Here is an 88,690-nt window from a genome sequence, read left to right as displayed (position 1 = left end):
CGCCAAATGCCCCACAAGACCGCCGAAAACCGTTCCGCTGCCCTTTTAAAAAGCTCTATTAACACACCGAACCCGACTTCGCTTCCCGTGCAAAGCCCTCCTTGTGGGAGAAGGTGGATCGGCGCGCTAGCGCCGAGACGGATGAGGGGTGCTCCAGCTTGGCGTAGCCGTCGCTCAAGCCTTCCCAGGCACAGTCCTGATCACCGTGCCCCAGGGATCCTCACGGCTCGTCTCGGCCTTCGCACTGTCTGAGCGCATCTCGACCCAGGCGAGGCCCGAGCGGGAGGGATCGCGGCGGCCGGCGCCGGCGCTTTGCCAGGCATTGGCGCCGATATGGTGATGGTAATGGCCGGACGACAGGAACACCGCCTGGGCGCCATATTTGGCGACGGTGTCGAAGCCGAACGCCTCATGCCACCAGGCTTCGGCATCTTCCGGCCGGCCGACGCGCAGATGCACATGGCCTACAATGGTGTTTTCCGGCGCGCCTTGCCAGCCGGCATCGCCCGCCGGCACGCTGCCCACCACCGCCGGCAGGTTCAGCCGCTCCGTCGCCATGGCTATTCTGTCACCATTCCATTTCCAGTCCTGCGGACGGCGGTCTGCATAGATTTCGATGCCGTTGCCCTCTGGGTCGGTCATATAGAGCGCCTCGCTGACCAGATGGTCGGAAGCGCCCTCGATGCCGATGCGGTTGGCGGCGGCATGGTTGATCCAGCGGCCGAGATCCGCCCGCGACGGCAGGAGAAAGGCGGTGTGGAAGAGCCCGGCGCTGCGCGGATCGTCCGGCTTGGCCGAAGMATCCTGTTCAAGCACCAGCAATGGTCGGTTGGCAGCGCCAAGCGTGATCGTGCCATCGGCGCGGCTTAGTTCCTGCAAGCCGACGACGGCGCGGTAATAGGCTGCCAGGCTTTCGGCGTCGCGCGCCTTCAACCCGACACGCGACACGCTGACCGGTGTGGTCGCGGCAAAAGGCAGTTCGCTCATCAAGCTCTCCGTTCGGGCGGCACCTATTCCCGAAATGGGATCTTGAGGCCGCCAGCTCTTGTTCCTTCTTCCCTCCAAATCGTTGATTGCGATCGTTCACACAAGGCAGCAAGAATCGAACAAGTTGTTCACACTTGCGATCACGCCGATATTGGCGACAGGGTTGCAGGCGAGAAGGCCGCTCGCTACATCGGCGCCATGAAAGTCAAAGACGCAGATATCCTGATCGTGCCGGGCTACACCAATTCCGGCCCCGAGCACTGGCAGACCCGCTGGCAGTCGAAACTGTCGACGGCGCGCCGGGTCGAACAGGCGGAATGGACGAAGCCCGTGCGCGAGGACTGGACGGCGAGCGTAGCGAACGCCGTCAACGAGGCCGAGCGTCCAGTGGTTCTGGTTGCGCACTCGCTTGGCGTGGCGGCGGCGGTGCAGGCCATCCCGCAATTCAAGAAGCCTGTCGCCGGCGCCTTTTTTGTCGCGCCGCCCGACGTCTCCAACCCGGAAATCAGGCCGAGGCATCTGATGACCTTCGGCCCATATTCGCGCGATCCCCTGCCCTTTCCGTCGATCGTGATTGCCAGCCGCAACGATCCGTTCTGCGCCTTCGAGGTCGCCGAAGACATCGCCGCCGCTTGGGGATCGCTGTTCATCGATGCCGGCGAGGCCGGGCATCTCAACCACGATGCTGGCTTCGGCCCATGGCCCGAGGGTTCGATGACCTTCGCCAAATTCCTGACGGAGTTGAAGGAGCCGTAAGGCCGGATTCAAGAACCGATTGAATCCCGCATGCTCTTCAGCAACGTCTTGGCGCCAAGCGAGATCAGCGTGTGGTCCGAGCCCATGGCGAGCAGCCGGAAGCCCATCGACACGACGCGACCGGCAATCGCCGGTTCGATGACATAGATCGCGGCATGCTTGCCGGCCTTGCGCGTCCGCTCGGCGATCGACGCGACCGTCTCCATCATGCTTTCCAGCGTCGAGCTGACGGTGGCGCCATTCGACCAGGCGATCGAGAAATCCGACGGGCCGACGAAGATGCCGTCGATGCCGTGCGTGTCGAGAATGCCATCGAGCGCCTCGAGGGCCGCCCGCGTCTCGACCATGGCGAAAGCCATGGTGCGCTGGTTCGTATCGCGCAGCCATTCGGCATGGTCGCCCTTGCCGTGACGCGGGAAGGCATAGGTCGGGCCCCAGGAACGCTCGCCCAGCGGCGGATATTTCATCGCGGCGGCGAACTGCCTCGCATCGGCCACGGAGTTCACCATCGGCGCGATCACCGCCTCGGCGCCGAAATCGAGCGCGCGGCTCGCCATGTCGAAGCGCCCGACCGGAATGCGCACCAGCGCCGGCTTGTTGGCGGCCAGAACCGGCACCAGCCCGCGCAGCACGCTGTCCTCGTGATGGCCGCCATGCTGCATGTCGAGGGTGACGGCATCGAAACCCTGTTTGGCGATGATCTCGACCGTCAGCGCATCCGGCACGCCCGACCATGCAGTGAAAAGCGTTTCGTCGGCGGCCAAGCGGGATTTGAGCGACATCGGAACTTTCCTTGTTAACAATCCGCAGTTTCGGCCGGAAACGGTGTGAAGGCAAAGAAAAACCGCCCGGTTTGGCCGGGCGGCCGATTGGTCCAGTCAGAGCAATTCCGGGAAAAGCGTGTAAAGTTTAGGTTCGACGACTTCGCCGTAACCTTCCGTCCGGAATTGCGTAAAAACAAAGAGATCGAGCATGAGACCGAAACGCGTGAAGCGGTTTTCGGACGACATCACGTCATCCAGCCTTAGCTGTTCTTGATCTGCTCGATCGCCTGCGCCATCAGCTCGTCCATGGTCCGGCGGATCTGATGGTCGGACTGGTTGACGCCGGCGGCATCGAAATCCTTGCGGATCTTGCGGAAAACATCGTGGTCGCCCGCCTCCTCGATATCGGAGACCACAACTTCCTTGGCATAGGCCTCGGCATCGGCGCCGGATTTGCCGAGTTTCTCGGCGGCCCACAGGCCAAGCGCCTTGTTGCGGCGCGCCGCGGCCTTGAAGCGAAGTTCCTCGTCGAAGGCGAATTTGCGCTCGAAGCCCTCTTCGCGGTCTTTCATGCTGCTCATGACGTCCCTCCGATCAATCCGATTCGCTTGGCAGTGAATATGTGTGATGGGCAAGCACAAACCAAAAGGCCGCGGGCCGGTCAATATGGTTCGTGGCATGCTGCGCTGCGGCATTTCGGTTCCGAAAGCGGTTGATTCGCGGGATTTGCCGATTGAGCAAACAAGGCGATTGCGATAACACCGGCATTGAACGCCGCCTTCGCCATACTAATTTAGGCAGACGGACAGGAACCGGTCACTTGCCGCCTGCCCGCAGATCCAGAGAAAAAATCAGATGAAAAATCGCCGCCGCATTTACGAAGGCAAGGCCAAGATCCTCTATGAGGGACCTGAGCCGGGAACGCTGATCCAGTTTTTCAAGGACGATGCCACCGCCTTCAACAAGAAGAAGCACGAAGTGGTCGATGGCAAGGGCGTGCTCAACAACCGCATTTCCGAGCACATCTTCAACCACTTGAACCGCATGGGCATCCCGACCCATTTCATCCGCCGGCTCAACATGCGCGAGCAGTTGATCAAGGAAGTCGAGATCATTCCGCTCGAGGTCGTCGTGCGCAATGTCGCGGCCGGATCGCTGTCAAAGCGCCTCGGCATCGAGGAAGGCACGGTGCTGCCGCGCTCGATCATCGAATTCTACTACAAGGCCGACGCGCTCGACGACCCGATGGTGTCGGAAGAACACATCACCGCCTTCGGCTGGGCCAGCCCGCAGGAAATCGACGACATCATGGCCCTGGCCATCCGCGTCAACGACTTCCTTTCCGGCCTGTTCCTCGGCGTCGGCATCCAGCTCGTCGACTTCAAGATCGAATGCGGCCGCCTGTTCGAGGGCGACATGATGCGCATCGTCGTCGCCGACGAGATCTCGCCGGATTCCTGCCGGCTGTGGGACGTCGCCACCCAGGACAAGCTCGACAAGGACCGTTTCCGTCGCGACATGGGCGGCCTGGTCGAGGCGTATCAGGAGGTCGCCCGCCGTCTCGGCATCATCAACGAAAACGAGCCCCCGCGGCCGATGGGTCCGGTCCTCGTCGCCTCCTCCGAGCCGCCCAAGGGCCTGAAGCACTGATTACCAGGCCTGCCGGACAATAGCAGGCCTTTTTCCTAAACGAGCCTAACCTGGAGCATCGATGAAAGCCCGTATCACCGTCACCCTCAAGAACGGCGTCCTCGACCCGCAGGGCAAGGCGATCGAGCATGCGCTCTCCGGATTGGGCTTCGACGGCGTCGGCCAGGTGCGCCAGGGCAAGGTGTTCGACATCGAGCTCACCGGAACCGACAAGGCCAAGGCCGAAGCCGACCTGAAGGCCATGTGCGACAAGCTTCTGGCGAACACGGTGATTGAGAACTATAGTGTTGCTATAACCTGAGGTTGTAGCGGAGGCACAATGCCGGAAGCCACGAACGAATTGATGTTCGAGCTGTTGAAACGGATCCATCACGAAATCGGCGAACTTCGCCAGGATGTGTCCGAAGCCAAACGTGAGTTGAACGTGATGCGAGGTCACATGGTGGCCACGCAGAGTGATATCCATAACATCTATGGTATTCTTGGCCGTCAGGATGAGCGACTCGAACGCATAGAGCGCCGTCTCGAATTGCGCGAACTTGCCGAAAACCAGAGGCCTTACGAACCGAAATGAAATCAGCCGTCGTCCTCCTGCCTGGGCTCAATCGCGACCGCGACATGATTGCGGCGCTGACCAAGATTTCCGGCCAGGCGCCGGCGACCGTCTGGCAGACCGACACCGAAATCCCCGATGTCGACCTGATCGCCATCCCCGGCGGCTTCTCCTTCGGCGATTATCTGCGTTGCGGCGCGATCGCGGCGCGTATGCCGGTGATGCGGGCGGTCGCCGAAAAGGCGGCCAAGGGCGTCACCGTCATCGGCGTCTGCAACGGTTTCCAGATCCTGGTCGAGGCCGGCCTGCTGCCCGGCGCCCTGATGCGCAACGCCTCGCTGAAATTTGTCTGCCGGCAGGTGAAGCTTGAGATCGCCAACGCCAACACCATGTTCACCCGCCGCTACCAGCCCGGACAGGTCATCCGCTCGCCGGTCGCGCATCATGACGGCAATTACTTCGCCGACGCCGAGACGCTTGCTCGGCTCGAGGGCGAAGGCCAAGTGGTGTTCCGCTATGCCGAAGGCACCAATCCCAACGGGTCGATCAACGACATTGCCGGCATCGTCAACGACAAGGGCAACGTGCTCGGCCTGATGCCGCACCCGGAGAACCTTATCGAAGCGGCGCATGGCGGCAATGACGGGCGGGCGCTGTTCRAGAGCGCACTCGGCCTCGCGGCTTGATTCTTTGACATCCTAATCCGGAACGCGGGGGCGGACTGACCATGAGACCGACGATTGCTCGCCTTGCTCTCCTGGCCGCCGCTGGGCTCGCCTTGGCTTCCTGCCAGTCCAGCCCCAAGACCAGGCCGGTTCCCTCAGGCAAAAGCGCCTCGCTGCTTGCGATGGAGCAGGTCACGATCGCCGCGCATAAATGCTGGATCGCCAGCAAGGACCCGGCCTTCAAGGCCTACCAGATGGCCAACGAGCTCAATTCCTACAGCGGCACGCCGCGCTTCCTGCTGGTGCCCGCCAAGCACTATGGCGGCAAGCCGCTGCTGGTCGTGCAGGCGCAAGGCAATTCCAGCCGCGTCGACGTCTTCGGGCCGCTGATGAATGAGCCGCTCGGCGCGCGCATCGGCTCTGACATCGCCCGCTGGCAGGCCGGCAATCCGTCCTGCGCGGCTTCCGCCTGAGGTTGTCATGAGCCGGTTCCTGCAGATCGCGGGACTGGTTGTCGGGCTGGTTGCGCTTGTCCTGCAATTCGCCATCAGCATGCCGGCGTCGATGGCTGCGGGGCGCAGCCTGCCCGGTTCGATCGTCTTCTATTTCAGCTTCTTCACCATCCTCACCAACATCGCTGCGGTGATGGTGCATGCCTCGCTGCTGTCCCCCGCTGGCTATGCCTGGTTTCCGGCCTTTGCCGGACAGAGAATGCGTGCCGGAGTGGCGGTCGCCATCACGCTGGTCTTCATCGTCTATGCGACGGTGCTGGCAGGCCTTTGGCAACCGCAGGGCCTGTTCCTGCTTTGCGACATCCTGCTCCACTACGTCACGCCATTCATCTTCGTGCTGTGGTGGCTCATAGCCGGTGCCGACGGCACGACGCGCTGGCGCGATATCTCCTGGTGGATGATCTATCCGCTCGCCTACCTCGCCTACGCGCTGATACGCGCCCCCTTCGCCGGCGAAGTGCCCTATCCGTTCCTTGACGTGGCCAAGAACGGCGCGGCCAGCGTCGCCGTTTCGGCCCTGGGCGTCACGGCCTTGTTCATCGGATTGAGCGTGCTTGCCGTGCTGATCGATCACGGCATCGGCCGGTTGCGAGCAAAACCCGCAACCGGGATGGCGTCGAGCCGAAGATAGGCATCACTCCCAGAATGCCCTGATGCCTTCGCGATGGGCATCGCAGCGCGAGATGCCGATATCCTTGAGTTGCTCGTCCGTCATCTCCAGGAGGGCAAGGCGGCCGCGCCGGCGCTCAAGCATGCGATCGACTTGTTTGGCGGCGGAACGGAGCACGAATACCAGCCGACCGACGAAGCCGCGACGGCTCCATGGATCGGTCTGCGCGCCAAATGCCGGACCGGCGTGGCGAATTGTCTTGATTGTATCCATTGTCATTCTGCCTTGTTTCGATTGTACCTTTTCAATCGCAGGCTCGATATGATTTGACTCATCGCGCGGTGCAATATAGAAAATTGTCACCATGACAAATTGGCTCCCTGACCTCTCCTCTGGCTCCGGTCCGCTGTATCAGCGTCTTGCTGACAGCATTGAGTCAGATATCGACAAGGGCGTCATCGACGCCGGTGCGAAACTGCCTCCGCAGCGCGACCTCGCCTATGACATCGGCACGACCGTCGGCACCATCGGCAGGGCCTATCAGCTGCTGCGCGAACGCGGTCTGGTGAGCGGCGAGGTCGGCCGCGGCACCTATGTGCTCGGCCAGCGCGCCGAAGCCCCGAAACCCGACCTCGAACTTGGCTTGCAAGGCACTCGCCCCATCGACGCGCCGAGCGGCAAGCTGCGCTTCGACAGCACCGCCGCGCCCGATGTCGGCCAGGGCGCGGTGATTGCCGACATCCTGGCGCGCACCGCGCAGGAGCACCCGCACGACATTTCGAGCTACACACGCGATTTTCCTGAACGCTGGTACGAGGCGGGCAGCCGCTGGCTTTCGCGCAATTCCTTCCGACCATCGCTCGATTCTATCGTGCCTACGCTGGGCACCCATGCCGCGGTCATGGCGGCGATCGCGGCGCTGACCATGCCCGGCGACTACGTGGTCTTCGAGCACCTCACCTATTCGCAGATCGCGCGCAGCGCCGGACTCATCGGCCGTCGCACGGCGCTGGTTTCGGCTGACGAGGATGGCATCGACCCGGATGATTTCGAGCGCGTCTGCGCGCAGAAACATCCGAAGGTGATGTTCCTGATGCCGACCGCGAAGAACCCGACGCTGGTGACGCTGTCGGCGGAGCGGCGGCAGGCGATCGCGAAAATCGCGCGCGAATACAATGTCGCGCTGATCGAGGACGATCTTTACGGCGAGCTCACCRACGACCCGACACCGCTGCTGGCCGAATACGCGCCGGAACGCACGATCGTCGCCGGCGGCCTGTCGAAATCGGTCGCGGCAGGCGTGCGCGGCGGCTGGCTCTCCTGCCCGCCGGCCTACCGCCATCGCATCCGCGTCGCCCACAAGATGATGACCGGTGGCCTGCCCTTCCTGCTGGCCGAGGTCGGCACAAGGCTGGTGATATCGGGCCAGGCGGGCGAGATCCGCAAGCGCTGCATTGCCGAAATCCAGGCGCGCCTCGCCATCGTGCGTGACGTGCTCAAGGGGTTCGACTTCAAGGCACGTGACAATGTGCCCTTTGTCTGGCTGACGTTACCGGACCCGTGGCTGTCCGGCACCTTCAAGAACGCCTGCCTGGCGCAAGGCGTACTCATCGACGACGAGGACGAGTTCAAGGCCGGCCGCTCCGGGCAGGTCTTTCACGGCGTGCGCTTTGGCGTGTCGCAACCGCGGCAAAGCAGGGATGTCGCCGGCGGTGTCGCCGTCATCCGCCGCCTGCTCGACGAAGGCCGCGCCGGCTACGACAGTTTTTCCTGATCGAGCCGGCGAGCCAGACCCTAAGCATAGCCGGAGTGGCAGTTTTCCGGCGTTTTCCCTATCTGGTGGGGGTGTATCGCGCGAAAGCTTGCGATAAGAGGAGACTCAAAGAACCTCCCCTTTCCCACGGACAAAAATCGCCGCTCATGACTATTTCCAATTCCGTGCCGATCACCCCCGAGCTCGTCGCCGCGCATGGGCTGAAGCCCGACGAATACCAGCGCATCCTCGATCTGGTCGGCCGCGAGCCAAGCTTCACCGAACTCGGCATCTTCTCGGCGATGTGGAACGAGCACTGCTCCTACAAGTCCTCCAAGAAATGGCTGCGCACGCTGCCGACCAGCGGCCCGCAGGTGATCCAGGGTCCAGGCGAGAATGCCGGCGTGGTCGACATCGGCGACGGCGACTGCGTGGTGTTCAAGATGGAGAGCCACAACCACCCGTCCTACATCGAACCCTACCAGGGCGCGGCGACCGGGGTTGGCGGGATTTTGCGCGACGTCTTCACCATGGGCGCCAGGCCGGTTGCGGCGATGAACGCGCTGCGCTTCGGCGCGCCGGACCATCCAAAGACCAGGCATCTGGTCGCCGGCGTGGTTTCGGGCGTCGGCGGCTATGGCAATTCCTTCGGCGTGCCGACCGTCGGCGGCGAGGTCAATTTCGACGCCCGCTACAACGGCAACATCCTGGTCAACGCCTTTGCGGCAGGCCTTGCCAAGACCAACGCCATCTTCCTGTCGCAGGCCAAGGGCGTCGGCCTGCCGGTCGTCTATCTCGGCGCCAAGACAGGGCGCGACGGCGTCGGCGGCGCCACGATGGCTTCGGCCGAATTCGACGACAAGATCGAGGAGAAGCGCCCGACCGTGCAGGTCGGCGATCCCTTCACCGAAAAATGCCTGCTGGAAGCCTGCCTAGAGCTGATGGCCTCCGGCGCCGTCATCGCCATCCAGGACATGGGTGCGGCCGGCCTCACCTGCTCGGCGGTCGAGATGGGCGCCAAGGGCGATCTCGGCATCGAGCTCGACCTCGACAAGGTACCGGTGCGCGAGGAGCGCATGAGCGCCTATGAGATGATGTTGTCGGAAAGCCAGGAGCGCATGCTGATGGTGCTGCGCCCCGAGAAGGAGGAGGAAGCCGAGGCGATCTTCCGCAAATGGGGGCTCGACTTCGCCATCGTCGGCAAGACCACCGACGACCTGCGCTTCCGCGTCATCCATCAGGGCGACGAGGTCGCCAATTTGCCGATCAAGGAGCTGGGCGACCAGGCGCCTGAGTATGACCGCCCCTGGGTCGAGGCGAAGAAGCCGGCGCCGCTTGCCGCGAACGATGCGCCCAAGGCCGATGTCGCCGACGCGTTGCTGAAAATGCTTGGCGGGCCGGATCTCTCCTCGCGCCGCTGGGTGTGGGAGCAGTACGACACGCTGATCCAGGGCAATTCGTTGCAGCTTCCTGGCGGCGATGCCGGCGTCGTGCGCGTCGAAGGCCATCCGACCAAGGCGCTCGCCTTCTCCTCCGACGTCACGCCGCGCTATTGCGAGGCCGATCCATACGAGGGCGGCAAGCAGGCCGTCGCCGAATGCTGGCGCAACCTGACTGCGACCGGCGCCCTGCCGCTCGCCGCCACCGACAACCTCAATTTCGGCAATCCCGAACGGCCCGAGATCATGGGCCAGTTCGTCGGCGCCATCAAAGGCATCGGCGATGCCTGCCGCGCGCTCGGCTTCCCGATCGTTTCCGGCAATGTCTCGCTCTACAATGAAACCAACGGCCGCGGCATCCTGCCGACGCCGACCATCGGCGGCGTCGGCCTCATCGCCGACTGGTCGAAGATGGCGCGTATCGGCTTTGCCGCCGAGGGCCAGATGATCGTGCTGGTCGGCGCGCCGCCGACATGGGGCAGCCATCTCGGCCAGTCCGTCTATATGCGCGACATCCACGGCCGCGCCGACGGTCCGCCGCCACCCGTCGACCTCGACCATGAGAAGCGCGTCGGCGACCATGTGCGCGCGCTGATCGCTTCCGGCATCGTCACCGCCGCCCATGACGTCTCCGATGGTGGCCTGGCCGTGGCGCTGGCGGAGATGGCGATGGCCTCCGGCATCGGCGCCACCATCCCGGGGCTTACCGGCACCGATCCGATCCCGGTCTGGTTCGGCGAGGACCAGGGCCGCTATCTGCTGACGCTGTCGATCGACCCGCAAAGCGGCGAATGGGACAGGATCCGCGAGCAGCAGGGCAAGCTCGGCATCTTCGCGCCCTGGATCGGCACCACCGGCGGGCGTGACTTGAAGCTTGGCGAGGCACGGTCGATCCCGGTCAGCGAATTGACCGCCGCCCATGAGGGCTGGTTCCCGCGCTTCATGGACCAGGCCAGTTGACGAGACTCACCGCGAAGGCGCTGATCGCAGTCGTCTTCTGGCCCTGCCTGTTCTTCTTCTGGTTTCTCGGACCGTTCGTGCTGTTCCTGCTTTCGACGACCTCGAGCGAGGTCTGTCCGCTGCTGGAGACTCGCGCGCAATTCCTTGCCGCGGCCAACGGCACGCTGCCGATGCTCGTCGTGCAGACCCTGATCTACGCGGTTCCGGTCGTCTGCCTCTTGCTGTGGAACAGACTTTCTCCGGACCCGGCGCGGGCAAGGCATGTCGCGATCTGCGTCAAGCTCTTCGCCGTCGCAGCGGCGATCGGGGCGGTTTGGGACTATGGCTCGTCCTTGATATGCGACGGCTACGGCCGGCCCTTCTTCTCACCCGCATGGCAGATAACAAGCTACCTTCCCATCGTCAGCCTGTTGATCAACATTCCGCTCTACGTGCTGGTCTTCAGCCTGGGCCGGGCCTATTCGACGCGCGATGACATCACCGAAGATGGCGTGGTTCATCCGAGCCAGGACAATTCCTAAGCATGTCTCCCGAAAGTGAGAACCGGTTTCGGGATAAGGACATGCGTAAAATCAAAACCTAAAGCGCATGGAGCGAATCTGAAAGATCGCGACGCGCTTTCGGCTTCATCACCCAACGGCACGGCTTCAATCCGGGCTGGAAAGGCTTTAGGCTCACTCCGAGTCACATACCCGGCCTGCCCCGCTTGAAACAGGATTTTGCCATGGCAATGGATGCCCACGACATCGAAAAACTGATCAAGGAAAGCATTCCGGACGCCAAGGTGACGATCCGCGACCTGGCCGGCGACGGCGACCACTACGCGGCCGAGGTCGTTGCGGAGAGTTTCCGGGGCAAGAGCCGTGTCCAGCAGCACCAGATGGTCTACGACGCGCTGAAGGGCAATATGGGCGGCGTGCTGCACGCGCTGGCGCTGCAGACCAGCGTCCCCGACTGACCGCTGCCGTCACCCAGAGCAATTCCAGGAAAAGTGTGTAACGGTTTTCCGTCAGGAATTGCATAAGACAAACAGATAGAGCGGTTCGGCGTTTCCTTGATACGGCGAACCGTTCTAGCCTTGGCACAAAATCGCGTTATCCCTTGCGCCATTCAAGTAGCGTCGCGGCTAACGTCTTGTTTCAGCCACCCTATGGGTTTATTTGAAGGACATGCTTCGAGCCTGACTCCCACAGGCGTGAAAGGATTGTCCATGACCGGCATCAGCGACTACATCGACAATGAAGTGAAGAGCAACGACGTCGTGCTCTTCATGAAGGGCACGCCCGGCTTCCCGCAATGCGGGTTCTCCGGCCAGGTGGTGCAGATCCTCGACTACATCGGGGCCGACTACAAAGGCGTCAACGTGCTCGACTCGGCCGAATTGCGGCAGGGCATTAAGGACTATTCCAACTGGCCGACCATCCCGCAGCTCTATGTGAAGGGTGAATTCGTCGGCGGTTGCGACATCGTGCGCGAGATGTTCCAGGCCGGCGAATTGCAGGACTTCCTCGTCGAAAAGGGCGTCAGCGTCAAAGGCGCCGCCTAATTGAATCGCACCGGCCAGCCGGCCGGTAGCGTTAATTTCCGGGGCAGCCCCCACCTCGGCATTGTGGTTCCCTGAGCTCGGGAACGAAACGAACTCATGCGCCGGCAGTCCGGCGCATGTTCGTTTGAAACGATCGGATTTTGCGGTGGACAAGCAGGCTGTGGCGCAGCAATCGGCAACCAATTTGCCTATTCCGCGCTGGGAATTCATCGCGCTCTGCGCAGCGCTGATGGCGCTCAACTCCCTGGCCATCGACATCATGCTGCCGGCGCTGCAGCAGATCGGCGCCTCGCTTGGCGTCGAGAGCGAGAACCACCGCCAATATGTCATCACCGCCTATATGCTCGGCTTCGGCGGCGGACAGCTTTTGTTCGGGCCCATTTCGGATCGCTTCGGACGCCGCGCGCCACTGGTCTTCGGCCTGGTCGTCTATGTCGTGGCCGCGGCCGCCGCCGCCATAGCGCCCAGTTTCGCCCTGTTGCTGACCTGGCGTCTCATCCAGGGCATCGGCGCTGCAGCGACCCGGGTCATCGCCGTCTCGATCGTGCGTGACACCTTCGAGGGCCGGCGCATGGCCGAGGTGATGTCGCTGATCTTCATGGTGTTCATGGCCATCCCCGTCATCGCGCCCGGCATCGGCCAGTTCGTCATGCTGTTCGCCAGCTGGCACTGGATTTTCGTGACCATGGCTATCGGCGCGCTGATCGTTTCGACCTGGGCCCTGCTGCGCCTGCCGGAGACGCTGCATCCCGAATATCGCCGCGCGCTCTCGGTAGGGTCAGTGCTAGGCGGCTTCCGCATCGTGCTCACCAACCGGCTCACGCTTTGCTACGCCTTTGCCAGCACGTTCATCTTCGCCGCCATGTTCGGCTTCATCAGTTCGGCGCAGCAGATCTACATCGACATCTTTCACGTCGGCGAATTGTTCCCGCTGATCTTTGCCGGCGTCGCCGGCGTGCTCGCCTTCTCCAACTATCTCAATTCGCGGTTGGTCGGACAGATCGGCATGCGCCGCCTGTCGCAAGGCGCGCTGCTCATCTTCCTGTGCATCAGCCTTGCCTGGCTGGTGGTCTCGCTGGAGATGCAGATGCCGCTCTGGCTCTTCGTCACCTTTTTTGCCGGCGCGATGCTGCCGTTCGGCGGACTGGGCGCGAATTTCAACGCCTTGGCCATGGAGCCGCTCGGCGAACTCGCCGGCACGGCGGCATCCATCCTTGGTTTCATGCAGACTTTTCTCGGTGCCCTCATCGGCGCGGCGATCGGCCAGGCCTATAACGGCACCGTCACCCCTCTGGCCGCGGGCTTCTGCAGCGTCTCGGTCGCAGCTTTGCTGATGATCCTGATCGCCGAGCGGGGCAGGATGTTCCAGCCCCACAATCCCCCCGTTTCGGGGCACGTCACCGATCTTCACTAATTGCCGTCTGGCGGCCAGCGCCAGCCGGTGCGCAGGTATTCCTATTCAGCCCAAAGCTCGCGGCGCAACTCGTCCCAGCTTTGCTTGTCCGGCGCCACCAGCAGGCCGCCGTCGACATGCGACGGCAAGTAGGCGCTGCCGTCGATGCGCGCGACATGGCCGCCGGCTTCCTGATGGATCAGCGCACCGGCAAGATGATCCCAGGGCATCAGCTTGTTGTAGAGCACGAAATGGGCGTGACCGCTCGCAAGCAACCGGTACTCATGCGCCGCGCAGCGATACGAAAATTGCGACAGCGTCTTGGTCTGGTTGCGGGCGAGCCGCGAACGCTCGGGCTCTTGGAGAAACTGCCAGGAAACGGCGCCGGTCATCTGCGACATCGGCACCGGTGCCGCAACGCGTACCTTCTCCAGCGCGCCATGCGCGTGGCGGATATGGCTGCCGGCGCCCTTGGCGCCGATCAGCCAGTCCTTGCCGACCGGATCGTGGATGATGCCGGCGACGGTCTCGCCGTTGACGACGACGCCGGCCATGACGCCGAACAGCGGCACGCCGGACGCGAAGTTGAAGGTGCCGTCGACCGGATCGATGACGAAGGCAAGCGCGGCATCGCCGAGGCCCGACAGCAGCGCCGGATTGTCGGAGCAGGCCTCCTCCCCGACCACCATGGCGTCGGGATAGCGTTCGCGCAGCCGGGCGGTGATCAGCCTTTCGGCATTGACGTCCGCCTCTGTGACGAGGTCGGCGGCGGACGTCTTCTGGCGCACGTCGCCCTCGCCCAGCCGTCGGAAGCGCGGCATGATTTCGGCCTTTGCCGCGTCGGCGAGAAGCTCGGCCAGCCAGTCGATCGCTTTATCGTCAAATCGCATTGGAAATGTCTTGTCCTGTGTTCGTGCTAGAGCATGATGCCGAAAAGTATGAAGCGGTTTTCGGACGACATCATGCTCTACTTCCTTGATTTAGAGCCGGATTTAGATTTCAGGTCGAACAGAGCTGGAACCATGCGGCTCTAGCCCCGCGAAGTCGAACAGCTTCCTGTCCAACAGATGCGAGGGCCTTACATTGGTCATGGCACGGATCATCGTGTCCTTGCGCCCCGGCATGCGCTTCTCGATGTCGTCGAGCATCGCCTTCATGGCGTTGCGCTGCAGTCCTTCCTGGCTGCCGCAGAGGTCGCATGGGATGATCGGGAATTTCATCGCGTTGGCGAATTTCTCGAGGTCGGCCTCAGCACTATAGGCAAGCGGCCGCAGCACCATGACATCGCCCTCGTCATTGAGGAGCTTGGGCGGCATGGCGGCGAGACGCCCGCCATGGAACAGGTTCATGAAGAAGGTTTCGAGTATGTCCTCGCGGTGATGGCCAAGCACCAGCGCCGAACACCCCTCTTCCCGCGCGATGCGGTAAAGGTGGCCGCGCCGCAGCCGCGAGCAGAGCGAGCAATAGGTGCTGCCTTCCGGCAACTTGTCGGTTACCACCGAATAGGTGTCCTGGTATTCGATGCGGTGCGCGATGCCGTTGGCGTTGAGATAATCGGGCAGGATGTGCTTCGGGAAATTCGGCTGGCCCTGGTCGAGGTTGCAGGCGAGCAGCTCGACCGGCAGCAGGCCGCGCCATTTGAGGTCGAGCAGAAGCGCGAGCAACCCGTAGGAATCCTTGCCGCCGGAAAGCGCCACCAGCCAACGTTCGCCGGGTTTGACCATGGCGAAATCCTCGATCGCTTGACGGGTGAGCCTCAACAGCCGCTTGCGCAGCTTGTTGAATTCGACCGAGGTCGGCACGTCGCGGAACAGCGGATGAAAGCCGCCTTCGGCATCGTCGTCGATAGGCTCGAGGGATTTGAGGTCTGGCAACATATTCATGGCGCCGGCTCCGCGTTGTCAGCGCTCGGCTTTAGAGCATTTTGCAGCCGAGTGGAATCACATGGCGTCGCATAAATGCGGCCAAAGTGAATAGCCCTGACCGTCAAAGAAAAGGCCGCCTCGAGAGGCGGCCTTTGGATGCTGCGGCTGATCCAGTTCGATCAGCGCGAGTAGAATTCGACGACCAGGTTCGGTTCCATCTGCACGGCGAACGGAACGTCCGACAGGCCCGGAACGCGCGCGAAGGTCGCGGTCATCTTGTTGTGGTCGGCTTCGATGTAGTCCGGCACGTCACGCTCGGCGAGAGCGACCGATTCCAGAACGATGACGAGCTGCTTCGACTTCTCGCGCACCTCGATGACGTCGCCCGGCTTGCAGCGGTACGAACCGATGTTGGTGCGCTTGCCGTTGACGTTGACATGGCCGTGGTTGACGAACTGGCGGGCGGCGAAGATCGTCGGCACGAACTTGGCGCGATAGACGATCGCGTCGAGGCGCGACTCCAGCAGGCCGATCAGGTTCTCGGAGGTGTCGCCCTTGCGGCGGTTGGCCTCTTCATAGACCTTGCGGAACTGCTTTTCCGAAACGTCGCCATAGTGACCCTTCAGCTTCTGCTTGGCGCGCAGCTGCAGGCCGAAGTCGGAAAGCTTGCCCTTGCGGCGCTGGCCGTGYTGGCCGGGGCCGTATTCACGCTTGTTGACCGGGGACTTCGGGCGGCCCCAGATGTTTTCGCCGAGACGGCGGTCGATCTTGTATTTCGCGGATTCGCGCTTGCTCATCGCATTCCCTTTCAAAACAATATACCCGGAACCCCATGGCTCCGGGCGAAGGAAACGCGCCCTCCTCTGGCCTCCGTTTTCGAGACCTGACAGGGTTTCCCACACAAAGCGACGGAAAACCCACGGGACACGTCAAAAGAAACCACCGGGCGTCGCCACCCGGTGTTGCTGGGCCTGTTAAACACAGATTTAACCGCTGTCAAGCTTGTGGCTGGCGGCACCGACGCCAACCCGATATCATCCCTGCGTTGCATGCGGTGCTGGGTGTGGCGGAAAGTTGCACGCCGGCGGCATCCGGGCGGATGCGGCGTTAGGACGCAAACGCCCTGCATTTGATGAAGGGACTGGAACAGAGGAGTCCGAATTCCCATGAAGAAGTTCTTCCTTACCCTGACCGGAGCCGCCGTGTTGGCCGGGTCAATGGCGGTCATGACGCCTGAGCCGGCCATGGCCAGGCATTGGCATGGCCACAAGCAGGTGTGCCGCGTCGTGGTGAAGAAAAAAGTGGTCTGGCGGCACGGCCATCGCCAAGTCGTGCGCTACAAGACCCGGCACTGCTGGTGGCGGCGCTAGCTGACGCTTGGGCTAAATCAAGACGAAGCCCGCGGACAGCACCGCGGGCTTTTTCGTCCCGATGTCTCGCTTCATGACTTCTTGCTGGGCAGGCCTTTGCGTTTGGTCTCGGCGAATTCTTCGAGCTGCTTCTCGCTCATGGAATCGTACATCTCGCGCGATGCGCCCTTGAGCTCGCTTTTCTTGATCTCGCCGCGCTTGGCGGAAAGTGCCGCGCCGGCGGCCTTTTGCTGGGCTTGCGATGTAGCGGGCATGGCGGTCTCTCCTTTGCTGCGGGAAAAACGCGGAGGCTCTGCGGCAGTTCCAACGTCATCGACTCGGCCCCTCGGTGTCGGTAAGTCAGTCGGCCGTCCCGGGCGATTTTCCTTCGCAGCCTTCCCGCGTCCGGAACGCCAGTGTAGGACGGCGGCATGAAATCGCTGACCGATCCCTCACAGGCCCTCTCCGCCGGCCTGATAAAAATCCGCACTGAATTCCACGTGCCGGATGGATTTCCGCCGGAGGTAGCGGCCGCGGCGGAAGCGGCCGCAAAGCGTGCGCCAGACCAGCATGCCGATCGCACCGCGACGCCTTTCGTCACACTCGATCCGGCGAGCTCGACCGATCTCGACCAGGCCTTCTCGATCGAGGCCAGCGGCGGCGATCTTCTCTTGCATTACGCGATCGCCGACGTTGCCTGGTTCGTCGAGGACGGCGACGCGATTGATCTCGAAGCCTGGAATCGAGGTGAAACACTTTATCTGCCGGACGGCAAGGCCGGGCTCTATCCGCCGATACTCGCCGAGGCTGCGGCGAGCCTGTTGCCCGATGGGCCGCGTCCGGCGGTCGTCTTCACGGCCCGGGTCGCCGGCGACGGCGCGGTCAAGCTGGATGGCGCTGAGCGGGCCATCATTCAGAGCCGCGCCAAGCTTGCCTATGACAGCGTGCAGGCTTCCGACGTTCCGGCCGGCTTCGCGGAACTGGCGCGGCGCATGGCGGCTAACGAAGAGCGGCGCGGCGCTTCGCGCGTCGACCCACCCGAGCAGGAGGTGGAAAGGCTCGCCGACGGTACATTCCAGCTTTCATTCAGGCCGCTCCTGCAATCCGAGCAGGACAATGCCGCGCTTTCGCTGGCCGCAAATATGGCGATCGCCGACGCCATGCTGGCGCACAAGACCGGATTGTTCCGGGTGATGTCGGGGCCGGATGCTTCCAAGGTGCAGAGGCTGCGCAACGCGGCACAGGCGCTGGGCCTGTCCTGGGCGGCCTCCACCAGCCTGCGCGACTATCAGCGCACACTCGATCCGGCCGATCCGCGACAGGCGGCGCTGATGCTGGAAATCCGCCGCGCGGGCAACGGCGCGTCCTACCAGCCCTATCAGGAAGGTGTCGTCCCCTGGCATGAGGCGATGGCCGCGACCTATGCGCATGCCACCGCGCCGCTCAGGCGGCTGGCCGACCGCTACGTCGTGCGCTGCGCGCTGGCAATCGCCAACGGCCAGCCCGTGCCGCAGGCCGTCACCGACGCTTTCGCTAGATTGCCGAAGGTGATGGGGCGCGCGGACGCCCGCGCTTCGCAGATCAACCACGCCGCCATCGACCTAGCCGAGGCGGTGATGCTCAGGGGACATCAGGGGGAGACGTTCAAGGCCGTCGTCACCGATTTCGTCGACCATGGCGTGCGCGCGCAGACTGCCGACATGCCTGTCGTCGCCAATGTAAAGGCCTCCGGGCTCAGGCAGGGCGATAGTGTCATGCTAAAGCTGGTCTCGGCCGACCCGGATCAGCGCAGCATCGTCTTCGAGCCCGCCGCGCCGGTTTGAGCGCTAAGGTGTGGTCAGTCCAAAACCCTGGATCAGCCGCCTCGTGGCGAAATCCACCTTGCCCGAGGTGAACACGGCAAGATCGGGCTCGCTCTCGCCCAGTGTCTCCCCGACCGGTCCGAGGAGCGACATGGCGCGCCGCGCGATCGCCTCGGCCGGATCGATCCAGTCGACCGGCCAGGGCGCGGTCTTGCGCATGCGGTTGACGAGAAACGGATAATGCGTGCAGGCGAGCACGACGATATCGGTGCGGTTGCCCTCGCGCTCGATGAAACAGGGGGCGATTTCGGCGCGCACGGCTTCCTCGTCGACGAACCCCTGGCGCATATAGATCTCGGCCAGCCCCGCCAACCGGTCGCTGCCGACCAGGCGCACATGGCATTTCTGCGCCCATTTGCTGATCAGGTCGCGCGTGTATTGGCGCTTCACGGTGCCCGGCGTCGCCAGCACCGACACCAGGCCCGAGCGGGTGCGTTCGGCGGCGGGCTTGATCGCCGGCACCGTGCCAACGAAAGGGTGGCCGGGGAATGTCTCGCGCAGCGCATCGATCACCAGGGTCGAGGCGGTGTTGCAGGCAATGACCGAAATCGCCGGCTGAAGCCGATCGAGCAATTTGCCGAACAGCGTGAGGATATGATCCTTGAGCGCCGGCTCCTCCCAGGCGCCATAGGGAAAAGCCGCGTCGTCGGCGACATAGACGAAGCGGCGATCGGGCATCAGCACGCGCGCCTCGCGCAGCACGGTCAGCCCGCCAACGCCGGAATCGAACATCAGGATCGGGCGTTGGCTTGATCGATCGCTCATTGTCATCAGGTCACCAGAGCAATTCCAGGAAAAGTGTGAAGCGGTTTTCTGTCCGGAATTGCGTCAAACAAAGAGATAGCGGCAGGCCCGTGATTGGACCGTCGGCGCTTCTATCGCGAATGATCGTGGTCTTGAAGAGGCGAATGCGAGCAGCTTTTGCGCAGTCGCTAAGCTCATAACCCTCGCTTGCCGAAGCCGGCGGGGCGCGGCCTGCCGAAAGGCTGCGGCGCGGACGGAATGCGCGCGGATGAGACCGCGACGCGTGGAGCGGCCGGCGCAACGGTACGTCCGGCGCGCGACGGTGCCGGCAGCGGACCGTCGAAGTCGAAAACATCCGTCAGTTCGTCGATGTTGCTGCCAGCGACGGGTTTCGCCMAAAGAATCGTGCACCAGAGGCCGAATATCGAAAGCCCAAGCAGGTTCAGTCCGCCCGGGATGCTCTCGGGATCCTCGAATTTGACGACCAGCAGCACACCTGCCTGCAAAAGGGCGTAAACGGCGGAAAGGGCTATGTAGGCCCACAGGATCCAACGGCGCCCATTGGCGTCGCGGGTACGGCGCGAGGCAAGGTTGCCGCGCAGGGCGACGAAGATGAGCGAGGCGATGAGGACGGCGCCCACCATGCCCTGCCGCGCCGGACCAGGCCCTGAATTGATCAGCCCTTCGAAGCCGATCGTGCTGATAATGCAGACAACGATTACCACGGTTTCGGCGACGGCGAGACCGAGAGAGTAAAGGAAAAAGCGCAGTCGACCAATATTGGACGTAAACATGTGCCACCCCCACTATTACAGCAAGGATGAGGCATAACCGAATAAAAATCGGTTACTTCAAATGCTCACAGCTTATCGATTTTAACTTTCCTGGTCTTTGGCACGACTTCGCGCGGCGGCGGGCAAGCGTCTCGGGTCGTCCCCGGGCGAGCCATCGCCCCGCGGCATGGCCGGCGAGAACCTGTCCAGCGATGAGATGATGCCGCGCAGCACCTTGAGCTCGGGCTCGGCAAAACCCGCGCGCGTCAGCACGGCGCGCAGATTGTCGACCATCTTCGGCTTCTTTTCCTCGGGACGGAAATAACCGCGCGCTTCCAGCGCGTTCTCCAGATAGGCGAACAGGCTGTGCAGTTGCTCCTTGGTCGCCGGCGTCAGCTCCGGCCCGGAGAAATTGGTCTGGGTCTCGTCGGCGAGGCCGGACTTCATCCATTCATAGGACATCAACAGCACTGCCTGGGCGATGTTAAGCGAGGAAAAACCGGGATCGACCGGAAAAGTGACGATCTCGTCGGCGAGGGCGACCTCGTCATTGTAGAGGCCGAAGCGCTCGCGCCCGAACAGGATGCCGGTGCGCTGGCCCGCTTCGACACGTGCCCTGAGCGCCCTGCCCGCCTCCACAGGCCCTCGCACCGGCTTGAAGCCATCGCGCTCGCGCGCCGTCGTGGCGAAGACGAAGTTGAGATCGGCGACCGCCGAGGCCAGATCATCGAACACCTTCGTTGCGTCGATGACGTGGTCGGCGCGGCTGGCGGCCGCGCGCGCCTTCTCGCTCGGCCAGCCGTCGCGCGGATTGACAAGGCGCAGTTCGGACAGGCCGAAATTCGCCATCGCCCGCGCGACCATGCCGATGTTCTCGCCGAGCTGCGGTTCGACCAGGATGATCGCCGGTCCGGCGGAAGCGGTTTTGGTTGTGTCTTCGATGGCTGGCATGGCTATGGGTAACCGGGGTTTGCGGCGTTTCGGCGTCCCCTGCCACATCCGCACCGGAAAATGAAGCATTCACAACAGCGGCACCCCTCCGCCCCGGCACGGATCGCGGTTTGCACGGCGAAAAAGCCTTTGATATACGCACCGCATCCCCGGCCGAAACCATGCGGGCAAGGCCGTTCAGATCCCCCAGCAACGAGGCATTCTTTCCATGGCGAAGATCAAGGTGGCGAACCCGGTCGTCGAACTCGACGGCGACGAGATGACCCGCATCATCTGGCAGTTCATCAAGGACAAGCTGATCCACCCCTATCTCGACCTGAAGCTTGAATACTACGACCTCGGCATCGAGCACCGCGACGCCACCAACGACCAGGTGACGATCGACTCGGCCAACGCCATCAAGAAATGGGGCGTCGGCGTGAAATGCGCGACCATCACCCCCGACGAGGCACGCGTCGAGGAATTCAAGCTGAAGAAGATGTGGAAGTCGCCCAACGGCACCATCCGCAACATCCTCGGCGGCACCATCTTCCGCGAGYCGATCATCATGAAGAACGTGCCGCGCCTGGTGCCGGGCTGGACCAAGCCGATCGTCGTCGGCCGTCACGCCTTCGGCGACCAGTACCGCGCCACCGACTTCCGCTTCCCCGGCAAGGGCAAGCTGACGATCAAGTTCGTCGGCGAGGACGGCCAGGTGATCGAGCACGATGTCTATGACGCGCCGGGCTCCGGCGTCGCCATGGCCATGTACAATCTCGACGAATCGATCCGCGAATTCGCCCGCGCCTCGCTGAACTATGGCCTGCTGCGCAACTTCCCGGTCTATCTGTCGACCAAGAACACCATCCTCAAGGCCTATGACGGCCGCTTCAAGGATATCTTCCAGGAGGTCTACGAGAAGGAATTCGAGGCCGAATTCAAGGCGCGGAAACTCTGGTACGAGCACCGCCTGATCGACGACATGGTCGCTTCGAGCCTGAAGTGGTCGGGCGGTTACGTGTGGGCCTGCAAGAACTATGACGGCGACGTGCAGTCGGATACCGTGGCGCAAGGCTTCGGCTCGCTCGGCCTGATGACCTCCGTGCTGATGACGCCGGACGGCAAGACGGTGGAAGCGGAAGCCGCGCATGGCACCGTGACCCGCCACTATCGCCAGCACCAGAAGGGCGAGGAAACCTCGACCAATTCGATCGCCTCGATCTTCGCCTGGACACGCGGCCTCGCCCATCGCGCCAAGCTCGACGACAATGCCGAATTGAAGCGCTTCGCCGAGACGCTGGAGAAGGTCTGCATCCAGACCGTCGAGTCGGGCTTTATGACCAAGGACCTGTCGCTGCTGATCGGCCCCGACCAGCCCTGGCTCTCCACCACCGGCTTCCTCGACAAGATCGACGAGAATTTGCAGAAGGCGATGGGGTGAGGAGCGGTGCGCGAAGCGCATGAAAAGCCCCGAAATGGGCTTTTCAAGTGACGAACGCCCGGAGCCATAGCGGAGGGCCGGGCCGTGTGACAAAGTCCCTCAATGTCGAAGGCTCCGAAAGGAGCCTTCGTTTTTTGTACTTCGACGAGCGGAAGGGAGAGCTGATCGATGGCCAAGCCAACTCTCTACGGCGCGGACTACAGCGTCTATGTGCGCATCGCGCGGATGACGCTGGAGGAGAAGGGCGTCGGCTACGAGCTCGTCCCGCTCGATATCTTCGCCGCCGAGGGCATTCCGGCCTGGTATCTGGAGCTGCACCCGTTCGGCCGCATCCCTGCCCTCGAGCATGACGGTTTTCGTCTGTTCGAGACCGGCGCCATCACTCGCTATGTTGATGAAGCCTTCGACGGTCCGGCCCTGCAGCCGGCCGACGCGCGCGCCCGCGCCCGGATGAGCCAGATCGCCGGCATGCTCGACGCCTATGGTTATCGCGCCATGGTCTGGGACGTGGCGGTCGAGCGGCTGGAGAAGATGCCGCCGGACGAGGCGCTGATCGCCGGCGGGCTCCGCCGGGCTGAGACGGCGTTCAAGGTTTTGACATTGCTCAAGGCAAAGGGACCTTGGCTGCTTGGCGACCAACTCACGCTGGCCGACCTGCACGCGGCGCCGATCGTGGCCTACTTTCTCAAGGTCGCGGAAGGGCGCGATCTGCTGGCGCGGTTCGTGCAGATCCGGGATTGGTATGCGCGCATCGCTGATCGTGCGAGCTTTGCGCGGACGGAAAAGGTCGCTTGGGCCGAGTGAACTTCCTCACCGTCGGCGCCGCCCCTCATTGCCCTGCCGGGCATTTCTCCCCGTAAAACGGGGAGAAAGAAGCAGTTGCAACGCCGACGATTTGCGAAAGCCGCGATGACAGCTCCTTCTCCCCGTTCAACGGGGAGAAGATGGCGGCAGCCAGATGAGGGGCAGCGCCAGCCTCGCAGAATCGGGAACCGGCCTGCGCTAAGCGACCTACGCCGCTTCCAGCGCCGCCCTTACCGCCGCGATCGCGTCGTTGGCCTTGGAGGCGTCGGGGCCGCCGGCCTGCGCCATGTCGGGCCGGCCGCCGCCGCCCTGCCCGCCAAGCGCGGCGGACGCCACGCGGACGAGATCGACGGCGCTGAAGCGGCCGGTCAGATCGTCGGTGACGCCGACGACCACGCTTGCCTTGTTGTCCTCGCCGGCGCCGACAAAGACGACTACCCCGGAGCCGAGCGTCTTCTTGCCGGCGTCCGCCAGCGGCTTCAGGTCCTTCGGCGCCACGCCGCTGACCGCCTTGCCGAGGAAGCCGACGCCTGCGACCGTCTCGTTGGCGGCCGGGGCATCGGCAACCGCCGAGCCGCCACCCAACGCCAGCTTCTTGCGCGTTTCGCTCAATTCCTTCTCGAGCTTCTTGCGCTCCTCGAGCAGCGTCTCGACGCGCGCCGGCACGTCGGCCGGCGAGATCTTCAAGGTTGCCGCCGCGGCCTTCAATCGCCTGTCCTGCTCGTCGAGATGCTTGCGCGCCGCCTCGCCGGTCAGCGCCTCAATGCGGCGCACGCCTGCCGCCACCGCGCTGTCCGATAGGATGCGCACCAGGCCGATGTCGCCGGTCGACCTGACATGCGTGCCGCCGCAGAGCTCGACCGAATAGGGCCGGTTGGCCTTGGCGCCATGCAGGCCCGTACCCATCGACACGACGCGCACCTCGTCGCCGTATTTCTCGCCGAACAGCGCCATCGCGCCCTCGGCGATCGCATCATCGACCGACATCAGCCGCGTCGTCACCGGGCTGTTTTGCACCACGATCTCGTTCGCCATGCGCTCGACCTCTTCGAGTTCGTCCGGCGAAATCGGCTTGTTGTGCGAAATGTCGAAGCGCAGGCGGTCGGGCGCGACCAGCGAGCCCTTCTGCGCCACATGGGTGCCCAGCACCTCGCGCAGCGCCTCGTGGATGAGATGCGTCGCGGAATGGTTGGCGCGCAGCTTCGAGCGGCGGGCATGATCGACCTTGAGCTCGACGGCGGCACCCGTCTTCACCGTTCCTTCAGTCACCTTGCCCAGATGCACGAACAGACCGTCGGCCTTCTTCTGAGTGTCGGAAACGTCGATCGAAAAACCCTCGCCCGAGATCACGCCGGTATCGCCCATCTGACCACCGGATTCGCCGTAGAACGGCGTCTGGTTGACGACGACGGCGACCGCATCGCCCTGCGAGGCGCTATCGATCGCCTGGCCATCCTTGACCAGCGCCTGGACGATGCCCTCCGCAGCTTCCGTCTCGTAGCCGAGGAATTCGGTCGCGCCGGTCTTCTCGCGCACTGAGAACCACACCGTCTCGGTCGCGGCTTCGCCCGAGCCCGCCCAGTGCGCGCGTGCCTCGGCCTTCTGCCGTTCCATCGCGTCGGTGAAGCCGGCGATGTCGACCGAGATGCTGCGCTGGCGCAGCGCGTCCTGCGTCAGGTCGAGCGGGAAACCGTAAGTGTCGTAGAGCTTGAAGGCCGTCTCGCCGTCGAGCATGTCGCCGGCCTTGAGCGTCTCGGTCGCGTCCGAAAGCAGGCCGAGGCCGCGCACCAGCGTCTTGCGGAAGCGCGTTTCCTCGAGCTTCAGCGTCTCGGTGATCAGCGCCTCGCCGCGCACCAGCTCGGGATAGGCCTGACCCATCTCGCGCACCAGCGCCGGCACGAGCTGCCACATCAAAGGCTCCTTGGCGCCGAGCAGCTGCGCGTGGCGCATGGCGCGGCGCATGATGCGACGCAGCACGTAGCCGCGCCCCTCGTTGGAGGGCAGCACGCCGTCGGCCACGAGGAACGAAGACGAGCGCAGATGATCGGCAATGACACGATACGACGCCACGTTCTCCTGGTTCGGACCCTGGCCGAGCGCGGAGGACGCCGCGTCGATCAGATGCTTGAACAGGTCGGTCTCGAAGACGCTTTCGACGCCCTGCAGGATGGAGGCCATGCGCTCCAGGCCCATGCCGGTGTCGATCGAGGGGCGCGGCAGGTCGATGCGCTCTTCCTTCGTCACCTGCTCATACTGCATGAACACCAGGTTCCAGAATTCCAGGAACCGGTCGCCGTCCTCTTCCGGGCTGCCGGGCGGGCCGCCCCAGATATGCTCGCCGCGGTCGATGAAGATTTCCGAGCACGGACCGCACGGGCCGGTGTCGCCCATCGCCCAGAAATTGTCGGAGGTCGGAATACGGATGATGCGGTCGTCCGAGAAGCCGGCGATCTTCTTCCAGTAAGCTGCCGCCTCATCGTCGGTGTGATAGACGGTGACGAGCAGCTTGTCCTTCTTGAGGCCGAAACCCTTGGTGATCAGGTTCCAGGCAAGCTCGATCGCGCGCTCCTTGAAATAGTCGCCGAACGAGAAATTGCCGAGCATCTCGAAGAAGGTGAGATGGCGCGCGGTGTAGCCGACATTATCGAGGTCGTTGTGCTTGCCGCCGGCGCGCACGCTCTTCTGCGCGGTCGCGGCGCGCGAATAGGGACGTTTCTCCAGGCCGGTGAAGACGTTCTTGAACTGCACCATGCCGGCGTTGGTGAACATCAGCGTCGGATCGTTGCGCGRCACCAGCGGGCTGGAGGCGACGATCTCGTGACCCTCCTTGCGGAAGTAGTCGAGGAATGTCGACCGGATGTCGTTCACGCCACTCATTGATACTGCCTTTTTCGCAAGAACCGCCGGCCCGGCCGGCGGCAAATGGGCTTTGGTGTTTCAGAAGATAGATGGGCCTTTTAGCGATAGCTCTTGAGCCTGTCCAGAAACACGGAAACAGGCACGTCGCCCACAGGTGCGCAAGCGGTTTTGGGAAAACGGCATGCATAAACAAGGACCAAAGCGCATCGCCTGAATTTATGCAGCGCAAGCGCTTTGGGCCAATCAGCCGGCGAGCGGCGGCCCAGCACCACCCGCAGAACGCAAAACCGCCGGCGCGAGGGCCGGCGGTTCGGGGTACGCAGTACTCAAGAACTCGATTACATAAGCATAACCCGATAAACCAGGATTGTGGCCGAACTCCGGCTAAGCCGGCGAATTGCTTTCGCTCAATCCGTGACAGGAACCGCTGCGCGATCTTCCTGGGCCGGCCCTACATGGCGCCGGCTTCGTCCTCGAAACCGTCGTCCCCGCCTTCGGAGCTGCCATTCTCGAGGAATTTCTCGGCGATCAGCCCGGCATTCTGCCTAAGCGCCATCTCGATCTCGCGCGCCGTGTCCGGATTGTCGCGCAGGAACAGCTTGGCGTTCTCGCGACCTTGGCCGAGACGCTGCGAATTATAGGAGAACCAGGCGCCCGACTTCTCGACCACTCCAGCCTTGACCCCGAGATCGACGAGCTCGCCGGTCTTGGACACGCCCTCGCCATACATGATGTCGAACTCCACCACCTTGAAGGGCGGGGCCAGCTTGTTCTTGACCACCTTGACGCGGGTTTGGTTGCCGACGACCTCGTCGCGGTCCTTGACCGAGCCGATGCGGCGGATGTCGAGGCGCACCGAGGCGTAGAATTTCAGCGCGTTGCCGCCCGTGGTCGTCTCGGGCGAGCCGAACATGACGCCGATCTTCATGCGAATCTGGTTGATGAAGATGACCATGGTGTTGGAACGCGAGATCGAGGCGGTCAGCTTGCGCAGCGCCTGGCTCATCAAACGAGCCTGGAGACCGGGCAGCGCGTCGCCCATCTCGCCTTCGATTTCGGCGCGCGGCGTCAGTGCAGCCACCGAGTCGACGACCAGGACGTCGATGGCGCCCGAGCGCACCAGCGTGTCGCAGATTTCCAGCGCCTGCTCGCCGGTGTCGGGCTGCGAGATCAGCAGGTTTTCCAGGTCGACGCCGAGCTTGCGGGCATAGACCGGATCGAGCGCGTGCTCGGCATCGACGAAGGCGCAGATGCCGCCCTTCTTCTGCGCTTCCGCAACCGTGTGCAGCGCCAGCGTCGTCTTGCCCGAGCTTTCCGGCCCGTAGATCTCGACGATACGGCCGCGCGGCAGGCCGCCGACGCCGAGCGCGATATCGAGGCCCAGCGAGCCGGTTGGCACGGTTTCGATCTCGACCGCCTGCTCGTTGGCGCCGAGCCGCATGATCGAGCCCTTGCCGAAAGCGCGCTCGATTTGCGACAGCGCCGCATCCAGAGCCTTTGATTTGTCCACTGCCTTATCCTCTACAAGCCGCAAAGTATTCTGAGCCATGATACATCACCCCTTGGTCGTCAATGAAGGCCGGACAATCCGTGATCCCTGCCGATTTGTACCTTTTTTGTTCTCATTTGGCAAGGGGCAACAAGTATCTGAAAAACAATCAACATCTTGATTTGTTCTATTTTTGTCTCACCAGGGGCAGTGCGGAGCGCAACCACTGGTCCAGAAGAGATTTCGATGTCCGGCCATCCCGAATCGCGACCCCGATTGCAGGGTGACCGGGGGAACCTAGAGCAATTCCAGGAAAAGTGCGTAGCGGTTTTCCGTCCGGAATTGCGCAAAACTAAAGAGTTAGAGCGGTTCGGCGATTCCGTGAAACGCTGAACCGCTCTAGTGTGCGCAGCCGCACGATCAATGAAAGTCAGCGACCCGAAATGCCGACATCCCCAACTATCTTGGCCCCAACGATCCTGGCTTTCGGCGGCGCCCATATCGACCGGCGCGGCCAGGTCTCGGGCATTTATGTGCCGGCCGCCTCCAACCCCGGCATGATGCGCGAGGATGTCGGCGGCGTCGTCTTCAACGCGCTGCGCAGCGTGGTGAAGCGCGGCGTGTCGGCCTCGCTGATCTCGGTGCGCGGCGGCGACGCGGCGGCCGAAACGGTCGCCTCGGCGATCGACAGCGCCGGGATCACCGACCTCTCGGTCGTGTTCCTCGACCGCACGACGCCGAGCTACACGGCGCTGATCGACGCCGAGGGCGAATTGATCGTCGGGCTGGCCGACATGGCGCTCTACGACCTCGCCTTTCCCAAGCAGATGAGGCGTTCCAAGGTGCGCGAGGCGATCGCCGCCGCCGACGCGATCCTGTGCGACGCCAATCTGCCGACGGCGGCGCTGGAGCGCCTGGTGGCGCAGGCCGGCGGCCGACCGGTCTTCGCCATCGCCGTCTCGCCGGCCAAGGTCGTTCGCCTGTCGCCGCTGCTCGGCGATCTGTCGCTGCTTTTCATGAACCGCCGCGAAGCCGCCGCGCTGGTAGCTGCCGAACTGTCGGGCAAAGCCCTTGTGGGTGCGCTCAGGCGGGGTGGCCTCAACGCCGGCGTGGTTACCGCCGGCAGCGCCCCCTTGCTGGGCTTCGACGACACCGGCATCTTTGAAATCGACCCGCCCGCGCCGCGCCGGGTCGCCGACGTGACCGGCGCCGGCGACGCCCTGACCGGCGCGACGGTCGCCGCCCTGCTGCGCGGCCTGCCGCTGCGCGCCGCGCTGCGCGAGGGCGTCGCGGCGGCAATGCTCGCCATCGAGAGCCCAGAGGCCGTGCCGTCCTTCACGACTGCCAACTTCGGCCAAGCGCTTGCCCTTGTGCCGGAGGCACGGGAGGTGGCATAGGGCACCGACAATCTAGTTCCTCCTTGTCGGAGACAGCCATGACGCCGCAAGCCGCCCGTCCCTTCATCGATATCCATCCGCCCGTGGCGGAAGCGCTTGCCGCCGGGCGGCCCGTGGTGGCGCTGGAATCGACCATCATCACCCATGGCATGCCCTACCCCGACAATGGCGCCATGGCGGCCAAGGTCGAGCAGATCATCATCGACGGCGGCGCGGTGCCGGCGACGATCGCCGTGGTCGACGGCCGCATCAAGATCGGCCTGTCGGACGGCGAACGCGAATCGCTCGCCATGACGGGCGACGCCATGAAGCTGTCGCGCGCCGATCTCGGCTTCGCGGTCGCTCAGAAGCGCACGGGCGGCACCACGGTCGCGGCCACCATGATCGCCGCGCATATGGCCGGCATAAAAGTCTTCGCCACCGGCGGCATCGGCGGTGTCCACAAGGGCGCCGAAAAGAGTTTCGATATCTCTGCCGACCTCGACGAACTGGCGCGCACGCCGGTCATCGTCGTTTCGGCAGGCGCCAAGGCGATCCTCGACATCGAAAAGACGCTGGAAGTGCTGGAAACGCGTGGAGTGCCGGTCATCGGCCATGGCAGCGAGACCATGCCCGCCTTCTGGTCCAGGCAATCGCCCTTCCGCGCACCGCTGACCCTCAATGGGCCTGAAGACATCGCCCATTTCTACCGAACGCGCCAGGCGCTGGGCCTGGGCGGCGGCATCCTGGTCGCCAATCCGGTGCCGCAGAATGACGAAATCCCGGCCGACGAAATGGCCGGCTATATCGAGGCCGCGCAAAAGGCGGCCGAGGCGCAGAACGTCACCGGCAAGGCGGTGACGCCGTTCCTCTTATCGAAGATCCTTGAACTCACCGGCGGCCGCAGCCTCAAGACCAACATCGCGCTGGTCGAGAACAATGCGAGGCTGGCGGCGGAGATTGCGAAGGCGCTGTAGCACGCGCGGCTCCCGCCAACCGCAAAGGCCGAGTTTCCCTCACACCCCCCTCTGGCCTGCCGGCCATCTCCCCCGCAAGGGGAAGATCAGCAGCTCAGCCGCCGGCTCTTCTCTTCAACGTTGGCGATTAGCGAAAGCCGGGGCGACATCCAATTCCGCCCTTGCGGGGGAGATGTCCTGCAGGACAGAGGGGGTGCTGTCCCGCCAGCATTCTAAGTTTCACTTCCCCGCCCTTCGTCCAGCCTCATAAGCCCGCCGTGCCCACACCGCCATTTCATCGGGATCGTCGAAGGCACTGTCCGGCACGCTCCAATAGGGCATCGCCACGGCCTTGCCGTGGCGCGAGCCGGTATAGGTCCACCGGGTGCAGCCGGCGGCTTCGAAGTCGGGGATGCTCTCCTCGTCCGCCTTCAGCATCAGCTCGCCGCGCACGACGACCGCGACGATGACGCCGTCGCAATAGATGCCCTTGCCGCCGAACAGTTTGCGGATGCCGATCGGGCCAAGGCTTTCGAACAGTTCTTCAAGGCGCGTATTGTCCATGCCGCGATCATCTCATCCGGCATCGGCCTTGTCATTGCCGCAACCAAAAGCATGCTGACAGATTAAAACCTGGAAACGGAGTTCCCGCCATGCCCGTCCTGCTCAAAGGCTCCTGCCGCTGCGGCGCCGTCCGCTTCGAGGTGGAAAGCCACACGCCCGTGCCGTTCATGCTCTGCTACTGCTCGATCTGCCGCAAGCAGCAGGGCGGCGGCGGTTTCGCCATCAATCTCGGCGCCGATTACGAGACGCTTGATATCAGKGGCAAGCGCAGCCTCGGCGTCTACCGCGCCGAGATCGAGGATGACGAGCACCCGCATTGCGAGGTCTCGACCGGCGAGCGCAATTTCTGCCGCAAATGCGGCTCGGCGCTCTGGCTCTACGACCCGACCTGGCCGGAGCTTGTGCATCCTTTCGCCTCGGCGATCGACACCGACCTGCCGAAACCGCCGGAAAAGGTGCATCTGATGCTGAAATACAAGGCGAACTGGGTCGAGCCCGTGGTCGGCAGAAAAGACAAGGTGTTCGACGTCTATCCGGAGGAATCGATCGCCGACTGGCACAAGCGGACGGGGATGTGGGTGGATTAGAGCAATTCCAGGAAAAGTGCGCAGCGGTTTTCCGACCGGAATTGCGTCAAGACAACCATCTGGCGACAGGAGGCCGAAATGAACCTCACGACGCACAAGAAATTCAAGGGCGATCGTTTGATGCCCTGGGGCAAGGGCACGGTCGTCTCGGATGCGAAGGGATATGTTTTTCTGTCCGGCAACACCGCCACCGTCGACGACTACGATCCGTCGAAACACCAGGGCGGCGCTGTCGGAGACGCGGCAACGCAGTGGCGCGAAATCCTTGCGAACATCAAGTCGGATCTGGAGGAGCTTGGCAGCTCGCTCGACCACCTGGTCAAGGTGACGTTCTACGTCAAAGGGCCTTTTCCGTCCGGCGGCGTTCTCAGCTCACCCAACTTCCGCCTGGACGTGCTGGACGATTTTTTTGCGGAGCATTGCCCGAAGCACTGCAGCTACAACAACCCGCCGCCATCGGAAGTGATCGGCGTCGCCGCCCTGGCGCAGCCCGATCTTGTTGTCGAGCTTGTTGTGATCGCCGCACTGCCGGACTGAGCAGCGCCGGGCAATTCCTCAGGCCGAGGCGCGTGCCTCGGCGAGCGCCTTGAGATCGGCCGGCTTCAATTCGACGGATTCGCCGCAGCCGCAGGCCGAGCTCTGGTTCGGGTTCTTGAAGGTGAAGCCGGTGCGCAGCGTCGTCTGCTCGAAATCCATCTCGGTGCCGAACAGGAAGAGCGCCGCTTCCGGCGCGACATAGACATGCGCGCCGTCGCGCTCGATATGGTCGTCCTTGGGGTTCGGCTCGGTCACCAGATCGACGGTGTATTCCATGCCGGCGCAGCCGCCCTTCTTGATGCCGAGGCGGATGCCATGCGCGTTGTCGCGCGCAGCCACGATCTCGCGCACGCGGTCGGCGGCCTTTTCGGTCATCGTGATGACGGCGAAGCGTCCCATATTCTTCCTTCTCCATTCCCTGCAGGTTCAAGGCCCGCCGAATGATTCTCACCTAAAATGGTGAAGTTTTACCACCGGCGCAAGTGCGCCAGCCTATGCTTGCCTAGTACCACCCGACCGCGACCTGCGCCTCTTCCGACATGCGGTCCGGCGTCCAAGGCGGGTCGAACACCATTGAGACCTCGACGCCGGACACGCCTTCGACGGCGCCCACGGCGTTCTCGACCCATCCGGGCATTTCGCCTGCCACCGGGCAGCCCGGTGCGGTCAGCGTCATGTCGATCTTGACCGACCGGTCGTCCTCGATGTCGATCTTGTAGACGAGACCGAGCTCATAGATGTCGGCCGGGATTTCCGGGTCGTAGACCGTCTTCAGCGCCGACACGATGTCGTCGGTCAGCCGCGCCAGCTCGTCGGCGGGGATCGCCGAGGCCGAGACGATGCCGTTGCCGGCCGTTTCCGGAACAGTCTCTGCGGTCGCGCTTGCATCGTCCATGATCATCACCCGAAGAACTTTCGCGCCTTTTCCAGCGCCTCGGCCAAAGCGTCGACTTCGGCCCTGGTATTATACATGCCGAACGATGCCCTGCATGTGGAGGTGACGCCGAAGCGTTTCAACAGCGGCTGGGCGCAATGCGTGCCGGCACGGACAGCGACGCCCTGCCGGTCGATCACCATCGACACGTCATGCGCGTGGATGCCCTGCAATTCGAACGAGATGATGGCGCCCTTGCCGGGCGCGTCACCGAAGATGCGCAGCGAGTTGATCGCCCTGAGCCGCTCATGCGCGTAGGCCTTCAGATCCGCCTCGTGCGCCGCGATGCGCTCGCGGCCGACCTTTTCCATGTAATCGAGCGCGGCGCCCAGGCCGATCGCCTGCACAATCGGCGGCGTGCCAGCCTCGAAACGGTGCGGCGGCTCGTTGTAGGTGACGATGTCTTCCGTCACCTCCTCGATCATCTCGCCGCCGCCCATGAAGGGGCGCATCTCTTCCAGCCTGTCCTTCTTGCCGTAGAGCACGCCGATGCCTGACGGGCCGTAGACCTTGTGGCCGGTGAAGACGAAGAAATCGCAGTCGAGATCCTGCACGTCGATCGGCATGTGGACTGCGCTCTGGCTGCCGTCCACGAGAACCGGAATTCCACGCGAATGCGCGATACGCACGATCTCCTTGATCGGCGTCACCGTGCCCAGCGCGTTGGACATCTGGGTGATGGCGACGAGCTTGGTGCGGTCGGTCAGGCGCTTCTCGAATTCCTCGATGTGGAAAGCACCGAGATCGTCGACCGGCACCCAGATGAGCTTGGCGCCCTGCCGCTCGCGAATGAAATGCCACGGCACGATGTTGGAATGGTGTTCCATGATCGACAGCACGATCTCGTCGCCCTCGCCGATCCGCGGCATGCCCCAGCCATAGGCGACGGTGTTGATCGCCGAGGTGGTGTTGGAGGTGAAGACTATTGTGTCCGTGCTCGGCGCGTTGAGAAACCGCTGCACCGACTTGCGCGCGTTCTCATAGGCGTCGGTCGCGGCATTCGACAGGAAATGCAGGCCGCGATGGACGTTGGYGTATTGCTGGGAATAGGCGTGCTGGATCGTGTCGAGCACCACCTGCGGCTTCTGCGCCGAAGCGCCATTGTCGAGATAGACCAGCGGCTTGCCGTAGACCTGGCGCGACAGGATCGGGAAGTCGCGGCGGATCGCCTCGACGTCATAGGGAGTGGTTTCGATCTTCTGGTCCATCACAAGCTCTTCCGAGGCAGCGCCTCATTCCGTCCAGCACCCCTCATCCGTCTCGGCGCTATGCGCCGATCCACCTTCTCCCACAAGGGGAGAAGGGGAAGCCCGCTAGCCGTGCGTCGAAAACCAGCCGTCGAGCCGCTCTTCGAGCGCTTCGACCAGCGCCTCGTCGTCCAGTTCCTCGATCACTTCGGCGACGAACGCCTTGACCAGAAGGCCTCGCGCCGACTTCTCGTCGATGCCGCGCGCCATCAGGTAGAACAGATGGTTGTGGTCGATCTCGGTGACGGTCGCGCCATGGCCGCAGACGACGTCGTCGGCGAAGATCTCCAGCTCCGGCTTGGTCGAGAACTCGCCGTCATCCGACAGAAGCAGCGTGTTGCAGGCCATCTTGGCGTTGGTCTTCTGCGCGTATTGATGCACGTTGATGCGGCCCTGGAACACGCCGCGCGCCTTGCCGGTCACGACGTTGCGGATCACTTCCGTCGAGGTCGTATGCGGCACGGCGTGGTCGAGCACCATGGTGGTGTCGGTATGCGTGTCGCCGGCCAGAAGATTGATGCCGCGCAATTTGAAGTCGGCGCCCTCGCCCGTCGTCCTGACGACCACCTCCTGCCGAACCAGCTTGCCGCCGGCGTTCATCACGAACAGCGTCAGCTTGGCATCCTTGCCGATATGCGCCTTGAACTGGGCGAGATGCGTGACCGTGTCCGGCTGCTCCTGGACGATCAGCCAGGTCACTTCCGCGCCGTCGCCGACCACGAGTTGGCTGACCGAAGAGACGAGCGCCTCGCCGTCTTCGCTGGCCTCGCCCGCCTGGCGCTCGACGATGATCGCCTTGGCGCCGGCACCGACACGCGCCAGGAGGCGCACATGCGACTGGCCGCCGGCCTGCAGGTTCTGCAATTCGACGGGCTTTTCCAGCACGGCGCCGTCGGCGATGTCGACGAAATAGCCGTCGGCGACGAAGGCGGTGTTCAAAGCGCCGATCGCGTCGTCGCTGCCATAGGGATCGAGCCCGGGTGCCACGCTGCCGTCAGTCAGCTTTTCCGAGAGGCGCTGCACCGTGACGCCTTCGATCTCCGGGGTCTTGGCGTTGGAGACGCCGTTGAGCACCGGCAGCACCGCCGATCCTTCAAGGATCGGCGCCAGCGCCTTGGCCACGGCTCCAGCTTCGAAAGCCGGCACCTTGGTCAGCAGCCGGCGCAGGTCTGTATAGTGCCAGGATTCGACGCGGCGCGTCGGCAGGCCGTGCTTGATCGCCTCGATCGCGTCGTCGCGCTTGACCATCACCGCGCCGTCGCCGGGCAGCAGCGACAGCCGCTCGCCGAAGGCATCGATCAGCGCCGTCTCGGCCAATGTCCGCTGGGGCTGTGCGTGCATGTTCATCGTTCTTGCCTCGACCGCTCCCATCTCACGCGGCTTCGCCGATCACGCCGGCATAGCCGTTGGCCTCGAGATCGAGCGCCAGCGACTTGTCGCCCGACTTGATGACCTGGCCCTTGTAGAGCACGTGCACCGAGTCGGGCACGATGTGCTCGAGCAGGCGCTGGTAGTGGGTGATAACCACGATGGCGCGGTCCGGCGAACGCAGCGCGTTGACGCCGTCCGAGACGATCTTCAGCGCATCGATGTCGAGGCCGGAATCGGTCTCGTCGAGCACGCAGAGTTTCGGCTCGAGCAGCTTCATCTGCAGGATCTCGGCGCGCTTCTTCTCGCCGCCGGAGAAGCCGACATTGAGCGGCCGCTTCAGCATGTTCATGTCCATGCTGAGTGAAGCCGCCGCTTCCTTCACGCGCTTGAGGAATTCCGGCACCTTCAGCGGCTCCTCGCCGCGCGCCTTGCGCTGCTCGTTCATGGCCACTTTCAGGAATTCCATCGTCGCCACGCCCGGTATCTCCATCGGATACTGGAAGGCGAGGAAGATGCCGGCGGTGGCGCGCTCGGCCGGATCCATTTCCAGGATCGACTGGCCGTTGTAGAAGATGTCGCCCTCGGTCACCTCATAGTCCTCGCGGCCGGCGAGGATGTAGGACAGCGTCGATTTGCCCGAACCGTTCGGCCCCATGATGGCGGCGACCTCGCCGGCTTTCACCGTCAGGTTCAGGCCGCGGATGATCTCGGTGCCGTCATCGACGATGCGGGCATGCAAATTCTTGATCTCAAGCATTTTCGTTCCGTTCCAAAATCTGTCCGCTCAAATTCAATGCCAACGCCAGCGCCAGTCGCCGTCCGTCTTGGCTTTGATGAGCGGGATGGTTGCACCCGTCAGGGCACCCACGATGAGGATGATCAGCCAAGCAGGCGCACCGAGATTGATCAGACCCACCGACAGCGCGACAGCAATCAGGATCCAGGCGATCACAAAAGCCCAGCCTTTCCAATTGTCGGGTGCCGCGCCATAGCCGTAGCGCTTCGGCCTGAACCACTTATCTCCGGTCATCCGACGCTACCTTCAAGGCTGATGCCGATTAGCTTCTGCGCCTCGACGGCGAACTCCATCGGCAGTTGCTGGATGACGTCCTTGACGAAGCCGTTGACGATCAGCGCGATTGCTTCCTCTTCCGGAATGCCGCGCTGCATGACGTAGAACTTCTGGTCCTCGGAAATCTTTGACGTCGTCGCTTCGTGTTCGAACTTGGCCGTCGCGTTCTTGGCTTCCATGTAAGGCACGGTGTGCGCGCCGCACTGGTCGCCGATCAGAAGCGAATCGCAATTGGTGAAGTTGCGCGCGTTGGTCGCCTTGCGATGCGCCGAGACCTGGCCGCGATAGGTGTTCTGCGAGAAGCCGGCCGCGATGCCCTTGGAGATGATGCGGCTCGACGTGTTCTTGCCGAGATGGATCATCTTGGTGCCAGAGTCGACCTGCTGGTAGCCGTTCGACACCGCGATCGAATAGAACTCGCCCGAGGAATCGTCGCCGCGCAGGATGCAGCTCGGATATTTCCAGGTGATGGCCGAGCCGGTCTCGACCTGCGTCCAGGAGATCTTGGAGCGATCGCCGCGGCAGTCGCCGCGCTTGGTGACGAAATTGTAGATGCCGCCCTTGCCTTCAGCATCGCCGGGGTACCAGTTCTGCACCGTCGAATATTTGATCTCGGCATCGTCGAGCGCGATCAGCTCGACCACGGCGGCATGCAGCTGGTTCTCGTCGCGCTGCGGCGCCGTGCAGCCTTCGAGATAGGAAACGTAAGCGCCCTCCTCGGCGATGATCAGCGTGCGCTCGAATTGGCCGGTATTCTTCTCGTTGATGCGGAAATAGGTCGACAGCTCCATCGGGCAGCGCACGCCCTTTGGCACGAAGACGAACGAGCCGTCGGTGAACACGGCCGAGTTCAGCGTCGCGTAGAAATTGTCCGAGGTCGGCACCACCGAGCCCAGATATTTCTGCACCAGCTCCGGATGCTCGCGGATCGCTTCCGAGATCGAGCAGAAGATGACGCCCGCCTTGGCGAGCTCTTCCTTGAAGGTGGTGACCACCGAGACGGAATCGAATACGGCGTCGACCGCGACGCGGCCGGACTTGTAGACATTGTCGCCGATCTCGTCCTCGTCGGCGGCCGCGGGCTTCTGCACGCCGGCCAGGATTTCCTGCTCCTTGAGCGGAATGCCGAGCTTCTCGTAGACCTTGAGCAGTTCAGGATCGACCTCGCTCAGCGACTTCGGGCCCGGCGTGCTCTTCGGCGCGGCGTAGTAGTGGATGTCCTGGAAGTCGATCTTCGGATAGTGGACGCGCGCCCAGGTCGGTTCTTCCAGCGTCAGCCAGCGGCGATAGGCCCCTAGACGCCATTCCAGCATCCAGTCCGGCTCGCCCTTCTTCTCGGAGATCAGGCGAATGATATCCTCGCTAAGGCCCTTGGGGGCCTTGTCCATCTCGATCTCTGTCTGGAATCCGTATTTATACTGGTCGACGTCGATCTTTCGGACTCGATCGATCGTCTCCTGCACAGCAGGCATAAGCGTTCTCCATCCACGCCGGGGTCAAGGCCCGGCAGTTTTCAAACTATGGCACCGCTGTGATCGCGTCCCGGCGAGGGTGCGCAGCGGAGTAAGCTCCATATAGTGCGTGTCCGCCGAAAATTCACCCGGCCAGGACAAAACGCACCACTCTACCAGGCCGCAAGGCCTGAATTCGTCTTCGCCGCCGTCAGGCGGCTTCTTCCTTGCCCGCCCGACGCGCGACGATGCTCGCCAGCGCGGCCCGGAAGGCCTCTATCTCCTCGGCGCCGGTCGCGCCGCCGATCGAGACGCGCAGGGCGCCCAGGCTGTCGCCATGGCCCATGGCGTTCAGCACATGGCTTGGCCCGACCTTTCCCGACGAGCAGGCCGAGCCCGCCGACAGGGCGACGCCGGCAAGATCGAAAGCGATCTGCGCCGTCTCGGCCTTGATGCCGGGAATAGCGAAGAATGTCGTGTTGGCAAGCCTTGGAGCGGCATTTCCGAAGATTTCCGCGTCGGGCGCCAATTCGGTCACGATGGCCTCGATCTCGTCGCGCCGGCGCGCGATGGTCTCCATCTCGGCGAGACCCGCAAGCGCTGCCCTCGCGGCGGCGCCGAAACCGGCGATGCCGGCGACGTTTTCCGTGCCGGCGCGATGGCCCTTCTCCTGGCCGCCGCCATTGACCAGCGGCCGCGGCATCATCAGATCGGACGCTGCTATGATCGCGCCGACACCCTTCGGGCCGCCGACCTTGTGCGAGGACAGGATCAGATAATCGGCATAAGTGCCCGACATATCGAGCGGAATCCGCCCGGCAGCCTGAACGGCATCGACAACCAGCACCCCGCCGGCGGCCTTGACGATTTCGCCGATGCGACCGACCGGCTGGATCACGCCCGTCTCATTGTTGGCGGCGTGGATCGCCACCAGCGGCAGGCCGGCGGCCTTGTCATGCGCGGCGAGCGCGGCGGCAAGCGCATCGAGATCGGCAACGCCGTTCCGGTCGACGCCGATCCTCGTTACCTGCGCGGCCGCGAAGCGTCCGCCATTGAGGATGCAGGGATGGTCGGCGGCGGAGACGTAGAGATGGCTCATGCGGATGGCGCCGCGTCCCATCTGCCAGTCGGGCGTAAGCAGCGTCGAGGCGGCCTCGGTGGCGCCGGAGGTGAAGACGACATGCTCGGGCCTGGCATTGACCAGCCGGGCCACGTCGCGGCGCGCATCCTCTATCAGGCGGCGCGAGGCGCGCCCTTCGGTGTGGACCGATGACGGGTTGGCGGCGTCGAGCGCTGCGACCATCGCCGCGCGCGCTTCCGCAATGAGCGGCGCGCTGGCGTTGTAGTCGAGATAGGCGCGGGGTGCGGCCATTTTCGCTCAGTTCGTCCTTCCGCCAACTATCCCGCGAGGATAGCGCGTTATTTCCTTGAAATTGCAAGGCAAGCCGTCCTATTTACCCGGCTTGCGGCGCGGGCGGCCCGAACCATCGGGTTTCGGCCTCCCAGTTTTGAACCATTCTAAACTAGCTTCTAGGAAGACGCTCGCCCGGCGTCAAGGCCACAGGTGGGCCGCAGCGGAGTTGGGCCGAAGAGTTCCGGGCTAGCGTATTCATATGCCACGTGGAGTATTTTATGCCTGAGGTCATTTTCGCCGGTCCGGCTGGTCGCCTGGAGGGACGTTATCAGCCCTCGAAGGAAAAGAGCGCCCCGATCGCCATCGTGCTGCACCCGCACCCGCAATTCGGCGGCACGATGAACAACAAGATCGTGTACGACCTCTTCTACATGTTCCAGAAGCGCGATTTCACCGTGCTGCGCTTCAATTTCCGTGGCATCGGCCGCAGCCAGGGCGAATTCGACCACGGCACCGGTGAGTTGTCCGACGCGGCCGCGGCGCTCGACTGGGTGCAGTCGCTGCATCCGGATTCCAAGAGCTGCTGGGTCGCCGGCTATTCCTTCGGCTCGTGGATCGGCATGCAGCTTCTKATGCGCCGGCCGGAGATCGAGGGCTTCATCTCTGTCGCGCCGCAGCCCAACACCTATGATTTTTCCTTCCTGGCGCCCTGCCCGTCATCCGGCCTGATCATCCACGGCGATGCCGACAAGGTGGCGCCGCCCAAGGACGTGCAGGGCCTGGTCGACAAGCTGCACACGCAAAAGGGCATCACCATCACCCAGAAGACGCTGCCCGGCGCCAACCATTTCTTCGCGAACGACACCGAGCAGCTGATCCAGGAATGCGCCGACTATCTGGACCGCCGCCTGGCGGGCGAGCTTGCCGATCCGCGGCCGAAGCGGCTGCGCTAAGCACAGAAAACCGCCAGCCCAGGCGCCTTAAGGAGTCTGGGTTCGGTCGGCGCCAATCCCGCCGGCCTCGACCGGACCGGCCATCGACATCCGACTTCTCGGTGCGCGGAATGGCCCCAGCCGGAATGTCCGTTTGCGCACCGGCAGTTTCGAGCCTGTCTGGCCGAAGATGAAACCGAGCCGGGCAAACACCAGCCCCGAGAGCGCCGCGAACGCCAGCCCCAGGCCGAAGCCCGCGACCGTGTCGCTCGGATAGTGTGCGCCAACGAAGACGCGTGTCGAGGCGACGCAGGCGGTGACCGCCAACGCGATATACCAGCGGCGCGGAAACAAAAGCAGCAGGATACCGAACACCGCGCCCATCGTCGTGGCATGGCCTGACGGAAAGCCGGCGAAGCGCGCATCCATGGCGAAGGGATGCAGCGAGAGCACGCCGAAACTGTCGAAATAAAGCGGCCGGGCCCGGCCGATGCCGTATTTCAACAGGTTGACCGCGAGACCGGACAGGCCCACGGCGCAGAGCACCAGGAAGGCGAAACACGTCCAGTTGTAGACGAGCATCCGGCCTTGCCGGGACAGGCCGCGCCAATCCGTCAGATTGGCGATGACGAGGCAGAGCGCCGCTGGAATGAGGTACCAGCCGCCGAGGCCAAACTGCGTGAAGAAATCGGTGAAGCGCACAAAACCGGGCGACCATTCACCGCGCATCTCGCCCGCGCCGGCGTCGAGACGCAGGAAGCTCGCCACGGTGAGCAGCACCCAGGCTATGAGCCAGACGCTCCATAGAATTCTCGGATAGCGCGCCGGGCGCACGGCAAAGCGTCGCTTCACGATCGACATCGTGTCGCGGAAATTGCCGAGCGAGCGGCGATAAAGGGCAAGAGGCGCTACGGACATGGCTTTAGCGCGTGCTTATACGGACATTCGACGCCTGACGCTATTCATCACGGAGCCACCCGGTAAAGCCCGAGCGACAGCTTGTCTCCTGACGAATAGTTGATGCCGTCGATCTCGGTCAGGCGCTTGGCCGATTTGCCCTGGGCGGTCAGCACATCGGCAAGCTTCTGCTCATCCTTGACCGGCGCCAGCCCAAGCGCGCAGGACGGGTCGTCAAGCAGGTGCCGCGCCACCCCCTCGACGTCGGTAAGCACCGTCTTGGTGCCGACCAGGAAGACAAGGCTCGGCTCCTGGAATTTCGCCGAGGCGAGCACCGTGGTGTCGCAAAGCCGGTTGGCGTCGACGGCAGCCTTGATGGCGGGGCTCAGCCAGATCGGCTTCAGTGACGGCGCGATGACGCCGAACAGCAGGCTGAACGTGATGCCGGCGCCGGCCGCGATCGCGCCGATGCGCGGAAGCGGCACCTGCAACTGCCGCGGAAAGGCAAGATAGCCGGTGACCAGAGCGACGATCGCCGCCGGTATGCTCCACCAGGAGAAGGTCCTGGCGAGATAGAGCGGCGCGCCGACGCAAACCACGGCCAATCCGATCGACACGACGACGACACCGAAAGCCGTCGCCCACCACAGCCATGTCTGCCAGCGCTTGAGCGGCGCGTTGGCCTGGTCCGCCGGCAAGGTGAGCAGCCAGCCGATCAGGAGCGCCATGCCCGGATAGGCCGGCATCACATAATGCGGCAGCTTGGTCGGGATCGCCTCGAACACCAGCCAGAACGGGATGTACCAGGCCAGGCAGAAGCGCAATCGCGGATCGTCCCAGAACCGGTTGATCGCCTGCAGCCCGGCGCCGACCGCGATCAGCCCGAAGGGCCACATGAACAGCGAATAGGTGAGCATATAGAAGCCGGGCGGCAGGCCGTGCGACTCCTCGCCCTGCGCCACCTTGTTCAGCATGTCTTTGCCGACCGCTTCCTGGAAAAAGGCGCCGCCGCTCTTCCAGGTGATCAGGATCAGCCAAGGCAGCACGATGACCAGCACGATGCCGACGCCGCGCACCAGCTTCATCTTCAGCAGCCAGCGCCAGTCGCGGTCGAAGGCAAAGAGGACCGCGGCGGTCAGCAGCGACAAGAGCGGTGAGACTGGCCCCTTGATGAGGATGCCCAACCCTTGCGCGACCCAGAAGATCCACGGCAGATGCCCGGGAACCGGTTCATTGCGCTTCGAGGCCCAATAGACCTGCGCCAGCGCGCCTTGCGCCGCCACGCAGCAGGCGAGCAGCATCGCGTCGGTCTTGGCGTCACGCCCCTCGAAGGCGGTAGCGAAGATCGCCGCCATCATCAGGCCGGCGGCCAGTCCTGCATTGGCGCCGAAGAGTCTTGTCCCGGTCCAGCCGACGCCGACGACGGCCAGCGCAATGCCCAGCATCGAGACCAGGCGATAGACCCAGATCGGCGCCGCGGCCCCCTCGCCGCTCAATGCGACCGCCGCCGACTGCAGCCAGTAGATGCCGATCGGCTTCTTGTAGCGCGTGACGTCCTGCAGCCGGATATCGACATAGTCGCCCGTCTCGACCATCTGCTTGGTCGCCTGGACGAAGCGGGATTCATCGCGATCCACCGGCGGCAGGCTGGCCAGCCCGCTGACGGTCATGACGATGCTGAACAGAAAGAGGAAGAGGTAGTTCCTGTTCATCGCGGGAGCTCGTCCGATCTGAAACTGCGGGATGGCCCCGTCGCGGCGCGCCTGTCTAGAGCATGATGCCGAAAAGTGCGAAGCGGTTTTCGGACGACATCATGCTCCATGTCATTGATTTGCGCGGCGCTTCATTACGCCAGCAGGAAAGGTGAAGCAAGGACGGCTGCCCCACGCAACCAAAACCGGAAACCACTTTTGCTAACGGCGTGTTTGTTGGTTGAAGCGCGATCGGACGCAAAACCGGGAAACCACTTTTGCTGATCGCGCTTGGATGCTAAACGCGCGCCTTCATATCCAGCATGGCCAAAGTGCCCGGCGACCTCCAGGAAGAAAAAATGTCCGCCTTCAAATCCGATTTCCTGCGCATCATGAGCGAGCGCGGCTTCATCCACCAGATTTCGGATGAATCGGCCCTCGACCAGCTTTTCGCCAAGGAAACGGTAAGCGCCTATATCGGCTTCGACGCCACGGCGAAGAGCCTGCATGCCGGATCGCTGATCCAGATCATGATGCTGCACTGGTTGCAGCAGACCGGCCACCGGCCGATCGCGCTGATGGGCGGCGGCACCTCGATGATCGGCGACCCGTCCTTCAAGGACGAGGCGCGCAAGCTTTTGACTCCGCAGGACATCGACGACAATCTCGTCGGCATCCGCCGCAATTTCGCGCCTTACCTGAAGTTCGGCAGCGGTCCGGGCGACGCGGTCATGGTCAACAACGCCGACTGGCTGATGCAGATCAACTACGTCAACTTCCTGCGCGATGTCGGCCGGCATTTCTCCGTCAATCGCATGCTGGCCTTCGATAGCGTGAAGCTCAGGCTCGACCGCGAGCAGTCGCTGTCTTTCCTCGAATTCAACTACATGATCCTGCAGGCCTACGACTTCGTCGAACTCTACAAGCGCGTCGGCTGCCGGCTGCAGATGGGCGGCTCGGACCAGTGGGGCAACATCGTCAACGGCATCGATCTCGGCCACCGCATGGAGGGGGTGCAGCTCTTCGCCTTGACCACGCCGCTGCTCACCACCTCGTCCGGCGCCAAGATGGGCAAGTCGGCTTCCGGCGCGGTCTGGCTCGATGGCGACATGCTGAGCCCCTACGAGTTTTGGCAGTACTGGCGCAACACCGAGGACGCCGATGTCGGCCGCTTCCTGAAGCTCTACACGACCCTGCCCTTGGACGAAGTCGCGCGCCTGGAAAAACTCGGCGGCTCAGAGATCAACGAGGCGAAGAAGATCCTCGCCACCGAGATCACCGCCATGCTGCACGGCCGCGAGGCGGCAGAGACGGCGAGTGAGACCGCGCGCAAGACCTTCGAGGAAGGCGCGCTCGCCGACACGCTTCCCAGCATCGAAGTGGCCAAATCGGATCTCGAATCCGGCATCGGCATCCTGGCGCTGTTCGTGAGCGCCGGGCTGGCCGGCTCGAACGGCGAAGCGCGCCGGCATATCCAGGGCGGCGCCGTGCGCGTCAACGACCAGCCGCTGACCGACGACCGCCGCGTCGTCACGCTTCAGGATCTCGGTCCCGAAGGCGTCGTGAAGCTTTCGCTCGGCAAGAAGAAGCACGTGCTGGTGCGGCCGAGCTGATCGGCCGCACCCTACTGCGCGGTTTGGGACGGCTGCTGCCTGTACTCGAAGATCGAGCGGAATATCCCGGGCGCCACGACTGACAATGGGTTGATGTTGAGCGTCGGCTTGTTGGCGTTGCCGCGCAACCGGTAGGTGACGCCGATCAGGCCGCGGTCGCGCCCGTTGCCGAGCAGCGGCCCGAACAGCGGCAATTCGCCGAAGATGCGGTTGAGGCCATAGACCGGCATGAAGGTGCCGGTCATGTCCATGTTGTTGTTCGGATCGTAGAGCGTGCCCTGGAAGGTCGTGCCGATGCGCGGGCCGCGCAGCAGGCCGTTCGCCAGCCTCAGATAGCCGGAACCCTTGTCGATCTCGGCGAAGCCGCGCTCGAACTGCACCCTGGACGTATCGATATTGCCTTTGACGGCCTCGTTCAGGCTGCGTGTGTCGCCGGCCGGCGTCGTCGAAACGATCGAGGCGAGCTTGGGCTCGTTGACGATATAGAAATTGCGGGCGTCCACCTGTCCCTTCATCGGCCCGTCTGCGGAGCCCGAGAGCGACAGCGTGATCGCGCCGCCTTCCATGTGCTCGTAGACGTTGAGGAAACGCAGGATCGCGCCGGCATCGGCCGACTTCACCCTGAGCACGCGGCCGCCTTCACCGGTTGTGTTGTTGATCGTGATCGCCGCGCCCGAGCTTGCCGCGGCGGTGACGTTGAGCCCATTCACGCGCGATCCGGCGGCGCTGTATTCGAGTTTGAGATTGGACAGCACCTCGTCATGGAAGCCGATCAGCGATGCCACGTCGGCGCTCACCGAGACAGCGTCGCTGCCTGCGCCCTTCGTCGCGGTGTCGACATCCGAGGTGAATTGCTTGATCAGCGAGCGGGCATCGAGCGACGCGCCGCTGACGTCGACGGCATAGCTCTTGCCGGAGCGCTTCACCGAAACGGCGACGTCGTCGCCCCGGTTCAACGAAACCTTGCTGAAGCGGGCCGTGGACAACGCGCCGTTGACCAAGGTCAGATTGCCGTCGATGGAAAAGCTTTTGCCGCCGAGATCGAAATCCGACAGCGTGGTAGTGCTGCCGGACTTCGCCATGTCAAACGTGACCTTGGCGGGAATGCCGGCGCCTTTGCTCCAGCCCGCCCAGGGAATGTCGAGCCTGGCGTTGGTCAGGTCGGCCGAAACCTGCTGGGCGCCCTCGCCGCTCTTGTCGATCGCCACCTTGATGGTTCCCGAAAGCAGGTCCGACAGGCCGGGCATGCTGGCGTTACGCGTCTTATCGTCGAGGATCAGCGTAACCTTGCGGCTTCGCGCCGGCCCGTCATCTTCGAGCGGCTCGACGAGATCGAGCTCGGCTGGAATGCCGTTGAGCTTGGCTTCGGCGGAGATCACCGCCTGCTTGGGCCCGACGGTAATCGAGCCGTCGGCCTCGGTCACCGTCTGGTCCTCGAACGGTTTCGCTAGCGACAGATTCTGATAGTCGAGCGAAACCAGCCAATCGAGCGTCGAGGTGTCCATGCCTTTCGTCAGCGGAATGTCCGCCCTGACATGCCCGGTGACGGTGCCGGACAGATCCTCGGACGCCAGCCCAACATGGCGCATGGCATTGATCGGCTCGTAGGAGGCAAGCTCCGCGATCGCCGGCGCCTCGCCCGCGACATCCATGTCGAGCTTGCCGACCACGATCGGCAGGTTCGCGTTCTTGATCGTCAAGGTGCCGCCGCTTGCCGCCACGGTGCGGCCGCTCGGCATATAGACGCTGCCGGAGGAGAGCGCGATGTCGACATCGTTGCCGTGGAACGCGACGGCGCCGACGGCGTCACGCACCGGCGGGATGCGCCCGGCGGTATCGAAGCGCGATCCTTCGATCTGGAAACGGCCGAACACTTCGTCGCCGGTCAGCGGCACGCCGTTGCCCATGCGCCCCGGCACGACCTGGAACTGCAGATTGGCGTCGGTCACCGTGCCGCCGAACAAATTGCCGAGCACCCAGAGCCGCGCGTTGCGGGCCGAGAACCACGGCCACAATTGCTTGACATGCGAGACCGGCATGTCGTGAACGTTGAGCGACAGCGATACTCCCGGCGGACCGTTGTCGACGAAGGCGACCGTGGCGGCGCCCAGCACCTCACCCGGTCCGCCGGAGCGCACGGCGATCTGCTCGGCGACGAGCTTGCGGCTCTTCGGCTGGTAAACGCCGGCGATACGGGCCAGGAACTGAAGCGCCGGTTCCGGCGATTCCGAAGGTGCCAGCGTCGAGCCATCGCTGGTGAGGTCATAGCGGTAGGCGGGTTCCTCCCCCGCCACTGCCGGCTTCGGTCCGATCGATCCGGCAAAATCGAAGCTGGAGCGGCCGCTTTTGATCAGCAGCCGGTCGACCGATATCTTGTTCGAACCGGCCACCAGCGTGGCATCGGCATCGACATCGGTCGGCAGCAGCCCGCGTTCGTCCAGGTCGAGCACCGAACCGTTGAGCGAGAGCGAGGCCGCCAGGCGTGATGGGCTGTCGCCCGACGCCTCCGAGCCCGAGAACTTCAACGCGATCGACCCCACCTTCCCGCCCTCCTCGGACGAGCCGGCCTCGGTCGAATTCCCCTCGCCGGAGGGGCCGGCTATCTCGAGCTTGGCATCCAGCGACGAAATGCGCCTTGCCGTCGCATCGCGTGTCGCCGAGGCGACCAAGGTTGCGTGCCGGCCATCGACATCGGCATCGTAGGAGGCCTGCATGCTTCCCGTGCCGGTCTGCGCGACGGTCGCCGAGGTGACGGTCACGCGCTTGACCGGCCCGGTGTCCGGCAGCTCGAACCCGACATTGCGCAGGTCGATCTGGCGCATGGAGTCCTCGCGCACGGCATCCAGCGCGTCGTTGACGCTGGCAAACACCGCCGTCGACACTTTCTCCGGATCGACAAGGCCGTCCTGGTTGCGCAGCACCGCCGTCCAGTCGCCGCCGCCGGAGGGCATGGCGGCCACCACGATATGAGCGTCGGAAAATCTGGCGCTGGTCAGCCGGACATCACCGGAAAGCAGCGGCAGCAGGCGCATGCCGAAACGCACGCGTCCGATATCGGCCATGGGTTTGCCGTCAGCCGTCTTCAGGCTGACGTCGTTCACCTGCAGGGCAACGAAGCTCGACCCGTCGAGCGTCAACCGCGCCGCGCCGACGGCGACGTGGACGTCGACGCCGGCGAGCTTCTCGATGGCGGTCTCCGCCTCGGCCCGGAGGCGCTCCGTGCCGATGCCCGAGGCGCCGAGGACATAGACGCCCGCCGCCGCCAGGAGCACGAGCGCACAAAGCCCGGCAAACACGCGACCGAGGATGCGAAAGCGCCGCCGCACCGCCGCGCGGCCAAGCGGCGGCACGCGGCACGCGGACGGAAGCTTCGCCAGGTCGGTGATCTCGTCACGCCTGAACCTGATCTTCTCGTGCTGCGGGTCTTCCTGATCCAAGCAATCTTCCGTTGTGACGAACTCGTCGTGGACGAATCCCCGCCTCACGTTATATCGATGCTCTCCCGCGCGTAACCGCAAACAAGGGCATCGACATGTCTGATCTCCAGGTGGGCGACGCTGCACCCCAATTCGATCTTCCGCGTGACGGCGGCGGCTCCCTCAGCCTCGCCGCGTTCCGGGGCAAGCCCGTCGTACTCTACTTCTATCCGCAGGACGACACCACAGGTTGCACCAACGAGGCGATCGGCTTCTCGCAGTTGAAGCCTGAGTTCGAAAAGGCCGGCGCCGTGGTGATCGGGCTCTCACCCGATAGCGTGAAGAAACACGACAAATTCAAGGCGAAGCACGATCTTACCGTCGATCTCGTCGCCGACGAGGAGCGCAAGGTGATCGAGGCCTATCATCTGTGGGTCGAGAAGACGATGTACGGGCGCAAATATATGGGTGTCGAGCGCGCCACCTTCCTGATCGGCACGGACGGCCGTATCGCCCGCATCTGGCGCCAGGTTCGGGTCAAGGGCCATGCCGAGGCCGTGCTGGAAGCCGTTCGCGCGCTCTGAGCGTCGCAAAAGCCCCCCAAAGCAATCGACAATTATGGTCGTTACTCGTCAGGTGCCTCGGCCTTCGGCTGCCGCCGCGTCCTCCAGGATTTCGAACGATGGCTCACCTGATCGGCCAGCGCGGCAAGATGGCCACGCAAGCCGCGCGCGCCCATCATGGACGACAGCGTGACTGACTGCGTGGCGAAGCGCCGCTTGAAATCCTCGCCGCCGCAGAGAAAATCGACCGTGGCAAGGCCACGGTCGAACGACCATTGGATATAGTCCATCATCAGCACCATACCCGGCGAGGCGCGCTCGTATTCGGGATCATAGGTGGTGACGAAAGCCATCATCGTGCCGCGCTGCTCGAAATTGATCGAGACGGCGACGATCGTGTCGTCAAGCTCCAGCACGAAGATGCGTAACAGCCCGAGGTCGGCCAGCACCGAAATCAGCGCGGCGAGAACCGGCGAACCTTTGTCGAACAGATCCGAGGCGCGACCATGGCGAGCGAGCCAGAGGCGCTTCAACGTCGCGACGCGCTCGAGCACCGGCTCGCGCGGCTCCTCCGCATCCAGCAGCCGGAAACGCAATGCACCGCTTTCTTCCATGAACTTGCGGCCGCGACGATAGTTCTGCCGGCCCTTCTTGGACAACGTCTCGAACCATTCCGCCCCACGCTGCCATGAGCCAGCGACACGATAGCTGATTTCACTGCGGTGATTGGGCCGAAGCGCCTTGCCATGAGCCGGTTTCAGCAGGGCATGCACACCGGCATCCGGCAGCAGACGGTTGAGATAGATCAGATCGAAGCCACCCTGGTCAAAAACATACTGCCAGAGGCTGGAGATCGCCCGCGGGTCGGTGTCGGGCGCAACCAGCGCGTCGCCATAGTCACTGTGATCCTTCGCCGCCCATTCCAGTATGCGGATGCCGGAACGCCTGAAGGTCGCGAGCGCTATCACGCCATCGAGCCGGTCGCCGTTCCAGGCAAGCCCGATCCTGAGCGCGCGCCTCTCCTGCTGCGGGGTCGTGCGCCACCAGGCCGCGATCCAGTCGGGGTGCTGGAAGACAAGCCCGTCAGCCCGCTGCCAGAGCGCGCTCCAGGCGGGTGCGATCTCGGCCAGGCGCGCCGCCGATGTCACGACTTCGAAGGTGCGCGTGCGCGGGATTGCGAGCACAACGGGAGCGTTCATGGCCGTGTCCCCTCCGAGGCTTGCGAGGTGCGTGACCGTGGCTTTCCGGGCCGCATGCGCCTGGCGATATGTCCCCACATCCGCTTCAGCGGCATGACGTAAAGGCCTGCGAGCGACTGATAGTCGCGCACATCGCGGTCGACCAGCCCGAACTTGAAGTCCTCGTCAGGCCTCGGCACACACAATGTTCCGAAGAGCCGGTCCCAGAACGAGAAGAGCAGCCCGAAGTTCTTGTCGTAGTGGCGCGGATCGACGCTGTGATGCAGCTGATGCCAGTGAGGACACAGGATCAAATGGTTGAGCGGGCCGAACGAGATCTTGAAATGCGTGTGCCTGACGAAATCCATCATCAGGATGTTCCGCATGACATAGACGTTGACGCCAAAAACGGTCAGTTCGACAAGGTTCAGCGAAATCAGCGACCAGATGCCGAAGCAGAACCCCACGATGATGCCGTCCCAAGCTCGGTTCATCAACTCGTCGAGCGGATGGACCCGGTCCTTGGTGATCCCGACCATCACCTCGGCCGAGTGATGCACCTTGTGCAGTTCCCAAAGCAGCGGATAGCGGTGCTGGGCGACGTGATAGAGATAATAGGAGATGTCGTAGGCGAGGAGCATGCTGACGGTGAAGATCAGAACCGTCACCGGCCCTGCCGGCCCCTCGGTCAGAGGCGGCTGGAAGTGGAACAGTGTCGAAAACAGCCAGTTGGTCCCGTATCCCACCGCCGTCACGAAGACGATTCCGGCGGGCAGCATCAGGAAAGGCATCAGGGCCTTCTTCGTGACCCAGAACAGAAGGTCGGCCTTCGCGGAGGGATGGGTGATGACCTCACGCGGGACGGCGAACTCGAAAAACTCCTTCCAGCTCTTCTCCTCGGCCGTGCGCCAATAGGCCACAAGCGCGCTGACAAAGGCAGTCAGCAGCAAAAGCCCGGTCGCCAACAGACTGGTGCCCGAAATCTTGTCGAGGATCTTGCCAACCAGATCGTCCAGCATTCCTACCGCCACGGTGAATCCCAAATACCAACACGCCTTTACTCGAAAAACGTCAACTAAACGCAATCGAAGACAGTTAAGAAACCTGAGCCCTGCTCTGCGAGCTATAGGCTGCTGCTGGCAGAACATCGGTGTTCATGGCCAACGATTTCCCGGCATGAGGTCCGCATCCTGGAGATTTTCGCGCAACTTCTTGCCCGTGCTGCGTGCATTCGGCGCCGCGCAGTCGGCACGGCAAAACTTTGTTAACCCTAATAATGTGTAATCAGGCTTGTCGTTGATCCCCATAACGAAAGCTCCGTCCCGTGAAACAAACCGGTCAGTCAGCGGTCTTCGGCAGGCGCAAGGAACCGCACACGGTCATCATCGCCCGGGGCAACGAGATAAGGCATTTCACCATCCGCCCCTGGCTCGCCGCGTTCATCGGCTCGGCCCTGGCGGCGATCGCCATCGGCTACTTGCTCGCGACGTCCTATCTGGTGCTGCGCGACGACCTGATCGGCGCCACGACGGCCAGGCAGGCGCGCATGCAGCAGGCCTATGAGGACCGCATCTCGGCGCTGCGCGCTCAGGTCGACCGCATCACCAGCCGCCAGCTTCTCGACCAGCAGCTGATGGAAACCAAGGTCAGTGAGCTGCTGGCCAGGCAGACCCAGCTCAGCGAGCGCCACGGGCGGCTCGGCCCGATCCTCGAGCGTGCCGAGAACGAGGTTGGCGACGCCACAGGCGCCGCGGCGCCCAAGCCCGACGAGCACGCCGAAGTCACCGGCAGCCTCTCGCAGGCGCCGACCTACTCCGTCGGATCTTTGGGCGCGGGCGACACTAGGCCCTTCTCGCTCTGGTCGACGAGGTCCGACCCGCTCGACGGCGAAACGGCCGCAGATCGTGCAGACAAGCTGTTCGTCTCGATCAATGCGTCGCTGAAGGCCATAGAGAACCAGCAGCTTTCCCGCATCACCACTCTGGCCGACAACGCCTACAAGAATGCGGATGGCATCGTACAAGCGCTGGAAGCGGCGGGGCTGCCGGTCGACAGCGAGTTCGACAAGGGCGATGTCGGCGGCCCGCTGGTTCCGCTTGATCCCTCAATGGCTTTCGACAGCAAGGTCAAGGAGTTGGACGAAGCGCTTGACGCGCTCGACCAGGTCAAGAAGGAGGCGCGCAAGCTGCCGCTCGCCAACCCCGCCCCGGGCCATACGGTGACCAGCCCGTTCGGCGTGCGCACCGACCCCATCCTTGGCAGCGCCGCCCTGCACACCGGCATGGATTTCAGGGCGCCGATCGGCATGCCGGCCAAGGTCACGGCCGCCGGCACCGTCACCAGGGCCGGCTGGGCCGGCGGCTACGGCCGCATGGTCGAGGTCGACCATGGCAACGGCTTTGCCACACGCTACGGGCATTTGAGTGAGATCGATGTCACCGTCGGCCAGAAGCTTGCCGCCGGCGAAATCATCGGCAAGACCGGCAGCAGCGGCCGCTCGACCGGCCCGCACCTTCACTACGAAGTGCGTCACGACGGCGAAGCAGTCGACCCGTTGCGCTTCCTGACCGTCGGCAAGAAGGTCGCGCAGTATCTTTGACCGGCTGATCCGACACCGGCGCCGGCGAAACGCTAAGCGCCGGGATCTTCCTGCCCGGCCAGGTACATCGTTGCCGCCGAAACCAGAGTAAGGACACCGCTCTTTAACGCGGCCTCGTCGACGCGGAACCTGGCGTGGTGAAGCGGGTAGACCGACCCGACCTCCTCATTGCGGATGCCGAGTCGGAAATACACCGACGGGCGTTTCTCGCTGTAGTAACCGAAGTCGTCGGCAATGCTCCATCCCTGCACGTTGAGAGCATTATCTACGCCGATGCTGGCCCTGGCGCCGGCCATGATCAGGGCCGCCATCCCGGTATTGTTGATAACGCCGGGTTCGCCCCGGTGGATGTCGATCTTTACGTTTGCGCCGTGGCTTGCAGCTATTCCTTCAAGCACCTCGCGGAGCCGGCGCCAGGCACGCTCGCGGGTGGCGTCGCTGCCGCTGCGTATTGTGCCTTTGAACGCAACCTTGCCGGCGGTTACGTTGTAGGCGTTGCCGCCGTCGATGGCGGTCACCGATATGACCAGCGGATCGTAAGGATCGGTCTCGCGCGAGACGATCTTCTGTAGCTCGCCCACCATGGAGCAGGCGATAGCTAGCGCGTCGATACCCTCATAGGGTTTTGCCGCATGCGCCGCCGAGCCGGTGACCAGCACGTCGAACGTATCGCACGCCAAAGTGTAGGGGCCGGAGCCGACGGCGACCTTGCCGGATGGCGTATAGGGGTCGACGTGGACGCAGATCGCGGCATCGACATCGTCGAGAAGCCCCTCCTCCACCACCCGTTTGCCGCCAGACGGCTCGTCCTCTTCTGCAGGTTGGAAGATGAGGCGGACCGTTCCGCCGAAACTGTCGGGTGAGCGATTGAGATGCGCGGCGACCGCGAAGCCCATCGCGGCATGGGCATCGTGACCGCAGGCATGCATCACGCCCGGATTTTCCGACGCGAAGTCGACGCCCGACTCTTCTTCGATCGGCAAGGCGTCGATATCGGCTCGGATAGCCACCTTTCGGTTCGAAGGCCGGCCGGTGYCGACGATATCGACGGCAAGCCCGTAGCCGGCCACATCGCGAATCTCGGCGATCCCCTCCTTTGCAAGCATCTCGCGCAAATAGCGCTGCGTGCCCGCTTCGCGGTTCGAGAGCTCCGGGTGGCGGTGCAAATGGCGACGGATCTCGATCATCCGATCGAGAATCCCGGCATCGATGTCGGGAGCGGTGTCGCTCGCTGAAGACGGCCGGTCAGGATTTGACATGGATATCCCGCGGGAACTTCGTCAGCGTCTCGTTGCCGGTCTCGGTCACCAGGATGGTCTCGCTGATCTCGATGCCCCAGCCGTCCATCCACATGCCCAGGATGGAATGAACGACATTGCCGGGTTGCAGCACCGTCTTGTCGCCGGGCCTCAGGCTGATCGTATGCTCGCCCCAATCCGGCGGATAGGCAACGCCGATGGAATAGCCGATGCGCGATTCCTTCTTGAGCCCGTGACGCTCTATAACCTTGCGCCAGGCAGCTTCGACCGCTTCAGCGGTCGTGCCCGGGCATACGGTATCGAGCACAGCATCCATGCCTTCGATGACGGCCTTTGCCGTGTCCGCGACGCGCGCCGGCGTCTTGCCGAGCTGCATGGTCCTGGCGAGCCCGGCGGCATAGCGGCGGCAGACGCCGGCTAGCTCGAGCGCGATCGTTTCGTCCTTTCCGAACCGCCGGTCGCTCCACATGATGTGCGGCGCGGAGGCGTTTTCGCCGCCGAGGATCGTCGGCGGCAGCGCGGTGATGTCGCCGGCAAAATCCGGGCTGCCGGCGATCTGCGCCGCCTGGATGGCGGCGATCGCGTCGCACTCGCGCACACCTGGCGCAATGACTTCGTAGGCCCGCGCGACCGCCGCCTCGGCCAGCCTTGACGCCTTGCGCAGATAGGCGATTTCAGGCGGCGATTTAACCGCGCGGATCCAGTTAACGAGCAGATTGGCGTCGTGCCATTTCGCTTTGGGCAGTCCGGCGACGAGCCGCGCATGCGCCTTCGGTGAAAAATAATAGGCTTCGAGCTCGATGCCGATATGGCGATTGCCCCAGCCCTTGGCGACGATCCAGGCCGCGATCCAGTCCATCGGATGACGGTCGGCGCGCTGAACATGGTCTTCCGGGAAGCCGACCACGTTTTCCGGCTTCATCCAGGCCGTCAGCAAGCCGCCGGCAGCATCCATGGCGCGGCCGATCCAGACCGGCTCGACCTCCTCGATCGGAACAAGCACCACCTGAGGCGTGTAGAACGACCAGCCGTCATAGCCGGTGATGTAATGCTGGTTGGCGACGTCGTTGACGATCAGGAGTTCGATACCACGCTTGGCCATCTCGGCGCGGATCTTTCCGAGCCGCTGCTGGTACTCTTCGCGGGCAAAAGGCAGTTCAATCATCTTTTCTCCTCACCGGATCGATCGGGTCGGGGGCGGCTTCCCCTGCCGCCACCATCGCGGTGGTTTTGGCGGTCGGCAATCGGCCAGGACAACGCATAGGCAGGGCCTAGCACAACAGACACGGCCTTCCCGACCGACACGGTCAGCTCCCTTACTTGAGCCGATGACGTGATCGCCGAACACGAGGGGCGATTGACTTGAGGTAAGTTGTAGGATGATATGTATCACCCAATATCCAGACATAGACGCTCATGACTCTCCAACGCCTTTCACCGGAAATCCTTGGCGCCATGGAAAGCGCCGTCGGACAGAACGGCATCGCCGCCGATCCGGCCGGAATGGCGAAGTATCTGGGCGACTGGGCCGGCGACTATCGCGGCGGGGCTCTCGCCGTGCTGCGGCCAGCTTCGGTGGCCGAGGTTCAAGCGGTAATGCGTTTGTGCGGCGAACTTGGGCTCGGCGTGATCCCACAGGGCGGCAACACCGGACTGGTGTCGGGCGCCATCGACAGCAAAGGCGGCGGCTTGGTCGTCGTCAGCCTGGAGCGGCTCAGCTCCATCCGGCAGATCGATACCGAGAATTTCACGCTGCAAGCCGATGCCGGCTGCGTGCTGCAGACGATCAAGGACGCGTGCGAGGCGCGGGATTGCCTCTTCCCGCTCGCGCTCGGCGCGCAAGGCAGCTGCCAGATCGGCGGCAATGCGGCCACCAACGCCGGCGGCGTCAACGTGTTGCGCTACGGCATGGCGCGCGACCTGATCCTAGGTCTCGAAGTGGTGCTGGCGGATGGCGAGCTCTGGAACGGCATCTGCGGCCTGCGCAAGAACAACAGCGGCTATGACCTCAAGCAGCTTTTCATCGGCTCGGAAGGCACGCTGGGCATCATCACCGGCGTCGAGGTCAAGCTGTTTCCGAAGCCGGCCAAAACAGAGACAGCCTATCTCGGCCTGGCCTCGTTCGAGGCGGCCGTCGCGCTTTTCAATCGGGCGCGCCGCGACTGTTCGGATCTGATCTCCGCCTTCGAAATCATCGGCTCGGAATGCATCGAGCTTGCCCGGCTGGTCGACCCCGCAATGAGAGCGCCGGTCTCGGCRCCAGTCCATGTGCTGATCGAATTGTCGTCCAGCGCCGCCATCGACCTCAACGGCTTGCTTGCCGGTTTCCTCGGCGATGCCATGGAAAATGGCTTGGTGACCGACGCGGTCCTCGCCGCGAGCACCGCGCAGGCCAGGAGTTTTTGGGCGATCCGCGAGGGCCTTGTCGAAGGCCAGGCGAAGCGCGGCTATCATGTGCGCACCGATCTGTCGGTAAAGATTTCCGGCATCCCTGCCTTGATCGAGCAAGCCCGCCGCTTCGTCGCGAATGACCACTCCGGCTGGATTCCTCTCGCCTACGGCCACGCCGGCGACGGCAACATCCATTTCAACGTGCTGCCGCCGCTCGAACTTGCCGAGCGCGAGGCTCGTGCGCGTGGCGCTGAGATCATCGCCGGGCTCTATGAAATCGCCATCGGCCTCGGCGGCTCGATCAGCGCGGAGCACGGAATCGGCCGCAGCCGCCGAAAGGAATTCTGGGCCGGGCTTTCGCCGACGCATCGCCGCATGGTCGCGGCACTGAAGAGCGCCCTCGACCCTAAGGGCTTGATGAATCCCGGCTGTCTGTTGCCCGTGACGGAGACTTTTCCATGAAGCAGAGACTGGCCGCCATCGGTACCGTCGAAACGCTGCCGCACCGGGTCGCGGCCTTCCTCAGCCGCGAGATCGAATCCGGCGAACTGAACCCCGGCGCGCGGCTGCCGACCGAGCAGGAGCTGTCGGAAAAATTCGGCGTCAGCCGCAACGTGGTGCGCGAGGCGATCGCCCAGCTTCGTGCCGACGGCATGATCGAGGCGCGCCAAGGCGTCGGTGCCTTCGTGCTGGCGCCCGAGCAGCGCGCCGCGATCCGCATCGACCGCGAGGCGCTCAAGGACACGCACAATATGGAGCGGCTGTTTGAGCTGCGCTGCATCCTCGAGGCCGAGTCGGCGGCGCTGGCGGCGGCGCGGCGCGGCAAAGAACATCTCGATTCGATCAAGGCGGCGCTCGACCGCATGGGCGGCGAGGAGCGCTGGGAAGAAGGCAGCATCGACGCCGACCTGCTCTTCCACCGCGAGATCGCGCGCGCCACCGGCAACAGCTACATCCACACCTTCATTTCCTTCGTCTGCGAGCAGATCCGCCACTCGATCCACTACGCCCGCATGACCAACCCGCTGCACGACCTCGTCGAGATCAATGTCGGCGAGCATGTGCGCATCTACGAGGCGCTTGTGGCGGGCGATCCTGCGGCTGCAGAAGCAGCAATGCGCGCTCACATCGTCGGCGCCGCCAACCGCGTCGGCGTCAAGTTGCCTATCCACAAAGCTGGCGGAGCGAAATAGCCATGTCGGCAAACATCACGCGCATCTCCGACGTCTGCCTGCTGGTGGAAGACATCGAGCGTACCGTTGACTTCTACGTCGACAAGCTCGGCTTCCGCCTGCGCCGCCGCGCCGAGGGCTTTGCCGATTTCCATGGCGAGGGCGTCACGCTCGCCGCCTGGGAACTCGACCACATCAACCGCCATACAGGCGTGTCGAACCTGAAGTCGCCGCGTCGCGCGCACAAGGTCTGCGTCGCCGTGCAGCTCGATGCGCCGGCCGACATCGACCGCATGCATGCCGAACTCAGCGCCAGGGGCGTGCCCTTCTACGGCCCACCCGAAGACTACGTCTGGAATGCGCGCTGCGCCTATTTCACCGACCCGGACGATACGCTCTGGGAGCTTTACGCCTGGCTCGACGGCGGCCCTGGCGACTACCACGACGAACAGCCGTAGACGACGCCGCGCCGAAGGGAGCGGCGCCTGAAGAAGAGACGAGAAAAGTCTGTAACAGGAGCGAAAAATGAGTGGGAACAGTGACTTCGAATTGAATCGTCGCGCTTTCGTGAAAGGCGGCATGGCAGCCGTGGCGGCTGCGTCCGCCGGCATGCAGCTGGTGTTGACCCCCGGCGCGAAAGCCGCCGGCAAGGTCGTCATCCAGTATGACTGGCTGATGTCCAACGGCCAGATCGGCGATATCGCGGCCGTCGCCAACGGCTATTTCAAGGATGCCGGGCTGGAGGTCGAATTCAGCCCCGGCGGCCCCAACGCTTCGACCGTTCCGCCTGTCATTTCGGGCGCCGCGCAGCTTGGACAGTTCTCGGAAACGCCACAGCTTTATTCGGCCCGCGCCAGCGGCGTGCCGATCAAGATCATCGCCTGCGGCTTCCGCACCGGTCCTTACGCACTGACGTCCAAGCCAGCCAAGCCGATCCGCAGCGTCGCGGACCTGAAGGGCAAGAAGATCGGCATCCAGCCGACGGCGCGCTTTGTCATCGACGAGATCCTGGCTAAGAATGGGGTCGATCCGTCGGAGGTGACCATCGTCAATGTCGGCTTCGACAAGGCGCCGCTGGTTCGCGGCGATGTCGACGCGATCGGCGGCTGGATCACCAACACGCAGGCGCTCAGCGTCGTCGGCGACGACCGCATCGACCTGCTGACGCGCGATCTCGGGCTGAGCTCCTACGCCGATGTCTATTTCGCGACTGACGCGGCAATCGAAAAGGATCCTGAGACGCTGGCGAAATTCATCGGCGCCGTCGGCAAAGGCTGGGGCTGGGTCCACGCCAACCCGCAGGAAGCGGTCAAGAAGATGGTCGCCGCCTATCCCGAAATGGATCTCGGCTGGGAGGAAAAGACAGTCAACCTGGTGCTGAAACTCTCCTTTGACGGCGCCACCGCCAAGGACGGCTGGGGTACGTTCGATCCAGCCTCGATCGAGGAGCAATTGGCGCTGCTCGACAAGGTCGGCCAGTATCCGAACGGTCGCCCAGCGGCCGCCGATGTCTACACCACCAAGATACTCGAACTCTCGGCCGCCGACCGGCCCAAGCTCGACGCGCCCGCCGCGTGATGCCAGACGCGATCGAAGCGCGACAGCTGGATGTCGGCTATGGCGGACGGCGGACGGCCGTCAAAGTGCTCGCCGGCCTCGACCTCACCGTCGCGGCCGGCTCCTTCCTATCGATCCTGGGGCCGTCCGGCTGCGGCAAGTCGACCTTGCTCCGCGTGGTGGCCGACCTGCTCGATCCGCTCGGAGGTACGATCAGCGTGCTTGGCGAAACACCGCACACGGTGCGCTCGCGCCGCGATGTCGGCTTCGTCTTCCAGGATTCGACCCTGCTGCCCTGGCGCACGGTGCGCGATAATGTGCGCCTGCCGCTCGGTGTCGGCCAGGGCAGGCTGACGCGCAAGATCGAGGACCGCAGCGCGGAACTACTGGAATTGATGGGCCTCGGCGGCCTCAGTGAGCGCCTGCCGCATCAGCTCTCCGGTGGCCAACGCCAGCGCGTGGCGATCGCGCGTGCCTTGCTCGGCGAGCCCAAATTGCTGTTGATGGACGAACCCTTCGGCGCACTCGACGAGATCACGCGCGACCGATTGAACGACGAGCTTCTCGCGCTCTGGCGGCGCGCCGGCACGACTATCCTTTTCGTCACGCATTCCATCGCCGAGGCCGCCTATCTCGGCGAACGCGTCATCGTGCTGGCCGCCAATCCGGGACGCGTCGTCAAGGACCTCGACATGCGGCCCTTCAAGCAGGAAGGCAATCGCTGCAAGCGCGAGGATCCGGCGATCGTCGCCGCCATGGCCGATCTGCGCATGGCGCTGGAGCGCGCATCGTGAGACAGGCGCCGCTCTCTCCGCAAATGACCATTGCGCTCCCCGTCCTTGGCGCGGCTTCGATCCTGCTCGCCTGGCAATACTTGCTGCCGCTGCTCGGCGTGCCGGCCTATATCGTGCCGACGCCGACGGCGATATTCGGCGTCTTCCAGAAGAACTTTTCGCTCCTCATCGACAATCTGCGGCCGACCTTGATCGAGGCGCTGGCCGGTTTCGTCATCGGCAATCTGGCTGCCGTGCTGCTGGCCGTGCTCTTCGTCCACAGCCGCGTGCTTCAGGCCGCCTATTTCCCGATCGTGCTGTTCTTCAACACCATTCCGATCCTGGCGCTGTCGCCGATCATCATCCTGATCTTCGGTCTCGGCATGACGCCGAAGATCGTCATCGCCGCGGTGATCTGCTTCTTCCCGACGCTGGTGAACATGATCCGTGGCCTCGATTCGGCCAGCGACAACGAGCACGAGCTGTTCCGGGTGCTGTCGGCGACACGCTCGGAGATTTTCTGGAGCCTGCGCCTGCCGCGCGCGCTGCCGATGCTGTTCTCCTCGCTCAGGATCGCGTCGGCCACCGCCGTCATCGGCGCCATCGTTGGCGAGTGGATCGGCTCGGACAAAGGGCTCGGCGCGCTGATCATCCAGGCGACCTTCAACTACCAGTCCGACCGGCTTTATGCGGCGATCGTGCTGTCGTCGTCGCTGTCGATCGCGCTGTTCTGCCTCGTCGTCCTGATCGAGCGGCGAATCATCAAATACTGAGCAAGACGGCAGCCGCGCCGCGTGCCCACATATCGAGATAGGAACAGCCTCCCGATCAGGCATTCATCGCGCATTTAATCCGCCTGCGGTAGGATGCCGGCGCACAACCAAACCGGGAGACAATTCGTGTTAAAAACTTTTCACGTCTCGATCCGGGCGACGCTGGCCTTGATATGCCTGGCCGGACTGGTCGCCGCGGCGTCCGCCCTTTTCCCCGCCTCCGCCTCGGCGCAGCAGCTGCGGCGATGCGCCAATGAAGGCGGCATATGCCGCTTGCCCTATCCCACCGAAGTGGTCTACGGCGCCCGGGGCCGAACAACCTCGCGGTTTTTCGACCGTCAGGCCGTGCCGTGCTCGAATCGCCTTTTTGGCGACCCCGCTCCCGGCCGCGAGAAGGCCTGTTATTTCGTCGCGCGTGGCGGCGGCTATGGCGATAACGACAATTACGGAGACAATGACTACGGCTCACGCCCGGATCGCGGCGAATGGGTCGCCTGCGCCAGGGAGGGCGAGTTCTGCGATTTCCGCGGCCGCGCGATGGTCAGATACGGCGCACGGGGCCAGTACACGCAGGATGTTTTCAGGAACGGCGTTCGCTGCGGCAACAACGCTTTCGGCGATGATCCCGCCCCGGGCGCTCACAAGCGCTGCTACGTCCGGCAATAGCGGCCTGAACCCGGCTCATGACGGGGTGGCGGCTCTGCAAGGCCGCTGCCCCGTTCTACTTCCTGCTTGTCCAGCGGATTGGTGGGCGATGACGGGCTCGAACCGCCGACATCTTCGGTGTAAACGAAGCGCTCTACCAACTGAGCTAATCGCCCGCTTGAGCGCGGACCTTTAAGCAGTTAGGGCCGCATTCGCAAGGCCAAATGAAGGGATCGCGTGCGCCCTGCAATGCGGATTTCCCCAGGCTCGATGGCGCTGTCAAAAAACCTTCTCCTGATTGCTATAATGCTTGAATGCCGCGCTTGACACCCGCAGGCGAACCCCTTATCCAGCGCCCCAACGACGAACACGACTGACACGTGCTCGTCAGTGCGCGGGTGTAGCTCAGTCGGTTAGAGTGCCGGCCTGTCACGCCGGAGGTCGCGGGTTCGAGCCCCGTCACTCGCGCCATTAGCTTCTTGAAATATTGTATTTTCTGAACTCCCTGCTGACAATCCGACAGCGCCCGCCACCGCGTTGGTCGCCGCCGCTGCCGCCACCTGAGAAAGTCGCAGTGAGGACCCGGGTCCGCGATTGATCTGCTCGCCTAAAGCGTGTCTCCCGAAAGTGGGAACCGGTTTCGGGACAAAGACATGCGCAAAGTCAAAAGCCTAAAGCGCAGGGAGGAATCTGAAAGGTCGCGACGCGCTTTAGGTCAAAAGGGCTTACCCTGCTGCCATTCTTGCCCTGGCCAGACCGAGCTGCCCCTACGGAATAAGGGGCTATATCTTTTCGTTATTCGGACCTATGCCATTGGAAGCGAGGACCTCGGTCGATTGCGGACTTGCTGGCAAATCGACAGTCTGCGCCCGCGCCGGCTGATAAACCCCAAGCCCCCGCCCATCGGTCGGTGCATAGCCCGGCTTGCGAACCTGAAAAACAAAGCAAGCCGGGCTCGCTTGGACCGAAACTTAGTAGCGCCGCATGATCACTAGCATCCTCATAGCATGGCTCATCCTCCAGCCTGCCAGCATCATCGTCGGCAAGTCCATCGCCTTCGGGAGCGAGTGATCGTAATCAGCACCCCGGTAATTGGCGGGAAGAAAAGTCAGCTCGGTCGGCGACGCAACGGCGGGCACATCCCGCCGTCTCGATCTCCCGCCATCACCCGTTCCAGCTGACCAGCCCCAGCAGCCTTTCGCCGAGCGGCGTCAGCTTTGCCGTCTCGGCGTTTCTCTTCTCCCAGCCGCGCGGATCACCCGCAAAGCCGGCGCGCTGCGGCGCCTCGCGCTCGCGCCAGGATCGGATTCGTGCCTCGCGCTCGACGAGATTGCCCTCATCGGCGGGGAACATGGAGATGTACTGCGCCATCCGCACCTTGTCGTCGGACGTGTTCGGCGCCACGCCATGCGCCAGCAGCGAGTTGAAGATCATCAGGTCGCCCGGGAAAAGCTCGAGCTTCTCGATCCTGTCCTCGATTCCCCTCATGTCCGGATGATGCGGATCGCGGTCGGCGGGTTGCGTCTTCACCCACTCGTCGAAATGYTCGAACAGATAGGGCACGCATTGGAAGCCACCTATGTCGCCGCCGTCCTGGTGGACCAGCGAGAGCACACCCTRCACCGAGATCGGCTTGGGCTCGAGCGAGGTATCGGCATCCCAGTGGATGAAGCCGGGAGACGCGCGCTTGCCTTTGTTGGGCGTGTTGAGGTTGGCGCGGTCGATGGCGACCCACAGATCCTCCATGTCCCATATGTCGACGAAAGCGTCGTAGACGCGGCGCGCCATGCGGTTGTCCCACAGGAACTGATGGTTGTAGATCTCGACCATGCCGGCATTGTTGATTTCCTTCAGCGCGTAATCGCGCCGCTGGGTGACGTCCCAGGTCGCCGGATCGCTGGGGTCTTTCTCCTCGAATTGCCAAAGCAGCGCCTTGAGACGCTCGACATTTTCCTGCGGCACCGCATTGCGCACAATAACGAAGCCCCGCTTCTGCCAGTGTGCGAAATCCGCATCTGAAAGCACACGCAGCGGAAGCGTTTTCTTGATTCTGGACAGTTGGGTCGTCGCCCGGCTGGATGTCGGATGATCGTCCTTCGTGATGTCTTTCGCGTGGGCCATCGATTTCCTCCTCGACCTTGTCTTGCCGCACATGAGGCTAACCGAACGACAGGCATGCATGTTGTCCCTGACAGGCCTGAAATGATACTATTCTGGCGTCCATCGTCGTCCTAACGCCGTTCGAGGCGATTTTTTTGGAGGCCGGCCGTGAAGCCATATCTGGAGAAAGTCACCGTCGCCGATGACGCGTCATGGTCGATGGTAAGGGTGCCGCGCGACCCGACCATTCCGTTCGAATGGCACCATCATCCGGAATATGAGCTGACGCTCACGCTGAACTCGCGCGGCCGCCGCTTCATCGGCGACCATGTCGGCGGCTATGACGATGGCGATCTCGTGCTGCTCGGCCCTAATCTGCCGCACACCTGGTCGTCGACGAGCAAGCTCGATGGCGGTAGGCCGCATCTGGTCATGGTCATCTGGTTCCGGCCCGAATGGGCGCGTGCATTGACCGGGCTTCTGACGGAACTGCGGCCGGTTGCCGGCTTGTTGGACCGGTCGGCGCGCGGGCTGAAATTCTCCCAAGGCGCAACGGAGCGCGTCAGGGCGCGGATCGAAGCGATCTTCGACAAGCCGCCCGCGGACCGGCTGCTCGACCTGATCTCGGTGCTGCTGACGCTCGCCGAGGACGACGCGGCCGAGCCGCTTACGGCGCCGTCCCGTTCGCCCCAGTCCACTCTCGCCTCGAGCGGCGCGCGCATAGACCGCGTCCTGGACTATCTGCACGCGCACTACACTGACGATCTCAGGATTGATCACCTCGCGCGCCTCGCCGCGCTCAGCCCGTCGGGTTTTCACCGCATGTTCACGCGGCACACGCGCCTGACCCTGGTCGAATATGTGACGCGGCTGCGCATCGGCGAAGCATGCGCCCTCCTCGCGGAACAAGACAAGCCGATTGCCCACATCGCCGAGCTGGTCGGCTATCGATCRCTGGCCAATTTCGGGCGCCAATTCAAGGCGTTGAAGGGGCTGACGCCGCGCGAATATCGCAACCGCTTTGCCGGCTGATGCCTTTCTCGGAACCATTCCAACCTTGTCCCGTTCAGCCCTCGGGCGAAAAACGGGAGAGATCAGATGGCTGTGAGATGCCGTATTTCCATCGACGATGCCAGGGATGTGGACGAGTTGGCGTTTCAGGAATTGCCGCGCGTYGGCGAAAGCGTTTCGATGCCGGTTGAAGGATCGAACCAAGACCTCAGGGTTCTGCGCGTCGTGCATATGCCCGGCAGCGAGCAAGGCGCGACGACGATGCTGGAGCTGACCAGCAGGATTCTGTAACGCAACATCCGAGATCATTCGCCCAATATGACGCCGGAAGCGATAATCTGGGCCGTCCGCGCGGTGAGCTTCTGGCGCTTCACGAGCGTGGGTTTTTCGTATGGTTTTTTCATCCTGCCGTTCCGGTGTCGCCGACCAGGAGGATGAACGCGCTCGGCTCAGCTGCGTTCCGGGTCAAGAAGCCGCTAATAGACCGCGCGAACCATGAGTTCACGTCTTAACGAGCAGCGCCTCGACCTCCTGCAGCGTCGGCATCGACGGCGCGGTGCCGTGGCGCGTCACCGAAATGCCGGCGACCGCGCAGGCAAAGCGCACGGCCTCGAGTGGCTCGACGCCCTTTGCCAAAGCGGCGGCGAGACCGCCATTGAACGCATCGCCCGCCCCCGTCGTCTCGATCACCGGACCGGCATTGAACGCGTCGACATGTTCGGATCGGTCCTTGGTGTGCAACAGCGCGCCTTTTTCGCCGAGCGTCACGATGACGGCGCCGACACCCTTGGCCAGCAGGGCGTCGGCGGCGCGACGGGCATCGTCGATCGAGGAGACGTTGATGCCGGTCAAACCTTCGGCCTCGGTCTCGTTGGGCGTGACATAGTCGCAGAGCGTATAGATCCGGTCGGGCAGGCTGGCGGMCGGCGCGGGATTGAGGATGGTCGTCACCCCTGCCCCGCGCGCGATTTCCAGCGCCTTCAGGGCCGCATCGATCGGCTGTTCGAGCTGGGTGACGAAGACGCCGGCGGAGCGAATGAGCTCGGCATGCGCCTCGATGTCGGCCGGAGAGATCAGCATTGCCGCGCCCGGACTGACGATGATGGCATTGTTGCCGGTGCCTTCCTCGACGAAGATATAGGCAGCGCCCGTATAGCTGTCCGGCGTGTCGATGACGGCGCTTTTCACGCCCGCGTCCTTCCAGGTCTGTTTGGCCATGTCGGCGAAAGCGTCGACGCCGAGACGCGTCAGGAAGGTGATGTCGGCGCCAAGCTTACCTGCCGCCACCGCCTGGTTCGAGCCCTTGCCGCCCGGTCCGAGCTTGAAGGAATTGCCGAGGATCGTCTCGCCCATCCGCGGCTGGCGATCGGCGCGATACGCCGTGTCGGCGACGAACACGCCCAAAATCACGACAGGCTTCATGACGACGGGCTTGCCGGTGGCCATGTCTTTACTCCGCATCCGGCGGCACGACGCCCTTGCGGAAGGCAAAGCAGCCATAGAAGCGGCGCTCGCCGGTCTGGATCACGCAATAGGCCTTCTTGGAGCGCTCGTAGAAGGCGTAGCGCTCGATCGAGATCATCGGCCAGGGCTTGCCCTCGGCCGCGTCGATCTCCTTCTGCACCTCCTTCTGCACCGGCGGGATTTCGTTCGGCTTGCCGACGATCTCCATACGCGCCGCCGCGTCGTTGACGAAAGTATCCAGCGGCAAGACCGACAGCACCGCCTTCACCACGTCGGCCGCCGTCGCATCGATGCGCAACAGCTTGCCGAGCACGGTCTGCCGCGCCACTGAATCGGACGGGAAATTGGTATCGGCGATGATCAGGTCGTCGCCATGGCCCATCGCCCGCAGCGCCTGGAGCACATCGGCATTGAGCAGCGGATTGATCCCTTTGAGCATGGTTTCCTCTTGAAGGGTTGATGCGGTCTGGAGCAATTCCAGGAAAAGTGTGAGCGGTTTTCCGTCCGGAATTGGGTAAAGTTCTAAAGACGCTTGCCGGTCCCGGCGTCGAAGAGGTGGACCTGGTCGAGGCGCGGCCTGAGCTTGAGCGTGTCGCCCGGCTTGAAGTCGTGGCGCTCGCGAAACAGCGCCACCATCTCGCCCTCGCCGAAACGCACGAAGGCCAGGGTCTCGGAGCCGGTCGGCTCGACCACCGAGACCTTGGACTCGACGCCGTCCGGATGGATCTCCAGATGTTCCGGCCGCACGCCATAGACGACGGCCTGGCCGTCCTCGGCAGCGACACCCGATGGCATCGGGAACGCCGTCCCGGCGATCTCTACAACCGGCTTCTCGGCTTTCTTTACAGTCCCCTTGAGCAAGTTCATCGAAGGCGAACCGATGAAGCCGGCGACGAAAAGGTTCGCCGGCCGATCGAACAGTTCAAGCGGCGCGCCGACCTGCTCGATGCGGCCGTCGCGCATCACGACGATCTTGTCGGCCATGGTCATGGCCTCGATCTGGTCGTGAGTGACGTAGATGGTGGTCGTCTTCAGCCGCTGGTGCAGTTCCTTGATCTCGGTGCGCATCTGCACGCGCAGCTTGGCGTCGAGGTTGGAAAGCGGCTCATCGAACAGGAACACCTGCGGATTGCGCACGATGGCGCGGCCCATGGCGACGCGCTGGCGCTGGCCGCCGGAAAGCTGGCGCGGGTAGCGCTTGAGATAGGGCGCGAGGTCGAGGATGTCGGCGGCGCGCTTGACCCGCTCGGCGACGACGGCCGGATCCGTGCCGCGCAGTTTCAGCGCGAAGGCCATGTTCTGCTCCACCGTCTTGTGCGGATAGAGCGCGTAATTCTGGAACACCATGGCGATGTCGCGCTTCGCCGGCGGCAGGTTGTTGACGACGCGGTCGCCGATCGAGATCGTGCCGCCGGAAACCGTCTCCAGCCCGGCCACCATCCTCAACAGCGTGGACTTGCCGCATCCTGAAGGGCCGACCAGCACGACGAACTGCCCGTCGGCAATATCGACGCTGACCTCATGCAGGACCTTGACGGTTCCGAACGCCTTGGCCACACTGCTGATCGCGACTTGAGCCATCGTCTCCCCTTTATCTTTTGCGGTGAAGCTAGCCATTGCCGGCGGCAACGGCAAGTCGGTATCTTATAGATAAAAAGCCAATCTTGTTGACAAGGTAATCGATTACGCGAATAGTGGCGAGTGCCAATCCGAGAGCAGGCCTGTTACCCTGAGATCGGAGCTCCGGCGACGCAGGGTGGGGTCCCACGTCCCCGTATGATCGAGGAGAACCGAGAGACGTTTCGACGTCCGAGAGATTGGCCACTTCAATTCAATCGCTGTTGTTCTGGGAGGAACCTGTAGATGAGAGTCGACCTGTATGAAAAACTGATGCGCGCCGGCGCGAGCCGCCGCGATGTGCTGAAGGGTGCTGCCTCCATGGCGGCAATCGCCGCCGCCTCCGGCGCCGGACTCGGTGCGCTGACGAGGCCGGCCGCGGCCGATGACAGCCTGCGTGCGAAAATCCTGCAGATCCCAGGCGTCGGCAAGGGCCAGCCGACCGATGCCGACTTCCAGAAGGTCGGTGAGCTCTGCCTCGAAGCGACCAAGGCCAATGTCAAGGAAGGCGAGTTCGCCGGCGTCGAGCTCACCTTCATGGGCCTCAACAACCAGAACCTGCACAACGTGCTGTTCCGCGGCTTCCTGAAGCCGTGGGAGGCCTATACGGGCGCCAAGATCAGCTGGATCGACCTCGCCCAGGCCGACTACAACGCCCGCCTGCAGCAGTCCATCGCAACCAAGACCGTCGACTTCGACATCATCGAGATGGGCGCGCCTTTCGAAGGCGACGTCTGCGGCAAGGGCCTGACCTCCGAGATGCCCGACTGGGTCAAGAAGCAGATCGACTTCGACGACCTCGTCAACTACCTGAAACCGCCGGTCGGCACCTGGGACGGCAAGCAGTATCGCGTGACCATCGACGGCGACACGCACAATTTCAACTACCGCACCGACGTGTTCTCCGACTCCGAGCTGGCGGCGGCGTGGAAAGCCGATGGCGGCGACAAGGCCGGCCTGACGGAATGGGGCGTGCCCAAGACCTGGCAGCAGGTGCAGGCCGTGACCAAGTTCCTCAAGGGCAAGAAATTCAAGGGCCAGGACGTCTACGGCTATCTCGACGCGCCCAAGCCCTGGGGCGGTTTCGGCTTCTATTTCCTCGGCAGCCGCGCCACAGCCTATGCCAAGCATCCCGATGACAAGGCCTGGCTGTTCGATGCCGACACGATGAAGCCCCGCATCAACAATCCGGCCTGGGTGCGCGCCATCCAGGACGTGATCGACGCCTTGCCGTCCGAACCCGCGGACCAGATCAACGCCGATCCGAACACGACCGCCTTCCAGCAGTTCCTGGCCGGCACCGGCTCGATGATCCCCTGGTGGGGCGACGTCGGCTCGAACGTGAAGACCAATGACTCCTCGGTCATCGGCGATGTCACCGGCTTCTCCATCCTGCCGGGTTCCGACGACGTGTACAATTCCAAGACCGGCAAGTGGGACAAGCTCGCCAGCGGCCCGAACTATGCGCCGAACTGCGCCTATCTCGGCTGGGGCGTCTATGTCATGGCCCGCGTCGATTCCGACGAGAAGAAGAAGAAGGCCGCATGGTCGGCCGCCGCCCATCTCGGCGGCAAGGACCTGTCGATCTGGACCGCGATGTATCCGTCGGGCTTCCAGCCGTACCGCAACTCCCATTTCAACATTCCCGAATGGGTGGCGGCAGGCTATGACGAGGCCTTCATCACCTCCTATCTCAAGTCGGAAGGCGACAGCTACAACCATCCGAACGCGGCGATCGAGCCGCGCATCCCCGGCATCTTCCAGTACTACTCGGCCGCCGAGGACATCCTGGCCAACACCTTCGCCGGCAAGATGAAGGCGCAGGAAGGCGCCGACGCCATCGCGGCGGCCTGGGAAAAGCTGACCGACCAGATCGGCCGCGAAAACCAGATCAAGCTCTACAAAGCCTCGCTCGGCATGTAGGCTGTCTCATCAGACGTCGCGGCCCGGTGGCACATCGTCATCGGGCCGCATCTTTACCGGCCCGGCCGGTTTGATGCTTTAAGAGGCGAGAGTGGCTGAGCAGACTTCGACGGCGAATGCGTGGCCGGCAAATCCGGCCGACCTGATCCCGGCAAGCCGCAAGCGCCTCGGCTGGGGCCTGCTGGCCATCGCGACCCTTGGCCTGYTGGGGATCATCATCGTGCAGGTCCTCTACAAGACCGAGATGTCCACGGTCGGTTTCGACACCTGGCGCCCCGTGGTCTATGCCTACATCTTGTGGGGCATCGCRCTCGGCGCCTGGCAGGTGTTGACGCGTGGCGAGGACGGGCAGCGCGCGCTGTTCCTTTTGCCGGCCCTGCTCTTCACCATCGCCATGGTGATCTTCCCGACGCTGTTCGGCTTCTACATCGCCCTGACCGACTGGAACCTCAGTTCCTTCACCGGCCGCCGCTTCAACGGCCTCGACAATTTCTGGCAGATGCTGGCCGACCCCTATTACCGCAATGCGCTGTTCAACATGGTGCTCTATGTGCTTGCGGTGCTGGTCGAATATGTCATCGCCTTCGGCCTGGCGCTGCTGCTCAATGCGCAGATCAAGGCTCGCAAATTCTTCCGCGTCGTCTTTCTTTTGCCGCTGATGCTGTCGCCGGTCGCCGTGTCCTGGATGGTCGGCAAATCGCTGATGGAATACCGGTTCGGACCCGCGGCGACGCTGGCGCGTCATCTCGGCTGGGACAATCCCGCCTTCTTCTCCGACCCGATCACCGCCCGCATCTCGATCATGATGCTCGACGCCTGGACCTTCATCCCGTTCATGATGATCATGCTGCTGGCCGGCCTGCAGGCGATGTCGCGCGAGGTGCTTGAAGCCGCCCGCGTCGACGGCGCGACCGCGTGGCAGACCTTCTGGCAGGTCACCTTCCCGCTGATGCTGCCGGTATCCGTAACGGCCGTGATCCTGCGCATCATCTTCAAGCTGAAGCTCGCCGATATCATTATCACCCTGACCTCCGGCGGCCCCGGCGGCGCCACCGATTCCGTGTCGAGCTTCATCTATCGCGAGTATCGCGACCGCTCGAATGTCGGCTATGGCACCATGTTGGCCATGGCCTATCTGATCATCATCGTCGTGTTCGTGACCTGGCTGTTGAAAGTCGCCAGTCGCTTCGTGCGCAACGTCAACTGAGCGGCATCATGAGCGTCCAGACCACCGACTACACCGTTTCCGATATCCGCTCGCCGGCCGCCTTCATCACCAGCCGCGTCTTCATCTACGGCGCGCTTGTCTTCTGGGCATTCGTGTGCCTGTTCCCGATCTACTGGACGATCACCACCTCGTTCAAATCGGCGGTCGACGTCACGCAAGGCCATCTCATTCCCTTCGTCGACTTTACGCCCGACTGGAAGGGCTGGCGTTCGCTCGGCCTGTCGCCGGATTCGATCTTCCAGACATCGACCGTGCGCGACGAATTCCTCAAACGCTTCATGAACTCCGTCATCACCTCGGTCGGCGCATCGAGCCTCGCCATCATCATCGRCAGCCTCGCCGCCTATGGCCTCGTTCGCTACCGCTACAAATTCGCCTGGTTCAAGAACGAGGACATCTCCTTCTTCTTCCTGTCGCAACTGATCCTGCCGCCGGTCGTGCTGGCGCTGCCTTTCCTGGTGCTCTACCGGGAAGTGGCCCTCCTCGACACGCGTATCGGGCTCGTGCTCCTCTATACGCTGATGGTGCTGCCGATCGTGATCTGGATCATGCGCGACCAGTTCAACTCCATTCCCGTCGAATTGGAGGAGGCGGCTTTGGTCGACGGGCTGTCGATCTGGGGCGCCTTTTTCCGCATCGTCATGCCGATCGCGCTGCCAGGCATGGTCGCCGCCTTCATCCTGGCGATGGTGCTGTGCTGGAACGAGTATTTCTTCGCTGCGCTCCTGACCTCGACCGATGCGAAAACCATCCCCGTCATGGTGGCGAGCCAGACCGGCTCGCAAGGCATCAACTGGTGGTCGATGGCAGCCCTCGCCACCGCCGCGATCGCGCCGCTGGCGATCATCGGCATCGCGCTCGAGCGCTACCTGATCATGGGCATGACGGCCGGCTCGGTGAAGTAGCTGGACCTCTCCTTCTCCCCTTGTGGGAGAAGGTGGATCGGCGCGTTAGCGCCGAGACGGATGAGGGGTGTTCCAGCGGAGTGAGGCGTCGGCGTTCCCTGGAAGAGGGTGCTAGGCCTGCAATATCGCCCTTAAATGATCGAGGATCATCGCGACGCCGATCTTGCCGAGGCCCGCCGAGGCCTCCGCCGCGTCTTTCGTGTACCAGCCGGTGTTGTCGGCGAAATGCTTCTCGTCCACGGCCTCGGGGCACAGCGCCAGCATCAGCGAGGTTTCGCCTTTGCCGGCATGGTCGAACGGATATTTGCCGTTCATCGCGGCCGGCATCAGCGGGTGCACCTGCACCCAGTTGAAGACATTCTCGCCCTGCGCATGGCCGGCATAGTAATCGGCCATGCTGTTCGATCCCCACCAGCCCTCGCCGCGCTCCTTCTCCAGAAAGCGGAAGATCGCCTGCCGGCCGGCGGTCTTGAAGGCGAGATCGGTCGGCATGCCGGCCACGAAATTCTCGGTCTGGTGGTGGATGATGGCGTGGATATTGCGGAAGCCGATGCGCAGCAGGCCGTAGAACAATTCCTCCGCGAAGGGCGAAAGCACCGGACCGCCGACCTGCACCGAGCCGCTGCCTTCCGGCGGAGCCACCGCATAGCTTGCCGCGCCGTAATAGAAGGGCGGCAGGATGACGATATCCCTCTCCTTCTCGATCAGCTCCACCGTCTTGATGACCGCCAGCGTGTCCATGCCGACCGCCATGTGCTCGCCATGGTATTCGAGCACGCCGAGCGGCAGCACGACCGGCCAGTTCTCCTCGATCGCCTTGCGGATCTGGTGCGGCAGCATCAGCTCGTAGCGCATCCCCTACTCCATATTGGTGTGCCTGGCGCGCATCGCCTCCGGCGTGGCTTTTGTAAGCGCCTTGAGCTTCAGCACCATGATCTCGAACAAGAGGAACAGCGCGCCCTCGAACAGCGAGCCCATCGGCAGCACCGAGGTCCTTGCCGCGCCCTGGTCGCTGGCCATCGTCTGCGCCGGGATGAGCAGGGTGAAGTCGGCGAGCTTGACGGCGCTGGCTGCCGGCTCCGCCGTCAAGAGCAGCACCTTAGCGCCAGCCGCGCGGGCAACCCGCATCAAGGTCAGCACCGTGGTGGTCTCGCCCGGCCCTGAACTCGCGAGGAAGACGTCTCCCTGCCCCAGCGGCGGCGTGGTCATGTCGCCGACGACCGACACCGGCAGGCCGAGATGATAAAGCCGCATGGCGAAGCCCTTCAGCTGCAGCGCCTCGCGGCCGCAGCCATAGACGGCGATCCTGCCGGCGCCGGCCAGCATTGCACAGGCGGCATCGATCCGCGCTTCATCCGTGCGCGCCAGAACCGCGCCGAGCTCGTCCAGCGCGGTCGCGAACATGCCGGATCCGGCTTTGGTCATGACGGTTCACCCCTGTCTGCGCGATATCGCTTGTCTCTACGGATTTGGCGCCTCGCCGGCCGCGAACGGCTTGTTTTTGTTCATGCTATCATTGCGAAAATCGCTGTCCAACGAGCCTCGGCACTTTTGCTGGGCCACGGGCGTGATAGTGTCATGTCAGACAAATCACTCCGGGACATCGTCAGACATGAAGACACGGCATTTCGACCGCATCGGCAATGGCGGCATCACCTTCACCGAGCTCGGCTTCGGCACCGCGCCGCTCGGCAATCTCTACCGCGCCGTCTCCGACGAGGACGCCAACGCCACCTTGGAAGCGGCATGGGCGACCGGCTGCCGTTACTATGATACGGCGCCGCTTTACGGCCTTGGCCTGTCGGAAACCCGCCTCAACCCCTTCCTGCGCGCCAGAAAGCGCGACGACTATGTGCTGTCGAGTAAAGTCGGCCGCATCATGCGCGTCGCCCCRCCCGACCAGCGCACCGGCATCGGCAAGTTCTTCGAGACGCCGTCGCGCCGGGAAGTCTACGACTACTCCTACGACGGCGTCATGYGCTCCTTCGAGGCCTCGCTGGAGCGCCTGGGCGTCGACCGCATCGACATCCTCTTCGTCCACGACGTCGACATCTTCACCCATGGCAGCAAGGAAGCCTCCGACGCCCGCATCGAGGAGTTCATGTCGTCCGGCTATTACGGCCTGCTGTCGCTGCGCGACCAGGGCGTGATCAAGGCCTTCGGCGGTGGCATCAACGAGTGGCAGGTTGCCCAGACGCTCGCCGAGCGCGGCGACTTCGACCTGTTCCTGCTGRCCGGCCGCTACACGCTGCTTGAGCAGGAAGCGCTTCAATCCTTCCTGCCGCTCTGCCAGAAGCGCGGCATCGGCATCGTGCTGGGCGGCCCCTACAATTCCGGCGTGCTGGCCACCGGGCCGAAGCCCCGCGCCTTCTACAACTACAGCGAAGCGCCGAAGGAGATCCTCGACCGCGTGGCGCGTATCGAAGCCGTCTGCAAGCGCCACAATGTGCGGCTGATCGAGGCGGCGCTGCAATTCCCGCTGCAGCACCCTTCGGTGATGTCGGTGATCCCCGGCGGCCAGCGGCCGGCCGAAGTCGAAAGCAACCGCGCGCTGCTCGACACCAAGATACCGGCGGCGCTCTGGGCGGATCTGAAACAGGAAGGCCTGATGCGCGCGGACGCGCCGACAGCCTGAGCAATTCCAGGAAAAGTGCGGGTTCGATCGCCGCAAAAAGAAAAGCCGGGCAAGCCCGGCTTTTCTGCACTTAAAGAAAAAGGTCTTAGTTGACCGCGTCCTTGAGGCCCTTGCCGGCCGAGAACTTCGGCACGGTGCGCGCCGGAATCTTCACTTCCGCGCCGGTCTGCGGATTGCGGCCGGTCGAAGCAGCGCGTTTTGACACGGTGAAATTTCCGAAGCCGACAAGCCGGACATCGCCGCCCTTCTTCAGTTCGCCTGTGATCACGGAGAACACCGCATCGACGGCAGACTGCGCATCAGCCTTCGAAATGCTTGCGGCATCGGCGACAGCGGACACCAGTTCGTTCTTGTTCATCAAAATTCCCTTCCATGAGAAAACCGGAACTTACGACTCATCCGGCAGGAAACGGACTTTAGAAAGAAGCGATCCGGAACCCAAGCCAAAAACCGCGGAATTCCGGGCTTTTTTGAATTTTTTCGTGGCTTTTTCACATGAAAAAGCCGGGCTCGAAGCCCGGCTCTCTCATTGTGCACTGCAACTTTAACTTTTGTTAGTGCGCGAGCGACTTTCCGGCATCGTCGCCGGTGTCGACCGGAGCCGGCGCATTGACCGGTTCGACCCACTCGATCGGCTCCGGCATCCGCGTCAGCGCGTGCGCGAGCACCTCGCCGACCCGCGAGACGGGGACGATCTCCATGCCGTTCTTCACGTTGTCCGGAATGTCCGCCAGATCCTTGACGTTCTCTTCCGGGATCAGGACCTTCTTGATGCCGCCGCGCAGCGCCGCGAGCAGCTTCTCCTTCAGGCCGCCGATCGGCAGGATACGGCCACGCAGCGTGATCTCGCCCGTCATCGCCACATCGGCCCGGACCGGGATACCCGTCAGCACCGACACGATAGCCGTGGCCATGGCGGCACCGGCGGACGGGCCATCCTTGGGAGTCGCGCCTTCCGGCAAGTGGACATGGATGTCGCGCTTGTCGAACAGCGGCGGCTCGATGCCGAAATCGAGCGCCCGGGAGCGGACGTAAGAAGCCGCCGCCGAGATCGATTCCTTCATCACGTCCCGCAGATTGCCGGTCACCGTCATGCGGCCCTTGCCGGGCATCATGACGCCTTCGATCGTCAGCAGCTCGCCGCCGACTTCCGTCCAGGCAAGCCCCGTGACCACGCCGACCTGATCGTCGGCCTCGACCTGGCCGAAGCGGAAGCGCGGCACGCCGAGATAATCGGCAAGGTTGTCCGCCGTTATCTTCACCGTCTTCTTCTTCGTCCGCAGGATCTCGGTCACCGCCTTGCGCCCGAGCTTCATCAGCTCGCGTTCCAGGCTGCGCACGCCGGCTTCCCGCGTGTAGGTCTGGATGATGCCGCGGATCGCGTCCTCGCCGACCGAGAACTCGTTCGGCTGCAGGGCATGGTCGCGGATCACCTTGGGCATCAGGTGACGCTTGGCGATCTCGATCTTCTCGTCCTCGGTGTAACCGGCGATACGGATGATCTCCATGCGGTCCATCAGGGGCGCAGGGATGTTCAGCGTGTTCGCCGTCGTCACGAACATCACGCTCGACAGGTCGTATTCGACCTCGAGGTAATGGTCCATGAACGTCGAGTTCTGCTCCGGATCGAGCACCTCGAGCAGGGCCGATGACGGATCGCCGCGGAAGTCCTGGCCCATCTTGTCGATCTCGTCGAGCAGGAAGAGCGGATTGGACTTCTTGGCCTTCTTCATCGACTGGATGACCTTGCCGGGCATCGAGCCGATATAGGTCCGCCGATGGCCACGGATCTCGGCCTCGTCACGCACGCCGCCGAGCGCCATGCGGATGAACTCGCGGCCGGTCGCCTTGGCGATCGACTTGCCGAGCGAGGTCTTGCCGACGCCGGGCGGGCCGACGAGGCACAGGATCGGCCCCTTGATCTTCTTCTGGCGGCTCTGCACGGCGAGATACTCGACGATGCGCTCCTTGACCTTGTCGAGGCCGAAATGGTCGGCGTCGAGCACGTCCTGCGCATAGTTCAGGTCCTGCTTGACCTTGGAGTTCTTGCCCCACGGGATCGACAGCAGCCAGTCGAGATAATTGCGCACCACCGTCGATTCAGCCGACATCGGCGACATAGAGCGCAGCTTCTTCAATTCGGCTTCCGCCTTCTCGCGGGCCTCCTTGGAGAGCTTGGTCTTCTTGATGCGCGCCTCGATCTCGGCGGCCTCGTCGCGGCCGTCCTCGCCCTCGCCGAGCTCCTTCTGGATCGCCTTCATCTGCTCGTTGAGGTAGTACTCGCGCTGCGTCTTCTCCATCTGGCGCTTGACGCGCGAGYGGATGCGCTTTTCCACCTGGAGCACGGAGATTTCGGCCTCCATGAAGCCCATCGCCTTCTCGAGCCGTTCCTTGACGGAAAGCGTGGCGAGCATCTCCTGCTTTTCGGGGATCTTGATGGCGAGATGCGAGGCAACCGTATCGGCGAGTTTGGAATAGTCGTCGATCTGGCTGGCCGCGCCCACCACTTCGGGCGAGATCTTCTTGTTCAGCTTGACGTAATTCTCGAAGTCGGTGACGACCGAGCGGGCAAGCGCCTCGATCTCGACCTCTTCCTCTTCCGGCTCCGCAAGCGCGGTGGCGCGGGCCTCATGGAAGTCGGGGCGATCGGTGAACGAGACGATCTTGGCGCGCGAGGCGCCCTCGACCAGAACCTTCACGGTGCCGTCGGGCAGCTTCAAAAGCTGCAGCACATTGGCGAGCGTACCGATGTCGAAAATCGCATCGGGCTCAGGATCGTCGTCGGCTGCATTCATCTGGGTGGCGAGCAGGATCTGCTTTTCCTGACCCATCACCTCTTCCAGCGCCTTGATCGACTTTTCACGGCCCACGAAGAGCGGAACGATCATATGCGGGAACACGACGATATCGCGCAGTGGGAGGACTGCGAAAACGCCGTCGCCGGAAGCCTTGGATATCTTGGCCATTGTCCAACCTTTCATGTCGCGGCCGCTTATTTTAGCCAACCGCGAATCTCATATTAACGACCGAGTGTCGTTCCGCCTACCACCGTTTGTGACGGGAGTTTTACAGCACAGAATTCGGCGCCTCGGCCTTCTGCTGTTAGGTGGATGCAGCCGGGGCAAAGATCAAGGGTTAGCATGGTCGCTCGAGCCGTTCCATCGCCCGCCTCCCCGCCTTTGACAACAAAACGGCGCCACGCGGGCGCCGTTCCGTGAAAATTGACAGGTCCAGTGCCATTTCAGGCGCTGACATTGCCCTTCTTTTCCTTCTGCTCGGAGTAGATGTAGAGCGGCCGGGCGTTGCCGGACACCACCTCTTCCGAAATCACCACCTCGCGCACGCCTTCCAGCGCCGGCAACTCGAACATGGTGTCGAGCAGGATCGCTTCCATGATCGAGCGCAGGCCGCGCGCGCCGGTCTTGCGTTCGATGGCGCGCTTGGCGATCGCCGACAGCGCGTTCTCGTGGAACGTCAGATCGACATTTTCCATCTCGAACAGCCGCTGATACTGCTTGACCAGCGCGTTCTTCGGCTCGGTCAGGATCTGGATCAGCGCCGGCTCGTCGAGATCTTCCAGCGTCGCCAGAACCGGCAGACGACCGACGAATTCCGGGATAAGGCCGAATTTCAACAGATCCTCGGGCTCGACCTGGCGGAAGAGATCGCCGGTGCGCCGATCCTCAGGCGAGGCCACGGTCGCGCCGAAGCCGATCGAGGTCTTGCGGCCGCGGTCCGAGATGATCTTGTCCAGGCCCGCGAAGGCGCCGCCGCAGATGAACAGGATGTTGGCGGTGTCGACCTGCAGGAACTCCTGCTGCGGATGCTTGCGGCCGCCCTGCGGCGGCACCGAGGCGACCGTGCCTTCCATGATCTTGAGCAGCGCCTGCTGCACGCCCTCGCCCGACACGTCGCGGGTGATCGAGGGATTGTCCGACTTGCGCGAGATCTTGTCGATTTCGTCGATATAGACGATGCCGCGCTGGGCGCGCTCGACATTGTAGTCGGCCGACTGCAACAGCTTCAGGATGATGTTCTCGACGTCCTCGCCGACATAGCCGGCCTCGGTCAGCGTCGTGGCGTCGGCCATGGTGAACGGCACGTCGATGATGCGGGCGAGCGTCTGGGCCAGCAGCGTCTTGCCGCAGCCGGTCGGGCCGATCAGCAGGATGTTCGACTTCGCCAACTCGACGTCGTTGTTCTTGCCGGCATGCGCCAGGCGCTTGTAGTGGTTGTGGACGGCCACCGACAGCACGCGCTTGGCGTAGGGCTGGCCGATGACGTAATCGTCGAGGACCTTGAGGATCTCCTGCGGGGTCGGCACGCCCTCGCGCGACTTCACCATCGAGGTCTTGTTCTCCTCGCGGATGATGTCCATGCACAGTTCGACGCATTCGTCGCAGATGAAGACCGTCGGTCCGGCGATCAGCTTGCGGACTTCGTGCTGGCTCTTGCCGCAAAACGAGCAGTAAAGCGTGTTCTTTGAATCACCGCCGCCGTTGCTGACCTTGCTCATTTTTCTGTCCTTTCACCAACGCCCGCCGATCGCCTGGCTTCGAGTGACGTCTCACCAATCTATCGCGGGAATCCGCCACCGCCAGTGTCCCGGCTCACACAGCGCATTCCTTACGAAACACAATTCAGAAAACGCGGCAATGATTCGCAGCAACCCCACGCAAAGCTAAGCCGTCGAAAATCAACATAGCCTTAACGTAGGCAATCCCAACGCCTGAGGGAACAGCCAATTGTGGCCGAAATGCCGCAAGACGCGCCAAAACCGCGTTATGCTGTCATTTGCCGCCGATGTCAGGCTGAAGCCGTGGTTGCCTCGGCGGCCTCGCGGCTCGATATGACCTTGTCGATCAGGCCGAAGTCCCTGGCCTCGTCCGCGGTCATGAAGTGGTCGCGGTCGAGCGTCCTCTCGATCTCTTCATAGCTCTTGCCGGTGTGCTTGACATAGACCTCGTTCAAGCGGCGCTTCAGCTTGATGATGTCCTGCGCATGACGTTCGATGTCCGAGGCCTGACCCTGGAAGCCGCCCGACGGCTGGTGGACCATGATCCGGGCGTTCGGCGTGGCGAAACGCATGTCCTTGTGGCCCGCGGTCAGAAGCAGCGAACCCATCGACGCGGCCTGGCCGATGCAGAGCGTCGACACCGCCGGCTTGATGAACTGCATCGTGTCGTAGATCGCCATGCCCGACGTGACGACGCCGCCCGGCGAATTGATGTAGAGGTTGATTTCCTTCTTGGGGTTCTCGGCTTCGAGGAACAAAAGCTGTGCACAAACCAGCGTCGCCATCCCATCCTCGACCGGACCGGTAATGAAGATGATGCGTTCCTTCAAGAGGCGCGAGAAGATGTCGTAGGCGCGCTCGCCGCGATTGGTCTGCTCGACCACCATCGGAACGAGGTTCATGTAGGTTTCAACGGGGTTCTTCATGGACTACCCTTGTTGGAGATGGATTCCGGCACCTTGGCATTATCGGCAATCGCGCGGAATCGTTCTGGATCGGTTACGACCTAAATAGGATGCCGGCTCACCCTAGCGCAAGGCCGCCTCTCCTAGCCATCTGGTTAAGTCGAGTAAAGCGCTGCGGCGCCGGCGAAGCCCAGGCGGATTGGCCCTGTGAGGCGGGCTCGGTCCGGTTGGCCGAACCGAAGCCACTGGCAAGGTAGCAATTCCTTAACCGCGCCGCTTAACGAAAAGCCTCGAAATCGCTGTCGGCTCCCGGACCTTCCGCTACAGTCCTGCGTTGTGAAGGCGTCCTTTTTCAACGGGGGAATGTCATGATCCGCAAAAGCTCCGCATCGCTGGCGGCCGTCGCGATGCTTGCCAGCGTCTCAGGAACCGCCGCCGGCAGCCGCGCGCTCGAATGCTATGAGCCGATCCATAGGCCGGCGCTTTACGACACCGTCTACGAGGATGTGATGCTGAACCCCGGCGGGCAGGTGGTCGATTACGACGCGCCGATCTACGGCACATATCAGGGCGTGGAGCAGATCGCACCGCCGCGCGTCACCTACGAGACTGTGCCTGCGGTGACACGCACGGTCTACCACACGGTCAAGGTCGACGATGGCGGCTATGCCTGGGAATGGCGCGTCATCCATGGCCGCAAGGTGCTGTGCAAAGTATGGCGCAAGGCCCGCTATGCGCGCGTGGCGGAAAGGGTAGTAGTCCAGCCGGAGCGCGTCCGGCGCGTGGTCCTGCCGGCGGAATATGAAGCGGTTGCCCACGAAGTGCTGGTGCGGCCGCAGCAGGTACGCATCCGGCAAATCCCGCCCTCATACGGGACAGTGGCGCGCCGGGTTGTAGTGAGGGAAGGTTCGACAAGCTGGCGGCGGGTGCATATCCCGCGGCATTGCCCGGATTAATGCAATTCCAGGAAAAGTGCTTCGCGGTTTTCCGTCGGGAATTGCGTCGGAACAGAGCCCCGCGGTCTGCGCCTGCAGGCCAACTCGGCGGGCGGCGGCACCGCCCGGCCGGAAACCGGTATGAATTAAGCCAGATCGATGTCGAGAATGGCCATCGAGAAATTATAGTCGCCATCGTCCTCGTCCTTGAAGACGATGCCGAGGAACTCGTCGCCGACATAGACTTCGGCCGAGTCTTCCTTGCGCGGACGCGCCTTCACCTGCAGCTTGGGGTTCTGGAAGACGCGCTTGAAATAGGCGTCCAGCTTTCTGATCTCGTCAGGCTTCAAAAGTCTTCTCCGAAATGTCGGCCTCGTTCGATGGAACGCGCTTCTGACACGCCAACGATGGCCATGTAAAGGCAAGCCGGGACAATTGCATAGGACAAAAGCCGCCGAACCTGGCGGCCGGATTTCGGCGGTTTCCGCGGATGGCGGAGGTCAGATGTCGAAGCTGACCACGTGGTCCATGCTCTGCGACGGCAGAAGCTGGTCCATCTGCCGCGAAGGCTGGTCGCAGCCTGTCTCGCCGACGACGCGCGCGGGCACCCCGGCGACCGTCTTGTTGTGCGGCACAGGCGACAGCACCACCGAGCCGGCCGCGATCTTGGAGCAATGGCCGATCTCGATATTGCCGAGGATCTTGGCGCCGGCGCCGATCAGCACGCCGCGGCGGATCTTCGGGTGGCGGTCGCCATTGGCCTTGCCGGTGCCGCCCAAAGTCACGCCATGGAGGATCGAGACATCATCCTCGATAACGGCCGTCTGGCCGACGACCAGGCCCGTGGCATGGTCGAGGAAGATGCCCTTGCCGATGCGGGCGGCCGGATTGATGTCGGTCTGGAACACCGAGGACGAGCGGCTCTGCAGGTAGAGCGCGAAGTCCCTGCGGCCCTGGTTCCACAGCCAATGCGCCAGCCGGTGCGTCTGGATGGCGTGAAAACCCTTGAAATAGAGAACCGGCATGATGAAGCGGTCGCAGGCCGGGTCGCGGTCGTAATAGGCCTGGATGTCGACGCGAACCGTCGAGCTCCACTCCGGATCGTCGTCCAGCATCGCCTTGAAGGTCTGGCGGATGAGATCGGAACCGATATCCTGATGCGCCAGGCGCTCGGCCAGCCGGTGGATCACAGCCTCTTCCAGGCTCTCCTGGTTGAGGATGGTCGAATAGAGGAAGGCCGCGAGCAGCGGATCGCGGTTCACCGCCTCCATCGCCTCGTCGCGGATCGACCGCCAGATCGGGTCGACCGGCTGCACCATGCTGGGGCGGGCAATCGTAACGCTGTTCATCGACGCTCTCCGGCCTTGCTCATTCTCCGGCGGCACATATAGGCCAGATCGTAGCACGGTTGAACTCAATTTTCCTTAGTGCTTTGTCAAATGGACCTGGTTCACCCAAATTCAAGCGACGATGGAAAACGAACCCTTGATCGACGACGCGCTGAAAAGCGAGCTTGCAGCGCTCTACCAGGCAGCGGATCGCCAGTATCACGGCTTGGCCCATATCGAAGCGATGCTGGCGCTGGCAAGCGAATACCGGCACCTTCTCGATGATCCGCAGGCCGTCGAGGCGGCGATCTGGTTCCACGACGCCATCTATGACAGCCGCGCCAAGGACAATGAGGCAAAAAGCGCCGAGCTGGCCGAGAGAAGGCTCGCCGGGCGCGTCGTTCCCCATCGCCTCGCCCGCATCGCGGCAATGATAAATGCCACCGCCACGCACCAGTTGCCGCCTTTCCGCGACGACGGCGCGCTCAGCGATGCGGCCCTTCTGCTCGACATGGATCTGGCGATCCTCGGCGCCGAACCGGCGGTCTTCGATGCTTACGAGAAGGCGGTCCGGCTGGAATATGGCTGGGTCGAGGAGCCGATGTGGCGCGCCGGCCGCTCGGCCGTCCTGCAGAATTTCCTCGCCCGGTCGCATATTTTCTACACGCAAGCGTTCCGCGACAGGTTCGAGGCACAGGCCATAAAGAACCTGAGCCGATCGCTGCAGGCTCTGCAAAATCCGGCCTGATCGATCAAGGACGGACTGCCGGATCGCGCGTCGTCCCGGATTTCGTCGCCTGCGCCGGGTCGAAGAGCGCCTCGAGAAAGGCTTGGACCAGCAAACTCTGGGCATCGGCCTTGCGGTAGGCGACGCGGTGGACGGAGCTGAATGCGTAGGCTCTCGGCCGGATCGCCCGCATTTCGCCCTTTGCCACCCATGGATCCGCGAAATGGCAAGGCAGGAAGCCGATGAAGTTGCCCGAAAGGATCAGCATCAGTTGTGCCTCCATATGGACGACGGACGCGCTCGCGCGCGGATGGCCGACGAGATAGAGGTCGTCGAAATGCCGGTAGCTGCGGACCGAAAAACGGGCGGTGTCGATAGCCGCCTTGTCGATCGTCGAATCCGGCACGGCAAATAGGGGGTGGCGCCGCCCGCAGTAGAGGAGATGCGGCTCTCCGCAATAATCGCGGTAGACGACGCCCGGCGCCTTTTGCGACAGCGGTCCGATGACGACGTCCCGGCCACCGTCGGCGACCTGTTGTTCGAGCTCGGACGGCGTGCCCACCGTCAGGTCGATGAAAACATCGGAATCCGGCCCCATGAAGCGGCTCAGGGCATGTTGGATGCCGAGCTCCGCGCTGGTGAACACGCCGTCCGACGTGCCGAGCCGCAATCGCCCCGACAGGCTGCCGCTGGCCGCGCTGATGCGATGCCCGAAATCGTCAAGGTCGCGAAACAGCTTCTGCGCGGCATCGTAGGTGGCCCGGCCGACCTCGGTCAGCCGGAATTGCTTGCGCCCGCGATGGCAGAGCTGCGCGCCGATGCGCTTTTCCAGTTCGGCCAAGTGCGTGCTCAGCGTCGGCTGTGACAGATTGAGCGTGATCTGGGCGGCCGCGAAGCCGCCGCAGTCGGCCAGCGCCACGAAGACGCGAAGCAGGCGGATATCGATATTGTCCAGCCGGCGCATACTTTTCCCCCGGTCACATCGATGTTCTTCGATGTATGCTTCTAAATAAACTCATTTACATCAATGTTGAAAGCCGCGAGCCTGCGCAAAACAAACACAAAACATTGGGGAACAATCATGAAGTCATTCAGGGCCTTCGCCTTGTCCGCCGCGCTCGTGCTCGCCAGCGCGCAATCCGCCTTCAGCGCCGACCAGATTCGCATCCTGGCGCCCACATGGTTGGGATTTGCACCTGTCCACATTGCTTCCGATCTTGGCTGTTTCGCCAAGAAGGATCTCGATGTCAGCATCAAGTTCGAGGACGACCTGACGAACGTCATGGCGGCGATGGCGCGCGGCGACATCGAACTGCAGATGCGTTCGGTCGGCGAATATCAGGGCCGCCCGCGCGATGCCTCGACCCCCGGCATCATCATCGGCACGATCGATGAATCGGTTGGCGGCGACGGCGTGATCACCGACGACAACGTCAAGTCGGTGGCCGACCTCAAGGGCAAGGTGGTGGCCGCGGAGCCCAATATCCCCGCCCGCCTGCTGCTGCAGATGGAGCTGAAGCAGGCGGGCCTGTCGCTGAAAGACCTTCAGATCAAGGATATCGCCTCCGCCGACACCGGCGCGGTGTTCGTCGATCCCTCGATCGCCGCGATCGCCACCTATGAGCCGTTCATGTCGCAGGCGCTCAAGGCCTCGACCCGACCGGGCGCGCGCATGCTGATCTCATCCAAGGATCATCGCGGCATCATCATCGACGCGATCATCGTGCGCAACGATGATCTCAAGGCCAACCCGGACAAATATGCCCGTTTCCTCGGCTGCATCTATGAAGCCGTCGATTTCATCAAGGCCGAGCCGGACAAGTTCGCCGAGATGGCGTCCAAGCATTTCGGGCTGACGCCGGATGAGGTGAAGGGGATCGTCAACGGCTCGCTCTCCTACACTACGCTTTCCGAGTCGCTCGCCTATATGGGCAAGCCGGGCGAGAAAGGCACCCTGCACGGCATCTTCGACACCGTCATGCAGCTCAACCTGGAAAACGGCGCCGCCGACAACAAGCTGATCGCCGCCGATCAGATCGACAATTCGGTGATCAACAAAGTGCCTGCGAAGTAGGTCTTCCGATACGCGCCGCAGCCTCCCCCATCACCCCAGGGATAGCGATTTTGTTCAGCAATCTGTTCGTCTTCCGCGGCCGTGTTGCGCCGATGGTGGAACTTTCGGTCGGCATCGCCGCGGCTTTCCTGGTGGTGGCGGCCTGGGAGGCGGCCGCGCGCTCCGGCATCATCGCGCCGCAATTCCTGCCCTCGCCCACCCGCGTGGTCGCCGCCCTGTGGACGATGCTGACCGAACAGAACCTCGTCTGGCACGTTGCCGTGTCGACCGCTCGCGTCTGGATCGCGTTCCTGCTGGCGGCGGCGATGGCGATTCCAATCGGCATCATGATGAGCTCCTATCGCATCATCGGCGCCGTGCTGGAGCCGATGATCGACTTCATCCGCTACCTCCCGGTTCCGGCGCTGGTGCCGTTGTCGATAATCTGGTTCGGCGTCGGCGAGGAAACCAAGGTCTTCCTGTTGTGGCTGGGCACATTCTTCCAGCTCGTGCTGCTGGTGGCCGACGACATGCGGCGGGTGCCGCAGGAATTCGTAGAGGTGGCCCGCACGGTCGGCGCCAATTCGCGGCAGGTGATGACGGACGTCGCCCTGCGCTGGATGGGACCGACCCTCATCGACAACCTGCGCATCACGCTCGGCTGGTGCTGGACCTACCTGATCATCRCCGAGATCGTCGCCGCCGATTCCGGCATCGGCTACGTGATCTGGACGGCGCGCCGCTTCGTCAAGACGCCCGAGGTCATGGCCGGAGTCGTGGTCATCGGGCTGATCGGCCTCGTCACCGACCAGTTGCTTCGCCTGCTTCACCGCCGGCTGTTCCGGTATCTGTGAGGGCACGACGATGAGCGCCTATGTCCAGTTCGCCGATACGGCGAAGTCCTTCGGCCCTGTCGAAGTGGTGCGGAAAACCAACCTAGGCCTGGAGCGCAACTCGCTGGTCGTCTTTCTCGGCCCGTCGGGCTGCGGCAAGACCACGCTGATGAGGATGGTCGGCGGGCTCGACGAACCGACCTCCGGCTCCATCCTGCTTGGCGGCGAGAAGGTCGTGCGGCCCGACCGGCGACGCGGCATGGTGTTCCAGTCCTACTCGTCCTTCCCCTGGCTGACGGTTGAACGCAACATCGCCTTCGGCATGCGCTACCGCAACGACATCACGTCGGCGCAAAAGTCGGAGCGTACACGCCACTATCTGGACCTGTTCGGCCTTGCTGATTTTGCCGCTTCCTATCCGAACCGGATCTCAGGCGGCATGCGCCAGCGGGTCGCCATCGCGCGCACGCTTGCCGCCGGCTCCGACGTGCTCCTCATGGACGAGCCCTTCGGCGCCCTCGACGCGCTGACGCGCGAGCGTCTGCAGGTCGAATTGCGGCTGATCCAGATCCGCGAGGAAAAGACCGTCATCTTCGTAACCCACGACGTCGAGGAAGCGGTGTTCCTCGCCGATCGGATCATCCTGTTCTCGCGCCGGCCCGCCTCGGTCGTCGCCGATATCGACGTGGCGGCCGAGCTCGGCCCGCAGCGGCCGCTGGAAATCCGCGAAACGCAGAAGTTCTTCGAGCTGCGCAACAAGGTGCTTCATCTGATCCGCAACGAAACCGGGACAGCGGTATGAGCCTCACCTTCTCCGGCAGGGTCGTGGTGATCACGGGGGCGAGCCGAGGCATCGGGCTCGGCATAGCGCGCCGCTTCGCTCAGGCCGGCGCCACGCTGCACCTGATCGCCAACGATGCGGCCATCCATCAGCGGGCGCGTGAACTGAATGCCACCGGCGCCGAGGCCGACATTGCCGATCGCGAGGCGGTTGCGGCGGCGCTCGCCCCCCTCGCCCGCATCGACGTGCTCGTCAACAATGCCGGCCTCGAGCTGATGACGCCGGTCGATGACGCCGGCGACGACAACGAGGCTGCGTTCCGCCGCATCGTCGAGATCAATGTGATCGGAACCGCCCTGGTCACGGCGCGAGCCTTGCCGCGCATGCCGGCCGGCGGTTCGATCGTCAACACGGCCTCGATCTGGGGGCGCGTCGCCGAAGCGAGGTTCGGCGCCTATGTGGCCTCCAAGCACGCCATCATCGGCCTGACGAAAACCTGGGCCAGGGAACTCGGCCCGAAAGGCATTCGCGTCAACGCCGTTTGCCCTGGCTGGGTGCGGACCGAGTCTTCCATGCGCTCCCTCGGCCGCATGGCCGAGCATGACGGCCGCGGCGAGGCCGAGCTGCTCGACGCGATTGTCGATGGACAGGCGCTGCCCGGTCTCATGGTGCCGGATGACGTCGCCGGCACCTACCTCTTCCTGGCCTCGGAGCTTGCCGCCAACATCACCGGACAATCGCTCGGCGTCGACAGGGGAGAAGTGCCTTGGTAGCTGCACTGCATGGAAGGCGCGCGCTCGTCACCGGCGCCGCCAGCGGAATCGGGCGGGCGACGGCGCTGGCGCTGCGGGAAGCCGGCGCCACGGTCATCGGGCTGGATCTGATCGGATCCGAGCGGGACCTGCCCATCCTTGCCTGTGACCTCGCGAGGGAAGGCGATATCGTCGCTGCCGCCGCCGAAGGCGCGCGCCGGCTCGGCGGCTGCGATATACTGGTCAACAATGCCGGCATCCTTCAGGAAGCACCGCTCGGCCGGATTTCGGCTGAACACGTTGACCGCATGTTCGCGGTCAACGTCCGCGGCGCCATCCTGATGACGCGGGAAATGCTGCCTCACCTCGCCGATGGTGGCCGCATCATCAACATCGCCTCGGAACTCGCCTATCTCGGCCGCGCCGAGGCTTCGGTCTATTGCGCCACCAAGGCCGCTTTGCTCGGCCTCACCCGTTCCTGGGCGCGGGAACTCGCGCCGCGGATCCTGGTCAACGCCGTCGCGCCGGGACCGACCGACACCCCGCTGCTGGGCTTCGACGCCCTCAGCGAGAACCAGCAGGCTCAGGAGACGATGCATCCGCTGCGCCGGATCGGCAGGCCTGAGGAAATCGCGTCAGCCGTCGTCTTCCTCGCTGGTCCCGGCGCGACGTTCTTCACCGGACAATGCCTCGGCGCCAATGGCGGCGCGGCCATGCTTTGAGATGGGAAAGATCGTGATGGACAGCGTTTTCCTGGCCGAATTGCCTTGGCCCGAAGCCCAAAGGAGGATATCGGCCGGCGCGCCGATTTTCCTGCCGCTTGGCTCGACCGAGCAGCATGGCCACCATATGGCGATGAACGTCGATGTCGTGATCCCGACCGCCATTGCCGCGAGTGTGGCGTCGGAAGTGGGCGGCCTCGTMGCACCGACGATCGCCTACGGCAATCGTTCGCAGCCGAGAACCGGCGGCGGCCCGGCCTTTCCCGGCACGGTCAACATCACCGCGCACACCTTTTCGCTTCTGGTCAAGGACGTGATCTGCGACCTGCATCGTCAGAAGGTGCGGCGCATCGTGGTGCTCAACGGCCATTACGAAAACATCGGCCCGTCCATCGAGGGCATCGAACTGGCGCTCGACGCGATCGGTCGCGACCGCGCCGCGGACATGACCATCCTGCGTATCGATCATTGGGAAATGCTTCGCCCTGAAACCCTCGCCCGGGTGTTTCCCGACGGTTATCCCGGCATCGAACTGGAACATGCAAGCGTGATCGAAACCTCGATGATGCTGGCGCTGCGCCCGGAACTCGTCGATCTCGACCGGGCCTTGCATGACGGCCCGGCCCGCTTCAAGCCCTATGACCGTTATCCTCGCCCTGCCGAAGAAGTGCCGCCCTCGGGCGTGCTGTCGCTCACCGAAGGCTCCTCTGCCGAGAAGGGCCGCTGGCTGCTGAGCGACTGCAAAACGCGCATCGCCGAAATCGTCAAACGTGAATTCGCCTGAGATGACCAACACCATGCAGAACAGCTTCCACCAACCCGTCGACGCCGCGCAGGTGCCGCGCTTTGCCGGACTTTCCACCTTCATGCGGTTGCCGGCCGTGCCGACGGCGAAGGGGCTCGACATCGCGCTTGTCGGGATTCCCTGGGACGGCGGCACGACGAACCGGGCCGGCGCCCGCCATGGTCCGCGCGAAATCAGGAACCAGTCGAGCCTGATGCGCCGCGTCCACCACGTCTCGGGAACGGAGCCGTTCAGCATCGCCAACATTGCCGATGTCGGCGACCTGTCGGTCAATCCCATCAATCTGCTCGACGGGTTGAAGCGCATCGAGGACGGCATTGCGGCCATCGTCGCCGAGGGAGCGCTCCCCCTGGCCGCCGGCGGCGATCATCTGACGACGCTGCCGGTGCTGCGCGCGGTGGCCCGCAAGGCGCCGGTCGGCATGATCCACTTCGACGCCCATTCCGACACCAACGACCGCTACTTCGGCGACAATCCCTATACGCACGGAACGCCTTTCCGGCGCGCGATCGAGGAAGGCCTTCTCGACCCCAAGCGTGTGGTCCAGATCGGGATCAGAGGGTCGATCTATGAGCCAGGCGAGCACGACTGGGCGACCGCCCAAGGCGTGCGCGTCATCTATATGGAAGAGTTCGTCCGGCGCGGCGTCGCTTCCGTCATGCAGGAAGCGCGCGATCTTGTCGGCGACAGCCCGACCTACGTGACGTTCGACATCGATTGCATCGATCCGTCCATGGCCCCCGGCACCGGCACGCCGGAGCTCGGCGGCTTCACGACGCGCGAGGCGCAGGAGATGGTTCGATCGCTGGACGGATTGAATTTCGCAGGCGCCGATGTC

Annotated in this window: 90 protein-coding genes and 2 tRNA genes (1 of these 92 running past the window's edge); 48 read left to right on the top strand and 44 right to left on the bottom strand. The window is 63.5% G+C overall.

Translation table 11 applies throughout. From position 1 onward, the window contains the following. Nucleotides 1-174: 174 nt before the first annotated feature. Nucleotides 175-987, bottom strand: a complete 813-nt coding sequence (locus LCM4577_RS15255) for a VOC family protein (protein WP_071072017.1) — start codon at nucleotides 985-987, stop codon at nucleotides 175-177. Nucleotides 988-1,185: 198 nt separating this feature from the next. Here LCM4577_RS15255 and LCM4577_RS15250 point away from each other — a divergent pair, with 198 nt between their 5' ends. Next, nucleotides 1,186-1,743, top strand: coding sequence for an alpha/beta hydrolase (locus LCM4577_RS15250; protein ID WP_071072016.1), 558 nt, complete (start codon nucleotides 1,186-1,188; stop codon nucleotides 1,741-1,743). Nucleotides 1,744-1,751: 8 nt separating this feature from the next. On the opposite strand, the gene LCM4577_RS15245 is transcribed toward LCM4577_RS15250, so the two are convergent. The 3 genes from LCM4577_RS15245 to LCM4577_RS15235 all read right to left on the bottom strand — a co-directional run bounded on the left by LCM4577_RS15245 (nucleotide 1,752) and on the right by LCM4577_RS15235 (nucleotide 3,088). Next, nucleotides 1,752-2,525: an HpcH/HpaI aldolase/citrate lyase family protein gene (locus LCM4577_RS15245; protein ID WP_071072014.1), complete on the bottom strand. Its 774-nt coding sequence runs from the start codon at nucleotides 2,523-2,525 to the stop codon at nucleotides 1,752-1,754. Nucleotides 2,526-2,621: 96 nt separating this feature from the next. Then, a complete protein-coding gene (locus LCM4577_RS15240; protein ID WP_274534985.1) occupies nucleotides 2,622-2,753 on the bottom strand; it encodes a hypothetical protein in 132 nt (43 codons plus the stop codon). A 14-nt stretch (nucleotides 2,754-2,767) separates the two neighbouring features. Continuing rightward, nucleotides 2,768-3,088, bottom strand: coding sequence for a DUF1476 domain-containing protein (locus LCM4577_RS15235; protein WP_041000781.1), 321 nt, complete (start codon nucleotides 3,086-3,088; stop codon nucleotides 2,768-2,770). 274 nt (nucleotides 3,089-3,362) lie between these two features. Here LCM4577_RS15235 and purC point away from each other — a divergent pair, with 274 nt between their 5' ends. The 6 genes from purC to LCM4577_RS15205 all read left to right on the top strand — a co-directional run bounded on the left by purC (nucleotide 3,363) and on the right by LCM4577_RS15205 (nucleotide 6,518). After that, complete coding sequence (gene purC / locus LCM4577_RS15230; RefSeq protein ID WP_040981242.1) at nucleotides 3,363-4,157, top strand: phosphoribosylaminoimidazolesuccinocarboxamide synthase; 795 nt, start codon at nucleotides 3,363-3,365, stop codon at nucleotides 4,155-4,157. 61 nt (nucleotides 4,158-4,218) lie between these two features. Beyond that, entirely contained in the window at nucleotides 4,219-4,458 is a 240-nt protein-coding gene (purS, locus tag LCM4577_RS15225) for a phosphoribosylformylglycinamidine synthase subunit PurS (protein WP_040969562.1), read from the top strand. Between the two features lie 18 nt (nucleotides 4,459-4,476). Next, nucleotides 4,477-4,731, top strand: coding sequence for a hypothetical protein (locus LCM4577_RS15220; protein WP_071072012.1), 255 nt, complete (start codon nucleotides 4,477-4,479; stop codon nucleotides 4,729-4,731). Next, a complete protein-coding gene (gene purQ, locus LCM4577_RS15215; protein ID WP_071072010.1) occupies nucleotides 4,728-5,396 on the top strand; it encodes a phosphoribosylformylglycinamidine synthase subunit PurQ in 669 nt (222 codons plus the stop codon). Before LCM4577_RS15220 ends, purQ begins: the two co-directional genes overlap by 4 nt. A 41-nt stretch (nucleotides 5,397-5,437) precedes the next feature. Next, entirely contained in the window at nucleotides 5,438-5,848 is a 411-nt protein-coding gene (locus tag LCM4577_RS15210; protein ID WP_071072008.1) for a hypothetical protein, read from the top strand. Between the two features lie 7 nt (nucleotides 5,849-5,855). Beyond that, a complete protein-coding gene (locus tag LCM4577_RS15205; RefSeq protein WP_071072006.1) occupies nucleotides 5,856-6,518 on the top strand; it encodes a Pr6Pr family membrane protein in 663 nt (220 codons plus the stop codon). 3 nt (nucleotides 6,519-6,521) lie between these two features. Here the strand turns inward: LCM4577_RS15205 and LCM4577_RS15200 are convergent, their stop codons facing one another. Beyond that, nucleotides 6,522-6,770: a DUF1127 domain-containing protein gene (locus tag LCM4577_RS15200; protein ID WP_071072004.1), complete on the bottom strand. Its 249-nt coding sequence runs from the start codon at nucleotides 6,768-6,770 to the stop codon at nucleotides 6,522-6,524. A 91-nt stretch (nucleotides 6,771-6,861) separates the two neighbouring features. Here LCM4577_RS15200 and LCM4577_RS15195 point away from each other — a divergent pair, with 91 nt between their 5' ends. The 6 genes from LCM4577_RS15195 to LCM4577_RS15170 all read left to right on the top strand — a co-directional run bounded on the left by LCM4577_RS15195 (nucleotide 6,862) and on the right by LCM4577_RS15170 (nucleotide 13,609). Then, nucleotides 6,862-8,271 (top strand): PLP-dependent aminotransferase family protein, encoded by a 1,410-nt coding sequence (locus LCM4577_RS15195; protein ID WP_071072002.1) that lies wholly within the window; start codon nucleotides 6,862-6,864, stop codon nucleotides 8,269-8,271. Between the two features lie 146 nt (nucleotides 8,272-8,417). Next, nucleotides 8,418-10,649: a phosphoribosylformylglycinamidine synthase subunit PurL gene (purL, locus tag LCM4577_RS15190; RefSeq protein WP_071072000.1), complete on the top strand. Its 2,232-nt coding sequence runs from the start codon at nucleotides 8,418-8,420 to the stop codon at nucleotides 10,647-10,649. After that, a complete protein-coding gene (locus LCM4577_RS15185; protein WP_071035279.1) occupies nucleotides 10,646-11,170 on the top strand; it encodes a hypothetical protein in 525 nt (174 codons plus the stop codon). Before purL ends, LCM4577_RS15185 begins: the two co-directional genes overlap by 4 nt. Before the next feature lie 203 nt (nucleotides 11,171-11,373). Next, a complete protein-coding gene (locus LCM4577_RS15180; protein WP_040981261.1) occupies nucleotides 11,374-11,607 on the top strand; it encodes a BolA/IbaG family iron-sulfur metabolism protein in 234 nt (77 codons plus the stop codon). Nucleotides 11,608-11,859: 252 nt separating this feature from the next. Next, complete coding sequence (grxD, locus tag LCM4577_RS15175) at nucleotides 11,860-12,195, top strand: Grx4 family monothiol glutaredoxin (RefSeq protein ID WP_040981263.1); 336 nt, start codon at nucleotides 11,860-11,862, stop codon at nucleotides 12,193-12,195. 145 nt (nucleotides 12,196-12,340) lie between these two features. Continuing rightward, nucleotides 12,341-13,609, top strand: coding sequence for a multidrug effflux MFS transporter (locus LCM4577_RS15170; protein WP_083354733.1), 1,269 nt, complete (start codon nucleotides 12,341-12,343; stop codon nucleotides 13,607-13,609). A gap of 41 nt (nucleotides 13,610-13,650) precedes the next feature. Here LCM4577_RS15170 and LCM4577_RS15165 read toward each other — a convergent pair whose 3' ends face one another. From LCM4577_RS15165 to rpsD, 3 genes are all read right to left on the bottom strand, one after another. Next, on the bottom strand, nucleotides 13,651-14,478 hold the full coding sequence (locus tag LCM4577_RS15165) for an inositol monophosphatase family protein (RefSeq protein WP_071035278.1): 828 nt from the start codon (nucleotides 14,476-14,478) through the stop codon (nucleotides 13,651-13,653). A 102-nt stretch (nucleotides 14,479-14,580) separates the two neighbouring features. Then, nucleotides 14,581-15,471 (bottom strand): tRNA 2-thiocytidine(32) synthetase TtcA, encoded by an 891-nt coding sequence (gene ttcA, locus LCM4577_RS15160; protein WP_071035277.1) that lies wholly within the window; start codon nucleotides 15,469-15,471, stop codon nucleotides 14,581-14,583. Nucleotides 15,472-15,632: 161 nt separating this feature from the next. Next, nucleotides 15,633-16,250, bottom strand: coding sequence for a 30S ribosomal protein S4 (gene rpsD / locus LCM4577_RS15155; protein WP_040981269.1), 618 nt, complete (start codon nucleotides 16,248-16,250; stop codon nucleotides 15,633-15,635). Between the two features lie 369 nt (nucleotides 16,251-16,619). Between rpsD and LCM4577_RS15150 the strand changes: the two genes are divergently transcribed. Then, on the top strand, nucleotides 16,620-16,823 hold the full coding sequence (locus LCM4577_RS15150; protein ID WP_040981271.1) for a hypothetical protein: 204 nt from the start codon (nucleotides 16,620-16,622) through the stop codon (nucleotides 16,821-16,823). Nucleotides 16,824-16,894: 71 nt separating this feature from the next. Here LCM4577_RS15150 and LCM4577_RS15145 read toward each other — a convergent pair whose 3' ends face one another. Then, nucleotides 16,895-17,077 carry a DUF3008 family protein gene (locus LCM4577_RS15145; RefSeq protein WP_040981273.1) on the bottom strand — a complete coding sequence of 61 codons (183 nt, stop codon included), beginning with the start codon at nucleotides 17,075-17,077 and terminating at the stop codon, nucleotides 16,895-16,897. 156 nt (nucleotides 17,078-17,233) lie between these two features. On the opposite strand from LCM4577_RS15145, the gene LCM4577_RS15140 reads away from it, so the two are divergent. Next, nucleotides 17,234-18,625 (top strand): RNB domain-containing ribonuclease, encoded by a 1,392-nt coding sequence (locus tag LCM4577_RS15140; RefSeq protein ID WP_071071998.1) that lies wholly within the window; start codon nucleotides 17,234-17,236, stop codon nucleotides 18,623-18,625. A gap of 3 nt (nucleotides 18,626-18,628) precedes the next feature. On the opposite strand, the gene murI is transcribed toward LCM4577_RS15140, so the two are convergent. From murI to LCM4577_RS15125, 3 genes are all read right to left on the bottom strand, one after another. Then, nucleotides 18,629-19,429: a glutamate racemase gene (gene murI, locus LCM4577_RS15135; protein ID WP_040981277.1), complete on the bottom strand. Its 801-nt coding sequence runs from the start codon at nucleotides 19,427-19,429 to the stop codon at nucleotides 18,629-18,631. A gap of 173 nt (nucleotides 19,430-19,602) precedes the next feature. Beyond that, nucleotides 19,603-20,202, bottom strand: coding sequence for a hypothetical protein (locus tag LCM4577_RS15130; RefSeq protein WP_157900467.1), 600 nt, complete (start codon nucleotides 20,200-20,202; stop codon nucleotides 19,603-19,605). An 81-nt stretch (nucleotides 20,203-20,283) separates the two neighbouring features. After that, on the bottom strand, nucleotides 20,284-21,132 hold the full coding sequence (locus LCM4577_RS15125) for an RNA methyltransferase (protein WP_071035272.1): 849 nt from the start codon (nucleotides 21,130-21,132) through the stop codon (nucleotides 20,284-20,286). A 208-nt stretch (nucleotides 21,133-21,340) separates the two neighbouring features. Between LCM4577_RS15125 and LCM4577_RS15120 the strand changes: the two genes are divergently transcribed. Both LCM4577_RS15120 and LCM4577_RS15115 read left to right on the top strand, forming a co-directional pair. Next, nucleotides 21,341-22,552: an NADP-dependent isocitrate dehydrogenase gene (locus tag LCM4577_RS15120; RefSeq protein WP_071071994.1), complete on the top strand. Its 1,212-nt coding sequence runs from the start codon at nucleotides 21,341-21,343 to the stop codon at nucleotides 22,550-22,552. A 168-nt stretch (nucleotides 22,553-22,720) separates the two neighbouring features. Then, nucleotides 22,721-23,356, top strand: coding sequence for a glutathione S-transferase family protein (locus LCM4577_RS15115; protein WP_071035270.1), 636 nt, complete (start codon nucleotides 22,721-22,723; stop codon nucleotides 23,354-23,356). A gap of 207 nt (nucleotides 23,357-23,563) precedes the next feature. Here LCM4577_RS15115 and alaS read toward each other — a convergent pair whose 3' ends face one another. Both alaS and recA read right to left on the bottom strand, forming a co-directional pair. Beyond that, nucleotides 23,564-26,233, bottom strand: a complete 2,670-nt coding sequence (alaS, locus tag LCM4577_RS15110) for an alanine--tRNA ligase (protein WP_071071992.1) — start codon at nucleotides 26,231-26,233, stop codon at nucleotides 23,564-23,566. Between the two features lie 433 nt (nucleotides 26,234-26,666). Continuing rightward, nucleotides 26,667-27,764, bottom strand: a complete 1,098-nt coding sequence (gene recA / locus LCM4577_RS15105) for a recombinase RecA (RefSeq protein WP_071035268.1) — start codon at nucleotides 27,762-27,764, stop codon at nucleotides 26,667-26,669. Between the two features lie 383 nt (nucleotides 27,765-28,147). Between recA and LCM4577_RS15100 the strand changes: the two genes are divergently transcribed. Together LCM4577_RS15100 and LCM4577_RS15095 are read left to right on the top strand one after the other, a co-directional pair. Beyond that, the gene (locus tag LCM4577_RS15100) at nucleotides 28,148-29,101 is read left to right on the top strand and encodes a carbohydrate kinase family protein (RefSeq protein WP_071035267.1); all 954 of its coding nucleotides are present in this window, start codon (nucleotides 28,148-28,150) and stop codon (nucleotides 29,099-29,101) included. A 38-nt stretch (nucleotides 29,102-29,139) separates the two neighbouring features. Next, nucleotides 29,140-30,057, top strand: coding sequence for a pseudouridine-5'-phosphate glycosidase (locus LCM4577_RS15095; protein ID WP_071035266.1), 918 nt, complete (start codon nucleotides 29,140-29,142; stop codon nucleotides 30,055-30,057). Between the two features lie 219 nt (nucleotides 30,058-30,276). Here the strand turns inward: LCM4577_RS15095 and LCM4577_RS15090 are convergent, their stop codons facing one another. Next, nucleotides 30,277-30,600: a TfoX/Sxy family protein gene (locus LCM4577_RS15090; protein ID WP_041008713.1), complete on the bottom strand. Its 324-nt coding sequence runs from the start codon at nucleotides 30,598-30,600 to the stop codon at nucleotides 30,277-30,279. 89 nt (nucleotides 30,601-30,689) lie between these two features. Between LCM4577_RS15090 and LCM4577_RS15085 the strand changes: the two genes are divergently transcribed. Together LCM4577_RS15085 and LCM4577_RS15080 are read left to right on the top strand one after the other, a co-directional pair. Next, nucleotides 30,690-31,187: a GFA family protein gene (locus tag LCM4577_RS15085; RefSeq protein ID WP_071071991.1), complete on the top strand. Its 498-nt coding sequence runs from the start codon at nucleotides 30,690-30,692 to the stop codon at nucleotides 31,185-31,187. 78 nt (nucleotides 31,188-31,265) lie between these two features. Then, the gene (locus tag LCM4577_RS15080; RefSeq protein WP_071035264.1) at nucleotides 31,266-31,724 is read left to right on the top strand and encodes a RidA family protein; all 459 of its coding nucleotides are present in this window, start codon (nucleotides 31,266-31,268) and stop codon (nucleotides 31,722-31,724) included. 18 nt (nucleotides 31,725-31,742) lie between these two features. On the opposite strand, the gene sufA is transcribed toward LCM4577_RS15080, so the two are convergent. The 8 genes from sufA to LCM4577_RS15040 all read right to left on the bottom strand — a co-directional run bounded on the left by sufA (nucleotide 31,743) and on the right by LCM4577_RS15040 (nucleotide 39,171). Further along, entirely contained in the window at nucleotides 31,743-32,123 is a 381-nt protein-coding gene (gene sufA / locus LCM4577_RS15075; protein WP_041000813.1) for a Fe-S cluster assembly scaffold SufA, read from the bottom strand. Between the two features lie 103 nt (nucleotides 32,124-32,226). Next, nucleotides 32,227-32,619, bottom strand: coding sequence for an SUF system Fe-S cluster assembly protein (locus LCM4577_RS15070; RefSeq protein ID WP_040982329.1), 393 nt, complete (start codon nucleotides 32,617-32,619; stop codon nucleotides 32,227-32,229). A gap of 5 nt (nucleotides 32,620-32,624) precedes the next feature. After that, on the bottom strand, nucleotides 32,625-33,866 hold the full coding sequence (locus tag LCM4577_RS15065; RefSeq protein WP_071071990.1) for a cysteine desulfurase: 1,242 nt from the start codon (nucleotides 33,864-33,866) through the stop codon (nucleotides 32,625-32,627). Nucleotides 33,867-33,971: 105 nt separating this feature from the next. After that, nucleotides 33,972-35,252 carry a Fe-S cluster assembly protein SufD gene (gene sufD, locus LCM4577_RS15060; RefSeq protein ID WP_071072024.1) on the bottom strand — a complete coding sequence of 427 codons (1,281 nt, stop codon included), beginning with the start codon at nucleotides 35,250-35,252 and terminating at the stop codon, nucleotides 33,972-33,974. 25 nt (nucleotides 35,253-35,277) lie between these two features. Beyond that, on the bottom strand, nucleotides 35,278-36,033 hold the full coding sequence (sufC, locus tag LCM4577_RS15055; protein ID WP_071071988.1) for a Fe-S cluster assembly ATPase SufC: 756 nt from the start codon (nucleotides 36,031-36,033) through the stop codon (nucleotides 35,278-35,280). A 33-nt stretch (nucleotides 36,034-36,066) separates the two neighbouring features. Beyond that, complete coding sequence (locus LCM4577_RS15050) at nucleotides 36,067-36,306, bottom strand: hypothetical protein (protein WP_071035261.1); 240 nt, start codon at nucleotides 36,304-36,306, stop codon at nucleotides 36,067-36,069. Beyond that, entirely contained in the window at nucleotides 36,303-37,820 is a 1,518-nt protein-coding gene (sufB, locus tag LCM4577_RS15045; protein ID WP_040981308.1) for a Fe-S cluster assembly protein SufB, read from the bottom strand. The genes LCM4577_RS15050 and sufB overlap by 4 nt, the downstream gene beginning before the upstream one ends. Nucleotides 37,821-38,010: 190 nt before the next feature. Further along, nucleotides 38,011-39,171, bottom strand: a complete 1,161-nt coding sequence (locus LCM4577_RS15040) for a cysteine desulfurase family protein (protein WP_071071986.1) — start codon at nucleotides 39,169-39,171, stop codon at nucleotides 38,011-38,013. Nucleotides 39,172-39,431: 260 nt separating this feature from the next. On the opposite strand from LCM4577_RS15040, the gene LCM4577_RS15035 reads away from it, so the two are divergent. Then, complete coding sequence (locus LCM4577_RS15035) at nucleotides 39,432-40,106, top strand: alpha/beta hydrolase (protein ID WP_040981311.1); 675 nt, start codon at nucleotides 39,432-39,434, stop codon at nucleotides 40,104-40,106. 27 nt (nucleotides 40,107-40,133) lie between these two features. Here LCM4577_RS15035 and LCM4577_RS15030 read toward each other — a convergent pair whose 3' ends face one another. Both LCM4577_RS15030 and LCM4577_RS15025 read right to left on the bottom strand, forming a co-directional pair. Further along, nucleotides 40,134-41,003: a phosphatase PAP2 family protein gene (locus LCM4577_RS15030; protein WP_083354732.1), complete on the bottom strand. Its 870-nt coding sequence runs from the start codon at nucleotides 41,001-41,003 to the stop codon at nucleotides 40,134-40,136. Nucleotides 41,004-41,050: 47 nt separating this feature from the next. Further along, nucleotides 41,051-42,694 carry a glycosyltransferase family 39 protein gene (locus tag LCM4577_RS15025; protein ID WP_071071984.1) on the bottom strand — a complete coding sequence of 548 codons (1,644 nt, stop codon included), beginning with the start codon at nucleotides 42,692-42,694 and terminating at the stop codon, nucleotides 41,051-41,053. Nucleotides 42,695-43,032: 338 nt separating this feature from the next. Here LCM4577_RS15025 and tyrS point away from each other — a divergent pair, with 338 nt between their 5' ends. After that, a complete protein-coding gene (tyrS, locus tag LCM4577_RS15020; protein WP_071071982.1) occupies nucleotides 43,033-44,286 on the top strand; it encodes a tyrosine--tRNA ligase in 1,254 nt (417 codons plus the stop codon). Nucleotides 44,287-44,297: 11 nt separating this feature from the next. On the opposite strand, the gene LCM4577_RS15015 is transcribed toward tyrS, so the two are convergent. Then, a complete protein-coding gene (locus LCM4577_RS15015; RefSeq protein WP_071071980.1) occupies nucleotides 44,298-47,723 on the bottom strand; it encodes a DUF3971 domain-containing protein in 3,426 nt (1,141 codons plus the stop codon). Nucleotides 47,724-47,818: 95 nt separating this feature from the next. Here LCM4577_RS15015 and LCM4577_RS15010 point away from each other — a divergent pair, with 95 nt between their 5' ends. Continuing rightward, on the top strand, nucleotides 47,819-48,286 hold the full coding sequence (locus LCM4577_RS15010) for a peroxiredoxin (protein ID WP_071035255.1): 468 nt from the start codon (nucleotides 47,819-47,821) through the stop codon (nucleotides 48,284-48,286). A 41-nt stretch (nucleotides 48,287-48,327) separates the two neighbouring features. On the opposite strand, the gene LCM4577_RS15005 is transcribed toward LCM4577_RS15010, so the two are convergent. Both LCM4577_RS15005 and LCM4577_RS15000 read right to left on the bottom strand, forming a co-directional pair. Next, nucleotides 48,328-49,464 carry a GNAT family N-acetyltransferase gene (locus tag LCM4577_RS15005; RefSeq protein ID WP_071071978.1) on the bottom strand — a complete coding sequence of 379 codons (1,137 nt, stop codon included), beginning with the start codon at nucleotides 49,462-49,464 and terminating at the stop codon, nucleotides 48,328-48,330. Beyond that, a complete protein-coding gene (locus LCM4577_RS15000) occupies nucleotides 49,461-50,462 on the bottom strand; it encodes a sterol desaturase family protein (protein WP_040981322.1) in 1,002 nt (333 codons plus the stop codon). Before LCM4577_RS15000 ends, LCM4577_RS15005 begins: the two co-directional genes overlap by 4 nt. Nucleotides 50,463-50,767: 305 nt before the next feature. Here LCM4577_RS15000 and LCM4577_RS14995 point away from each other — a divergent pair, with 305 nt between their 5' ends. Next, nucleotides 50,768-52,042, top strand: a complete 1,275-nt coding sequence (locus LCM4577_RS14995; RefSeq protein WP_071071976.1) for a M23 family metallopeptidase — start codon at nucleotides 50,768-50,770, stop codon at nucleotides 52,040-52,042. A gap of 32 nt (nucleotides 52,043-52,074) precedes the next feature. Here LCM4577_RS14995 and LCM4577_RS14990 read toward each other — a convergent pair whose 3' ends face one another. Beyond that, nucleotides 52,075-53,301, bottom strand: coding sequence for a M20 family metallopeptidase (locus tag LCM4577_RS14990; RefSeq protein ID WP_083354731.1), 1,227 nt, complete (start codon nucleotides 53,299-53,301; stop codon nucleotides 52,075-52,077). Further along, nucleotides 53,288-54,466 (bottom strand): M24 family metallopeptidase, encoded by a 1,179-nt coding sequence (locus tag LCM4577_RS14985; RefSeq protein WP_071071972.1) that lies wholly within the window; start codon nucleotides 54,464-54,466, stop codon nucleotides 53,288-53,290. The genes LCM4577_RS14990 and LCM4577_RS14985 overlap by 14 nt, the downstream gene beginning before the upstream one ends. A gap of 251 nt (nucleotides 54,467-54,717) precedes the next feature. On the opposite strand from LCM4577_RS14985, the gene LCM4577_RS14980 reads away from it, so the two are divergent. The 7 genes from LCM4577_RS14980 (at nucleotide 54,718) to LCM4577_RS14950 (ending at nucleotide 60,633) form a co-directional block, all read left to right on the top strand. After that, nucleotides 54,718-56,154, top strand: a complete 1,437-nt coding sequence (locus tag LCM4577_RS14980; RefSeq protein WP_071035250.1) for an FAD-binding oxidoreductase — start codon at nucleotides 54,718-54,720, stop codon at nucleotides 56,152-56,154. Then, nucleotides 56,151-56,885: a FadR/GntR family transcriptional regulator gene (locus tag LCM4577_RS14975; protein ID WP_041007100.1), complete on the top strand. Its 735-nt coding sequence runs from the start codon at nucleotides 56,151-56,153 to the stop codon at nucleotides 56,883-56,885. Before LCM4577_RS14980 ends, LCM4577_RS14975 begins: the two co-directional genes overlap by 4 nt. 2 nt (nucleotides 56,886-56,887) lie before the next feature. Then, entirely contained in the window at nucleotides 56,888-57,322 is a 435-nt protein-coding gene (locus LCM4577_RS14970) for a VOC family protein (RefSeq protein ID WP_041008744.1), read from the top strand. A gap of 67 nt (nucleotides 57,323-57,389) precedes the next feature. Further along, complete coding sequence (locus tag LCM4577_RS14965; protein ID WP_198540312.1) at nucleotides 57,390-58,442, top strand: ABC transporter substrate-binding protein; 1,053 nt, start codon at nucleotides 57,390-57,392, stop codon at nucleotides 58,440-58,442. Continuing rightward, nucleotides 58,442-59,215: an ABC transporter ATP-binding protein gene (locus LCM4577_RS14960; protein WP_071035248.1), complete on the top strand. Its 774-nt coding sequence runs from the start codon at nucleotides 58,442-58,444 to the stop codon at nucleotides 59,213-59,215. Before LCM4577_RS14965 ends, LCM4577_RS14960 begins: the two co-directional genes overlap by 1 nt. Beyond that, nucleotides 59,212-59,967, top strand: a complete 756-nt coding sequence (locus LCM4577_RS14955; RefSeq protein ID WP_040981339.1) for an ABC transporter permease — start codon at nucleotides 59,212-59,214, stop codon at nucleotides 59,965-59,967. Before LCM4577_RS14960 ends, LCM4577_RS14955 begins: the two co-directional genes overlap by 4 nt. 93 nt (nucleotides 59,968-60,060) lie before the next feature. After that, a complete protein-coding gene (locus LCM4577_RS14950; RefSeq protein WP_052457692.1) occupies nucleotides 60,061-60,633 on the top strand; it encodes a hypothetical protein in 573 nt (190 codons plus the stop codon). A gap of 79 nt (nucleotides 60,634-60,712) precedes the next feature. Here the strand turns inward: LCM4577_RS14950 and LCM4577_RS14945 are convergent. Continuing rightward, a tRNA-Val gene (locus LCM4577_RS14945) sits at nucleotides 60,713-60,788 on the bottom strand. A 218-nt stretch (nucleotides 60,789-61,006) separates the two neighbouring features. Between LCM4577_RS14945 and LCM4577_RS14940 the strand changes: the two genes are divergently transcribed. Next, nucleotides 61,007-61,083, top strand: a tRNA-Asp gene (locus LCM4577_RS14940). A 693-nt stretch (nucleotides 61,084-61,776) separates the two neighbouring features. On the opposite strand, the gene LCM4577_RS14935 is transcribed toward LCM4577_RS14940, so the two are convergent. Then, nucleotides 61,777-62,733, bottom strand: coding sequence for a phytanoyl-CoA dioxygenase family protein (locus tag LCM4577_RS14935; protein WP_071071970.1), 957 nt, complete (start codon nucleotides 62,731-62,733; stop codon nucleotides 61,777-61,779). Between the two features lie 147 nt (nucleotides 62,734-62,880). Between LCM4577_RS14935 and LCM4577_RS14930 the strand changes: the two genes are divergently transcribed. Further along, entirely contained in the window at nucleotides 62,881-63,744 is an 864-nt protein-coding gene (locus LCM4577_RS14930) for an AraC family transcriptional regulator (protein ID WP_041007110.1), read from the top strand. 66 nt (nucleotides 63,745-63,810) lie between these two features. Then, nucleotides 63,811-64,014, top strand: coding sequence for a hypothetical protein (locus tag LCM4577_RS14925; RefSeq protein ID WP_041007112.1), 204 nt, complete (start codon nucleotides 63,811-63,813; stop codon nucleotides 64,012-64,014). Nucleotides 64,015-64,224: 210 nt separating this feature from the next. Here LCM4577_RS14925 and rbsK read toward each other — a convergent pair whose 3' ends face one another. The 3 genes from rbsK to LCM4577_RS14910 form a co-directional block, all read right to left on the bottom strand. Further along, entirely contained in the window at nucleotides 64,225-65,169 is a 945-nt protein-coding gene (rbsK, locus tag LCM4577_RS14920) for a ribokinase (RefSeq protein WP_071071969.1), read from the bottom strand. A gap of 4 nt (nucleotides 65,170-65,173) precedes the next feature. Further along, nucleotides 65,174-65,626, bottom strand: coding sequence for an RbsD/FucU family protein (locus LCM4577_RS14915; RefSeq protein WP_040981349.1), 453 nt, complete (start codon nucleotides 65,624-65,626; stop codon nucleotides 65,174-65,176). 83 nt (nucleotides 65,627-65,709) lie between these two features. After that, nucleotides 65,710-66,768 (bottom strand): ABC transporter ATP-binding protein, encoded by a 1,059-nt coding sequence (locus LCM4577_RS14910; RefSeq protein ID WP_071071967.1) that lies wholly within the window; start codon nucleotides 66,766-66,768, stop codon nucleotides 65,710-65,712. Nucleotides 66,769-67,050: 282 nt separating this feature from the next. Between LCM4577_RS14910 and LCM4577_RS14905 the strand changes: the two genes are divergently transcribed. The 3 genes from LCM4577_RS14905 to LCM4577_RS14895 all read left to right on the top strand — a co-directional run bounded on the left by LCM4577_RS14905 (nucleotide 67,051) and on the right by LCM4577_RS14895 (nucleotide 70,860). Then, complete coding sequence (locus LCM4577_RS14905; RefSeq protein ID WP_071071965.1) at nucleotides 67,051-68,727, top strand: ABC transporter substrate-binding protein; 1,677 nt, start codon at nucleotides 67,051-67,053, stop codon at nucleotides 68,725-68,727. A gap of 91 nt (nucleotides 68,728-68,818) precedes the next feature. After that, a complete protein-coding gene (locus LCM4577_RS14900) occupies nucleotides 68,819-69,934 on the top strand; it encodes a carbohydrate ABC transporter permease (protein ID WP_071071964.1) in 1,116 nt (371 codons plus the stop codon). 8 nt (nucleotides 69,935-69,942) lie between these two features. Continuing rightward, entirely contained in the window at nucleotides 69,943-70,860 is a 918-nt protein-coding gene (locus tag LCM4577_RS14895; RefSeq protein WP_071071962.1) for a carbohydrate ABC transporter permease, read from the top strand. 111 nt (nucleotides 70,861-70,971) lie between these two features. On the opposite strand, the gene LCM4577_RS14890 is transcribed toward LCM4577_RS14895, so the two are convergent. Further along, nucleotides 70,972-71,715 carry a creatininase family protein gene (locus LCM4577_RS14890; protein WP_071034861.1) on the bottom strand — a complete coding sequence of 248 codons (744 nt, stop codon included), beginning with the start codon at nucleotides 71,713-71,715 and terminating at the stop codon, nucleotides 70,972-70,974. Nucleotides 71,716-71,718: 3 nt separating this feature from the next. Beyond that, complete coding sequence (locus LCM4577_RS14885; protein WP_040981363.1) at nucleotides 71,719-72,285, bottom strand: SIS domain-containing protein; 567 nt, start codon at nucleotides 72,283-72,285, stop codon at nucleotides 71,719-71,721. Nucleotides 72,286-72,472: 187 nt separating this feature from the next. Between LCM4577_RS14885 and LCM4577_RS14880 the strand changes: the two genes are divergently transcribed. Continuing rightward, the gene (locus tag LCM4577_RS14880; protein WP_071071960.1) at nucleotides 72,473-73,495 is read left to right on the top strand and encodes an aldo/keto reductase; all 1,023 of its coding nucleotides are present in this window, start codon (nucleotides 72,473-72,475) and stop codon (nucleotides 73,493-73,495) included. A gap of 85 nt (nucleotides 73,496-73,580) precedes the next feature. On the opposite strand, the gene hupB is transcribed toward LCM4577_RS14880, so the two are convergent. From hupB to clpP, 4 genes are all read right to left on the bottom strand, one after another. Then, entirely contained in the window at nucleotides 73,581-73,853 is a 273-nt protein-coding gene (gene hupB, locus LCM4577_RS14875) for a DNA-binding protein HupB (RefSeq protein WP_040969493.1), read from the bottom strand. 196 nt (nucleotides 73,854-74,049) lie between these two features. Further along, nucleotides 74,050-76,461: an endopeptidase La gene (lon, locus tag LCM4577_RS14870; protein WP_071071958.1), complete on the bottom strand. Its 2,412-nt coding sequence runs from the start codon at nucleotides 76,459-76,461 to the stop codon at nucleotides 74,050-74,052. Between the two features lie 275 nt (nucleotides 76,462-76,736). Next, entirely contained in the window at nucleotides 76,737-78,011 is a 1,275-nt protein-coding gene (gene clpX, locus LCM4577_RS14865; RefSeq protein ID WP_040981372.1) for an ATP-dependent Clp protease ATP-binding subunit ClpX, read from the bottom strand. Between the two features lie 290 nt (nucleotides 78,012-78,301). Continuing rightward, nucleotides 78,302-78,937: an ATP-dependent Clp endopeptidase proteolytic subunit ClpP gene (clpP, locus tag LCM4577_RS14860; protein ID WP_071071957.1), complete on the bottom strand. Its 636-nt coding sequence runs from the start codon at nucleotides 78,935-78,937 to the stop codon at nucleotides 78,302-78,304. 347 nt (nucleotides 78,938-79,284) lie between these two features. Here clpP and LCM4577_RS14855 point away from each other — a divergent pair, with 347 nt between their 5' ends. Further along, nucleotides 79,285-79,872: a hypothetical protein gene (locus LCM4577_RS14855; RefSeq protein WP_071071955.1), complete on the top strand. Its 588-nt coding sequence runs from the start codon at nucleotides 79,285-79,287 to the stop codon at nucleotides 79,870-79,872. A gap of 125 nt (nucleotides 79,873-79,997) precedes the next feature. Here the strand turns inward: LCM4577_RS14855 and LCM4577_RS14850 are convergent, their stop codons facing one another. Both LCM4577_RS14850 and cysE read right to left on the bottom strand, forming a co-directional pair. Next, entirely contained in the window at nucleotides 79,998-80,201 is a 204-nt protein-coding gene (locus tag LCM4577_RS14850; protein ID WP_027166457.1) for a DUF3126 family protein, read from the bottom strand. Between the two features lie 150 nt (nucleotides 80,202-80,351). Beyond that, nucleotides 80,352-81,200: a serine O-acetyltransferase gene (gene cysE / locus LCM4577_RS14845; RefSeq protein WP_041007130.1), complete on the bottom strand. Its 849-nt coding sequence runs from the start codon at nucleotides 81,198-81,200 to the stop codon at nucleotides 80,352-80,354. Nucleotides 81,201-81,321: 121 nt separating this feature from the next. Between cysE and LCM4577_RS14840 the strand changes: the two genes are divergently transcribed. Then, a complete protein-coding gene (locus LCM4577_RS14840; RefSeq protein ID WP_071034868.1) occupies nucleotides 81,322-81,927 on the top strand; it encodes a hypothetical protein in 606 nt (201 codons plus the stop codon). Between the two features lie 4 nt (nucleotides 81,928-81,931). Here LCM4577_RS14840 and LCM4577_RS14835 read toward each other — a convergent pair whose 3' ends face one another. After that, nucleotides 81,932-82,870, bottom strand: a complete 939-nt coding sequence (locus tag LCM4577_RS14835; protein WP_071071953.1) for a LysR family transcriptional regulator — start codon at nucleotides 82,868-82,870, stop codon at nucleotides 81,932-81,934. 117 nt (nucleotides 82,871-82,987) lie between these two features. Between LCM4577_RS14835 and LCM4577_RS14830 the strand changes: the two genes are divergently transcribed. The 7 genes in view from LCM4577_RS14830 to speB are tightly spaced (at most 50 nt apart) and all read left to right on the top strand, a layout consistent with a single transcriptional unit that may run on beyond the window. After that, the gene (locus tag LCM4577_RS14830; RefSeq protein WP_071071951.1) at nucleotides 82,988-83,980 is read left to right on the top strand and encodes an ABC transporter substrate-binding protein; all 993 of its coding nucleotides are present in this window, start codon (nucleotides 82,988-82,990) and stop codon (nucleotides 83,978-83,980) included. 50 nt (nucleotides 83,981-84,030) lie between these two features. Beyond that, complete coding sequence (locus tag LCM4577_RS14825; protein ID WP_244508330.1) at nucleotides 84,031-84,813, top strand: ABC transporter permease; 783 nt, start codon at nucleotides 84,031-84,033, stop codon at nucleotides 84,811-84,813. Between the two features lie 10 nt (nucleotides 84,814-84,823). Continuing rightward, nucleotides 84,824-85,594: an ABC transporter ATP-binding protein gene (locus LCM4577_RS14820; RefSeq protein WP_040981383.1), complete on the top strand. Its 771-nt coding sequence runs from the start codon at nucleotides 84,824-84,826 to the stop codon at nucleotides 85,592-85,594. Then, entirely contained in the window at nucleotides 85,591-86,346 is a 756-nt protein-coding gene (locus tag LCM4577_RS14815) for an SDR family NAD(P)-dependent oxidoreductase (RefSeq protein ID WP_071034873.1), read from the top strand. The genes LCM4577_RS14820 and LCM4577_RS14815 overlap by 4 nt, the downstream gene beginning before the upstream one ends. Then, entirely contained in the window at nucleotides 86,340-87,047 is a 708-nt protein-coding gene (locus LCM4577_RS14810; protein WP_071071947.1) for an SDR family NAD(P)-dependent oxidoreductase, read from the top strand. Before LCM4577_RS14815 ends, LCM4577_RS14810 begins: the two co-directional genes overlap by 7 nt. Before the next feature lie 16 nt (nucleotides 87,048-87,063). After that, nucleotides 87,064-87,831, top strand: coding sequence for a creatininase (locus tag LCM4577_RS14805; protein ID WP_244508329.1), 768 nt, complete (start codon nucleotides 87,064-87,066; stop codon nucleotides 87,829-87,831). A gap of 13 nt (nucleotides 87,832-87,844) precedes the next feature. Next, nucleotides 87,845-88,690, top strand: partial view of an agmatinase gene (gene speB / locus LCM4577_RS14800; RefSeq protein ID WP_071072020.1) — the 5' portion only. Its footprint extends 120 nt past the window's final position; only the first 846 of its 966 coding nucleotides appear in the window; it begins with the start codon at nucleotides 87,845-87,847; the stop codon falls past the right edge of the window.

The organism is Mesorhizobium sp. LCM 4577 (genome assembly GCF_001854795.2).
Classification (GTDB): domain Bacteria; phylum Pseudomonadota; class Alphaproteobacteria; order Rhizobiales; family Rhizobiaceae; genus Mesorhizobium; species Mesorhizobium plurifarium.
Note: the sequence above shows the minus strand (reverse complement) of the source record. Positions and strands in the feature narration are given on the sequence as shown.

Bases quoted from the DNA above. Each gene is read 5' to 3' on its own strand.
- LCM4577_RS15250 (WP_071072016.1), top strand. From the start codon at position 1,186: ATGAAAGTCAAAGACGCAGATATCCTGATCGTGCCGGGCTACACCAAT.
- LCM4577_RS15245 (WP_071072014.1), bottom strand. From the start codon at position 2,525: ATGTCGCTCAAATCCCGCTTGGCCGCCGACGAAACGCTTTTCACTGCA.
- LCM4577_RS15240 (WP_274534985.1), bottom strand. From the start codon at position 2,753: ATGTCGTCCGAAAACCGCTTCACGCGTTTCGGTCTCATGCTCGATCTC.
- LCM4577_RS15235 (WP_041000781.1), bottom strand. From the start codon at position 3,088: ATGAGCAGCATGAAAGACCGCGAAGAGGGCTTCGAGCGCAAATTCGCC.
- purC (WP_040981242.1), top strand. From the start codon at position 3,363: ATGAAAAATCGCCGCCGCATTTACGAAGGCAAGGCCAAGATCCTCTAT.
- purS (WP_040969562.1), top strand. From the start codon at position 4,219: ATGAAAGCCCGTATCACCGTCACCCTCAAGAACGGCGTCCTCGACCCG.
- LCM4577_RS15220 (WP_071072012.1), top strand. From the start codon at position 4,477: ATGCCGGAAGCCACGAACGAATTGATGTTCGAGCTGTTGAAACGGATC.
- LCM4577_RS15210 (WP_071072008.1), top strand. From the start codon at position 5,438: ATGAGACCGACGATTGCTCGCCTTGCTCTCCTGGCCGCCGCTGGGCTC.
- LCM4577_RS15205 (WP_071072006.1), top strand. From the start codon at position 5,856: ATGAGCCGGTTCCTGCAGATCGCGGGACTGGTTGTCGGGCTGGTTGCG.
- LCM4577_RS15200 (WP_071072004.1), bottom strand. From the start codon at position 6,770: ATGGATACAATCAAGACAATTCGCCACGCCGGTCCGGCATTTGGCGCG.
- purL (WP_071072000.1), top strand. From the start codon at position 8,418: ATGACTATTTCCAATTCCGTGCCGATCACCCCCGAGCTCGTCGCCGCG.
- LCM4577_RS15180 (WP_040981261.1), top strand. From the start codon at position 11,374: ATGGCAATGGATGCCCACGACATCGAAAAACTGATCAAGGAAAGCATT.
- grxD (WP_040981263.1), top strand. From the start codon at position 11,860: ATGACCGGCATCAGCGACTACATCGACAATGAAGTGAAGAGCAACGAC.
- LCM4577_RS15165 (WP_071035278.1), bottom strand. From the start codon at position 14,478: ATGCGATTTGACGATAAAGCGATCGACTGGCTGGCCGAGCTTCTCGCC.
- ttcA (WP_071035277.1), bottom strand. From the start codon at position 15,471: ATGAATATGTTGCCAGACCTCAAATCCCTCGAGCCTATCGACGACGAT.
- LCM4577_RS15150 (WP_040981271.1), top strand. From the start codon at position 16,620: ATGAAGAAGTTCTTCCTTACCCTGACCGGAGCCGCCGTGTTGGCCGGG.
- LCM4577_RS15145 (WP_040981273.1), bottom strand. From the start codon at position 17,077: ATGCCCGCTACATCGCAAGCCCAGCAAAAGGCCGCCGGCGCGGCACTT.
- LCM4577_RS15140 (WP_071071998.1), top strand. From the start codon at position 17,234: ATGAAATCGCTGACCGATCCCTCACAGGCCCTCTCCGCCGGCCTGATA.
- murI (WP_040981277.1), bottom strand. From the start codon at position 19,429: ATGAGCGATCGATCAAGCCAACGCCCGATCCTGATGTTCGATTCCGGC.
- LCM4577_RS15125 (WP_071035272.1), bottom strand. From the start codon at position 21,132: ATGCCAGCCATCGAAGACACAACCAAAACCGCTTCCGCCGGACCGGCG.
- LCM4577_RS15115 (WP_071035270.1), top strand. From the start codon at position 22,721: ATGGCCAAGCCAACTCTCTACGGCGCGGACTACAGCGTCTATGTGCGC.
- recA (WP_071035268.1), bottom strand. From the start codon at position 27,764: ATGGCTCAGAATACTTTGCGGCTTGTAGAGGATAAGGCAGTGGACAAA.
- LCM4577_RS15100 (WP_071035267.1), top strand. From the start codon at position 28,148: ATGCCGACATCCCCAACTATCTTGGCCCCAACGATCCTGGCTTTCGGC.
- LCM4577_RS15095 (WP_071035266.1), top strand. From the start codon at position 29,140: ATGACGCCGCAAGCCGCCCGTCCCTTCATCGATATCCATCCGCCCGTG.
- LCM4577_RS15090 (WP_041008713.1), bottom strand. From the start codon at position 30,600: ATGGACAATACGCGCCTTGAAGAACTGTTCGAAAGCCTTGGCCCGATC.
- LCM4577_RS15080 (WP_071035264.1), top strand. From the start codon at position 31,266: ATGAACCTCACGACGCACAAGAAATTCAAGGGCGATCGTTTGATGCCC.
- sufA (WP_041000813.1), bottom strand. From the start codon at position 32,123: ATGGGACGCTTCGCCGTCATCACGATGACCGAAAAGGCCGCCGACCGC.
- LCM4577_RS15070 (WP_040982329.1), bottom strand. From the start codon at position 32,619: ATGGACGATGCAAGCGCGACCGCAGAGACTGTTCCGGAAACGGCCGGC.
- sufD (WP_071072024.1), bottom strand. From the start codon at position 35,252: ATGAACATGCACGCACAGCCCCAGCGGACATTGGCCGAGACGGCGCTG.
- sufC (WP_071071988.1), bottom strand. From the start codon at position 36,033: ATGCTTGAGATCAAGAATTTGCATGCCCGCATCGTCGATGACGGCACC.
- LCM4577_RS15050 (WP_071035261.1), bottom strand. From the start codon at position 36,306: ATGACCGGAGATAAGTGGTTCAGGCCGAAGCGCTACGGCTATGGCGCG.
- sufB (WP_040981308.1), bottom strand. From the start codon at position 37,820: ATGCCTGCTGTGCAGGAGACGATCGATCGAGTCCGAAAGATCGACGTC.
- LCM4577_RS15040 (WP_071071986.1), bottom strand. From the start codon at position 39,171: ATGGCCGCACCCCGCGCCTATCTCGACTACAACGCCAGCGCGCCGCTC.
- LCM4577_RS15030 (WP_083354732.1), bottom strand. From the start codon at position 41,003: ATGTCCGTAGCGCCTCTTGCCCTTTATCGCCGCTCGCTCGGCAATTTC.
- LCM4577_RS15025 (WP_071071984.1), bottom strand. From the start codon at position 42,694: ATGAACAGGAACTACCTCTTCCTCTTTCTGTTCAGCATCGTCATGACC.
- tyrS (WP_071071982.1), top strand. From the start codon at position 43,033: ATGTCCGCCTTCAAATCCGATTTCCTGCGCATCATGAGCGAGCGCGGC.
- LCM4577_RS15010 (WP_071035255.1), top strand. From the start codon at position 47,819: ATGTCTGATCTCCAGGTGGGCGACGCTGCACCCCAATTCGATCTTCCG.
- LCM4577_RS15005 (WP_071071978.1), bottom strand. From the start codon at position 49,464: ATGAACGCTCCCGTTGTGCTCGCAATCCCGCGCACGCGCACCTTCGAA.
- LCM4577_RS15000 (WP_040981322.1), bottom strand. From the start codon at position 50,462: ATGCTGGACGATCTGGTTGGCAAGATCCTCGACAAGATTTCGGGCACC.
- LCM4577_RS14985 (WP_071071972.1), bottom strand. From the start codon at position 54,466: ATGATTGAACTGCCTTTTGCCCGCGAAGAGTACCAGCAGCGGCTCGGA.
- LCM4577_RS14975 (WP_041007100.1), top strand. From the start codon at position 56,151: ATGAAGCAGAGACTGGCCGCCATCGGTACCGTCGAAACGCTGCCGCAC.
- LCM4577_RS14970 (WP_041008744.1), top strand. From the start codon at position 56,888: ATGTCGGCAAACATCACGCGCATCTCCGACGTCTGCCTGCTGGTGGAA.
- LCM4577_RS14965 (WP_198540312.1), top strand. From the start codon at position 57,390: ATGAGTGGGAACAGTGACTTCGAATTGAATCGTCGCGCTTTCGTGAAA.
- LCM4577_RS14960 (WP_071035248.1), top strand. From the start codon at position 58,442: ATGCCAGACGCGATCGAAGCGCGACAGCTGGATGTCGGCTATGGCGGA.
- LCM4577_RS14950 (WP_052457692.1), top strand. From the start codon at position 60,061: ATGCCGGCGCACAACCAAACCGGGAGACAATTCGTGTTAAAAACTTTT.
- LCM4577_RS14915 (WP_040981349.1), bottom strand. From the start codon at position 65,626: ATGCTCAAAGGGATCAATCCGCTGCTCAATGCCGATGTGCTCCAGGCG.
- LCM4577_RS14910 (WP_071071967.1), bottom strand. From the start codon at position 66,768: ATGGCTCAAGTCGCGATCAGCAGTGTGGCCAAGGCGTTCGGAACCGTC.
- LCM4577_RS14905 (WP_071071965.1), top strand. From the start codon at position 67,051: ATGAGAGTCGACCTGTATGAAAAACTGATGCGCGCCGGCGCGAGCCGC.
- LCM4577_RS14890 (WP_071034861.1), bottom strand. From the start codon at position 71,715: ATGCGCTACGAGCTGATGCTGCCGCACCAGATCCGCAAGGCGATCGAG.
- LCM4577_RS14885 (WP_040981363.1), bottom strand. From the start codon at position 72,285: ATGACCAAAGCCGGATCCGGCATGTTCGCGACCGCGCTGGACGAGCTC.
- hupB (WP_040969493.1), bottom strand. From the start codon at position 73,853: ATGAACAAGAACGAACTGGTGTCCGCTGTCGCCGATGCCGCAAGCATT.
- clpX (WP_040981372.1), bottom strand. From the start codon at position 78,011: ATGAGCAAGGTCAGCAACGGCGGCGGTGATTCAAAGAACACGCTTTAC.
- clpP (WP_071071957.1), bottom strand. From the start codon at position 78,937: ATGAAGAACCCCGTTGAAACCTACATGAACCTCGTTCCGATGGTGGTC.
- LCM4577_RS14855 (WP_071071955.1), top strand. From the start codon at position 79,285: ATGATCCGCAAAAGCTCCGCATCGCTGGCGGCCGTCGCGATGCTTGCC.
- cysE (WP_041007130.1), bottom strand. From the start codon at position 81,200: ATGAACAGCGTTACGATTGCCCGCCCCAGCATGGTGCAGCCGGTCGAC.
- LCM4577_RS14840 (WP_071034868.1), top strand. From the start codon at position 81,322: ATGGAAAACGAACCCTTGATCGACGACGCGCTGAAAAGCGAGCTTGCA.
- LCM4577_RS14835 (WP_071071953.1), bottom strand. From the start codon at position 82,870: ATGCGCCGGCTGGACAATATCGATATCCGCCTGCTTCGCGTCTTCGTG.
- LCM4577_RS14830 (WP_071071951.1), top strand. From the start codon at position 82,988: ATGAAGTCATTCAGGGCCTTCGCCTTGTCCGCCGCGCTCGTGCTCGCC.
- LCM4577_RS14820 (WP_040981383.1), top strand. From the start codon at position 84,824: ATGAGCGCCTATGTCCAGTTCGCCGATACGGCGAAGTCCTTCGGCCCT.
- LCM4577_RS14815 (WP_071034873.1), top strand. From the start codon at position 85,591: ATGAGCCTCACCTTCTCCGGCAGGGTCGTGGTGATCACGGGGGCGAGC.